The 115,343-nt window shown below is 46.9% G+C and carries 72 protein-coding genes and 2 pseudogenes (1 of these 74 running past the window's edge); 46 read left to right on the top strand and 28 right to left on the bottom strand.

Annotated elements, in window-relative coordinates; all coding sequences use genetic code 11:
• Both K9W43_10545 and K9W43_10540 read left to right on the top strand, forming a co-directional pair.
• On the top strand, window positions 1-184 hold the final stretch of the coding sequence (locus tag K9W43_10545; GenBank protein MCF2137656.1) for a PHP domain-containing protein. It extends 485 nt beyond the left edge of the window; 184 of the gene's 669 nt are visible here — the last part of the coding sequence; the start codon falls outside the window, past its left edge; the stop codon is at window positions 182-184.
• Window positions 181-1,221 (top strand): flippase-like domain-containing protein, encoded by a 1,041-nt coding sequence (locus K9W43_10540; protein MCF2137655.1) that lies wholly within the window; start codon window positions 181-183, stop codon window positions 1,219-1,221. The genes K9W43_10545 and K9W43_10540 overlap by 4 nt, the downstream gene beginning before the upstream one ends.
• Before the next feature lie 51 nt (window positions 1,222-1,272).
• Here K9W43_10540 and K9W43_10535 read toward each other — a convergent pair whose 3' ends face one another.
• From K9W43_10535 to K9W43_10520, 4 genes are all read right to left on the bottom strand, one after another.
• A complete protein-coding gene (locus K9W43_10535) occupies window positions 1,273-2,229 on the bottom strand; it encodes an ABC transporter permease (protein MCF2137654.1) in 957 nt (318 codons plus the stop codon).
• A complete protein-coding gene (locus tag K9W43_10530; GenBank protein ID MCF2137653.1) occupies window positions 2,226-3,713 on the bottom strand; it encodes an ABC transporter permease in 1,488 nt (495 codons plus the stop codon). The genes K9W43_10535 and K9W43_10530 overlap by 4 nt, the downstream gene beginning before the upstream one ends.
• Entirely contained in the window at window positions 3,710-5,509 is a 1,800-nt protein-coding gene (locus tag K9W43_10525; GenBank protein ID MCF2137652.1) for an ABC transporter ATP-binding protein, read from the bottom strand. Before K9W43_10525 ends, K9W43_10530 begins: the two co-directional genes overlap by 4 nt.
• A gap of 161 nt (window positions 5,510-5,670) precedes the next feature.
• A complete protein-coding gene (locus K9W43_10520) occupies window positions 5,671-6,738 on the bottom strand; it encodes a BMP family ABC transporter substrate-binding protein (GenBank protein MCF2137651.1) in 1,068 nt (355 codons plus the stop codon).
• 393 nt (window positions 6,739-7,131) lie between these two features.
• On the opposite strand from K9W43_10520, the gene K9W43_10515 reads away from it, so the two are divergent.
• From K9W43_10515 to K9W43_10505, 3 genes are all read left to right on the top strand, one after another.
• Window positions 7,132-9,357, top strand: a complete 2,226-nt coding sequence (locus K9W43_10515) for a hypothetical protein (protein ID MCF2137650.1) — start codon at window positions 7,132-7,134, stop codon at window positions 9,355-9,357.
• Window positions 9,358-9,545: 188 nt separating this feature from the next.
• Window positions 9,546-18,218 (top strand): 6-bladed beta-propeller, encoded by an 8,673-nt coding sequence (locus K9W43_10510; protein MCF2137649.1) that lies wholly within the window; start codon window positions 9,546-9,548, stop codon window positions 18,216-18,218.
• Window positions 18,218-25,975, top strand: coding sequence for a hypothetical protein (locus K9W43_10505; GenBank protein ID MCF2137648.1), 7,758 nt, complete (start codon window positions 18,218-18,220; stop codon window positions 25,973-25,975). The genes K9W43_10510 and K9W43_10505 overlap by 1 nt, the downstream gene beginning before the upstream one ends.
• Window positions 25,976-26,053: 78 nt before the next feature.
• Here K9W43_10505 and K9W43_10500 read toward each other — a convergent pair whose 3' ends face one another.
• On the bottom strand, window positions 26,054-27,091 hold the full coding sequence (locus K9W43_10500) for a tyrosine--tRNA ligase (protein ID MCF2137647.1): 1,038 nt from the start codon (window positions 27,089-27,091) through the stop codon (window positions 26,054-26,056).
• 288 nt (window positions 27,092-27,379) lie between these two features.
• On the opposite strand from K9W43_10500, the gene K9W43_10495 reads away from it, so the two are divergent.
• A complete protein-coding gene (locus tag K9W43_10495) occupies window positions 27,380-28,780 on the top strand; it encodes an ATP-binding protein (GenBank protein MCF2137646.1) in 1,401 nt (466 codons plus the stop codon).
• A gap of 433 nt (window positions 28,781-29,213) precedes the next feature.
• Complete coding sequence (locus K9W43_10490) at window positions 29,214-32,456, top strand: HEAT repeat domain-containing protein (protein ID MCF2137645.1); 3,243 nt, start codon at window positions 29,214-29,216, stop codon at window positions 32,454-32,456.
• A 24-nt stretch (window positions 32,457-32,480) separates the two neighbouring features.
• Here K9W43_10490 and K9W43_10485 read toward each other — a convergent pair whose 3' ends face one another.
• On the bottom strand, window positions 32,481-34,352 hold the full coding sequence (locus tag K9W43_10485; GenBank protein ID MCF2137644.1) for a VIT and VWA domain-containing protein: 1,872 nt from the start codon (window positions 34,350-34,352) through the stop codon (window positions 32,481-32,483).
• 671 nt (window positions 34,353-35,023) lie between these two features.
• Here K9W43_10485 and K9W43_10480 point away from each other — a divergent pair.
• The 10 genes and pseudogenes from K9W43_10480 (at window position 35,024) to K9W43_10435 (ending at window position 58,232) form a co-directional block, all read left to right on the top strand.
• Window positions 35,024-41,515 (top strand): hypothetical protein, encoded by a 6,492-nt coding sequence (locus K9W43_10480; protein ID MCF2137643.1) that lies wholly within the window; start codon window positions 35,024-35,026, stop codon window positions 41,513-41,515.
• 4 nt (window positions 41,516-41,519) lie between these two features.
• Window positions 41,520-49,475, top strand: coding sequence for a hypothetical protein (locus K9W43_10475; protein MCF2137642.1), 7,956 nt, complete (start codon window positions 41,520-41,522; stop codon window positions 49,473-49,475).
• 446 nt (window positions 49,476-49,921) lie between these two features.
• Window positions 49,922-50,458, top strand: a complete 537-nt coding sequence (locus tag K9W43_10470) for a hypothetical protein (GenBank protein MCF2137641.1) — start codon at window positions 49,922-49,924, stop codon at window positions 50,456-50,458.
• 457 nt (window positions 50,459-50,915) lie between these two features.
• On the top strand, window positions 50,916-53,684 hold the full coding sequence (locus K9W43_10465; protein ID MCF2137640.1) for an FtsX-like permease family protein: 2,769 nt from the start codon (window positions 50,916-50,918) through the stop codon (window positions 53,682-53,684).
• A gap of 7 nt (window positions 53,685-53,691) precedes the next feature.
• A pseudogene (locus tag K9W43_10460) lies at window positions 53,692-54,360 on the top strand (ABC transporter ATP-binding protein).
• 638 nt (window positions 54,361-54,998) lie between these two features.
• On the top strand, window positions 54,999-55,874 hold the full coding sequence (locus K9W43_10455; GenBank protein ID MCF2137639.1) for an isoaspartyl peptidase/L-asparaginase: 876 nt from the start codon (window positions 54,999-55,001) through the stop codon (window positions 55,872-55,874).
• A 185-nt stretch (window positions 55,875-56,059) separates the two neighbouring features.
• The gene (locus K9W43_10450; protein MCF2137638.1) at window positions 56,060-56,557 is read left to right on the top strand and encodes a GTP-binding protein; all 498 of its coding nucleotides are present in this window, start codon (window positions 56,060-56,062) and stop codon (window positions 56,555-56,557) included.
• Between the two features lie 148 nt (window positions 56,558-56,705).
• Window positions 56,706-57,209, top strand: a complete 504-nt coding sequence (locus K9W43_10445) for a hypothetical protein (GenBank protein ID MCF2137637.1) — start codon at window positions 56,706-56,708, stop codon at window positions 57,207-57,209.
• A 12-nt stretch (window positions 57,210-57,221) separates the two neighbouring features.
• A complete protein-coding gene (locus K9W43_10440; protein MCF2137636.1) occupies window positions 57,222-57,704 on the top strand; it encodes a hypothetical protein in 483 nt (160 codons plus the stop codon).
• 114 nt (window positions 57,705-57,818) lie between these two features.
• Window positions 57,819-58,232 (top strand): helix-turn-helix transcriptional regulator, encoded by a 414-nt coding sequence (locus K9W43_10435; GenBank protein MCF2137635.1) that lies wholly within the window; start codon window positions 57,819-57,821, stop codon window positions 58,230-58,232.
• 122 nt (window positions 58,233-58,354) lie between these two features.
• Here K9W43_10435 and K9W43_10430 read toward each other — a convergent pair whose 3' ends face one another.
• On the bottom strand, window positions 58,355-59,416 hold the full coding sequence (locus K9W43_10430; GenBank protein MCF2137634.1) for a HAMP domain-containing histidine kinase: 1,062 nt from the start codon (window positions 59,414-59,416) through the stop codon (window positions 58,355-58,357).
• Window positions 59,417-59,712: 296 nt separating this feature from the next.
• On the opposite strand from K9W43_10430, the gene K9W43_10425 reads away from it, so the two are divergent.
• From K9W43_10425 to K9W43_10405, 5 genes are read left to right on the top strand one after another with little or no spacing between them, the layout of a single operon-like run.
• Window positions 59,713-59,991 carry a hypothetical protein gene (locus tag K9W43_10425; GenBank protein ID MCF2137633.1) on the top strand — a complete coding sequence of 93 codons (279 nt, stop codon included), beginning with the start codon at window positions 59,713-59,715 and terminating at the stop codon, window positions 59,989-59,991.
• A gap of 2 nt (window positions 59,992-59,993) precedes the next feature.
• Window positions 59,994-60,368 (top strand): hypothetical protein, encoded by a 375-nt coding sequence (locus K9W43_10420; GenBank protein ID MCF2137632.1) that lies wholly within the window; start codon window positions 59,994-59,996, stop codon window positions 60,366-60,368.
• 16 nt (window positions 60,369-60,384) lie between these two features.
• Window positions 60,385-61,797 carry a hypothetical protein gene (locus K9W43_10415; GenBank protein ID MCF2137631.1) on the top strand — a complete coding sequence of 471 codons (1,413 nt, stop codon included), beginning with the start codon at window positions 60,385-60,387 and terminating at the stop codon, window positions 61,795-61,797.
• Entirely contained in the window at window positions 61,798-63,144 is a 1,347-nt protein-coding gene (locus tag K9W43_10410; GenBank protein MCF2137630.1) for a hypothetical protein, read from the top strand.
• A gap of 48 nt (window positions 63,145-63,192) precedes the next feature.
• Window positions 63,193-63,735, top strand: coding sequence for a GTP-binding protein (locus K9W43_10405; GenBank protein MCF2137629.1), 543 nt, complete (start codon window positions 63,193-63,195; stop codon window positions 63,733-63,735).
• A gap of 31 nt (window positions 63,736-63,766) precedes the next feature.
• Here the strand turns inward: K9W43_10405 and K9W43_10400 are convergent, their stop codons facing one another.
• The 4 genes from K9W43_10400 to K9W43_10385 form a co-directional block, all read right to left on the bottom strand.
• Complete coding sequence (locus K9W43_10400; protein MCF2137628.1) at window positions 63,767-64,243, bottom strand: ferritin-like domain-containing protein; 477 nt, start codon at window positions 64,241-64,243, stop codon at window positions 63,767-63,769.
• A gap of 109 nt (window positions 64,244-64,352) precedes the next feature.
• On the bottom strand, window positions 64,353-65,003 hold the full coding sequence (locus tag K9W43_10395) for a thioredoxin family protein (protein ID MCF2137627.1): 651 nt from the start codon (window positions 65,001-65,003) through the stop codon (window positions 64,353-64,355).
• A 63-nt stretch (window positions 65,004-65,066) separates the two neighbouring features.
• Window positions 65,067-66,134, bottom strand: a complete 1,068-nt coding sequence (locus tag K9W43_10390) for a leucine-rich repeat protein (GenBank protein MCF2137626.1) — start codon at window positions 66,132-66,134, stop codon at window positions 65,067-65,069.
• 330 nt (window positions 66,135-66,464) lie between these two features.
• Window positions 66,465-68,873: a hypothetical protein gene (locus tag K9W43_10385; GenBank protein ID MCF2137625.1), complete on the bottom strand. Its 2,409-nt coding sequence runs from the start codon at window positions 68,871-68,873 to the stop codon at window positions 66,465-66,467.
• Between the two features lie 215 nt (window positions 68,874-69,088).
• Here K9W43_10385 and K9W43_10380 point away from each other — a divergent pair, with 215 nt between their 5' ends.
• Window positions 69,089-69,310, top strand: a complete 222-nt coding sequence (locus K9W43_10380; protein ID MCF2137624.1) for a hypothetical protein — start codon at window positions 69,089-69,091, stop codon at window positions 69,308-69,310.
• A 196-nt stretch (window positions 69,311-69,506) separates the two neighbouring features.
• Here the strand turns inward: K9W43_10380 and K9W43_10375 are convergent, their stop codons facing one another.
• The gene (locus K9W43_10375) at window positions 69,507-70,388 is read right to left on the bottom strand and encodes a radical SAM protein (protein MCF2137623.1); all 882 of its coding nucleotides are present in this window, start codon (window positions 70,386-70,388) and stop codon (window positions 69,507-69,509) included.
• Between the two features lie 178 nt (window positions 70,389-70,566).
• On the opposite strand from K9W43_10375, the gene K9W43_10370 reads away from it, so the two are divergent.
• The 3 genes from K9W43_10370 to K9W43_10360 all read left to right on the top strand — a co-directional run bounded on the left by K9W43_10370 (window position 70,567) and on the right by K9W43_10360 (window position 74,257).
• Window positions 70,567-71,130: a GTP-binding protein gene (locus K9W43_10370; GenBank protein ID MCF2137622.1), complete on the top strand. Its 564-nt coding sequence runs from the start codon at window positions 70,567-70,569 to the stop codon at window positions 71,128-71,130.
• Window positions 71,131-71,425: 295 nt separating this feature from the next.
• On the top strand, window positions 71,426-72,850 hold the full coding sequence (locus K9W43_10365) for a TldD/PmbA family protein (GenBank protein MCF2137621.1): 1,425 nt from the start codon (window positions 71,426-71,428) through the stop codon (window positions 72,848-72,850).
• Between the two features lie 9 nt (window positions 72,851-72,859).
• Window positions 72,860-74,257 (top strand): TldD/PmbA family protein, encoded by a 1,398-nt coding sequence (locus tag K9W43_10360; GenBank protein ID MCF2137620.1) that lies wholly within the window; start codon window positions 72,860-72,862, stop codon window positions 74,255-74,257.
• A gap of 58 nt (window positions 74,258-74,315) precedes the next feature.
• Here the strand turns inward: K9W43_10360 and K9W43_10355 are convergent, their stop codons facing one another.
• From K9W43_10355 to K9W43_10340, 4 genes are all read right to left on the bottom strand, one after another.
• Complete coding sequence (locus tag K9W43_10355; protein ID MCF2137619.1) at window positions 74,316-75,167, bottom strand: sporulation protein; 852 nt, start codon at window positions 75,165-75,167, stop codon at window positions 74,316-74,318.
• An 86-nt stretch (window positions 75,168-75,253) separates the two neighbouring features.
• Window positions 75,254-76,768, bottom strand: a complete 1,515-nt coding sequence (locus K9W43_10350; GenBank protein ID MCF2137618.1) for a carboxypeptidase M32 — start codon at window positions 76,766-76,768, stop codon at window positions 75,254-75,256.
• 66 nt (window positions 76,769-76,834) lie between these two features.
• Window positions 76,835-77,764 carry a DMT family transporter gene (locus K9W43_10345; GenBank protein ID MCF2137617.1) on the bottom strand — a complete coding sequence of 310 codons (930 nt, stop codon included), beginning with the start codon at window positions 77,762-77,764 and terminating at the stop codon, window positions 76,835-76,837.
• Between the two features lie 22 nt (window positions 77,765-77,786).
• Window positions 77,787-78,698, bottom strand: coding sequence for a DMT family transporter (locus K9W43_10340; protein ID MCF2137616.1), 912 nt, complete (start codon window positions 78,696-78,698; stop codon window positions 77,787-77,789).
• A 273-nt stretch (window positions 78,699-78,971) separates the two neighbouring features.
• Here K9W43_10340 and K9W43_10335 point away from each other — a divergent pair, with 273 nt between their 5' ends.
• Entirely contained in the window at window positions 78,972-79,154 is a 183-nt protein-coding gene (locus K9W43_10335) for a hypothetical protein (protein MCF2137615.1), read from the top strand.
• A gap of 15 nt (window positions 79,155-79,169) precedes the next feature.
• Here the strand turns inward: K9W43_10335 and K9W43_10330 are convergent, their stop codons facing one another.
• Entirely contained in the window at window positions 79,170-79,787 is a 618-nt protein-coding gene (locus tag K9W43_10330) for a hypothetical protein (GenBank protein MCF2137614.1), read from the bottom strand.
• Between the two features lie 95 nt (window positions 79,788-79,882).
• Here K9W43_10330 and K9W43_10325 point away from each other — a divergent pair, with 95 nt between their 5' ends.
• Window positions 79,883-81,328: a hypothetical protein gene (locus K9W43_10325; protein MCF2137613.1), complete on the top strand. Its 1,446-nt coding sequence runs from the start codon at window positions 79,883-79,885 to the stop codon at window positions 81,326-81,328.
• Window positions 81,329-81,356: 28 nt separating this feature from the next.
• On the opposite strand, the gene K9W43_10320 is transcribed toward K9W43_10325, so the two are convergent.
• Window positions 81,357-83,207, bottom strand: coding sequence for a S9 family peptidase (locus K9W43_10320; protein MCF2137612.1), 1,851 nt, complete (start codon window positions 83,205-83,207; stop codon window positions 81,357-81,359).
• A gap of 216 nt (window positions 83,208-83,423) precedes the next feature.
• On the opposite strand from K9W43_10320, the gene K9W43_10315 reads away from it, so the two are divergent.
• The 3 genes from K9W43_10315 (at window position 83,424) to K9W43_10305 (ending at window position 85,873) form a co-directional block, all read left to right on the top strand.
• Window positions 83,424-84,311, top strand: a complete 888-nt coding sequence (locus K9W43_10315) for an isoaspartyl peptidase/L-asparaginase (protein MCF2137611.1) — start codon at window positions 83,424-83,426, stop codon at window positions 84,309-84,311.
• Between the two features lie 35 nt (window positions 84,312-84,346).
• Window positions 84,347-84,865, top strand: a complete 519-nt coding sequence (locus K9W43_10310) for a hypothetical protein (protein MCF2137610.1) — start codon at window positions 84,347-84,349, stop codon at window positions 84,863-84,865.
• Between the two features lie 150 nt (window positions 84,866-85,015).
• Window positions 85,016-85,873 (top strand): hypothetical protein, encoded by an 858-nt coding sequence (locus K9W43_10305; GenBank protein ID MCF2137609.1) that lies wholly within the window; start codon window positions 85,016-85,018, stop codon window positions 85,871-85,873.
• Here K9W43_10305 and K9W43_10300 read toward each other — a convergent pair.
• Entirely contained in the window at window positions 85,784-89,101 is a 3,318-nt protein-coding gene (locus K9W43_10300) for a lamin tail domain-containing protein (protein ID MCF2137608.1), read from the bottom strand. The two genes, K9W43_10305 and K9W43_10300, sit on opposite strands and share 90 nt — an antisense overlap.
• Before the next feature lie 88 nt (window positions 89,102-89,189).
• Here K9W43_10300 and K9W43_10295 point away from each other — a divergent pair, with 88 nt between their 5' ends.
• Window positions 89,190-90,071 (top strand): DUF1028 domain-containing protein, encoded by an 882-nt coding sequence (locus K9W43_10295; protein MCF2137607.1) that lies wholly within the window; start codon window positions 89,190-89,192, stop codon window positions 90,069-90,071.
• A 179-nt stretch (window positions 90,072-90,250) separates the two neighbouring features.
• Here K9W43_10295 and K9W43_10290 read toward each other — a convergent pair whose 3' ends face one another.
• Window positions 90,251-90,475 carry an Lrp/AsnC ligand binding domain-containing protein gene (locus K9W43_10290; protein ID MCF2137606.1) on the bottom strand — a complete coding sequence of 75 codons (225 nt, stop codon included), beginning with the start codon at window positions 90,473-90,475 and terminating at the stop codon, window positions 90,251-90,253.
• A 288-nt stretch (window positions 90,476-90,763) separates the two neighbouring features.
• Here K9W43_10290 and K9W43_10285 point away from each other — a divergent pair, with 288 nt between their 5' ends.
• The 8 genes from K9W43_10285 to K9W43_10250 all read left to right on the top strand — a co-directional run bounded on the left by K9W43_10285 (window position 90,764) and on the right by K9W43_10250 (window position 100,397).
• Window positions 90,764-92,125: an FAD-dependent oxidoreductase gene (locus K9W43_10285; protein MCF2137605.1), complete on the top strand. Its 1,362-nt coding sequence runs from the start codon at window positions 90,764-90,766 to the stop codon at window positions 92,123-92,125.
• Window positions 92,126-92,651: 526 nt separating this feature from the next.
• Window positions 92,652-93,434: a hypothetical protein gene (locus K9W43_10280; GenBank protein MCF2137604.1), complete on the top strand. Its 783-nt coding sequence runs from the start codon at window positions 92,652-92,654 to the stop codon at window positions 93,432-93,434.
• Between the two features lie 107 nt (window positions 93,435-93,541).
• A complete protein-coding gene (locus K9W43_10275) occupies window positions 93,542-95,293 on the top strand; it encodes an ATP-binding cassette domain-containing protein (protein MCF2137603.1) in 1,752 nt (583 codons plus the stop codon).
• Window position 95,294: 1 nt separating this feature from the next.
• On the top strand, window positions 95,295-96,353 hold the full coding sequence (locus K9W43_10270) for an energy-coupling factor transporter transmembrane protein EcfT (GenBank protein ID MCF2137602.1): 1,059 nt from the start codon (window positions 95,295-95,297) through the stop codon (window positions 96,351-96,353).
• Window positions 96,354-96,389: 36 nt separating this feature from the next.
• Window positions 96,390-97,847, top strand: coding sequence for an FAD-binding protein (locus K9W43_10265; protein MCF2137601.1), 1,458 nt, complete (start codon window positions 96,390-96,392; stop codon window positions 97,845-97,847).
• 6 nt (window positions 97,848-97,853) lie between these two features.
• Window positions 97,854-98,252, top strand: coding sequence for a (Fe-S)-binding protein (locus K9W43_10260; protein ID MCF2137600.1), 399 nt, complete (start codon window positions 97,854-97,856; stop codon window positions 98,250-98,252).
• Complete coding sequence (locus tag K9W43_10255; GenBank protein ID MCF2137599.1) at window positions 98,249-98,974, top strand: (Fe-S)-binding protein; 726 nt, start codon at window positions 98,249-98,251, stop codon at window positions 98,972-98,974. Before K9W43_10260 ends, K9W43_10255 begins: the two co-directional genes overlap by 4 nt.
• Window positions 98,975-99,077: 103 nt before the next feature.
• Window positions 99,078-100,397: an aminotransferase class III-fold pyridoxal phosphate-dependent enzyme gene (locus K9W43_10250; protein MCF2137598.1), complete on the top strand. Its 1,320-nt coding sequence runs from the start codon at window positions 99,078-99,080 to the stop codon at window positions 100,395-100,397.
• A gap of 84 nt (window positions 100,398-100,481) precedes the next feature.
• Here K9W43_10250 and larA read toward each other — a convergent pair whose 3' ends face one another.
• Complete coding sequence (gene larA, locus K9W43_10245; protein MCF2137597.1) at window positions 100,482-101,738, bottom strand: nickel-dependent lactate racemase; 1,257 nt, start codon at window positions 101,736-101,738, stop codon at window positions 100,482-100,484.
• Between the two features lie 136 nt (window positions 101,739-101,874).
• On the opposite strand from larA, the gene K9W43_10240 reads away from it, so the two are divergent.
• Entirely contained in the window at window positions 101,875-102,525 is a 651-nt protein-coding gene (locus tag K9W43_10240) for an MBL fold metallo-hydrolase (GenBank protein ID MCF2137596.1), read from the top strand.
• A gap of 349 nt (window positions 102,526-102,874) precedes the next feature.
• Here K9W43_10240 and K9W43_10235 read toward each other — a convergent pair whose 3' ends face one another.
• The 4 genes from K9W43_10235 to K9W43_10220 all read right to left on the bottom strand — a co-directional run bounded on the left by K9W43_10235 (window position 102,875) and on the right by K9W43_10220 (window position 106,554).
• Window positions 102,875-103,132 (bottom strand): type II toxin-antitoxin system RelE/ParE family toxin, encoded by a 258-nt coding sequence (locus tag K9W43_10235; GenBank protein ID MCF2137595.1) that lies wholly within the window; start codon window positions 103,130-103,132, stop codon window positions 102,875-102,877.
• Window positions 103,116-103,262 carry a hypothetical protein gene (locus K9W43_10230; GenBank protein MCF2137594.1) on the bottom strand — a complete coding sequence of 49 codons (147 nt, stop codon included), beginning with the start codon at window positions 103,260-103,262 and terminating at the stop codon, window positions 103,116-103,118. Before K9W43_10230 ends, K9W43_10235 begins: the two co-directional genes overlap by 17 nt.
• A 363-nt stretch (window positions 103,263-103,625) precedes the next feature.
• Entirely contained in the window at window positions 103,626-105,206 is a 1,581-nt protein-coding gene (locus tag K9W43_10225) for a DUF790 family protein (protein ID MCF2137593.1), read from the bottom strand.
• Window positions 105,207-105,222: 16 nt separating this feature from the next.
• Window positions 105,223-106,554, bottom strand: coding sequence for a DEAD/DEAH box helicase family protein (locus tag K9W43_10220; protein MCF2137592.1), 1,332 nt, complete (start codon window positions 106,552-106,554; stop codon window positions 105,223-105,225).
• Window positions 106,555-106,810: 256 nt separating this feature from the next.
• Here K9W43_10220 and K9W43_10215 point away from each other — a divergent pair, with 256 nt between their 5' ends.
• The 3 genes from K9W43_10215 to K9W43_10205 all read left to right on the top strand — a co-directional run bounded on the left by K9W43_10215 (window position 106,811) and on the right by K9W43_10205 (window position 111,442).
• A complete protein-coding gene (locus tag K9W43_10215) occupies window positions 106,811-108,901 on the top strand; it encodes a hypothetical protein (protein MCF2137591.1) in 2,091 nt (696 codons plus the stop codon).
• A gap of 167 nt (window positions 108,902-109,068) precedes the next feature.
• Window positions 109,069-110,982 carry a hypothetical protein gene (locus K9W43_10210; GenBank protein ID MCF2137590.1) on the top strand — a complete coding sequence of 638 codons (1,914 nt, stop codon included), beginning with the start codon at window positions 109,069-109,071 and terminating at the stop codon, window positions 110,980-110,982.
• Window positions 110,983-110,989: 7 nt separating this feature from the next.
• A complete protein-coding gene (locus K9W43_10205; protein MCF2137589.1) occupies window positions 110,990-111,442 on the top strand; it encodes a hypothetical protein in 453 nt (150 codons plus the stop codon).
• A 94-nt stretch (window positions 111,443-111,536) separates the two neighbouring features.
• Here the strand turns inward: K9W43_10205 and K9W43_10200 are convergent, their stop codons facing one another.
• A complete protein-coding gene (locus tag K9W43_10200) occupies window positions 111,537-111,740 on the bottom strand; it encodes a type II toxin-antitoxin system HicB family antitoxin (GenBank protein ID MCF2137588.1) in 204 nt (67 codons plus the stop codon).
• A gap of 270 nt (window positions 111,741-112,010) precedes the next feature.
• On the opposite strand from K9W43_10200, the gene K9W43_10195 reads away from it, so the two are divergent.
• Entirely contained in the window at window positions 112,011-112,718 is a 708-nt protein-coding gene (locus tag K9W43_10195) for a DUF998 domain-containing protein (GenBank protein ID MCF2137587.1), read from the top strand.
• 4 nt (window positions 112,719-112,722) lie between these two features.
• Here the strand turns inward: K9W43_10195 and K9W43_10190 are convergent, their stop codons facing one another.
• Both K9W43_10190 and K9W43_10185 read right to left on the bottom strand, forming a co-directional pair.
• Window positions 112,723-113,559 carry a Fe-S cluster assembly protein HesB gene (locus K9W43_10190; GenBank protein ID MCF2137586.1) on the bottom strand — a complete coding sequence of 279 codons (837 nt, stop codon included), beginning with the start codon at window positions 113,557-113,559 and terminating at the stop codon, window positions 112,723-112,725.
• A gap of 97 nt (window positions 113,560-113,656) precedes the next feature.
• The gene (locus K9W43_10185; GenBank protein ID MCF2137585.1) at window positions 113,657-114,091 is read right to left on the bottom strand and encodes a hypothetical protein; all 435 of its coding nucleotides are present in this window, start codon (window positions 114,089-114,091) and stop codon (window positions 113,657-113,659) included.
• 367 nt (window positions 114,092-114,458) lie between these two features.
• Here K9W43_10185 and K9W43_10180 point away from each other — a divergent pair.
• Window positions 114,459-115,266, top strand: a pseudogene (locus K9W43_10180) (DNA adenine methylase).
• Window positions 115,267-115,343 lie beyond the last annotated feature (77 nt).

The following is a 115,343-nucleotide window of genomic DNA, read 5'->3' as shown; positions in this document are numbered from 1 at the left end:
GAGTGACGGTCACAGTTTTCTTGAGATCGGTCATGCCCAGACTTGGCTTCAGAATATTGAGACCGTTAATGACATTTATGAGGAACTAAAAGCGGGTCGCACACAGATATCTGGTTGGCCCTCTTTCCCATTATGGCAGGTGCCAACGATGTTATGGCAGAGAGTCAGGAAGTTAGCGCAATGACTGAGAATGAAGTAACGGAAGAACTTGTTGAAGAGGCACAGACGATCGTCAGCATCAAGAAGCTTGTGTTGTTCGTATTTGTCGGCGTCATCGTGTATCTTCTTGTAGGGCTCTATGGGAAGTTCGATCAGGTCGCCGCGGCAGTGCTCAGCATACCTTGGTATTGGGTCATTCCTGTAATGATGGGCCTCTCATTTCTTAATTATATTATCCGGTTTGGAAAATGGCAATACTACCTTCGTAAGATCGGTGTGCATCTCTCCCATGTTGATTCGTTCAATGTATTTCTGGCTGGCTTCACGCTCACAGCCACTCCCGGGAAAGTTGGAGAGGCAGTCAAGGGTGTCTTCATCTACGAGATAGACAAGACCCCTCTGGCCAAGACGGTTCCGGTTGTGATCTCCGAGCGGGTCACTGACCTACTTGCTATGGTCATTCTCTCTGTCTTTGCATTTCTCATTGGCTTCTCGGGTGGTGATCAATTATTGCTGCTTCTATTGGTTGGAGGTGCCACTCTTGTTGGAGCCATCATCCTCGGGCGAAGTGCATTCTATCAGAAGATCGTCAAGAAGATGACTTCTTTCGGTTTTCTCAAGCGATTTCAGGACAGCTGTGATGTCATCGAGGGCACGATGGTCACGACGCTCTCCCCCCGCCCAATGGCCTTGGCCACGGCTATCAGTGTTCCCGGCTGGTTCATGGAGTGTCTTGAGATGTGGCTTCTTCTCAGCCTCTTCACCGGGGCGGGTCTCCCAAGTCTGACTCCTGCGTCATTGATGCTTCTTGCTCAGGCCACCTTTATCCATGCAGGTGCTTCTACTGTCGGTGCATTGCTCGTGTTTTTGCCCGGTGGACTCGGTGGGTACGAGCCCTTTGCGATCTATGTCATGACAATAATGTTGGGTCTCACAGCCTCAATTGCTGGAGCTGCAACGATTCTCATACGCTTTGTGACACTCTGGTTTAGTGTGATTGTGGGCTTCATCTCTGCGGCCATAATTTCCCATCGAGCAAAACGTCGTCAATCAGCGACCTAATCTTCTCATGGTATTCTGGATAGATAGCGCAGGATTCGTACCTGCGCATAATCATCCTTGTCTTTCTTTCTCGTACGGTATTGCAATACCCTTTGGTGGGACTGAACGCCTGATTCCAGCCAGTGCTATCACGACCAGAATGTAAGGGATCATCCGCACGAAGTTGCTGAATGGTAGGAGATCAGGAAAACTGAGAGCGATGTACATCTGGAGCCCTTCGAGGAATCCGAAGAATGTGCCGGCAAGGAAGCTGCCCTTTGGAGACCAATTTCCGAAGATCAACGCGGCAAGAGCGATGAAGCCTCTTCCAGCAGTCATCATCTTTCCAAACCTTGAGCCAAAGCCGATTGAAAGGTAGGCCCCACCGAGCCCGGCTAGACAACCGCTGAGTATCACGCCCACAATTCTGATGATCTCGACATTGACTCCTGCGGCATCAAGAGTACTCGGGTCTTCTCCGGCCGCCCTGATTCTAAGACCAAGTGGTGTTCGATACAAGACGTACCATGATAGGATCGTTGCAATGAACATGAAGTATACGATCGGTGACAGAGAACCGAAGATGGTTCCAATGAGTGGTACATCTTGGATTCCGGGGATGACCACCTGCGGGAGTTTGGAGACCTCATCAGAGATCCCTTTCGCCCCCCAGATCACATCAAGCATGAGTGTGGTAAACCCTCCAGCAAAGAGAATGACTCCGGTCCCACTTACAATGTGATCGCCTTTTAATTTCACACAGATTATTGCATGAATTGCGGCGAGCATACCGCCTGCAATCACTCCGACAAGAACTCCAATCCATGGGTCCGATGTGAAGTACGTCGCTGCGACTGCTGAGAATGCCCCTATGAGCATCATACCTTCCAAGCCGATATTGACAACTCCCGTTCTCTCACTGAACATACCGCCCAGCGCAGTCAATACGAGTGGTGTCGCCATCTGGAGTGTCGTCTTGATCAGCCAACCGATCATTACAAGTGTGAAGATATCTCCTGCCTGCATCATTCTTCTTCAACCCCCGTATTCAGTTCTCTCTCTGTTAGTTTGAGCAGCCATATGAAGAGAAGTACTCCCACGCCGCCTATGAGCGCAGTTGTTGTGCCCAACGCTCCCTGGAATGCACCAAGATATGAGACGGCAACCGCCAACCAGACAATGGAAGTGATGATCAGTGACCATATTCCGAACTCATCGCCTTTGTAGAGATATACAGTTGTAAATAATCCCGCTAACATCGTCACTATTAGAATCAGCAGTGTCAGGCTGTTTGTACCTGTGGACCCAACAAAGGCCACAGCGACTATGACTGTCATAACGCCATACCCGATTCCCGCAATAGCCGGGATGCCCTCACGTGGGGACTCTTTGAGTCGGATTGCATTTCTTGATCCATGTTCGGCGAGCCAGTCAACAAGTTTTGGGGCTGCGACAAAGAGTACTACGAGGCCTTGGATCACATTCACCATCTCACTTGGCACTCCTGCGAAGGTCTGCATATTTCCGCCCCCTGCCTTTAGGAGTCCAAAGAATATGGCGCTCGCAAAGACGCCCCACGGATTGTTTCTTCCGAGGACTGCAACTGTGATGCCATCAAAGCCACGACCCGCCGACCATCCATCATAGAACCGATGGTAGTAACCCATGATCTCTTCAGCCCCGGCTAGGCCTGCGAGACCGCCGCTGAATGCGAGGGCAAGGGCCATGTTTCGTTTAGAGTTGATTCCTGCGGTCTTAGCAGCCTCCTCATTTTGTCCAACCGCTCTCATCTCATAACCCATGACAGTTCTATTGATGAAGAAATCAACGCCGACCACTGCCAATATTGCGAGAAGGAATCCCACGTTAAGAAAGGAAGAACCTAAGATCTTCGGGAGCTCTGCTGTTGGTAGAATGAATGGCGACACGCTGCGCCAGTCACCGGGATTATGCATAGGTCCTTGTGACACGAACCATTGTGTGAGCAGGACTGCCACATAGCTGAGCATCATGGTTGTGACTACCTCATGCGCTCCACGATATGCCTTCAAGATCCCCGGCAACAGCCCGTATAGAGTCCCAGCCAGCACGCCGATGAGCAAGCACGCCAGTTGATGAACGACAATTGGCAGTGCGATTATGTACCCTACAGCAGTTGCAACAATTGACCCAATGTAGATCTGGCCCTCGGCACCGATGTTGAACAGACCACACTTGAACGCAAGAGCGACAGAGAGTCCGGCGAGAGTGAGAGCGGTTGCTTGATAGAGGACTTGGTCGAATTGCATGATCGCACCGATGAAGAGTGCGCCAAATGCCTTGGCCGGGTCATAGCCAGTAGCTACCATCAAGATCGCCGCAACAGCAAGTGCCAAGAGTATAGATATGAGCGTCGATAGCATGTCCTTTTTGAACTGTTTAGTTGTGAGCTTGACTATTATCCGTTCTATCATGTTTGGTTCGGCATGACTCTCTTTTTCCTGAGTGGGTCTCTGTTCGGTATCGTCGCTCATGTGGTAGCCTCCTCTACTGAATGACCTGCCATCAGAAGCCCAAGTTCTTGTGCTGTCGCTGATGTGGAATCACGAGATGCTATTATCTGGCCGTCAAAGATTACAGCGATACGATCCGATAGGGCACGAATCTCATCAAGTTCTGCTGAAACTAGGAGAACCGCTACACCCGAGTCTCGCAGGGCAAGAAGCACATTGTGAATATACTGGGTGGCTCCGACATCAAGCCCTCTTGTTGGTTGTGCTGCAATAACGATGCGCGGGTCTGAACTGAGTTCGCGAGCGACCACTACTTTTTGCTGATTGCCTCCTGAGAGTGTGGAGGCCGGATCCGCGACATCAGTGACCTTTACCGAGTACTTGTCTACTAGCGCTATCGCATTCCTACGAAACTCAAATGGTTGCAATACCCCCCACTTGTTGGCAAAGGGTTCTCTATAGTGTGCTCCAAGGGCCATATTCTCCTCTACTGAAAACGCAAGGATGAGACCTCTTTTTTGTCGGTCCTCTGGAATGTGCGCCACCCTCGCCTCCTTGACAGCTCTGGAATCGGCCTGAGTGATATCGACCCCGTCAATGGTGATCTTCCCCTTATCCACCTTGGTCAATCCTGTGATTGCCTCCACCAGTTCCGTCTGTCCGTTGCCCTCTACTCCCGCTATTCCAAGGATCTCGCCAGCTCGGACCTCAAACGATACCCCCTTGACCATGGTCACTCCGCGAATGTCCTTCACAACCAAGTCCTCGACTGAGAGAACAACATCTCCCGGTCTGGCTGGTTCCTTCTCAAGACCGAATACAAATGGTCTTCCGACCATCATCTGAGCGAGTTCCTCGGGAGTTGTGTCCGTCTTGTTAACTGTACCAACAAGTTCGCCATCGCGGAGGACACTGATTCTATCACACAATGCCATAGTCTCTCTCAACTTGTGGGTGATGAGAATGATCGTCTTTCCACTGTCGCGGAATTGCTTCAGGGTCTCAAAGAGGTCATCGACCTCCTGTGGTGTGAGAACAGAGGTCGGTTCATCCAAGATCAGTATCTCGGCATTGCGATAGAGTGCCTTAATGATCTCTACACGTTGCTGAAGGCCTACCGAGATGTCCTGCACTTTCGCATCCGGATCGATCTCCATACCATTGGCCTTTGCGACCTCCATGATTTTCTTGCGGGCCTCGTCGTATCCTAATGGGCGCAGGCTCAGAAAGATCGCTTTAATTGCAAGTATTGTGGACGCAATTGCACCCCATATTCTCGCCTTCAACCCCGACGATGTTTTTTGTTTTGAGATGATTCTATTGTGCACATTTGAAAGCCATGCATTCATTCTTAGCGATATTAATATTAATAATATGATGACGCCTAATAGTATCATGCTGGTAAGGATTCCATGGAAATAACCAGCAAATACGATCACTGAAAACGCCAAAATAACCAGAATAAATAATGAGTCCTTTCCAATTTTACTAGCACTGGGTTCTGCACCCAGCATCACATTCTCAGTCACTGTGAGTGTAGGTATGAGTTTGAAATGTTGATGGACCATTCCCACGCCTCGGGATATGGCATCTTCGGGGGACCGTAATGTCACCTCTTCTCCGCGAATGACGATACGCCCAGCATCTTTTCCGAGGAGACCATAGAGTACATTCATCAGTGTGCTCTTTCCTGCTCCATTCTCCCCAAGAAGACCATGGACCTCTCCTTCTTTAATTTGTAATGTGATGTTTTTGTTAGCCTGAACTCCTCCGGGAAAAGATTTGGATATGTTTTCAAGCTCAACCGCATAAGGCATGTGATCAGTGGGATCGGTCATGGTTGTCATTCGACTGTCCACCTTAGTATAGGCTTACCAGCACGGTCCTATATATGCATAGGCCTTTTTCGGAGAACTTGATTCAGAAATCAATTGTAAAAAATAGAGATGTGGGGAATGGTCCCCACATTATTTTAGAATTATGTCCAGTAGATATCACTAGGTACCGTAAAGGTCCCGTTGATGATTGCCTGCTTGAGATCATTGACAGTATCCTTGACCGACTGCGGCAGTGTGAGAAGCGACTCATTAATCTCATAGTCGAGGCCACCATTGGCCAAGTTGAAGAACTTGAGACCGCCAGTCCACGTGCCGAGAACCGCCTCGTGCATGATACTGTATACTGCAACATCGACTCGCTTGAGCATAGATGTCAGGCCTACTGTAGGTGGTGCCGGATTATCTGTGTCTGCGCAGCCGAGGTACATCTGCGGTGAATCCACGCCGATTACCCAGAGTGGGTGCGAAGAGGTTGCATTCATCTCTTTAGCTGCGTCAAAAGCACCGAGTCCCGATCGTCCGGCAGCAGCAAAGATGATGTCTGCGCCGTCCGTGTACATTCCACTTGCCAAGGTCTTACCCTTTGCTTGGTCAGCCCAGTCTCCCACATATTGTTCTGTGTGCTGGATTCCAGGATTGGTGTAGTTTGCACCCCAGACATAGCCAGCGGCAAATTTTCTGATCAGCGGAATATCCATGCCACCAAGGAATCCGATCTTGTTTGTCTTGGTTGTCAGGCCTGCGATCGCACCGACAAGGGCCGATCCCTCGTTCTCATTGAACAAGAGTGACGCCACGTTCGAATAGTTTGTTGGATCAATGAACATGTCAACAATTGCGAACTTCTGGTTCGGATAGTCCTTTGCTACCGCCATTACAGCATCTGCCTGATCGAAGCCGACACTGATGATGAGGTCAAATGGTTCAATATATCCGGCATGGGATGCGTACTGCCGCAAGAAGGTTTCATAATCGGATATTTTTTCAGGTTCGGAATAGGTAAAATTAATATTATAATCCGTCTTCGCCTTCTGCGCTCCTGTGTAGCATCCATCGTTGAATGATTTGTCACCGAGTCCCCCTGTTGCAAAGACTATTGCAACTTCATAGGGATTGTGGACGGGTTGTGTCACGAGATAGATGCCAGCACCAGCACCTACGATTATAAAAATGACAACGAGGCCAAGTATTGCATTTTTAGAGATCATTTTCTTCTCTCCTTCGAGTTAATCTCCTGCGATCAGACTAACTACCTGAAGTCCAAGTTACTGGAATATTTAAGAACCGTGTCTAAAAAGGACTTCGCTTTTTCATTATGGCTGGTCTTGTTTTCTTTACCATTGATTTTGTCGGCGTTCTTCGTGCCAATTTGTGGGCTGAAGCCGTCCGCTGTCTATCATCGTGATAGTGCACTCGGAGAATTGAAGAAATGGGCCGGATCAGAAAAATATGATGCGTCGGCGAATCAAAGGTGCGCAGAGTCTTAGGGGGGGCATCGATGAATTATTGAAAGGATCTCTGCTTGCATGCGGTACTGCCGACGCTAATAATGTAACATATTATCTCCTAATATACTTATGGTTGTGGTCATAATAAATCGCATGGCTGAGACCGAATTGTACATATTCGAAAATGCGGGAATGAGTATCATGCGCTATCACGTGATCCTGTTGCTTGTCCTGTTCGTGATGCCGATGGTTCCTGTGACTGCGAACCATGCAGATCGGGCTATCACATCCCCCATGGTCCTCTCTGCTCTGAGTGATGGCAAGGTGGATCATTCATGGACTGTTGAGTTCGTGTTGGTGAATTATGATGCGAACGTGATTGATACCAATCTGATGACAACAAATCTTCCGCACACTCGTGATTACACGACCGCTGATGTGCATATTCACTATGACATCACCTACAATTTTCACTATGCCAATGTGACTTGGTCTGCTGCTCTGGAGCAGGTCATGCTTACCAATTCGGTGAACAGTTCGGAGACGGGGACTTGGCTGAACGAGACCGCTCTGGTCTACCAGAAAGAGCACCCCGATGAACCTCAGAGAATCTTCTATCCACGGGCTGGACGATCTATTGATGCCGATGTTGTCGAACAATGGTTGTTGGACCACCCATATGTGACTCCTCCCAAGATGGGCTACATATTTTATCTATTAAATTTCAGCAAATTCGATTCAACGGATCACGCTCTTGAACACTGGTTCGATTATCATCCGATAGACCCCGACTCTGGGCGACTACAGGACTTCTTCCGTCTGGAGTGGGACAATGATCTGAATGCTGGTGTAAAGTTCGAGTTTGCAGGATTCGGTGGGAAGCGAGGGAATATCTATGTCCTCGATCCCTCTGCTGATGAGTGGTACCTGAAGTGGGCACGGATCTGGTGGAACGATCCCCCCTACTCTAACTGTCCACTCAGTACCTTCATGGATATGGACTCCTATGTGCAGACTCTTGATCTGACAACTCCCTCCGATGCTGCAAAGCTCGTGTCCTATATTGCAGGCTATGTCTACGATCCTGTCAGCTACCTCTTTTTCCCGACGCTCCATTCGCCGACGAAATATGTGAGTAATGGCCGACTGCGTGCGTTGGTCTTTGACATGGATGTGAAAAATGGGGTTTCTGTAGACAGTCTGCGTTGGGTGACGAATGCAAAGATGCAACAGGAGCATCTCACTCAGTTGATCCCTTTCATCAACTGGACTGTTGATGTTGACTATCTTGATATCGACTCGTATACAGACTGGAAGACATTGTTCTGGAGTCATGCCTCTACATCTGGTGGCCTTACTGTGGCTGATGGGGGCAGCATGTTCGATGCGATCTATACTCAGATGAGACCGCACTATGTCACTGGTGCCTCGAACACTGCCGAAGTCTTTGGTGTCGTCTTCATCAAGAAGAACATGGTCATGGAATATGCAGGGCATTATTTTACAGGCCTTGGTGGTGGAGGCCAGACGGTTATCTGGAAGAGTTGGGAACGTTATTACCTCTCTGATGGGGTCACTCCGAAGGCCGGGGTCTCGGTGATCCAACTCCATGAGTCTATGCACGCTATTGGCTTCGGCCACACGTGGAGCACTCCACACTATGCAGGGGACTTCTCATCATCACCAATGGGTTACTTCAGTTTTCATAACGGTACGTCGGTCTATGATCAGAACTGGGCGCAGAGCACGTATCTTGACCAGATGATCGTGAAAGTTGCTAAGGATCTTGAAACTACGTGGAATAGTGTGAGTGACGAAAACGAGACTCGGGCATGGACTGCATATCAGACTGCCTCGAAATATCTGAATCATGGGCTCTCTGCTCTGAATTCAATGGACTGGTCCGCTGCATACCAGTTGCTCCTCAAAGCAAAGATGTGGACTGATATCATTCCAATCACCAAGCAGGACTCGACACCCCCCTCGATAGTCAGCTGGGATATGATCTCCGATAATTCTGTCTACGATGACTTTGTAATTCAAGTTCAAGTCACTGATGCCGATAGTTCTGTGCTCTCGGTAGAGATCCAACTCACCGTGGATTCGGTGGTCGTGACCAAGAACTGTACCTTCGAGAACGGAAGATGGGTTGCTTCCTTCGATGCTCTCTCTACGAGCGTTCACTCGGTCACTATGCTGATTACTGCTCTTGATCGAGGACTCAATGAGGCCTCACTATCTGCCACTCTTGTGAGTGATGGAGCGACTGGTGTGCCATCTCCCCCGTTACAACTCGAGTTCATATTGATCATTGGTTCAATCGCGGCTGTGATCTGTGTGGTAATAATTATTCTCCATAGGCGGAGGCGTCTGGTTTAAGTCAAAAAACCGAACGGCCCGCCTATTTTTTTAACCTCAAATTTTTCGTCAGACACGTCTATTTATGGAACCAAGAAGGGCAAGTATCTTTTTTAGGGTGAATTTCCCAGTGAACAGTGAGACGAGAATCCGAGTACACGCGGTTGGGAGCCTCTATGGAGGCATACTGTGTAGACGGAGGAAAGAAGATGAGATTAGCCAAGTCCATTTACTTTGTCGCCATTTTGATACCAATGCTACTACTGGTGTCAGCTAACATTCCAACTATGACAATCCCAAGCTCCACAGGCGAGTCCGATGATGGAACGCGGACCGTTGATCTTGGGAATGGGGATACCATTAAGGTGGGTCCCGATGAGATCCTCTACAAGTATGTGATCTCGCAGGCTCCGACCTCGCAGACTGGTTCAGGGGATCCGTTGATAGTTGCTGAATATGGTGAGCGAACGGACACATTCTCAAGCCTATCTATGCAATATGATTCAGGGTCACAGACGACAACCACTTCGAACCAATCGGTGCCCCTCGGTGAAAATTGGGAGGGGTATCAGGTCGATGCGCGAGTGACCGACATTACAGAAAATAGGACTTGGCTGAACAACTACGGGTTCTCGACACAATCAACTTGGGACTATAATACTAACTACACTGAAGGCTACTGGACCGGGAACAATCGCGTACAGTTCTTTAGTACAGGTGGTACATACGAGGGGCAGTGGGGATCACGAGGTACAAGCTCTGGTCAGTTCATTGATCCTTGGGGCGTGGCCATCAACTCCTCGGGGTATGTCTACGTGACGGACACCGGTAATCATCGGGTCCAGGTCTTCGACATGAACGGCAATTTTGTGACCCAATGGGGCACTCGTGGTACTGACCATGGGGAGTTCAATATGCCCATGGGGATCGCTATTGCAACCAATGGCCGAGTGTATGTTGCAGATATGGGCAATGACCGAATTCAGATCTTTGACCCCTCTGGAAATTATATTGGCGAGTGGGGATCCACAGGCACTGGTACAGGGCAGTTCCACCAGCCAGTCGGAGTCGCAATCCGAAACTCCAACGGTTATGTCTATGTCACAGATATGGGCAATGACCGCGTGCAATATTTTGATGCTAATGGTAACTATCAAGGAACTTGGGGATCGCAGGGAACTGGTACTGGCTCGTTCAATGATCCAACTGGAATTGCGGTCAATCAGAATAATGGTGAAGTCATTGTTGCTGACACGACATATAATCGTGTGCAGCGATTTTCTGCAACTGGCAGCTATCAGAGCCTAGTTGGTTCAGGTGGTAACTATAGAGGCTCCGGTTCAACTGGCTATTTCAGGAATCCAATTGGTGTGAGCGTGAGTTCTGGAGGGATTATCTATGTGGCTGATATGGGCAATGACCGAATACAATACTTCAGTTCAACTGGTAGTTATCAAGGTAACTGGGGAACTGATGGTACTGGTAATGGCAATTTCAGAATTCTTTATGGTATTGCTGTTAATAGTTCGGGTTACGTCTATGCTGTTGAGCGGGGTGGGACCTCCCGGAAATCCGTCACTTGGGATCAAGACGCTCATGGGACTGGTAATGCTGCTCCAATCTTTCAGATTGGTGGTTATTATCACAGGAATCCAAGCGATCTTTACGGCTTCTGGTATAACCCGGGTGAGAAGGCTTTTGTGAATCAGACGATAAACGTGGATCGTGGTGATATCACATGGATGGGTGTTTCGTTAGATTACTATGCTGATTGTCGTGGATGGGGCTCTTATATGACCGGTTTCTTTGAGCTCTTCGTGTCCGTTGGTGATCCTGATTTTGGTGGTTCTTATCTATGGAGTTCAAAATTTGATTATATTGACGACGACAATACATGGTATTCCTCAGGGCTAGTACCTGTTGATTATAGCTCAATCTCATTACCTAATCTAAATATAATGGCTGGCCTGCGCGTCACTCAAAGTGAATGGTATCGAAGCAATGACATTCTTCCAGAAGGCAGGCTGGACAATATTGTTATCTACATTAAGGCAAAGGCGACACCTTCACAGGTCAATCTAAAGATGAACGGGGTCGATGTGGCGAATATCGTTCAGGGTTCTACTACTCTCTGGGGGCAGGGGACCGCATCATACACTCCTGCCGCTCCTTGGAGTAATGGTAAGGCCTATGCAAACTTCAGTTGGACACCGAGTCCATTCCCGCCCTCTCCTGATCTTGATATCACGGTTGAGATCGACACAAATGTCACGGTCTTTGCACGACGGTATAATGTGGAAACGGTAGAAAATACTGGCACATTTGAAAGAGGTGATGCCTATACGGTCACTAACGCCTCTGATGTCGAATGGGCCACTAATCATTATGCCGCTGTTCCTGGGGGCTACGAGTCACGGTACTTCTTCAATGTGTCATTACCAACGACACGGGACATCTATCATGTGGGAGAACCGTCTCATCGACTGACAAATCTCACGTCTGGCTGGAGCTATGGTGATCCTGGGGATGGATTACTTAATGTTTCAGCGTATGAGATCACTACGACCTCTTTGAATGGCTTCTGGTATCTAAAAGGGAGCTCTCCAAACATCATTACTGATCTTGAAGTCTGGGATGGCAGTCAATGGATTCGTACTACAACTTTCAGGGCAAATGATGTGACACAGTTCCGTGCAACTCTGCCCACAAGCTATGCAAATGACGTGGTCAACTTCACGCTCTATGATTCTACAGGGGCAGTTTGGACTACGCTGCAGGCGACCGTTGACGGTACTGGCCACGCGACAACAGGATCCGTCACGCTCGACCCCGCAACAGCTCCCGTCGGATCGTGGGAGGTTCAGGCCTATGTGACGGACAAAGTGTCCGGTGGTACGGTGCACAATGTCGGCTTCTTCAGGCGTGGCTTTGAGATCCAACACGCTACTGGTATGTTTGTCAAGTATCCTGTTGAAGGCGTGTCCACTTGGGAGGTCAATGTGACATACGGCGACGTTGTGCTTCTTCAAGTGCGCGTTAATGATTCTGACAATGGTGATCTACTCCCCGGCGGCACCATGACGTACTCGTGGCCTGCGGGTTCAGGTCCAATGAACGATCTTGGTACTGGTGAATACAGTATTGCATTGAACACGAGCAAGCTGGCCAGTAACGGGCCTGTTGATGTGTCCCTGAGCTGGAGCAAGACGTACTATGATTCGTTAGCACGGACATTTAGGCTCAATGTCATATTCACCAGCAATCTCTTGTCCTCAGATGCTCCGGGTGTTGATGTGCCACAGGGCTATGATGCCGAGCTAGCTCTCTACTATGAGAATCAACTTGGCAACGGGATCACTGGGGCAAGTATCACCTGTAATTGGACGCTGGGTTCCTATACCGTGACTCCTGTTGGAGGAAGTGATGGTCATTATACCCTTACGCTCAGCACCAATAGCGTTTCAATAGGAACATACACGGTCGAGATCACATCCACCAAAGACTATGTAGAATCGCGTACGATCGTTCTCTCAGTTCAAATCCGTGAACTGCATACCTCGGCCATACCCTCGACCAGTCATCTCTCTCTTCCAGTCGGTTATATCACATCATTCACCATCACCTATACTGATACAGACCATGATACGCCGATCACAGGATATGAGAGTGCTATCTCGTTGAATTGGACCGGCAGTCATGGCTATTACACAGTAGTTGAGACCACCGACCCTGGAGTCTATAATGTGACTGTTCACTCGTATTCAGATGACACTCTTGGTACGTATGTTCTTGAGGTGAAGGTCGAGCGTGCAGCAGCACAAAATCATACCTTCAATATAGACCTAGAGCTGCGCACTCATCTGACCTCATTTTATCTCAAGAATCCTGTTGATCCTACACCTTATACTGCCAATATTGAGATTCGTGTGGTCTATTTTGATGTAGATGCGGATGCTGGTATTGAGAATGGTTCTGCTGTTGGTTACTATGTCCTTATCTATGTAGTGAGCAGTGAACCCGACTTGAGCTATACGGTGACCAACGGTTCAGCCGCGGGTGAGTACCTCATCACTATTCCTGCAAGTGCTTGGGGGTCAGTCGGTTCCAAGAATCTCACGATCTATGCGAATTGGACTGGACCGACCGTGAAATACACAAATGAGACTATTGACTTGACAGTCACTGTGACTGCCACGCCAACGGATATCTTCATTGGTGAGAATCCGGTTTCAACACCGTATGGTGAAAACATCACCTTCTCACTCATCTACTATGATGTTGCTGGTGACACGGGAATTGTAAACGCGACCGGTCTCTACGCAGGGAATGTTCATCTGACTGTGACTGTTCTCACATCTGGTCAATCTCTGGACCAGTCGAAGATGGTAATTACAGAGGTCGATCCTTCTGGAAGCCCGGGCGAATATCGCTTCGAGTTCAACTCGACCCTTCTCAGCGGCCTGATCTCCTGCGACCTTGAAATCTGGTTTAACTGGACAAAGGGCCAACTTCCGCTCTATGAAAACAAGACTCTCATCATCACTGTGTATACGACACAGCGGCAGACGATTGTTAATTGGCAGCCTCTTCCGGTAACTCCCTATGATGAACTGGTCAACCTTACGATCACGTATAGGGACTCTCTCTCGGGTAATGTCATTCTCAATAGCCCTAATCTATACATCTCAATTCAGGAGTCTATTATTTACACGCTATATTATGATGGTGATGCTACTGGGGAATTCCAGTTGGAACTTGACACATCGTCATGGACCCCCGGAACTCATACGTTCCATGTCAATGTGACATGGGTGGGAAGTCCATACTATCAGAATCGAACATCTGTGGCGGTGACGATCACAGTACGCACACGTTATACGGAACTGGTTCATGGTGCTTTCACACCAATACAGTACGCAAATAATCTGACCCTTCTCTTCACGTACCGTGATCTTGACGACTTCTCCACATCAGGGATGGATGGCGGCACTTTAACACTCGATTCGTCTCTGACTGGCTATTACTGGGTAACGGATAATGGCGATGGTACGTATACTCTGATCCTTGACACTACGGCCTTTGGTACTCTTGGCACTTTCGCAATAAATGTGACAATGACCTATGGCGGATCACGACATTGTGATGATGCTTCTGACCTCTTCTACCTCACCATCGTGGAACGAAGGACTCAGTTGACAAGTGATCTTCCCAGTCCTGCTCCATATCTTGGTCAAGCGAATGTGACAGTGACCTATCTTGATGATAATACTAACATTGGGATAAATGGTGCAACTGTTAGAGCGTCTTGTGCGACTGCATCTTCACCACTTGTCTATAATTCCAATTACTGGGTAGATGTTGTTGGTGTAGGGAAATACCGTATACGAATTTCCACAGAAGCGCTCGGCAATTTTGGTTCATATGTGATCGACATAACCGCATCGTACACGGGGACACCTTATTATCAGTCTCGAACGATATCCGTTCAGATTGAGGTTTCACGACGACCTGTTACATTGTCTGTTGTGAAGTCCCCCCTCAATACTCAGTTCTTGGACAATGTAGAGTTTGAAATCACCGTGACCGATTCTCTGTCAGGAACAAGTGTGAGTCTTGACAAGTCTGTTCTCATTCTGACGCATGGTTCAGGCCTTCCAATTACGGATGCTCAGTACACTTTGACACAATCCGGTAATAATTATCTGATCTCAATCAATTCGACTGATCTGACATCCGTTCTTGTCAGTGGTCACCCCATAACGATACTTTTCCACTGGGGCGATTCATCACCATACTATTCCAATTCTACAACTTCTACAGAGGTGACCATTACTAGACGTGCAACTCAAGTTGCAGTTGTCTCAACTCCCCCAAGTGATATTTACTATAATGCCACGGCGCTCATTGAATTCAGCGATTATTCCACTTCTGTAGGGATAACTGGTGCCACATTTACCGTGGCATGTCTAAACACGACCCCGATTCAAGCATGGTTCATTGACAACAACGATGGTACATATGAGGTCCGTGTCAACACGAGTACATTTGTTTCAACTGGCAGATACTATTTCTCTGTGAACGTCAGTATTACTGGCTCACCGTATTATCAGAATCACACCAATATCAGGTATAGTATCATTGTCAATCCTGTTGCCACTGTTCTCTCAGTGGTTGTCCCCTCTGGTGTGACCTATTACTCTGGTGACATGGTTCAAGTGAATATTACATTTATAAATATCAAGTCGGGACTTGGTATCATCAATGCAGATGTCAAGACCAATTGGGGTTCTCAGCATGGCACTTCTTACACATTGACTGAATTGGGTGACGGTGTATACAATCTGACAATAGACACTACGGGTCTGGTGGCCGGGACATACATCTTTGATGTGAATGCGTCCAAATATCTGCATTTCAATAAGACTGTGACTGCCGATATAGTCCTCTCGCCGGTCCCCGTTGCCATAGAATTGAGTAATAACCCGGTCTACCCGATCTGGGGCGAAGCGATAGTCTTCACCGCGAATGTGACAGATGCTCGTGACGGATCGCCGATACTCGGTGGTACGGTGAATATCCAGATTCATGGGGATAATTATTCTATGACCGATGTTGGCGGCGGCCTTTACAACGTCACTGTGCCCTCAAAGACCTACAATGCAGGAGTATACACTGTGTCTTTGCACTTCACAAAGACCAATCACGAAGTTCGAGATATGGATGTTGAATTCCGATTAGGTAAAGTGCCTGCAACTATCTCTCTGGCGCTCAGTTCACTAAGTGTTGTAAATGGTCAGACTATTGCAGTAGAGGCTGTCTATGCACTGGCAAGTAATGGTAGTGTTATTTCCGTTGGGACTCTTGTCTTCAGTTGGTCTGGCGGAAATGGGACTCTCACTTGGAACGCTTCGCAGGGCAAGTATTTGGGAACTCTTACAGTTACAGATGTACCTGTGGGTAACTATCAAGTACTTGTGCAGGCGGTCTCTACTAATTACAGAAGCTCAAGTACCCAAGTATCTCTCGAGGTGCGCGAGATCTCAACGGATATGATGCCATATCACAGTATTTCGAAGATCTCCGCAGTCTACGGTGATATGATCAATATTACAGTCTACTTGAACAACACAGATCTCAATGCACCAGTAGTCGATGCGACTGTTGTATATGGTGTTGGTCCATTAATTGGCAACCTCAGCCCAGCTGTTGAACCTGGTTACTATACAGCCCTCATTGATACTAGTGCTCTTGATGTTCAGAATTGGGTCATTACTGTTTCCAGTTCAAAGTCTGCTCATACTCCGGCTACGACCCAATTCCTTCTCACTGTGGAATCGATTCCAACAAGGGTCATCGTCTATGATGCACTGGTGGAAGTCTATTATGGGACAAATGCCACTTTTACCTTTGTCTTCTGGGATGATTACAATAACCAAGGTATTAACGGTTCGACCGCGTCGTTCGAGCTTGGTAGCATAACTGGTGTTCTTGAAGACCTGAATAATGGCACCTATGTCTTGTCAATCGATTCGACAAGTGTGAGCGCTGGTCCACTTGGATATGATGTCTTTGTGTCCTTCCAGAAGCCGAGACACAAATCCGGTTTTACCTTAGTCAAACTTGTTGTCAGGCCGCGGCCTACAGCACTTGAAGGACCATATGAGATCGATTTCCCTGTTGGAGATGACTATACGATCCTGTTTACATTCCGCGACACCCTGACAGGTCAGCTAATTACAGGTGCAACAGCAGCAGCGATCTGGGAGTTTGGGGCGGTCTCATTGACCCCCTTAGCGAATGGGTCGTATCGGTTCGGTCCCACAGAAACCGAGGCAAGTCGCCTTTCGATACGATCAACACCGTATCTCATACGAATCTCCCTCACGAAAGGCAACTATTCCGCGGCGACCTCCCAAGTGAGTCTGACTATCCGGACAATTCGAACAAAGCTGTTGGTCACTCCACCACCAGTCACTCTCTATGATGGGGAGGAGTTCGTAGTTCGGGTGACCTATTGGGATGAGGATCATAATGTTGCGATCCCGGGTGCGATGAACAGCACTGCTGATACCACTGCTGATGCAGTACCTGAACTCACACGCGACTTTGGTAATGGTACTTACGAGTTCGGGTTTGTTGGTCACGGTATCAAGGCGTTTGATATCAATATAGTACTCTCAAAATCTGATTACGCCACCTCCGAATATTCTCTTGCGGTCTATACAATCATGACTCCAGAGCAGCAATCGCTCTACACAGGAATTGGATGGCTTGCCGCTGCGATTTTTCTGCTGAGCGGTTTCGGTGCGTTGTACATCAAGGTTCTCTCAGTTCCGAAGATGTTACGGATTATCATTGCGATGTGGAAGAAGGTCCGGAAGGGTGGTGTTCCTGAGAAACCGAAGGTCCGCACACGAAGAGAGATGCTTCTAGACGAGATGAATGCGGATCTTGCCTCTGTGCGTATCACCAAGACAATGGAGGATGTCGCGCTATCGACGGTCGATATCTCGGCTCTTGATGTTGAGGCATTACTCGAAGAGCTGGCCGCAATAGTGGGATTGACGGAGAAGGACCTAGAGACTCTACGAACCGACCTTGAAAAGATGAGGCCCAGTGAACGTGCGGGCTTCGTTCAGGAGGTCATTCGACAAGAGCGGGCAAGACGTGCTCGTGATCTTGCCGAAGCGGCCGAGGAGGTGCCTCCGGAGGAGCTGACTCGGAAGCTCACGGAGGATGAGTTGGCTCATCTTAGAGAACAGCTTCTATCACTTGGGATAGATGAGTCTGAGGTCGATATCTTAGTTGAGCAAGCACAAAATCTGACTAAGGCGGAGATAGATGCCTTACTCGACCAGCTCAAGGAAGGAGGAATGGAATAATGAATGTGCGTCGAAGACTTGTTCCCATGGCATTTGTTGCATTTGCGCTGACCCTGTTTGTCTTACAGGCCGCGATTGTCACCAGTCCCTTATCCACGACTGGTCCGAGTCCCACTGATAGTACTACTGGCTCGCGAGTGGTCGATATCGGTGATGGTCAACAAATTAAGCTTGGTCCCGGTGAAGAGCTTCATGAATTTGTCTTGACCGATCAGGGCTGGGTCGAGTGGAGTGGAACGTCCGAATATCTTCAGGGTGGTGAATATGGCAACCGGACCGATCGTCTACAGGACCAATCGATGAAATACCTTACCAATGGTACGACAACAGATGTGTCAGTAGATGTACCTACAGGCACCGACTGGGAAGCGTACTATACAGAGGCCACAATCACCGGACTGACGGAGAATCGCACATGGATCAAGAATGACGACTTCTCAACTGCGATTGGTACTGGCAACTGGTCCCTAGGCAACACGGACGCTGGTTCATATAGTACTCCCATTTCCTCCTACAATTCCACCGGTGATGCTTCTGGTGGTGGCTGTATTGATGTTGAGATCAGCAGCAACTCTGGAAGTGCACCCTATTACTATGATAACGGGGATTTTGCATATGCCTCTCAGTCCATGACCGTTGATCGAGGCTCTGTTGTATGGGCGGGTCTGAGACTGGATTATTGGGCTCAGACCAAAGATGATACGCACTATAATATGACTGGATCCTTTGCAGTCTATGCACGTGTGGAAGGGTCTATGGTCTGGCAGCTTGTCTTTGATGACATTGCTGCGGAACGGACTTGGTTTGATTCAGGTCTTGTGAGTGTCCCCACTGATATCTTCTCACTCACGACTGTAGATATTGAGATCGGGCTCTGGAGTAAACAGAATGTCGGTTATGATCCCGAGATTGGACCTACTGCCAAGTTTGATAATGTCCGCTTGTATCTCAAGACGCTTGCCACGCCTGCAAATGTCAATCTAAAGATGAACGGTGAAGATGTCACCACTGATGCAGGCTGGGGAAATGGCCACATCTACCAAACGCCCGCATCACCTTGGACCACAAATCCTGTCAAGTTGAACTTTACGTGGGCTCCGACTCCCTCGACACCTGATCCGAACAGGTTTATTCAGGTGGAGTTCGATATTGCAGTCAACACCTTTGCTCGGCGCACTGGCACTCGAACGGTCTATGATATCAATCCTACAGCATATGGGGAATCCTACACGGTTCAAAATGGTACTGATGCCTCTTTCTCAACATTCTATCTTGCAGATATTCCGACTGGCTACTCGAATCGATATTTCTTCAATCAGACAATACCCCTCAATCGTGATGTCTATTCAGTTGCTCGACCCTTAGATCCCGCGACCAATCTCACGACTGGCTGGTCTGGTGGAGATCCCGGTGATGGGTATCTCAATGTGTCAGCCTATCAGGTGACCACTGAAGCAGGGAGGTATGGTTACTGGCGAATCCTAAGTACGGCCCCGAACATGATCACTGATATTGAGGTCAAGGATCCAAGCACGTCAAGCTGGACACGCACCATTTCCTTCCGTGCCGACGATACAACGCAAGTCCGGGTCAATGTTGGCATGTCTTACACGAACTCAGTGGTCAACATTACCGTGTTCGATCCCAGTGGTTCCAGCTGGTATTCGGTCTTGGCGACCGTTGACGGTTCAGGCTATGCAACCTCTCCGACATTTACTCTAGCAGGAGCTAATGCAAGTGCTGGTTCTTGGATGATTCAGGCATTTACAGAGGACTCGGGCACCAATACCTATACTCGCAATGTTGGATTCTTCAAGCGCGCCTTTAACGTGATCCACTCATCGGACATAGTCATCAGTTATCCCTCAGATGCTGTGGGAACATGGGTGACTAATGTGACCTATGGGGATCTTGTACTTGTGATTCTCAAGGTCAACGATACCGACAGTGATGTTCTAGTTTCGGGTGGAACACTTCAGTTCACTTGGGCTGGCGGGAGTGGTTCCTTTGACGATAGTGGTACTGGTGAATATACCAAGGTTGTTGACACCACCAATGTGACTGGTAAGGGTGCCTACACGATGGACTTCACTTGGACGCATGGTGCCTACGACCTGTCGACTGCTCATCTTGTGTTCAATATTCACTATGATGCCACAGTGTCATCCCCACAATATCCCGGCATCTCTGATGCAATCGGTAAAGATCAGTCGTTTGATGTCAATTATACGAATGTGAATGGTACGGGTATCACCGGTGCCACAATCAGCTGTAACTGGACTGGCTCTTATTCTGTCGTTGAGTCTGGGAATGGCATCTACCACGTCACTCTGGACATGACAGGCGTTGATCTTGGCGAGTATCCTCTTGCGATCACGGCAAGTGCTTCCTTTGTACTTACAAAGAGTATGATTCTTTTCGTTGAAGTACGTGAGATCTACAATACAATATCCTACACGGCAAATCAGTTGTCCATCCCAGTTGGTGAATCCGCCTCGTTTTCATTGACATGGACCGACACCGACTCCAACCAGCCTATCACGGGTTCAAATAGTTCAATTGTCTGCAACTGGACAAGTTTCCATTCTGCTGGTGAGAAGAACTATACTGTGATCGAGACCTCGCCGGGTACTTACGAGATCACGATTTTCACCGAGAGCGATGATCCTCTTACTGCTCCGGGTGAATACTATGTGGTCAATTTCACGGTCACCAAGGGCGGGTATCAGAACCATACTTTCACAGTCGATGTTCAAGTCCGCAGTCACAATACCCTGTTTGTCTTAGACAGTCCAGTTGAGCAGACTCCATATCAGACTGACATAGTCATCCTTGTTGAATACCGTGACACGGATCTTGGAGAGGGGATAGTCAACAGCACTGGTTACGTCCGTATCGAAGTCAGCTCACCAACAGCAACTCTCACATGGAATGTGGCTGTTTCAAGTCTGGGCGCGGGACACTATAACATCACCCTCAAGGCAGAACAGTGGGGCACTATCGGGTGGAAAGATCTCAGAATTACTGTTCGGTGGACCGATCCCGGGACTACCAAATACAAGAATGGGACCATTGACACGACTGTTCGTGTTCTTGGTACGGACACAGATCTCTACCTTGAACAGGCTCCGACAGCAAAATACTATCTTGAGAATTTCACCTTCACCGCAGTCTATTGGGATGTAGTGAATTCCACACGTATCTCAAATGGAACAAATGGTGTCTTTGTCCGTATCACCCCGCTGACTACTGGACATCCTGTCACACAGTCCGATTTTGTCATAATGGAATTGTCCGGGAATCCTGGGACCTACGAGTTCCGACTCAACTCTTCTCTGTTCAACGCTGTGGGATCCTTTGTCTTTAGAATTGAATTCATGTGGAAATCGGGTCAACCCCCACTGTACGAGAACAAGACAATGGATGTGACCCTCATCGTATTAGAGCGACCAACCTATGTTGATAACAGTCCAGTTCAGGGGACACCATATGGTGAGCTTGCAAATCTCTCTTTCAGTTATGTTGACTCCCTAAGCACTGCACGAATTGCTAATAGTAGTTCCCTGACGATCAGTCTATCTGAGGGGAGTGTTGTGTATACACTATCTTATGACGGCACTACCAAGCTCTTTACAATGGCTATCAACACATCAAGTCTGGGTGGCATTGGCACTTTCACCCTTCATCTGAATGTTGCTTGGACAGGTTCGCCCTTCTACGAAGATGTCGCCTCCTTTGGTTTTACTGTCTATGTGTCTCGTAGAAGTACCCAGCTGTCTCATATCTCGGTTCCGGGCGTTCAGTGGAAGAACAACGTGACCCTTGAATTCGTCTACACTGATCTTGTGAGTGGTTCTTCAGCGAACATGGTGGGCATCCTCACGCTCAATGCCTCACTTGCAGGTTGGTACACAGTGACCGATCTTGGAAACGGCCACTATAGTGTTGAGCTCAATAGTTCTGCATTCTCGTCAGATGGCACCTTTATCCTCAATGTCACCATTGTCTATACAGGCTCAAATTATGAGGCTGATGCCACTGATCTTTTATCACTCTCCGTAAGCAAGAGAGTGACCCAATTGGGGTATGATATTCCTGACCCGACTCCTTATGCAGAGAACGTTACTTTTGTCGTGACCTATACAGATGATTCCACCGGGTCTCCAATTGAAGGTGCAACAGTTGTTGTGAGTTGTAGTAATTCCTCTTCGGCACTCGATGCCTCCAATTACTGGGTCACCTATATCGGTAATGGCCAGTATCGTATTGAGATCGATTCAGTTGCACTCGGTTCGGTTGCCTCGTTCCCGATTAATGTGGCGCTGAGTCGTAGTGGTGCACCATTCTATCAGTCAGCCTCAAAGACCATCAACGCTCGTGTGATACAGCGATATACGCAGATAATTCTTGTTCAGACACCAGGCGAGATTCCATTCAAGGAGAATGTGACCTTTACTTTCAAGTTCAGTGATTTCCTGACTGGTGATCTGATAGCAATCGCAAAGTCGCACATCACTCTGAGCCATGGCGTTGGCCATACGGTCATAACAGACAGCAATTATGCATTGATCAATCACGGTACATACTATGAGATCAGCTTTAACTCTTCACTTCTGAGTTCGACCTCGTTGGTGACAAATGAAGAGATTCAGATAGCCATAGATCGAAGTTCTGGGGCTCCGTACTATGCTCCCCGTAGTACAACGACTACTGCCACAACTGTGGAACGGCCCACACAGATCTTCTTCTCCCTTGTCGAGTCCACTCCCTATCTCGATAATATGTCAATTATTTTCCAATACATCGACTATATCTCTGATGAGGGGATAAGTGGAGCTGCTGTTGCACTGACTTTTGTCAATGTGAGTTCTCCCACCTACTATCTTACGGACAATGGTAATGGCTCGTATACTGTGCTGGTTCCAACAGATCAATTCGGTGGCACTGGTTCTGTCTATTTCAATTTAACAGCCAGTAAGAGCGGTTCGCCCTTCTACAGATCACGTACTATTACAAATGTGGTGGGCGTGATTCGCTTGATCCAGACAAACCTGATCAGTGAGGCTCCTCCAGCGGCATCGCTGCCTATTGGTGAGCTACAGATAGTGAATGTCACCTTTTACGACGTTGATCACGATGTTGCATTGACTGGGGCAACCGTTGAAACCGATTGGTATAGTCTTTATGGCACCTCTGTCTCGATAAACTATATTGGTGGTGGAGTATATCAGCTTGCTATCAATACGACCGGGCTCCTTGCCCAAGCTTATCCATTTACCGTGAATGCGTCGTTATCCAATTATCGTACAGCAGAGGCATCGGTCACTATCCAGCCAGGGGCTCTCACGGTCGAGATATATCTTGAGCATACATCCTATTACGACGAATGGGGCGCGATCATTCCGATTCGAATCGATGTCCGTGAACCCTACCATAATACCTCAGTTCCTGAGATGACTGCGCAACTGTTGTGGAATATTACCGTCTACAACTTTACTGATCTTCACAATGGGACCTACATCCTGTACCTCGACACAACAACACAGTCCTATGGGACTTATGACCTGACTGTTCGAGTGTCGCGTGAGTTCTATCAGACGCGTTCAAAGAGTATCTCCATGGTTCTCACAAAGGCCTCTGGCACAATTCTGCCGCAGAGCTCGAGTATTCAGATAGTCGCTTCGACATCAGTTCCGATCTGGGTCTATCTGGAAGATAACGCTCGTCATAATCCGGTCAATCTTGCAACAGTCACTATCACTTGGAATGATACCGCTTATGTGCTCACGTACAATGGGACTCCCGGATACTATAGTGGCATTATTGATGCTAGTGGTTTTGCAGTGGGTCAATACCAGGCCGTTGTGCGTGCTATTGCCGATAGCTATTCATTCCTCGATATCGTCCTTGATGTGACGGTTTCGCCAGTTTTCACTGGTATTTGGGTAAATGGTGGTGTTATCACGATGTCCGCCTATTACGGGGATATTGTGGTGCTCACGGCCGAGTATAATGACACCTATCTTGGAGAACGCATCTCTGGTGCCAGCGTGTCTTACAAGGTTGGCGGAATCTCAGGGTTCTTTGTTGAGCAACCCGATCATACCTACCGTGCCGAGTTGAATGCAAGTGAGCTGAACGTCCAATCGTATCAACTGCGTGTTTCGGCCGCAAAGACTGGTTACGCGATCTCTCAGCGTACTATCAGCTTCAATGTTCTTGCGATCCCCGTTGAAGCTATTCCGGACACTGTGACCAAGTCAGGCTATCATGGTGACATGGTCATTTTCAGGTTTTACCTCAACAACACGCATGACTCCACTCCTGTTATGGATGCGGATGTGACAGTCAACTGGGATGGAGGCGCTGTGACAATCACGGATCTGCATAATGGGACGTACACAGTTGCATTGATTCTCAACATGACTGTGCCCCGAACCTATGATGTGGATGTGGAGTTTGCCAAGCCAAACCACAATACTGCGCTCAAAGAGGTCAATCTGGTCATGACTCGGATCCCGACTACTATTCAGGGTCTGAAACGTGTCTCGGTCCCAATCAATGAGAGTTCGACAATCATCTTCACTGTGAAAAACTCGCTTACTGGTGAGACGGTCACTGGTATCAATGGCTACGCGATCTGGGAGACCATCGGCTCCATACAGCTTATTCCGATGGCCAATGGATCCTACTCGCTGACTGTTCCAGATTATCTCCCGATCGACACGTATAGCATAAGCATTACCTTTGATGCGTCGTACTATCAGATAAGCCCGCTAAACTTGGAACTGATAATCCGACCAATATTGACGACATACTTTGTGGCAACACAGACTATCAAGACCGTGCCCGGTGCCACCATTGAGATCACTATCCAGTACTGGGATCTCGATCACAATGTTGGTATTGATGGTGTCATTCCACAGGTCACTCTTGGTCCGGGTAATCTGACTTACTTCCCCGACTATATGCGAGCAGAAGGAAATGGCACCTATGTCCTCTCCTTCTTTGTAGGTGATGCGGGTAACTTCCCAATGAGTGTGACTTTCAGTAAGAATAACTACGCGACTCAGCAGATACAGTTCGTTATTCAGTCGAGTCCCTCGGCTGCCCAGATTGCTGTCCAGACCGCTATTACCTTCGGGAGTGTCAGCTTTGTCATCTTGGCTGCGCTATTATTCTTCTACGTCAAGGTCTATAGCGTCCCCCAGATGATCCGGTGGCTGAATGCAATGATTCGTCTCCTGAGAAAGGGCCGGATTCCGCGGATTCCACCTGTTGCTTCACGTCAGGAGATGATCCTCGACATCGTGAATACCGAGTTGGAACCTGTCAAACTCAAGAAGGACTTGGCCGATATTGAGGGGTATCCTATCAAGGCCATAATTCCAGAGGTGGACGAGCTTCTCGCTCGGCTTGCTGAGATAACTGGTCTTGGCGATGAAGAGATTGAGGCCTTCAAGGCTGATCTTGCACGAATGAAGGCGAGTGAGCGACCCGGCTTCCTCAAGGAGGTCATCGCTCAAGAAGAGGCTCGTCGTGCCGAGGCCCTTGCCACGGCTGAGGGTAAAGCTCCGGAGGCAGTAGAACGACCTACTCTATCGGAGACGCCTTCAGAGCTCGAAGAGCTACGACTGAAGCTGGAGAAGAAGGGCATGACTGCTGATGAGATCGAGATCATCCTCGAGCAGGCCAAATCTCTCTCTAAGGCGGATCTTGATGCGCTCCTAGACAGTCTTGGTATCGACCTAGATTAAAACAACCAGTGAGGTCTCTCTTGCTCTCTTGCGGCAATGGAGACCTCTACGAATATTTTTCTCGACTTACTGTGATGATCATTCACCGAAGGTCTTCTCGACTTCATTCAGGATATCTGGGTGCGCCTCGAAGTATTCTCGTGCTGGTGATAGGATCTCGATCAGTCCGTCTGTCACAGCCTGCTTCACATCGAGTGGATGCAGTTTCTGTTCTGTGTACGCCTTCTCGAATTCCTCGATCGAGCTGAACTCAATATCTCCACCAAACTTCTCTTTACGCTTGATGAGGATCTTGCCAAACCTTGGCATGAGAATGTAACGGACTGTCGCAGTGATCGGATTTTGTTCGAGGTCTCCCGCTGGACAGTACGCCTTTTTGATCGTCGATTTGATCTGTTGCGGTGTGTCTGTGACCCGAATATGCGAGAGTGGATCACTGGCTGACATCTTTGCCCCACCGCCTCGAAGCGATGGCAACAGTGGCATGAAGATATAGGCTCCTTTCTTGAACTTGATCGACTCAAGGATTTCTCTTCCGAGCATGTAGATATTTCGCTGGTCGATGCCGCCGACTGTGATGTCTGCCTTGAGATATTTCACATCAAGAATTTGTAGTAGCGGGTACATCAGTTCTGAGACCTTTGCCTCTCCCCTGATTCGTACCACTTCGCTGGCAGCTCTTAGGGCTCGTTTTGTCGTGACTTTTGCCGCAATCTTGAAGAGATCCTCTACATAGTCGCGTTTGTATTCATATGAAGAGCCACGAACAAATTTGAGTTTCTTGGCATGTTCTCCAAGAATTCCTTTGATGCACTCCTTATAATATTGAGACCGCAAATCCATCAATTCAAATGAGGTCTTTTGAGAATCAAGATGTGCATGATAATCCGCAAGCAGGATAGTCCCTTTCCCACCGATATCTGCAAGTTGAACTAGTTTGGTTAATGGGATGAGATACGCAAAGTGGAAGGGGCCAGTGGGTGCAGTGCCATAGTAAAAGTTGAAACTCTTCTTTGAGGTGACGATTGCTCGAACCTCTTCATCAGTCACAATTTCTTCAGCATTGCTCGCTGCGATCTCAAATGGGTCTGCGACCCGTTCGTCATTACTGCTCACGGTATCACTCTCCGATGATCTGTCTTCTCCTGTCATAGAGGAGGTTTGTAAACCATTTGGTCTGTTCTCAAATGGCCATGTCTTAAACTTGGCGCTGTGCTTTGCGGTCGTTGGTGTTTATTTGATTGGGGCGTTGTTTCCATATCTGATTACTTCGTAGTTTACACATCATCACATCGTTTTTCTCGGTTTAATTTTCGAGGTCCTGTGTTTTTCTATTTATCCAATTTTGGGTGACACAAAAAGGCTAAATAATATACTCCAAAGTAAATTACTTGTGAGTATACAATGTTCGTTGATCGGGAAACGGAGCTTGGGCTTCTTGAGAAACGGTTTGAACGTAACAAAGCCGAGTTCATTGTTCTCTATGGGCGGAGGAGAATAGGTAAGACTACTCTCTTGTTAGAATTATTACGACGGCACAATGGGATATATTTACTTGCGCGAGAAACAAGCAAGATTGAAAACCTGAGACGTTTCTCACAGAAATTTGCCGACTATTTTGATGACGATCTTGTAAGAAAAAATCCACTGCATGACTGGGACTCATTTTTTGAATATCTCACTCAGAAGATTCAAAATCGACAAATAGTGGTGTTGGACGAATTTCCCTACCTTGTTAAGAGTGATTCATCTTTGCCTTCGGTACTTCAGGAATATTGGGATCAAAAGCTCTCTTCCACGAGAATCTTCTTTGTAATTTGTGGATCTTCAATTAGTATGATGGAAAAATTGTTCGGTTACAAAAATCCACTTTATGGAAGAAGAACTGCGCAGCTAAGACTTAAGTCAATGGATTTTGGTAGTGCCAAAGCATTCTTACCAAGTTATTCAATAGAGGATTTTGTAAGAGCCTATGGGATTGTTGGAGGAACCCCAACATACCTGCTTGAATTTAACGATAAAATAAGCCTTAAAGAAAATATCACGAACTACTTCAAAAGAACTTCATTCTTGTATCAAGACGCTTTCTTTGTTCTCAGAGAAGAGTTAGATGAACCAAGAACATACTTTGCAATTATGGAATCTGTTGCACGAGGAAAAACAACATTAGGGGCAATCGTGAATGCGACTGGCCTTGCACGAGCGGTTGTTGGGAAATATCTCTCCGTTCTAATTGATCTTGGATTAATACGTCGAGAGGTTTCAATAACGGCAAGTTGGAAAAGTCGAAAGGGGCGATACTATCTCAATGACCCATATTTCTTATTTTGGTTCAGATTTGTCCATCCGAATATTGATCTAATCGAAACAGATCAAGGTGAATTGTTGGTAACGCAAGTGCTGGAAGATTTCAATCAATATCTCGGAAAAGTATTTGAGGATATCGCCATTCAGCTGCTGCTAAAACTGAACAATGCCAAAATACTTCCGTTCAGATTTTACAAAATTGGACGATGGTGGTATAAAGATCAAGAAATTGATATTGTTGCACTAAATGAACAAGAGAAAATAGCTCTATTTCTTGAGGTTAAATGGAGCGACCTTGACGCCACTGTAGCAAAAGAAATACTGACAAAGTTGGACGACAAGTCACAGTTTGTAGGCTTGGACGATTGGAGAAAGTATTATGGTATAATCGCTAAAAAAATCGATAAAGTTGAGAAACTAAATGAAGAAAAATGGATCGTCTTAGCCCTGAAAGATTTTGAAACGTATTTGGATTCAGTACTAAGTGAATCCGAATGACATTCATATCAACGATAGTCAAGTTGATACTGTCTGTTCCAAGTACTAATCCGCGATAACAATGAACTCATTTGTTGTGGTGAGTAATTGGGGACAGTGACTTGAAGAACCTGCCCAAAAATCGGGTAGTCAACAGCAGCAGAGAACTTGGATATTGTGGGCGGGCAATTAAAATACTTCGTCCACCTTTTCAAGCAAAATGGCTCTCTCTATGACGTTGAAGGAGTTGATATCCACTGTTGTTGATGAGCCTGCTATGGATCTACTGTTTACGATTGTTCAATATACGTTCGCTGGTTGTCCACGTTGTGTCTGTGTTGGACTAATCATTGCATTCCCACGTTAATGATGTTGTAATTTTTAGATGGCCATTAGATATACTGAGTATTCTTATAGGTGCTAGTTTGTTCATATTGTTGGAAGCTTGATTACTGTGGCACTCAAAGATCTTCTAAAGCGAGCAGGAAAGGGACTGGTTATTACTGCTGCCTCTGTTTTGGCTGGTGCAACCTTGGGGCCAATAGCGGCAACAGCTGTAGGAAGCTTTCTTGCCCGTTCAATGAGCAGTATTGGTGTTTCCGTCAGTGCTGAAGTGATCGGAGAAGTCATTCAGAATAAGGTTGAAGACTCGGCCAGTGGCCTGATGAATCTAGGTCGTCCTAAAGATATTGAGGAGTTGGCGTCCAGTATCTCCGAGCGAAGTGGTATAAGCGTTGAAGATGCGACAGCAGGACTTCAGTATGGTCTGCGTGATCTTCAGGCCAATATGGATGATATTATCAGCCAACTGCGTGGCAATCAGGAACTCCTCACTCAAGTACTCGAGCTGGCCGCATCTACGGGTGTTAAAATCGACATGGTCTTAGCCCAAGGTCAGCAGACCAATGAGGCCCTTGATGAGGTTCTTCGTAGACTGGCAGCAATGGAGCGCGGTCTCGACATCTCTTTCAGAAAATTCATGGGCAAATATTCTTCGCCCGAGACCCTTGATTTCTCTCGTCTTCTTGTGATAGGCAATCTTCAGCGTCAGAGAACCACAGGTGCCACAGGTTTCGGCGTGCGGTATGATGATTCGCTCTATGTTGCACGTACAAAACACGAGATGATCTTTGATAGATTTATTGGCGATGCGGGAATGACCGATCGCAATATCTTTGTCGTGCTGGGTGATGCGGGTCTGGGAAAGACATGGTATATGGCCCGAATGTCGCGAAAGATTGCAGACTTGGGCGCACCGACCTTCTTTGTTCCATTGCTCCACGGTCTGAAGGCGCTCACTAGTATTTTCAGAGTGGAAACCCTACCTGCTCTTGTAGACCTGATAGATCCCATTCTCAGCGGGGCGGGCGAGAATGCGTACATCTTTCTCGACGGTCTTGATGAAATGGACCCCTCAAGTATCAGTTATCTCTTGGGTAGCCTCTCTTCTGCAAGATCCGATTATGTGTTCTTCATTCTGTCATGCAGATGTGCAGACTGGACCTCACGGCGTGAGATCGTGCGTGGGACGAACGAGTTAAAATATTATATATATAAAGATCAGACGGCTACTGATAATGCAAGGAGTTACGGAATCAACACGCCCGTATCAGTATTGATAACCGAGTTCACCGATACCGAGTTACGTCAAGCGATGACCCGTTATGGTCTTCCTAATGAAGTCCCCTTTGACCTCTTACCACTCCTGAGTAAACCATACATTCTCAGATTGTCCGCAGATTGGTACAAGCGTCTCGGCTTTCTTCCTTCTCCTTCCTCTCCCGAGTTCTTGGACTTGTTCGCAGGGGGACCGAAATATGCCGATTCCGTCTTCAGACGGCTTGGAATCTTGGCTGAACGCGATTCGCTTTATGCGACTGTAGAAAAACTGATCGAGGCGCAGTGTGAATCGTTACCGCTCTTTGATCTACCCATCGAAGCGGAGTCCAGTACATTCACCACCCTTGTTTCGTCAGGTATGCTCAAGATTCGAATTGAGCGGAGTGGGACCGCGGTTTCTCTAAGTCCTGAATTTCTTGTCCCACTTGTGGCATTGACTGTTCTCCGCCATCAGAGTAATCCTGATAGGCTGGAAGAGATGCTCCAACGCATCAAGTCGTTCATACCTCAGAAAGCTGAAGTTGTCACTAAGATCGTCAAGCAACTGACCGAGAGTGGAGTTCCATCAATTGAGCCTCCTGTCATCTCGGTGGAGACCGTTCCGGTTCACACAGACACACCAGAGGAGCCTCGCAGAATCGATTCGGGATCAAGCATTCAAGAACTACCTTCACGAGCAACAACAAAGGGCTTGTCCCAGTCATTCACTGGCACATCCAGCGAACCAGCTCCCTCTGAACTCTCTTCGCAATCCACTGATGCCGGAGTATTACCTCCAACCACGTCAAGTACGTATCCACCACTCGTGAAGCGGTTGATGTTTCTCATTAATGACTCTGATTTACAGGTTCGTCGTGCAGCAATCATCTCTCTGGGTATTGCTCTCTCCACTATCCCCAACAAACAAGATCGTTTCCCGACGATTCGTCCGTTCCTTGAAGACCCCGATCCCGAGTTTCGTGGTGGTGCAGCCTGGGGTCTTGTTGCTGTATCTGCGAGTTTAGACAATGATACGATTATTGGTCTCGCAAAGGATCTTGTTGAGGATGAGGACTGGTCTGTTCGCAAAGCTGGCGGTTTTGCCTCTGGATTAGTGACGGTGAGGGTGGATTCCAAGCTACTAGCAAAAGACTTCAAGAAGGCCTTTTCGGACGCCGATGGGCAAGTCCGGAGTGGTGCGCTTCTCGGTGTTGGTGTCAGTGTTTCACAATTATTGCATCCCGATGAGGCCATTGCTCCCATTCTGGAGTTTCTTGATGATTCTCATGATGAAGTCCGTGGCGCTGCTGTTCTCACCTTGGCACTATTTGGTACTGTTGCACAGGATGCGGATAGGATCATCAGCAAATTGAAAGAGGCTCTAAAGAATGGGTATGGGAAAATGCAGATGATGGCTCTGCTTGGACTGGGCCTTCTCTCGACCCGAACTACTGATACTGAAGGGCTCTCACAATATCTTCGTCACTATCTCTCAGACAAAAACTCTCTCCTTCGAAGTTCAGCGGCCCTAGCTTTAGGTCTTTTGTCGAGCGTCATTGTAGATCCGAAAGTCGAGCTTGATGCTCTCAAGAAACTTCTCAATGACGAAGAACAGGATGTCAAGTTTTGTGCAGGTATTGGCTATTCGATGCTTGGTCTCAGAACAAAGCAACCAATACAAGAATTGGAGACCCTGTTCAAACATAAGAACGAATACGTCCGTGCGGCGGGAGCTATTGGTCTGGGCTATGCTTCAGGGCTGTTCCGTGATTCTCAAGAAGCAATCAGTCAGCTCAAACGGATGACTGATGACTCAGAACGGACTGTGCGTCGAGCAGCAATCATGGCTCTGGGTATGGCGGCGTCCGATCTCGATAACGATGAGTCACGTCTTGAATTACTCAAACCATTTGCTGAGAGTCCTGATGAGGGCCATCGCCGCGCAGCAGCCGTAGCACTTGGTATTGCTGGACGTGAACCCGAAATTCTCTATGGTCTGGTCATAAGTGAAGCACTGGCCTCGAGCACCTCTTATACACGCGAGGAGTGTATCGCATTGGGGACGGCCATGAGTCCATTGCTACGTTTCGGTAGATAGACTCATGACTCTACTCTATAGTCGCTATCGTTTAACTCTGACATATATGACTATTATGACCATAGCTGCTCCTATGCCGATGGCTCCAAATGTAATCAGCTTCCAGAAGAGTGCATCAGATGCAACCACTCCTGGTGCAAACCCAGTTCCTATTATAACTGTCTGAGTACCCGTTAGAGTAGCGGTCTGTTCTCGGAATTCGGTTTCGGTGGCGAGAAATAGGGCTGTGTATCCGCGGACTACAATACCATAATGAAATGACAACCAGATGATCTCATCATACTGTGCCAAGTCATTTGTGCTGGCAAACTGCTTTACAAGAAACGAGATTCTTGTTTGAGCCCAGATTCGTTCAAGATGTGGTGTGGTATTAGTTGCTGGTCCCACTGTGTCTTTGTATTCAACTGGTCCCGTACTATACTCGATGGAGGTATGGATTGATAGTGATCCATTATATCGCCCCGTGACAAGGATCTCTGTTCCGTTGAAGAATGGTGATCCGTAGAGGGGGCTGAGTGTATTAATCTCTGTTGCACCTGTGATGCCTATCGAGTAATTTGAGGCGGCTGGAACAGACAGCATCTTATAAAACTGAAGGATTTGTGTTGATGCTTCTTCACCGGGTTCGATAAAGGTGAAGTAACCATCATTCTGAGCTGCAAGATCGGCCATCATCGAACTATCAGCATTCGCTCCAAATGCGATGGTCGAAATAGACACGCCATGTATGTTCTTTTCATTCAGATGCGAGATTATCTCACTAGGTTCTTGATATTCTCCTGCTGTCGGCATACCATCAGACAAGATCATCATTACGTTGATGTAATTCGTTTCAGATTCGGTGTACATCTGTAGCCCGGTTTCACAGGCTCCGTAGAAGTTGGTTGATCCATCAGCTGTGAGTCCCGAGACCCAATTCTGTGCTGCTTGGATATTGGCCGTAACTCCAGCATGTAACTCCGTCCAGAGCGTACTTACGGTAGTCGAGAACGCAATCACATTGAATAAATCCTTGTCAGTCAGATCATCCATCATGGTAATGAATGCATCCTTTGCTTGCTCGATCTTTTCACCGGTCATTGAACCGGATATGTCGATCACAAACACGTAGCGTCTTTGATATGTAGTCGCAGTATCCGTCATCAGTGGGGCCAAGAGATACCCAAAGAATTCGTCTGTGCCATTTGTATATGTGATAATCTTACTATCCGGCTGATTGATTATTGCATACGTCAAAGCGAGATCTTGTGGCACATAGACGTTTGTTTCTGAGTGTTGTAGTCTTACACCATCGCTCAGATATGTGACGGTCAGACCATTCACTCCTCTCAAATTATATCCTTCAATCGTCCCGTAATTACATCTCACTGTTAGGTCAATATCAAAGTCTGCTTGAACAGTCTGATCTTTTGCAACGGGCAATCGTAGTGTATACACTCCATTCACTCGTGTGAGGAGTCCCTCGATCATGACTCTCACAGTGGCACTTGTTCTTGCTTCCAAGTTAAATGATAATGCATACCCCCCATAATATTGAGTCATAAGTATCGCGCTCTTGTTTTGCTGTACGCTCTCGTTATACTTCTGGATTGCTTCATTGATGTCTAGAAGATGACCCCAATAGGTTGCATTCGATAATTCCAGAGATATATTGCTGAGTCGGATCCCTGTCTGAAGTGGAAATTTCCAAAACACCTCTTGTGCTTGAGCGAGTGTATTCACAAATTGGAGTTCGTATGTCGCGTTAATATAATTATCAATTATTTCTCCCGTAACCCTCACCACTTGTGGTGTCATAGATGTTGTTTGTGTAATAGCTGGTGGTGCGGCGATTAGTGTTAATACCATTGCAAGCGTTACAAGTGTAATAGCGGGTCTTTCTCTTCTCATCATCATAAACGCCTCATACTTACCATCTCACTTTTCTACAATATTCTGTTTATTGAACGAAATGTTCTATATTTTGAACAACCTATTGCTATATTAAACTAGATTCAACGATCCCGTTTCTTCCATTCCTTGTGGAGTACAGCCATAATAAAAAGAGTTAATAATATTTTTAATGAACTTCCTACTTGAATTTGTATAGTCTTGGGATGGACCTTTTTCAGAATGCTGTTAAATATTAATTTTATTCTTTATCTTCGCATCGACCTGTCCTTGGGTATGCTTACGAAAAATCGAGCTTTGAATTTTTCGTCTGGTTCATCTATAATTCTTACTATCGATTTTACGAAAAATCATTCTATTTTCCGACAAAGTTTATGATTTAAACATAACAATGGTCTTTAGTATCCATTTGTAAGTAAAAATGAGGCAATTACAAAAATACGAATTTCCACTTTCAAATATTTCTCGATTTTCGTAAAGTATTAAAGTGATTGAGTAAAGCAACCTACATCTAGGTCATGCTTGAGAGGATGTACGCGCGAACGAGTGATTCTGCAATATGGCAAGCCACCACCATGGAAAGCCAACAAATCTTCCAGTGTGACTGATAAATTGGACGTGTATTATTCATGCGAGAGACACGAATCAGGATTATTACTATTTTATTTTTATCTATCATGCTGCTAGGAATTGTCCCACAGGCAGTGTGGGCCGGGCAAGTGATAGATCATGAGACTAGTGACAAGATATTTCCAGAGCCATTCAATGGTTACGATCTCGGTACTGTATACATCTTCTATGATTCAGCCGATGAGGTCATGCGGGCTGTAGCAGAAGGTGTTCATGAGATAGCCTCCTATCGATTGAATAATGTCATACTTGTGCCGATATCGTCTGCCGAGGACCTTGCGTTCTGGTTATATGATGAACCATGGATTGCAGTCTATGCGTTCCAGTCGAATCTCCAAGGAATACAGTTTCCCGATCGAATGATGCCTTGGTCCGAGTTCTATGGGGTGCTTCATGAGCATAAATCGACTCAGCATATCGTTGGAATGGGCAACACACTCTCTCTGGAGTCACTGCGAACAGGTGACGAGTCATGGATTCATACCAGCGAGTCGGAGCAGACAGATGGACTACTTCTGATTCTCTATGATGTCTATGCAATGAGTCAGATGTGTCAAATGCGGGCGGAAACCGATGATGATTATGCTGGTGCTGCTCAAGACCTGAAAGATATGGCTTTGAAGATGTACGCCGATAATTTCAATGAGTTCTTCAAGCGTACAGTAGAGCCCGTCAATCCGGTTGGTGAGATTGATCCGGTCAAGGCAGAAGAGCGTAAGACCGCGATGTGGGCGCGGCATCCGGGTCATGCAGAGCCAGCGGCATACAAACTTCAAGAGGATGGGTCGCTTGAGAAACTTGATCCTGACGATCTGCCTTCGAACTTTACTCCTGCGATTGCCCTGACCACACCTGCCGATGTTGATCCCGGCGATTTCATTCTTGGTCTTCTCCCTCTGAATTCTGGTCTGCGTGGTCCTGTGGGCAAAGTTGTTGACGTTCTTCTTGATGTTCTTATGTCCGCAGGGAGCAGTGTTCTCTCAATTCCTGAAGATGCGATTGACACTCTGATGGGAACTCTGCAACAGATCATGGATCTTATTGGCATTGTGAAGGACTTTGATTCTAGTAGCCCGATTAAATCAATCATCGAGGCTGTTGCCGATCAGTTCCCCTTCCCTGCCGATCTCAAACCTTACATCACTCCTATTCTCAAGGCACTCTTCAATCTGCGTGGAGACCTCAGTAGCATCACCAGTGTCCTTGGTGAACTCATCAGTGGGCTGTTGCCTGCAATCATTCCCTCTGAGGTCATGGACTTTCTCGATAATGTTCTCAATATCGGTGATGACTTGTGGACAATGATCTCGGATGTCATCTCCGGTGGAAAGGGTGTCTTTGACACGATTCTCAGTTTCATGACGAATAATGTTCTTCAAGCATTGCTGAACAAGACTCTGGTCGCCACTCTCGGGATCACCTCAAGCCAGGCCACTAATCTGGTGGACCGTGGTATCACCTTCATTCGAGCTGTGGTGGACTACCTCTCAAGTTTTGACTTTTCCAAGTTCTTGGAAGATGTTGGTGACGAACTTCTCAATACCGCTCTCAATGTCCTGACCGATACTGCTGGTCAGGAGGTCATTGACAAGATCATGTCCGTTGTAAAGATAGGCATGAGCGCGCTCGATCTTATGGATCAATTTGACATGGAATCAGTAATGTCTCTCGCAGGTCAAATTGTCGAAGAATTTGCAGGGTCGAGTAATATCATTGGGGAGGCTGAGGATCTCGCTCGCCAACTCATGAATGTCACCAAGATCTTTGCAGAAGAGGGTCTCTCCAGTGTGGCCGAATTCAAGAGTCAACTTGAGACTATTCTTCTTGCTAATTTGCAGTCCTCTGTTCCTGCAAGCACACGAACACTCATTGAGGACACGATCACACTCATTGCAGGTATCTATAATGATGGATTTGATCCGGCTCAATTGCCGGATATTTTTGACATTGCAGAGGCTCTTGTCCAACAGCTCGGTCTTGATACCTCCCAGTTCAATACAGTGATGGAGGCCATCAATGGTGCAGTCAAGCCTCTTCTTGGAATAATTGCTATGGTCACCAATAGTGGTGGTCTCAAACAACTTGTCGCTAAGACTGCGGATAACTTCGTGTCCCAACTCGGCTCATTACCTGATATGATCGTCAGTGTCATTAAGATGCTGGACCAAGAGGGTGTGCTCTCTGGAATTGGTAATGTGGACGAGGTGCTGAACACTCTGGGTCAAATTGCAAATGGTATCTTCAATATGATCGGCATGGTTCGAGGGCAGTCTTTCCAGGGCATCATGCAGTCACTGCTCATGTCGGTCAGTTCGATCGTTGCGATCTATCCTTCCTTTGATGGTGTTCCTATTGATGCGTTTCTGAAGCTGTTGCAGTCATTCTTCCCGAGTACCTTCGGACTCACCGGAGATGCCATTCCAAAGGCCAGTGAGGTCATTCAAGAGATCTTGAGTTTTGCAGCAGGGAAACTCAGTGGCATCTTTGACACTTCACTTCTGACAGACATGCTGAACTTCTTATTTAACATCAAAGGAATCTTCACAGATGGTATCCAGTGGATTCTCGGTATTGTCTATGATTGGTTGACAGGTCAGATCACACCTCTCTTGCAACAGCTCGAGACCAGTATCAATAGCGCACTGAACAGTTTTTCAGACCTTCTCGGTTATGCAGGGAACATTCCCATTGGACTCGGAGAATGGAGCCTGTTCGAACTAAACTTCGATTTGGGAATTGTTGCGAACTTCCATCTCAATCCTGATCCGTTCTTTGACTTTCTGAAGGCAATTATCTTTGAGGGACGAAATCCGTTCATGCTCACCTCATTAGGCGACTTCTTCCATGTGGTGATGTCGTTCTTTGAGATCGCTCCACAGTTCCATGCTGAGCTTGGAATGAGCGGTTTTGATTCCTCCAAGAATCCATTCATGGAGTTCCTTCTCTCCTCTCTCGGCCTTGAACTGACCTTCTCTGGAAGTGCCAAGTTCGTGCTCAATATCTTCACGTTCCGAAATGGGATGTTTGAGTGGAATGACTTCTTCAAACTGGTCGAGTGGGGTCTCTCCCTCAAGGTTGCGATTCAACGGACATTCACACTGCTTGATTTCATCACTGGAGGAGTTGGTGGAGGTGTCCTCGGAAAACTTGCGAGCTACATCGGTCTTGACTCTATTAATGTGAAGATCTGGTTTGGACTGGAACTCGATATCGTAAAGAAAGCGGCCACAGCAATTGCGGCTGAGGTTTCAACGTTATCATTAATCCTCACCATTGGTGCAAGCGTGAGCCTAGGGATAGATATTATTGTGGCATCTGCATCATTGATGGGGAGTCTGGAGATCATCTTCTCGTTCTACCAAGATCTGGCAGCGTCAAGTCCGATGAAAATAACGCTTCGATTAATACTGACGCTTAAACTAAAGATCACCTTCCTGTGGTCCACGTGGAAGAAGACGTGGACATGGGAGCCGGGTGGTCCTTGGGACCTCTCGCCCAGTCCCGGTGATGAGGAGTACAAGAAGTCGGGCATGGGCTTCGATACCGACGGTGATGGTCTCTCCGATGAGTATGAGGCCACAATCCCCGGTCTTGATCCGACCAAGCCCGATACCGACGATGATGGTGCAAGTGACAAACTCGAGGTCCAGACGATGGGGACCGATCCAGTCGTCCCAGACACAGATGGTGATGGTCTCCTCGATGGTGAGGAATGGGACCTTGGTACGAACCCGATGCGGATCGACTCTGACTTTGACGGCCTCAACGATAGTGCTGAGGTCAAGATCTATGGTACTGACCCACTGACCCAAGACACGGATGGTGATGGCCTGACGGATTACTATGAGGTGACCACCTCTTGGAACATGACCGGCATCACTCCAACGGTCGAGTACGTAGTCATTGGTGGTGTCAAGTATGACGATCACACTGATCCTCTCAATCCTGATACGGATGGTGATTCGCTTCTGGATGGTCAGGAAGGACCGATGGGTCCGTACTACGGTCTGGACTCTCTCTATAACGACACGGCCGGGTCGGGTAGTGATCCCGCCCCACTCATCTTCAATGGTGGCTACACACATCCCCTCGACGCAGACACAGATGATGACTCGTGGATGCAGCTCTACAGTGGTGAGGTCGATAAATCCCTTAACCAGAAGCTCTACCCTGCTGGTACGGAGGGTCAGGAGTATCCAATGAACGATGGGAATGAGGTCCGAGGCTTTGTCATCACTCTCTATGATGAGGATGGCGAACCCTATGCCAAGCATGTCTATACTAACCCCTGTAATCCGGACACGGACGGGGACACTGGTGTGAGTGAGAGTCAAAGGACCAATCCACCAGCAGGTGCGTGGCTCATGTCTGACGGTTACGAGCTTGCACAGGACCCACCAAGTGATCCTACCAATGGTGACTCTGATGGTGACGGTCTTATTGACGGGCTCGAAGGCATGCTCAGACAGGATAGCAACCATACATACTATCTTGATCCCGATACTGATAACGATGGTCTTCCTGATATGTTAGATCTGTTGCTGGGAACCGACCCGCTCTCTGCTGACACTGATCTGGATATGGTCAGTGATGGTGACGAGTTCTACAAGTACGGGACCGATCCTACCGTTGCAGACAGCGACTTCGATGGTCTCAGTGATGGTGAAGAGTTGTTCTTCTGGCATACTAATCCTATGATGGACGATTCTGACGGTGACAAGTTGAGTGACGGTTACGAGGTGCTAGTGACCGGGTCCAATCCTATGGACGAGGACAGTGATAATGACGGTCTTACAGACTTTCAGGAGTTCTTTATCTACGCGACCGATCCGTTCGTCTATGACACCGATGGTGATGGTCTCTCCGATGGTCAGGAGATCAACCTGTACAATACAGATCCTCTGGTCTGGGATACAGACCATGATTCAATAACCGAACCTAATGAGTATGGTCAATACACTTGGCCAATGTCTGATTATGATGAGGTCATGATCTATGGCACAAATGCAACGGATGCCGACAGCGACCTTGATGGTCTCTCCGACTCCATTGAGTTGTACCTCGGGTCCGGCCTGATTCCATGGATGGATCCAATTCCGCTTGACCCTATGGACAATGACACCGATGACGACTGGTTGGCTGACGGTTCTGAGCTGATGCTTCAGAATGTCAGTGATATCACCTATCCGTACATTGCAGTCCAACCCGTGTTGAGGTTCAATTCATCACCAGTCCTGCAGGATACAGATAACGACACACTCATCGACTATCAAGAGATCTGTGTGTTCAATACTAATCCTGCCAATAACGACACTGATGGTGACGGACTTGGTGACTGGGAGGAGACTTGGGTGTACAACACAAGTGCCCTCTACAATGACACTGATGGTGACGGCCTGCTTGACTCGGAGGAGACCCTCTATGAGGTCTATCCATATGGGGCCTGGCCGCCCACGGACTGGTCTATTGGAATGACCACTGAGAACGAGTCCGCAGAGACCGGTCTTGCCTCTAGTGCGGCATTAGCCACAGCAGTGCCAGCCCAGACTGCTATCCCAGGCCTCTATGCCACATCTGCCACAGATCCCGACTCAGATAATGACTATCTTCCTGATGGGTCTGAAGTATACTTCTACCATACCGATCCTACACGGTCTGATAGTGATGGTGATGGGATTAATGATGGCCTCGAGTTCGATACGGACTTTGATGGCCTGCCTGATGGTCTTGAGTTTAAGCTCGGGACCCAGTTGCTCCTAGGCGGAGGTATCATGAATCCAGACAGCGATCTTGATGGTCTGCTCGATGGTGATGAGTACTACGTCTACGGAACGGATCCAGCAAAGACAGACACAGATGGGGACGGATACTCTGATGGGACTGAGATCGCAGTGGGTACAGATCCGCTCGTGTTCACATCCCAAGACGAGTTTGAGATGGCCTTGGCGATCGCTCGAGGGACGGCCACAATGAAGATCATGATGCCTGTTGCTGGTTCTGAGGTGTATCAGGACACAGCCATTAGTGTGGTGAACTACACAGCGTTTCAGGACATGTGGTTCCAATACAATAATGGATCCGGCTGGAGCGATGAATACGCTCTAGAGTACAATCCTGCTGCACAGCAGTGGCAGGAGACTAATTTCACATGGGCGCCGGGTAATTACACGCTACGTGTATTTGGTCGGAATGCTACTGGGATCGTTCATGCTCAAGAGATCTCGTTCAGAGTGATCGCAGGGATGACTCCATTCCCATGGTTGCTTGTAGGCGCTGCTGCTGGGGCCATTGGTCTGGTCGCGGTGGTGGGTATAGTCGCCTACAAGAAGGGGTGGTTTGGAAAGGCTGGGCGCAAGCTCGGTCTTGGTAAGGACGGCAAAGGAGGCGGTGATGGATCTTCTGATTCTGAAGAGACCAAATCCTCCGAGAAGTCCAAGAAGACCTCTACCAAGAAGTCGACCACCTCAGCGAAGAAGTCGACACGAAGTTCGACGACGAAAAAGAAAGGCCCCTCCAAGGGGAAGAAAGGAGGAGAGTGATGAGATGAATAAGACAAAGATTCTAACCCTATTCGCCTTTGTGATCATGCTGGTCGGGACCTTTTCAGTGGTCCCCGGCCTTCCGGTCACTACCGTTAATACACAAGCCCCGACAGCGGAGGAGCCAACGATCCAAGATGCGGTCGGAGACCTCGATGTCATGCCGCAGGATATGCAGGACGCTCTGGCCAGTGCATTGCCCGGCGATATTGATCCCGGTGTGGACCTGACGGACGATGTGGGCTTGGTGTTGAAAGATAATCCAAATAATTACAAGGTCACCTATGAACCTTGGAAGACTAAGGCTGCCATCCATGCTATTGCCTACGATGAGGACTCAGGTTTCCTCGCTCTCGGTGGTGGGTACCTCTATGATAATGAGATCCACATCTACCGTTACAATCCTACGACCGGCAAGTTTGACAAGGTCTGGGACAGTGGTGACAGCATCATCAAGGGCGATGTTCTCTCTCTTGCAATTGGTGACACTGACCTGAACGACTTCATGGAGATCGCGGCTGCCAGCTCTGATGGCCGTGTCTATGTCTTCGAGCAGCGTCATATCTACGACCCTTACGCCAATACTGAGAACATGTTCGATCACGTCTGGACGAGCCCATACACCTTCCGGGCATTCTCTGTGACAATCGATGATGTTGATCGTGATTATCGACCTGACATCGTTGTTGGTTCTTGGGACGGTAAGGTTCGCTGTTTCGAGTACAGTAATCACAGCGGCTATCCGTTCAATGAAGAGCACTGGATCACATACGATGAGGTCTGGAACTCTGGTGACACGATCGACGGTCGCATTTACACTGTGGCCACTGGCGATACCAACAACAATGGTCTCCCAGAGATCATTGCTGGAACTCGGGAGGGTCGTGTCTACGTCTTCGAGAATGACGGCGTTACGATGTGGATCAATGGAGAACCCTTCCCGTTGATCAATGATAATCACTACAAGGTCGTCTGGACCTCAGAAAACTATACTTGGACGCCAATTATGGACATGGAGGCTGGTGAGCTTGATGGTACCCCTGGTGAGGAGATCGCTCTTGTCGCTCAGGGGCAGGGTGTCTTCGTCCTTGACTGGAATCCTTCGAGTCAGACTTATACCTATGAGAAGGTCTATCGACCGTGGGACGCTTGGCAATCCGAGAGTCCTTCTCCATGGAGGTTCGACTTCTGGGCCGACAGTGTTGTGTCAGCCAACAACGTCTCATATCAATTCGGAAATGGGACTCTCATTCCCGAGCCTATCTCTTACACGATGGTAGGAGGTTATGCTCATCCTGATGCTGAGTGTTATCCGTTCAATACCGGCTTGGCAAATGAAACCGATGGCTACTATACAATCTTTGATGCATCTGATCCGTCGGTGGATAATGCAACCGCGATCATCGACTTCGGGAAAGATGAGGAAGGAACTGGTAGTGCCAGTGCGGATCCGGACCTCGACATTACATTCAGAGACTCTCTCATGGGTAGCTTCTACTACTCCATGAACATCTCCGTGTCACAGAGCGGCACCGATTGGGAACAGGTCGATAATATGCGGTTCTCATACTCCGGTACTCATCTCTACGTTGATGTTGATGATGCACTCAGCGCTCGACACTGGGACTGGTTCCGCTACATCAAGATCTCAGTCTATGCGAATCAGAGCTTTGCCATCGATTCGATCAAGCTGGCTCAGGTCTATACTCAGGTCACAACTGCTCTGACAGTAACAATCGGACCATTACCCGATGCTGTTTCTGTCACAGGTCCAGTTGATTTTGGTAACAAACTTTTGGTTGGAACTGTCATAGGTACAATTCTTGCTTTCAGTCATGGCTCCTCATATGATCTTGTTTGGGACTCTGGTACCGATGATAGTTTTGCAGTTGGTACTAATATCTGGGACATGGTTCATGTTGGTGGTGATAGCCGTCTACCCTTCTGGTTACAGTTCTGGTATTCGTATCTGACTCCACCAGGTGGTACAAACTATGTGCATTGGAGTCTTGGCGATGTTGATCCTCTTGATTGGGTTGGAGGCGTCAATCCCTACAACATTCTTCTTGTAAATGATGCCAACGAAATTTTTGTCTATACTGATACTGGCTCTCCTAGTAATGTCACTCTTGCTCTTGATACAACACTCACTAATCTCTTCACTCCTATAGTTACAGAGTCGGGATACAGTATGCAATCAGTTGAGATGCTTCTCAATCCTGAGGATACCACTCTTCCATTTGCAGTCGTATCCTATTTGAGCGATGACCCAAGTACTGGCGAGTCCTTTGATTTTGGAGGTACTATGGCTGGTGATTTGCAATTTTACTACCGCTTGGATTCTTCGAGTCCTTATACCTCCTATCTCAAAGTAGAGGAAATCGATTACACTGGAGACATAGTTGCAGCCCTGACAAAAGCCAAGGCTGGCCCGTATATGGAGTTTGTTGACTGGGATGGTGATGGGGATCAGGACATGATTCTCTCAACAGGATTCCTATACTACTGTGAAAACTTGGGTATTCCTTCTGGTGCTTCGCACATCAAGTTCAAGCTTCATCCAGGTTATTTTGCAGATATTAATACAGGCGAGATGAGCTACTTCTGGGGTCAACCAACAGCAGCAGATTTCGATAATGATGGGGATCGAGACCTTGTTCTTGGCTATGTTGGAAAGCCCGGGTTCACCTACTGGGAGAATACAGGCACAATGAATGCGCCGACTTGGGTGCAGAATAAGCGGCTCTTCAAGAATACCGATCCCGAAGCAAGCTTCAGATATCAGGAGTATTATGATATCCGCGTGGCTCCTATGGGTCATGCTCTTCCAGCTGATACTGGAGAGATGTACGCATCAATCCTGAACTGGAATGCCTTTGTAGACAAGGACTATACTCTCCTAGCATACAAACCCTCGACCAACCAGCTCTTCAACTTCTGGCCGATCTATGATCAATCTGAAGGCTATGTGGTAGCCACCTATCCTGAAGTCAAGAGGTACGAACTCATGCCACGTGATGGTGAGACTGTTCATAACTACGGTTTCCATGTCTACGAGACTTGGAGTACTACGAATGATCTCAATGGCTGGACGCTCTCTGTCACTTCCGACGATGTTGATGGTGATGGTAAGGGCGAACTGATTGTAGGGGACTATGATAACAACGTCTACATCTTTGAGCATATGGTCAACAATTCCTACAAGAGGGCCTTCCGGTCCTTTGACATCAACTACACAGAAGAGAGCACGACCAGTCCCTACTACTGGCAAGAACTCGAAGGCATATCTGGATCGTTCAAACGAGTGATATGGAATCATGTCGATCATGTTCTTGCAGGAATGGATATCGATCGTGATGGACGAAATGAACTGGTTGCAGCCGCAGGGATGCAACTCTACGTCTTTGAGAGTACAGGCATTGATGATACCTACCGCTTGGCCTATACAATTGACTTCCGTAATTCACAGTTCAATACAACTGTCGGTTGGAACTATGTAGATGGAATCACAGCCTTGGCTTCGGCTGATGATCTTGATTACAATCACATGAACGAGCTCATTGTGGGTCTTGGTCCGTATCTCTTTGTCTTTAATGTGCCTTACAATGGTTGGGATTCGACAGATGAATACTTCATGGGTGATGCTCTTGAAGGAAGACATTACCTCCTCGGAAACGGCGCTGACAACTCATACCGACATGCCAAGATACAGGCCATAATCACTGGGGATACAGATGAGGATGGCTACCGCGAGCTCATCATCGGTGGTGAGCTTAATGTGACACAGAGTCGCTCTGATGGTTTCGTGAAGATATACGAGTGGACAGGTCTTCTCTTTGAGGAGGTCTGGAATGCGCCATCCGAACTGACCTATTGGAATCCGGTCACAGATATTGCAATCGACGATCAGGACTTTGACTCTCGTCAAGAACTCATCATCGGTCATTCTAAGGGCTTTGATGTCTGGGAGTGGAATGGTACTGACTCGGGCTATGATAAGGTTGAATATGTGACTTCCTCGCCGAACTATCCGTATATCGGTATGAAGACGGTTAGGAACAATCCTGAGCCTAATACTCTGCTCACAAGTAGAGGCCAGAATGATATTGCCTATATCTTCAATGATTACGACTTTATCGTTGGTGTCTATGTGAATGTTACTTCCAATATTTATGCCCGTATCTACTGGCGAGTTTACAATCCTTCAATTGGAATGTGGAGCAATGGCGATCAACTATTCCCCACGACCTATGCGCACTTTCCATCGTATACGGTCTACAACGAGATGGATCCCAGTTTGTACTATCATTCGAATGGGACGTTGTACATCACTTGGCGTACTCGCATGTGGACAGGTTCCGCAGACCAGTACGATTTCTGGTGGTCAAAATACGATCGCAATACCTTCTCTTGGATCGAGCCACAACACATTACAGATGCGCAGTATCGGAGGCAATCCAAGATCTATTTGCTCTCTGACGGCACATTTGGTATTGCATATTTGAGTTCCACCCTCAATCGCCTATTTTGGGGATATTACATTCCTGCTACAAGTAGCTGGAGTGTCGGCCATCTCCTCTACTATAATGACTACGCATCATACTACGTGACCAGCTTTGATATGGCACGGATGAATGATGATGGTTGGGCAATTGCAGTTTCGGCACGTAACGCTTCAGTTTCAAAGACTGATCTTGACATCTATGTCATGACCTCCAACTCTTCATGGAACTTTGCGGACAGTCATATGTATGCGGCGACCTCATCGTATTTGGATGAGATGTATCCAGATCTGGGTCAACTGGGCAACCCTGAGAACAATCTTATGGTTGTATATGAGGTTCCTAATGCTGAACTGCCCGACAGTGTCCAGATGAGTTACTCTCTCACAGGCACCTATGCCATGTGGCGAAAGGGTGAGCCGTTGGCCTCGATTCCTGACTTCATAGTCCGGTTGGATAATGGTGACGGTACAGCGAGCTATTACTGTCGCAATTCAACTGGCTATCTTGTGCCCATATTGAATCCCTATGTGTATTCACCAAGTGTACTTGGGCTCAGAAGCGGCGGTTTCATGAATACGTACGTCTTCGACTTTTCAACACGTACAATCTATGATCCTTCACTTCCTAGCGGAGGGAACTTGGATCCATCTAATCCCTACTATACTTACAAGCTCTATCACGAATATGCAGACTTTGTCTACGGGATTAATCCTTCATCTAGATTTACTCACTACAATATTCGTGGTGTGGTCGATCTTGATGTCGGCGACACTGACGGTGATAATCGCCGTGAAGTGACAGTGGGATTTGACGATCGTGCTGCCACCTACGAACTCGTCAGTTCGAATGGTGCTAATGGTGCGATGGAGCACCGAGAGGCGTGGCTTTCTGACCCATTTGATCACGATGTCACAGGCGTCACGGTCTATGACCTGAATGGCAATGGCTTCGAAGAAATCGGCGTTTCCTGTGAACGCGGAGATGTCTTTGTCTTTGAGACTGATAATTCGGCCACTCGCCCCTTAGACTTGCATCTTGCTAGTTTACAGTGGAACAATACAGGTGGTACCGATTTGTACAATGGCTTTCGTCAGCGATTGGTTGTGGCAGATATCGATGGTGATGGCTACGACGAGATTATTCGTGGTGAGTACAATGGTTCAGTTCGAGCCTTTGATCATGATGGAACCGAGATTTGGTCTAACAACGACTTCACAGGCTACGTCTATGATATGGCTCTTGCCAACACCTCGACTGGTCTTGTCTTAGCGGTATCATACGAGCGGTTCAACTATACCCTCATCGATGTGGCCACAGGTCTAACGCTCTGGAATACAACATTTCCGGGCTTCTCTCTGACCTTCTTTACCACAACATACTATCCTGGTCGAGTCATTTTTGGTGATGTATCTGATGCTCCGGGCACTGAGATTATCGGCACGAATACGGCTGATGCCGTACGTGTCTGGGCTCAGAATGGTACGATGCTTTGGTCAACCGATTTTGGGAACGGGCTTTTCACAACTGCTGTGGTTGTTGGCAACTTTAGCGGTCGTGACTATTTGGACATTGCAATTGTCCACGTTAACCACACCATGACCTTCCTGTATGGAAATAATGGCTCCATTATCCGTCATCTAGAGGGTGACTACGGATTTAGTTCTGTATCACCAGTCGTCTTTGACTACAATGGCGATGGTTATGATGATGTGGCTATAGCTAATCGACGGTTGGCTGTTGTTGACGGACACGCTGGTAATATGCTCTACAATTCTACTGCGGAACTCGCCGAAGATATTGAAGAAATCTGGATCTCGAGTTTTGATGATGACATCCAACCTGAGGCTTTGTTGCGTACCAGTAAGGGTGTATATTATGAAGAACTCACATCCGGAAGGCAGGTATGGTCATACAAACCTCTGGGATCACCACTTGCCAAGGGCTACCTCGGAACATTCTCAGATGGTAGGTTAGGCCTTGCACTTGCACTGAACAATGGCTGTTTGGTTGCACTTGACGCTCTAACTGGTCTGCCTATCTACTTTGAGATTGCTGATGTTCAGTTCGATGGAGTTGCAGCCGCAGACATTGATGGTGATGGTGTCGATGAACTGATTGGTTCCACTACGACCGGTCAGCTATTAGCATACGATGAGGCTATTCCGACTACCGAGGAGCCTCCTGAGGCCTTCTCTGCGTGGAACCAGTATTGGTATCACAACTTCAACCAGACAGTGCGGCTGATGTTCAGTCACAATATCAATACTGATCCTCAGGACGAGCTGATCATACTCGATGGCAGCGAGATCCGAGCACTCAAGACCGATTATTACATGACCCTGTGGAACTATTCGGTGCATGGAGTGATCTATGATGTTGCCTTTGGGGATCTCTCAGGGGATGGCCATGATGACATCCTTGCGTACTATCTTCGCCTACCTGAAAACACCTTCACGGTCTTTGCCCTTGATGGCGTGACGGGTGTGCCTATCTCTGCGATCAACAAGTCCTATGGTTCTGGCACGGTGAATGCAATTGCCGTTGGTAATTTCTTACCGAGTGTGTCAGGACTCGAGTATGTCGTCGTGATGAAGTACGGCACATCAACTGGTGCTGCTGTCTATGACAATACTGGCACGAAGCGGTACACGACCTCGACAAACAAAAGCAGTAATGCATTTGCGGTTGTGACTGGCGAGTTTGATGGCGCGACTGGTCTTGACTTTGCATTTGGGACAACTAATGAGGTATTGTTCTATTCAGGTGATTGTACCTTTAGGGGTGCTTTGCCTGCTAGTGGGACAATCGTCAAACTTGCTGCTGGCAATTTCAACGGCGATTCGTATACTGATGTAATCGCAGTCTCTGCTAATGGCTTTGTACGAACTATTAACGGGCAGACCAAGACCACCTTCTGGTTCCATTCATATGGATGCAATATCGATGGGCTAGCAGTTGGCGAGTTCGACACCATGATCTCCAATGATGAGATCATGTTGAGCTTGCGCGGTCATGGAGTGCTCATAGTGCGTGCTGATGCGTACTTTGAACTCGGTTCCCTGAATGTCGCTTCTCCACAGTACATCTGGTTGACGACTGGTGATGTTGACGGTAACGGGAAGCAGGATGTCGTGCTGGTACAGGACGCTCAGCTCTCTATCTATGAGGTTGGGACATGGACCAATATTGGCATCTACTCATCACATCGCACGATCTATGATTTCGTGTTGGGCAACTTTGATGGCAAAGGCTCTCTTGATCTGGCATTGAACTATGACACCCGACTGCAGATTGTGACCAATGGTACGCGGCCAACACAACCATTGTTCTCGGTCGATGTGGCACCCTCTGATGTTGTCGGTCTTGGTCTAACGACAGTCGCCTTCATGAGCGGACTTCCTCTCGTTTTAGGCATAGTCGTTCTCGTCAAGAGGCGTCGCAGACTCGTCAAATAGAATAAACTCTTACAGAGGCCGATCTGATAGGTCGGTCTTCTGTTCCTTTCTTTTTGTTTTTTCAATTGGCGCGATTGAATGATATGACCATATGTTTTTTATGCATAGTTGATATTATAACTAGTGGATGTTTTCTCAGGACTTTGGCAATGTACTTCAAAATTGATGATGATTACCGAAAGTTTATACAGAAACAATCCCTCTCACATATGGGCGCAGTCGAATGAACCGAGGGTCGATAGCCTGCTTTGGCGTGCGGCAGGTATCTTGCGTACATTCTCAAAATAGGATGTATGGAATACGACGCTCAAAATGTATTTGATAGGTGGTGGCGCGGCAAGCGTCGTATTGCCCCGGTCACTGCGCCCACCCTCTTCTTCTAATGATCAATATTGAGACCATGCGTCAATCGGTTGTCTAATTAGCGAATTTGTATCATTTAGTGCATGGGTCTACGACAATTCCTCGCTATGATTGGTATCATGATCATAGCATTAGTTGGTACTCCTGGTGTTCGCTGTTCTCCTACTCTGGGGAGCAAACTGATGATCTCTCAGGATACACTCCGGCCTGAGATTTCTGCTTGGGGAATTGTCGGAGATCCATCCTCTGATAACTCATTTTCTGTCTGGGCCAATGTGAGCGATTCCGGAACGGGTGTCAGGAATGTATCCTTAGTCACTCAACAAGATACTGGCAATACTACAGTCACCGAACTGTTGAGAGACGGTCCTCTCTATACTCATGATATTCCCGGTCTTCCTGTGAACCATACGTACACGCTCTATATCCTTGCTTTTGATCTTGCAAATAATTCCGCCACGAGCTATTCTGTCACTGTGGACACGCACCCTACGCCTCCAGCTACTTTTGATCCAAATAGTGCAATGCCCGTTGTTGTTGTTTCCAGTCTGCTATTGGGTGGTCTCACTATATTACTTGCCATTGTTTATCATCGGTGCAATTTGCGAGCGCTGGAATAACTGTCACCGGATAATCGCGTGTGCGATTATATTTATTATAAGATGGCTCTTGTCCGTTGTAGCATTTGGATATAGTAAACTGGTGCCGCGCCTGATGGCGTATGTATGCTATATGACGCCTGTAGTGGAATGAAGACTCCTTCGGCCAAGTAAGGTAATATCCGTTCCAATGACAGTTTCATTGCCGATCCTTGGGTAGGATTGGTCTTGCGTTTGTAATAATGTTTATATGGTTGCCTCAATCAACGTTTGACAGACAACAAACATCAAACGTTTAACAAATATGGGACAGATACTGATCACGTGATAATGAACGCCACACATCACGAACGTGCAACGCCACCATAGACTATCGCTTGTATCGAAAGTGCTATAATGGAATAAGCATGCTCGTTTTTGGACGTTAAGACATTATCACTTTCCTAATAATTCGATAAAACAGGAGTGATGAAATGGTATGTTCAAATACGCATTGAAACGAGTGATCCGGGGTTATAAGCTCTCGTTGGCCTTGACGATTGGAGTTCTAATAGCCACCACTTTTTTTGCCAGCATGATCATGGCGGCAGATGTACTTACACAGAATTCTCTCGAAAAGGCTCTCGAAGACATTGATTATGATGCACGGGTGACAGCCAACAATATTACTTGGTCGCCATCGCAGGTTGATAAAATAGCATCGATAATGAATGGGCTTACAGAGGTCCAGAGTGTTGAACCTTATTCGACAATAAAGTATAATTATAATTACTCGACTGGTCCGACATTTGATGTGATTGGACTGCAGCAAAGTTCGATCATATGGCAGTCATTAAAATATATTAACGGGACGCACACTCTGAAGGCTAATGAGACCTATGTTGTTGCCAGTTCGGAAAATGCCTCATTGTTTTCGATTGGTGATGTCATCTCAGTGCCGATTAAAGTGCTGAAAACTTCGCCTCCTTCTTTCGAGACTATCACCGTTAATCTTACGATTGCAGGCTTTGTGGATATCTCCGAGCGTTTTGCTAAACTCCTTAATCCCACATATTCTGTTGATTATGGATATATCCATATTTCAATGGGCGACTGGCGTGATTATCACATCATGTTGACTGATTGGAATGCCACCATGAAGCCACTGTTTGACTGGTACAGTCATCAGAGCAATGTTGGCCAGATCGGGGTCTCGCAGGGATTTTTATGTAGATTCGATCGTAGCGTAGTCATTAATCCCTACGATATCAGTGCGTCCATTTCAAATGTAGAGCTGGCGATTGAGAAAATTTCGGATCGGACAGCCGCATACAATACGCAGGTTAAAGATCTCGTCGGTGACCCGCTTCTTTTGTTGTCATTTACATCGAGTATTCTTATGCTCTCATTTGTGAGTCTTGCAGCGCCGATCATCTTCATGAGCTGGTACTCTTCTACGATGCTGAGTGATGTGAGCTATAATCTTCGACGGCGAGAATTTGGTCTTCTACAGACTAAAGGATTTGGTCCCAAATCCATCAAGAAGATGTTACAGCTCGAAGGCGTTATCATAGGTCTCATCGCTGGGGTCGTGGGTCTTTTTGCTGGAACGGGTACGGCAATGATCATTGCGAATGCCTCACTGACAAATCTACTAGGATCCATATCAGGACATCTCATGAACAGTGTAGTTGTAATAATATTTGCATTAATTCTCGCGCGCTGGTCTATCCGCGGACCTGCGGATCGTGCGTCGAAACTGGAACCATTAGATGCACTCAAGCAGTACGTCTATATCGAAGAGCAGCGACAATACAAGCATCTGTTCCCAAGGATCGCCTTGGCGTTGGGAACCTACAAGATCATAGTGTGGGCACTGGGTATCAATATGGCTACATTGTTGGCGAGTTCATTGCGCGTTAATTTCTTATTATTTATCGTGGTTGCACTTTGGTCTCCTGTGGATCTACTACTCAACTTTATTGGACCTATCATGTTCCTCTATGGGTTGACTAAGATTCTCTTACGCGGCTCCCAAAAATTCCAAGAGGGCATCGTCAAATCTGCCAAGAGATTCTTTGGCACCTTTGGAAAGCTGGCTACTCGAAATGTTCAACGAAATCCCATGCGTAATGCCGCATTGGTCTTTGTTGTCTCGCTCATAGTGTCCTATGGGATCTTCAGTGTGGGCAGTCTCTTCTCACAGCAGGATCAACTTTACAGAACTAATCTCTACAATGTTGGATCTGATGTCAATGCCATCTTCCCGACTGGTACAAACGTGACCGGTGCGGACTTGAACAAGATCGCTCAGATCGATGGGGTGACCCATATCACGGATGAAGAATGGATCACGCTGAGTACGGTCCGAGGATCACTGGAAGTCCGAGGGATAAACGCCACGACATGGCGAGATACAGCATTCTATGAAGACTCGTGGTTTTCAGGAGCGCCTGTTGACCAAATATTTTCTAATTTCACAGGGGATAAGATCGTTCTCACCATTGCTCTTGCGCGCAGTCTAGAGCTTCGTGTTGGAAACAAGATCACTGTCCGCGATCCCTCAAATGGTATTCATCAGATGACCATTGTTGGACTTGTAGGTTTTGCGAGTCCTTTAGAGGATATGGTCGGTAGCTTTGCGTTCTCTGGTAATTACCCCTCATTTGTGCCTTTGTCCTTTATCAAGTCACAGAGTTGGGCTAAATATGCAACACCCCACATCTTGATCAAGACGGCTCCGTCTACAAACGGTACGCAACTGGAGCAGGATATTAAGGCCCTCTATCCTGAAGTGACGTCAACGGATTCTATTACAACTCGGAATATTAATTTAGAAAATGACGCCTTTCAAATGGCAGGTATTCGATCCAGTTGGATTGGGATTGCTTTTGCAGTGGCTCTTGCAGTGATCGGTACTGGGCTTGTCATTGGCCTTACCCTGAAAGAAAAAGAATACGAGGTCACTCTCCTTGGGGTGAGAGGATTTAGTCGATCACAGATTCTCAAAGTGCTCTTTGGAGAAGTTCTGGTGATGGTTCTCTTCTCGCTTATTCTTGGGATAGGCACAGGGTTTGTCCAGCTATTTGGAGATATTTCCAATAATAGTCAAAACACGAATGCACTGGTCCGCCCGAGGATTGTCTTGGGTCTGATTCCAATACTCAGCATGGCATGTGTTGTATTGGCAGTAGTCCTTGCAGCCTTGATTCCTGTCATCATGGCTTCGAGATTAACTGAAGATAAAATTAACATTTTAAGGGAGTGATACAAAAATGGTTAGTTACATAGAAACAGAAGACCTTGTGAAGGTCTACAGAATCGGAAATGTTGAGATTCAGGCCCTTCGTGGCCTCTCGATGAAAATCGAAGAGGGTGAGATGATCGCTATTGTTGGACCTAGTGGTTCCGGTAAGACCACCCTCCTCAACATTCTTGGTGGTCTTGCTCATCCCACAGCTGGCAAAGTATGGGTTGCAGGACGTGAGATCTCAGGCGCAAGTCAGGCCGAGCTTGGAGCGCTTAGACAGAAAATGGTCGGTCATATCTTTCAGACACTCAATCTGATTCCGACCTTGACCGCCTACGAGAACGTTGAGCTCTCAATGTTGGCGATCAATACCCCTGCTGAAAGGCGACGCAAGCGAGTCACTGAACTTCTCGACATCGTTGGTCTGAACCTGCGGATGAAGCACAAGCCTGACGAGCTCTCAGGCGGAGAGAAGCAACGTGTTGCAATTGCGGCAGCCCTTGCAAATGATCCGCCCATTGTGATCTGCGATGAACCAACTGGTGACCTTGATACCGAAACTGGTGCTAAGATTGTTGAGTTCCTTCATCGTGTCAACAAGGAGATGGGTAAGACTGTCATCATAGTGACTCATGACCCTGCAATTGCTCGACAGACGGACCGGATATATCGCATCATGGACGGCCAGATCATCTCGGTTCAGAAACCAAGCGAGACCGAGGAGGCAAATGCCGCAATCATGGCACAGATGTATCGAGATCGGATTACCGAGACCAGCATTGAGATCGAAGATATTGTACGCATGTATCGTGAACAGCGCATTGATCCGGAGAACTTTGCAGAGCGATGGACCAATCTCCAACAGACAAAGCATTTCCTTGAACAAGAACTACATCGAATGGGCTTCTGATTGCGGAAGTTCCATTCGATCGTTCCGGTGGCGGCCACCTGCGAGAGAGGAAAAAGAGGGGAGCTGGTGGTTGTGCAGGTGACCGCTTAATTTCGAGGACTTCTTTGTAGAGTGTAGGGGGAGGGGGAGGTATGAGGGGATGCAGTCCTCGTCATGGTGTGGTTTATTGATGTCACTAATTCGTATGATAAGGCCACTCACAATCCCCACGTTTTGTACTTTGTTTATTTTTCACCACGTTCTTGTGTTTCTCTGCATTTGTTTTAACAGGCGATCCTTTTTTTTGCTTGCACTTTAAATTGGCCAACTGGACTATTTTCTCCCCTCATATGTGAGCGCAGGTAACTATTCCGGAAAACTGGTATTCTTCGCTATCCGTTGAGGTACATTTTTCTCTTCGTCTTCGTCTTTGTAACGTGGTGATGATTCTGAGTCTTCCCGCGATCATTGTTCATGGTGGAGCTACTGAATTCAAGGAGCATCATGATGAGATTCTCGATGCCGTCCGTCGTGCTGCGAAAAAAGGTCACTGTGTGATGACCAATGGAGGTTCTGCCCTTGATGCTGTAGAGGCAGCCATCTGGGTTCTTGAGGAGACCACTCTCTTCACGGCGGGCAGAGGCGCCACACCCAATGCAGAGGGATACACCGAGCTTGATGCAATGATCATGGATGGTTCTCGACTTGAGAGCGGTGCAATCATGGCTGTGCAGGGTGTGGTCCATCCGATTTCTTTAGCACGCTATGTCCTTGAGCGAACTCCAAACATGCAGTTTGCAGCCGATGGTGCTCTCAAGATCTATCAGCGAATGATCTCTGAGGGCTATCGCCCCAAGGAAAGACCCGATACGACAGGTCTCACCTCTCTCGCTCAAGCCTGTGATACTGTAGGTTGTGTGGCTGTTGATCAACACGGGAATGTTGCAGGAGGCTCTTCCACAAGTGGCTGGACTGGGAAACTACCCGGTCGCGTTGGTGACTCGCCCATCATTGGGGCTGGGGTCTATGCAAATGAGATCGCAGCAGCAAGTTGTACTGGTCGCGGAGAGCAAATTCTTCGGGTCACCATGGCACGAATGGCCATTCGTTATGTAGAGGAAGGGATGTCCATTACAGAGGCAACAACTGAGATTATGCGAGTCGCTAGAGATCGTACTACTGGTGAAGTAGGTCTGATCATGGTCGACAACAGGGGGAATATCGGGGTTGGTTTTGATACGCCTCATCTGCCAGTTGCGATCATCCAAGGTTTGGAGAGTGAACCTGTCGTGTCGATGGCTCTTAGCGGCCTCCCGTAAGGTGGCAAGGTTTAGTCTTCAGGTCGGTATTTATTAATCGCGTTAAGATTTCGAATTGTAACAAATACGTCTTTCAATTTATGCATTAAGATATTTTTGATTCTACCAATGGAAATATCCACATTATACTAAAAAAGGCAAATGCACACTACTGCACAAAGTTTCGATGTGGATGGATGTTGTTATTGACCGCGCACAAACTATACAAGCTTGCAGTTGTTGGCAATGGTGGTGTCGGTAAGAGCACCCTGATTGCGCGGCTCATTACGAATACATATGTTGAGAAAACAATGACCGTGGGATTTGATATTGACACGTGGTCGATTGCTCCGGATGACTCGACTATGATCAAGGTCGCCTGTTTTGATTTTGGGGGCCAGAAGCAATTCAGGTTTTTTCAAGGCCCGTTACTGACTGGTGCTAAGGCCGCACTTGTGGTCTTTGATTGCACTGTGGTCTCATCCATCCTTCGGATTGGAATATGGCTGGATCTTATCACTTTCCTCCCCCCAGAGAAAAAAGTCCTTGTCGGAAATAAGATTGATGCAGCAAATCATCTCGACATCGAAAACATACGCATGTCCGCCGAAGAGTATGGCCTTGATTTCATTTTGGTGAGTTCCAAGACAGGTCTCAACTTTCCCGAGCTTAGGCAACGAATTCTGGAGATGGTCGCATCATGAATTTTATTAATTTTACTGACAATGTTGTCTTAATAACGTTAATATGGTTTGGACTTGTATTCTTAGCAGTTCTCTCTCAAGAATTTTCGGCTCTTGATAGGAGTCAGCGACATCCAATGAATGAGGGTCATGATAGGAGTTACAAAATATGGCACAGGTAACGGTACATTGTGAGCAATGCAATAAGCCAGTCTCGATTGATGTATCAGAGGACGAGTTCGGGAACAGTCCTGATGGAATCCTTCGGATCATGTTTGTACACGGTGATCCGTTGCATGCAATTGTCGTTTACATTGATCGTCAACTTCGCGTTCGGGGAATTGAGTGTCCTGACAGCTTCAAATTTGATGTACCACGTGAGGTCACATTGGTATCCAAGGATACTGTGGCGGCATCTCTCTCAGAACAATTTGGCGAACCGTGTTATCAAGCGCTCTATTCTTATGATGAGGTCAAAGAACGAGAGAAGTCCTCGTTCATCCTTGACAAGGCTGTTCTCAAGGCAGTCTGTGAGTCAGGGACTATTTGCATCAGCCAGATTAGGCGGCAGGTCGTGGGAGTAGAACGGGCACTAGGTGAACGAATTAACCTTCAGCAGATTGAAGACATCTGTGAACGGTATGTTCGAGAAGGACTAGTAAGGCGAGCTTAGGGGTGTGATGATTTGTTCAGGTTCAGAAAAAAGAAAGATCCGACTGGTAGTTACCTTAATCGTGTAGTGATAGGTATGGGTGCGGGCCTTGTCAAGGCTCGGGACATATTGCTTAACCCTGACATGGATCCACAGGGCGCAATGGATATTCTTGGGTCGTGGATCGGTCAAGAGATGGGTAAAGAGATGCTCAGGCAGAAGGTCGTTTCTCCTCGAGACCCTGTCGAGAAAATCCTCGAGAAGCTTATGAATGTGGTCCAGATTGCTGAAGATCTTGAGGTCTATTTCGAAGATGATGTGGCCCATGTCATTGTGCAGGATTGCCTGATCTGTCCGCGCAGGGTTGGGGGGTATGACTTGGAAGGTCATACTGCCTGTCCTGTTGGTGGTGTAGTACGTGGTGCTATTCTTACAGTCACTGGCAAGGCTTTGCAGATGAGTCATATTGACCTAAAGACCGGGGACATCTGCAAGATCGACTTCAAGCTCAATTGATCACGCTGTGCTTTGTAGAGTAAAATGATGATGCGGGTCTGTCCGTGTTGGATTCTGCATCATCATGCTATAACTTTATTTTAGTTACCTAATATACAAAATATAGTGAACACGATGAAAATTGACAAGTCCTCGGTGCTCAAATGCCCTGTCTTTATTGCCTCTCAGATCCTAGGAAAACGTTGGACATTGTTGCTTCTCCAGATGCTTATGATGCCTAGTGCTAAGAATGGTCTCAGATTTAGTCAGCTTCAACGATTACTCCCTTGGATCAGTCCAAAGATATTGACCGAACGCCTGCGAGAATTAGAGACCGAGAAGATCCTTGTCCGAATCGTTGACACTTCACGCACTCCTCCATCGGTCAGTTACCGGCTCACCGAGAAAGGACTTGATCTGAGACCTACTCTTATAGCTATGCAGGAATGGGGAATAAAGCACGGAGGGAACATTGTAGCAAACTGCCCAGGTGGTGGCTTTGACACCTGTGAGACATGCACATCACGAACGGGATTCCTCCCCTCTTAGACTTTGGTGTGATCTTGAAGTTCAACGTGTTGGTGCAATTGCTCATAATTTGAATTGATATCAGGCACTCGTGAAACGACCGGGGATTACTGGTGATGGTTGGTATAGTGAGGACCTTCTGATCATAGAACTGAGACGATTGGAAGCATCACTTCAAAGGCCGCACCCTTTTCGGTGTCAAGAAGACGGATGGAGCCGCCAATTGACTTTACGATCTCGCGTGATAGATACAGTCCGAGTCCTCCACCTCTCGTAGAGACCCCCTTCTCAAACAGAGAGTCCTTGATCGTGTCGGCCACTCCGGGTCCATCGTCCGCAACCACGATCCGGACGTAATCCCCTTCGAGACCTACTGTAATGGTGACAGTAGCTTCGATTCCTGCATGGGTTGATGCATTTCTCAAGAGGTTGTCAAAGACCATTGGGAGCAGTCGGCTCTTTGGTATCTCCTTCTCCTTGACGGCAGGGTCTATCTGTAGATCGATGGTCATCTTTGGTTCTGCAGCACGAGCCTGCGAGATCGAAGTTTCCAATATTTTTGTTATATTTGGCTCAGTGGTTGTTGGCATTTTTCCAAAGGCAGAGAGGATGTTCAGCATTCGTTGGCTGGCGGCTTCGATTGCGGTGACCGTTTCAATGATCTGTGGGTCGTGGGCGGTCAGCTTTACCATATCCACGTACCCAAGAATGACACCGAGGTCGTTACGGAGGTCATGGCGGAGTAAGGAGGCATAGATTTCGAGTTCGTGTCTCTGTTGATCTTGGACTCTCCATAATTTAGTACGTTCGATAAATATGCCCAGTTCCTTTCCGATGGTTTCGAGAAAGTCTTTCTCACCTTTTTTGAAGGGGTCACCCTTTGTTTCCGATGGTCTCTCAACGTACACAACCTGAATTTTACCTATACTAGTGCCATGAGAGATGATGTCCGCAGAGATCGACCATGGGGTCGTAGAGAAGTTATCTGTAGTGACCGATTGATCATTAATAGCGACCTGGACACCAATGAGGTTGGGAAATTGAAATGCCTCCGGTATCATGTGCACAAGTTTGAATAGCACGGAGTTCAGGTTGTCTTCAGGATTTGAGAATAAACGAGATACATTTCGTAGGACGACGACTTGGTGAGCGATTCCCTGAAGGTTTCGTAGTTGGTCTTCTGTATTCTGAATGTTGTCATTCATAGGGTATCCCTTCTAGAACGCCGCCATCTTTTTTATATTTTATTCAATATTGCAGACATCTTCTATCTCATATGTGCTAATGAAGTGTGTAGTTAATCGTTCTTTATCTGTTTCGAATCTATCTTTCGATATGGCAGTCACATTAGAATGTACTGTATAGTTCTTTTTTGAAATCACCACGTGCCTCTCAAAGATCGCCTTTGATAAAAGCGTGCTAATAAATTTTTATCCCATGACAAGTTCGTCCAAGCTATGTTAAAAAGGCAAAATTAGCAAGGTGGTTCGAGGATTTTGTGATGAAGCTGCATTTTTCTTGCCCGAAGTGCAAGGGCGCCGCCGAAATAGAAATGACCGATGAGGAAGCCGCAGAGATAAGAAATCGGATCATCGAGCAGGGGCGTTCTCCGACCCTCATTGTAAAATGCGAGAATGGTCATGACCTCCTTGTGACTCTCTATAATTCAGGCGATGGCTTGGGCATCAGGGACGTTGTCATTCCTCTTTATTCTGGTGAGGAAAAATCAAAGCCGAAATCCGATTTTGACTGGGTCTCGAAAGCTTTTGGAGGCGAATAAGAATGGTAGTTCGATTAGTGGCACGCGTGGAACTTGAGAGTATGGACTCTAAATTGATTTATCCTAGAGACGAGGCACGAGAAGAGCGAATTGCACTGTTGACTGGTATCCTGCAATTAGTTTCAGCAGCATTATCACGAACTGGAGGATCAAGTACACAAGGGCAGCCGATGTTCATGAAATCCGATAAAGGTGTGATTGGTTATCTGACTACCGATGAGATTCTTTTCATTTGTGAGGGAGATGGCGAACGAGAAGTGGGTGATGCACTGAAGACCATTCTCAAGGAACCAACTGCTTCCGACGAGGTGTTATCTTCAGAAGTAGAAAAGGCATTGAAGCGACGAGGCCGTGAGATCGGCGATCTATGGCGATAGGTGGTGATTGGTTTCAATGGACTTCTTTCTTGCTCTTCAGATATCGTTGGTTGTTTCGAGTGTTATCATGGCAATCTCACTCGCAATCTTTGTGCAATCATATAGACGGACATCTCACCGACTTGGTTCGGCCACAAAGAGGGCTTTGATCTTATTTGGTTTGTCCGCAGTAGTATATCAGGTCTCGATTTCTCTCTCTGTAGTAAATCTCATGTTGAGTCGGGTTCTGTTTTCGTTTGGGCCATTGCTGCTAGATCTTTCTCTCTTTGAGATCATCTTTGAATCGCGTACTACCCGGATCAAAGCAATAGCCACTTTTATTACATTTTATTTCAGTTCTCTCTTCCTGATCGCCCTTGATCCCGCAGGCCCATTCAAGTATTTCTCAATGGTCATCATTGTCGGAGTACTTTTCCTCTTGACAATTAGACTTCATATGGTCTCACCATCACCATTCACGTATTCTTCACTTGGAATTGCGCTGATCACGGTTCCGCTGTACTTCACCGTGATGTATGGTTTCATATTAATTGAGCCTCACTACTTTCCAGGTGCTGTGTTGGGTGTGACATTTATTGCTGCTATCTTGGCGTCTATGCTAAAGCCATGGCGAATGATTCCCTCCCTATTTCTCATCTTCTTTGGGACCACACTTGCTATTCCGGTCATATATGCCGCCATTGTTGCTGGTGATGCAGGGATCTATATCTTCGTCTTTTTTGCATACATGGTCTCATTGGCACTTGTATTGCCATTCGAGTATTTTGTTGCAGAGGCTGTGCACACTCATACGCGAACCCCACTCTATATTGCAATCACACTGTTTTCAATCGGGTTGTTAGTGGAGACCCATTGGACAAACTGGGCGTATTCCTATGGCACTTCACCTGCCGTTGGTCTGCCTTGGGATAGTATCTTGCTCATGAAAATTCATGGTAATTGGGACCAATGGATCATCTTCATGGATTGGATTCTTGGAGTAGTTGCTGTTTCAGTATTTTTGTTGGCGGCTTTGTCAACTACTTATAGTGAGCGTGTTACTGAACCTATTACAGACTTACTCATCGTGATTGGAGTGCCGCTGGTCCTACTAATGAATCCATGGATCAATTCTGGTCGCTACGACTCTTCTATTCTTTATCTCCCCATGCTAATTCTCATTCTAATTGCGGCTGTGGCATATGGACGACTTGCATGGCGTCTAGTCAAAATGGGTCATGGCAGAGTCGCAGTACGATTTGTGATCTTTATTGTTGGAGCAATATCCGCAGGACTGGTCTCTATGTTCTCTGATAGAATGCCGTTTATTATGGATCCCGTGCTGCAAATTGTTGCCATCGTGATGCTCATGTTCAGCGCACCTGGAAACCCTGTGCGCCGTTTCATTCGAATTCTGAGGGGTACTGATCTTGATCAGGAGGCGGTCTAAGTGGATTTCAATTTAGCTCTTATTGTCAGTGCACACGTTGCGTTCTTCCTAATGCTGGGCGCACTTGCTGTGTACTCCCGGCGGATCTATTTGGTTCGTGACCGTGTGTCGTCGTCCACGTTTAGGGCACTAGTATTCTTTGGCATTGCCTCATTTTTCATGGGCCTGATTATTCTTGTTGCATCATATACTGATTCGCTTATGGTTCAACGAACCTGGGTTCTCTTATTTATGATGGCCCTAATCAATTCGATCGTGCACATAGCTACTGACAATAAGCGCATTCATTATGTTATCTATGCATACACACTGATCCGAATTGTTTCTCAGCTAATAATATTATTTGTGAATCAGAGAGGTGTTCCCTCTATTATTTTCATAACTCTTCTTGCACTTAATATGATTCTCGTGATAATTGCAAGCATATGGATTTTCAGTAGATCCCCCGGACCTTTTGCAGGTGGTCTTTTGACTTTAGAGTCAACATTCCTTATCTTCTGGTACCTTGCAACTTCAAAGACACTTTACAGTGACGTTCAAAGTTTTCTTTTTGTATTTGTTCCCATTGTTATGGCAGCCTCCTTGTTGGCATCTCTACTTAGGCCACCCCGCACGATTATTACACTGTTTGTCGGGATCTATGCACTTGTGTTATCATCGGGTCTGTTTGTTGGGACTATCATTGCGGGAGATTATGATATTGCACTTTACATATTCGTCGCCAATATTCCGATATTAGCGACCATCTTTTCCATTGATTTCTTTGCGGAACAGGCGTCATCTACGCATGCTACTGTTCCAACATACATAACTATTGCACTGGTCTCCATTTCAATTGCAATTGTTTTTACTTGTGTTGACAGAGCTTTTGCATTCCGCCCGCACGTGACATTAGAATTTCTCTCTTGGCTTGAAGTGATCCTTGGAACAATTGCCGCCTCATCTTTTATCATGTCTGGGATTGCAACAATTGTGCAGAAAGGTCATCGCCATATTCGGAGGCTGTTACTTGCAAACATCAGTATGCTTGCAGTTTTAGGGCACCCATTTATCCGTGGTGATCGTTGGACTTTCGAAGTTATAGGCATTTTTATTTTTATTGAAGTTTCCATTGGTATCTTTGCTTATGGGCGTACTTCATGGCGATTATATCGACTCGGGGCAAAAAGGGCTGCATACAATTTTATATCGTTTAATATTGCATCAGTTCTATTAGGCGTTATCATTATCATCAGCTTTTTTGTGCCTCTCCTCATATTACTGACTGTTCTGATTGTTGCAACTGTTGCAATGATGTTGAGTAGTCCACGACGTTTCAAACGTTCGCGTCCGGCACGAATAACGTAAAATAAAAGGAAACATTTGATAGAGAGAACTTAACTTGGTGAAACACAGATGGCGATTCTAAAGGCGGTCGTTCTTGGAGATACTGAATGCGGTAAGACTTCATTCACTAGCAGATGGACGACTGGATCGTTTCCTGATCCGGCAAGCTTGAGGACCACTGTCGGCGCCAGTTTTGACACAAAGAAAGTCACATTATCTGACGGTCGTGCTGTCACTCTATCAATCTGGGACTTTGGCGGTCAGATGCGATTTATCGAAACCCTGAAGGGTATGATTCGTGGAGCCAAGGTCGGCCTGCTATTCTTTGATGTGAGTAGGATGTCCACACTTGATGCCCTCTTTGGTTATTGGATTCCCATGGTTGAAGAAAACAGCAACTTACGACTGAAGGAAGGCGACGGTGAACGTTTCATTCTTGTCGGGAACAAGATTGATCTCCTGGAGCCTCCCTTCGACCATATCGAGTCCGAGATAGCACGCCTTGCAGAGCCTTACGGCATGGATACTCAATTAATCTCTGCCAAGACTGGAATTGGCATCGAATCTCTCGACTTTAAGTTCATGAGACTCATCGAGAAATTCACACAATGATTTTTGTGCTCGGACTTTTGTAGCGGCATTATTAGCCTCCCGGGCTACCATGCCACGGTGAATCTTTCCACATGATATCCCAGATCATGTCCTCAGTCAGGGTTTCAGGTTCCACAATCGTCTTGTGGAGTTCCTTGAGCATTGCATGGTGTCGTAGTTCGTCCTCTCTAATGATGGCTGCAATTGTTCGGACCTGATCATTCTCGCTCTCATTCATCAGCTTGGTGTAGGTTTCAACAGCCTGCCTTTCCAGTTCGATATGTTTGTCAATCCCTTTTGCTATCTTATCGCGTTCCTGTGTGCTGATAAATGGAGTCGGCCCCTCGACAGCTTTTCGAAGAGATTGGAGGAGCGCCTTGTGTTTATGAGAGTCCTGAGAGATTCCTATGAGCAGGTCTTTGAGGAAGGCGTTTCCAAGCTTTCCCACGTTCTCTTCGACTATCTGGATGATTCGTTCTTCTAATTCAATCTGGCGATCTATAAACTCCAATGTTTCTTCTGTGTTCATGATTCTCAACCTCTCGCTTTTCTTATCCCTTACTTTTGATTTAAGTAATTGGAACTGGTATAATAAAAATTGAGGATCCTGGCACAGTCAGAATCACATGGTCAAATGTCTATATCTTGTCTACAGCTTCGAAGAGTTTCTCAACCAGAATTTCTGGTGGTGTGAGACCCTCTATCGAGACATCCTCATTGAAGATAGTCTTTGGCACTGCGAACACTGCGTATTTGGCGGATAGCTCCTTGAACTCTAGTGCCTCGATCATATCCGCCTCGATAAACGGATTGAGAATCGCTGCTTGATGGGCGAGTCTGACCATATTTGGGCAATACGGGCAGGTCGGTGTGGTAAAGACTTGGATATGGATCGGTTTGTCAATTGATTTTATGTCAGCTATCACGTCGTCAGAAAACGGTGCGATCCCTCGTGAGGCATCTGTGATACTTCCAATCAAGGCTCCGAACTCGTGACCGGCAGGAATTCCATAGAAGCGTACATTATAGGGGCGCTCACCGTGAACCACAATGGCGGGATGGTATTTCACGCCCATTTCTTTTGCCCGTTCATCATTGAGATCACCCGGATAGACCTTCACGTGCACCTTGTCAGAGAGGTCCGCCACATTTTCTGCTAATGCTTGCGTGTCGCCACAATATAGACAGTCGTGATCGTCAACAAAGACATGTAGAGTCACATCATGTTCAAGGACCTCAAAGAGCTCCATTACTTGTTCCTTGGTAGTATCATCAATTTCTACAACCATGACTCATCAACCAGTCCCATAATGTTCTCTTTCCTAAAAAGTACTGTCGTGAGTGCGCCTGGTCTATTCCCACTTTATCCTCTTTTCCTCAACGAGTTCTTCGATGGCAGGTGGATAGTCTGAACCTCGATACGATTTATCGATGATGAGGTCCGCGTCATCGGGAACACCAAGATCCTCAAGATCCGGGCATGATAATAGTGGTGTAAGATTGACGCTACTGAAGTTATTCTCCGTTGGATGATTACTATGGATGTAGAGTTCTTCAAGAGCAGTGCAATCGGCGAGTGGCTCGAGATTGATCGACGTGAGATGATTTCCTGCAACATCAAGACTTCTAAGTTCCTGACATTCGGCTAGGGGTCGCAGATCGATGCTCTCAAGTGCGTTCATTGCGAGACCTACTCTGCGCAGGTTCTTACATTTCGCTAAAGGTTCGAGATCAATACTTGTGAGTTCGTTACCACCAAGTCTGATGATCGTCAGGTCCTCACAATTTGCCAGAGGTGTGAGGTCAATGCTCTTGAGGACGTTATGATGCAGGTAGAGGAACTTGAGTCGCTTGCAGTTCTTGAGAGGTGTCAGATCAATAGCCGTGAAATTATTATACATTAAATTAATCTGAGTCAGATTAGTGCACTTGGATAATGGTCGAAGATCGATCTCGGGCATGTTGTTATGTTCCAATTCGAGCATCTTCAGTTCGGTGCATCGAGATAATGGAGTCAAATCTATCGAGTCAAGATTATTTCCAAAGAGCCTCAGTCGTTCAAGATGCGTGCAATTCGATAGTGGTGAGAGGTCCAAGAAGGATATCTCATTGCCTCCTACGTTCAACTCTCGAAGTGCAGGGCATGACCCAAGGGGACGCAGATCGATCTCTTGGATATTGTTCTTTGTCAGTATCAGTTCCTCCAGGGCTGAACAGCCATCGAGCCCCGTCAGGTCAATCGAAACCATCCGATTAAATGCTAGATTGAGCGCGCGTAATTCCTTTGCATCCTTTAACGGTGTAAGATCGATGCTTGTAATCTTCTGCCTCGAGAGATCCAGCTCCTCCGCGTCTATATCCAGTTCGACCTCTTTTGTCAGGCCGTCGCTTGTACTGTAACTGATAGTGATGACATCCATCAATGCTGTCGTTCTCCAAACATGACTGATTGGCTCGTGGCCTTTGTAGTTATGAATCTTCGTTTTATTCTTCTGATTTCATGGATGCGGTAGATGCACTGATTTCTGACACTTGTTTTCAAGTGTTTATTGTGATCGGGGGTCGCGGACAGTTGAGAATGATCTCTTTCACTGCTTGAGCCAAATTAGAAAATAGGATAATTAAATTGTTTGCGACCTATATTTTAAAAATAAATGATAGAAGGCCATTTTTTATAGAGAAATAAAATTTAGGGGATCACTGAGCAACTACAAGTGATCCCTTCTTTGTTGTTGTACCTTATTGATGAGTCATCGATTGGACTTTCTCCAACTGATAATTGAAACCATGACTGCTCCGACACTTGTAATAATGGCAATTCCGACCAGAAGCCAAAGTAGATTCAGATTTTGCGAATCAGTCACAGATGTGGTAGTATTGGTTGCTGTTGCTCCCGGATAATCTGTAGGATCAAGCGGATTTGAGCCGTATTGGATCTCGTACCAGTCGAGGAACGTGTCCCCATCTGTATCATTTGCAAGTGGACTGGTTCCTATCTGAATCTCGAAAGCGTCGTTGAGATTATCATTATCAGTGTCAATACAATTGGGATTTGTGCCGTAGATGATATATTCGTCCCAATTAGTCAGTCCGTCGAAATCACTGTCTTCTTCTTCACTTATTATTGCTACAAAGCTGTCTGTTCCCTTATCTGTGGTTGAATCATAGGGGTTTACCAGTGGGAAACCAATTTCCATAGTTGTGCCAAAGATATATGTGAAACCATTCTCTACGAAGATGGACTCTCCCCGGACCTGATCGGAATCCCCAAGAAAGGTAGAATATTCTAATGTTTTTCCATCACTGGCAATCTTGGTCACGAAGCAGTTCGAATGACCACTAAATGTTGAATCATATGCATTGACTGTTGGAAAGTCTGCTGAACCAGTAATTCCAGTGATGTATGCTTCGCCATTTGCTATAGCAAGTCCCATTGCCTCATCTATGTCCGACCCGCCGATGAAGGTGCTATATATCATTGCTTGCCCATCGTCTGTGAGCTTAGTCACAAAGCAGTCGTACTCTCCGCCTCTGTAGTTGGATGAATATGCATTGACTGTTGGAAAGTCCGAGGAATTTGTGTGGCCTGTAATGAGAACTTCTCCCTCTGCTGTTGCAATATCCACTCCAAGGTCATCGTTATTCCCTCCGATGAAGGTACTAAACATCAATGTCTGTCCATCACCGGACAATTTGAGTACAAAGCAGTCCCATGCGCCATTGTGGGTCGAGTCTGAAGCATTTATTGTTGGGAATTCCGGGGATTTGGTAATTCCCACAACATAGACTTCTCCCTCCAAGATGGCAATTGCCTGACCATAGTCATCATCAGAACCGCCAACAAAGGTGCTGTACAATAACGATCCTCCATCACGAGACAACTTGGTTACGAAACAGTCCCATGCTCCACCATAGGTTGTATTAAATCCGTTAATAGTAGGGAATCCTGCCGACTTGGTTCGTCCAGTAATATATGCATAGCCATTCTGCACAATAATGTCATTTGCAACATCTAAGTCCGTGTCTCCGATGAAGGTACTATAGATAAGGGACTGTCCGTCAAGAGATAACTTGGCTACAAAGCAATCATAATCTCCACTAAAGGTTGAATTATATCCATTGACTGTGGGAAAATCAACGGAGTTTGAATATCCTGTAATGTAGACCTCTCCTTGCTCCACTGCAATCCCCTGTATGTAGTCATAATTGGCACCACCAATGAATGTACTATATACTAATGATTGCCCATCAGGAGAGAGTTTTGTTACGTAGCCGTCGAAGTTTCCACCATAAGTTGAGTTGAGTGCATTGGCTGTGGGAAAGTTAGCAGATTGGGTGGTTCCCGCCACATAGATATATCCGTTTTCGACCTTAATTTCCGAAGCCGCTTCGAAATCAGAACCACCTAGAAATGACGAATATACCAGTAAAACCGGATCTATGACCAACTGCTTTGAGTTATCATATGCACTCAATTGGAACGCAACGGTCTTGTCTTCGATCTGAGTAAACATGCATTCTATCGGAACCGCTCCTGCTTTTTGAAATACATATAATTCAGTGTCCGTGATCTGGTGTCCTTTCTGAGTAACTATGATACTGTTATCAATGATGTCAATGTTATCAGCATTCACGTACTCTATCCGGATAACCGTCGGATCGGCATGAGGGTGCACTACAAACTCGTACTTCAGATTGCCGTTCTGGATCTTATAGACAAGGTCAATCCCCGGATATATTTCAGGATATTGAAGTATTTCATAATTCGGAACATCCGTCTTCCAAGTTAATGGATCATCACCATACAAATAATTTGTAATTGATTTCGTTGGTTGTTGTCCCTGTGGAATGACCAAATTACTTCCCGGAAATTTTAGAGTGAAGATAGTATTCTCTGAAATGTACTTAATCGCGGACTTCCCAAAGTAGGCTACCGTATTCGATCCACGTCGGCACACATAGTACAGAGCGTCCTCCGAAGATGGTGTTTCGGTAAAGAACATCATGTTCACCCCTCCATTCTCAGGTTGTGTTTTACTGAATGCATAGGATTTGGGCTGAGATGTTCCCTCCGTGGTAGATGTTGATTGTGCAACCATCAAAAGAAATGGCGTACTAACAATGAGCATAATTAAAAATAGTAATGGTACTTTCTTCATCGAACTTTCCCCTTTTTAATCAAGTTGATACGACCAACCAAAGCGCGAATTAGATTATGCGGGTTTACTTAAATACCATTTTATGTTTCATCCGCCATTTCATTAAATTACCTTAAGCCTTGGATATACTATAGTATCAAACAATTCAGCTCCGAAGTATGCGCGAAGTTATCAGTCAGGACGTGAAGATAGTATTCCTATGGGAGATGATCTCTATGGGAAAAGGACTTGTGATTTTTGGATTGATCTTGATTATAGTTGGGCTGCTTCCGGTACTGGCAGCCGTACTCAGTGTGACTGCTCTGGAGCAGGTCACTACATATCTCTACATGCTTAATCTGTATTCAATAACTCTAGGCGGCTATCTCTTCTCTGAGACGATGCTCGCACTGATCGGACTGGGTGTCGTTCTCCTAATTGTCGGTGCAACAAGGTAACAGTCTTTGTGTTGAGCAATACGGCCGTCACATATTGTGGACCATATCTGCTGGTGGTCTTGACCAGTCAGTGTCATGGAATTAATTCTGGCGATGTTGATTCCTGTGGAAGATGGATCTCCCATACGTTTCAATGCGTTTCACAAGAACGTGCTGATGCCTCTTTCATTTTTTGGAAAGTACTCCCCTCTGAATTTTATAGGCCTCTGAGACCTGATGGCCGCAGCACACTGTCATCATGTCTTTCAAGTACTGTGTCCAGGGTGTCAAGGATTTTGTACTTGTCCCGGTTCAGAGTGCCGCCGAGCGGTAAGTAATTTGATGCATGATTGGTCCTGAAGACGCAATTGGATAGATGTATCCCCTCAACAAGTGTTCTCAGTTCTCTCAGAATGTCAAATGGGCGCATGGGTTCAAACTCGCCGCGCTGAGTCATCTCATACAATGGCGTGCCTCTTGGGATCATCAGTGTCAGTGCCCCAACATATTCGGGGTCTATCTTGTTGAGGACTTGAACAGTGGCCTTTGCGTGTTGCTCAGAATGCTCGAGGCCACCAAGGCCAAGTATGATCGTAAGAGAAAGTGGGATTCCAGCCGACCTTATCTTCTTACAGGCCTCCATCATTTCTCGTGAGTCCACACCTTTACGGCACCATCTCAAGAGTTCGTCGTCACCGGTCTCGAGGCCAAGATAGACTATTCCGAGTCCTGCGTCCTTGAGTTGTCTGAGATCACTAATGCTTTTGTCACGAACATCTTTTGCGTAGGCATAGACACCAACTCGTTCGAGTGCAGGCAGGTTCTTCTGTAGAACTTGAAGTGTTGCCAGCATCTCGTCAGTGGTCATTGCTAATGCATTTCCATCCGCAAGGAACACGCGACGAACACCATTCTTGATTGAAGTTGGGAGACCTCTCAAATCAGCAGTGATCCCTTCGGCTCCCCTCACTCTATATTTCCGGTCTTTGTATGAGACACAAAATATGCAGGCATTGTGTGAGCATCCTATTGTGGCCTGTAAGATCAGGCTTCGTGCCTCACTTGGAGGTCTCCAGATAGTTCCCTCGTATCTTAGCATAATGGTCACAAGCTACGTACTAAGCGATACTCTTTTTGGTTTTGGTTTCATAATACAATGATGTTTGGAAGTGCTTGCCGTTCCGAAAAGGCAAGATCGTTTCTCTGCTGGCAGATGAGATGTCATACATCATTTTATCTCTAAATACCGGATATAATTAAGATGCGGTGACGAAGTTATGCCTGTTCCGGTCTACAAAGTCTTGCTTGTCGGTGACGCTAATGTTGGGAAATCTTCACTTATTCGCCGTGTATTGTTGGATGAGTTCGATCCCAACTATAAGGCGACTGTCGGAGTTGATCTCAGTGCAGCCGCATTGAATATTGATCCCTTCACTCCAGTAATTTTGACTTTGATCGATCTGGGTGGTCAGGCTGATTTTCGTGAGCTACGGACTCAATACTACAAGGGTGCCCATGCTGTCATATTTGTCTATGATGTGTCGGATCGTTCCACATTCGACAGTCTTGAACGATGGATCTATGGTGTACAGGAGAATATCACCACTAGGGAGGGTCGTGAGCTGATTCCTCTATTGATTGCAAACAAGATCGACCAGAGCGAAACAAGAGAAGTGAGTCCTGATGAAGGTCATAGTTTTGCCGAACGATGGGATTTTCGATATGGTGAGGCCAGTGCGAAAGATGGTACCAATGTCCATAGTCTGTTTCTGGATCTCGCAAAATCAATTTATGATGCCTATCCGCCTGTAGACATTCGATCCTCTACGCATGATAAATGAGTTTCTGTGTTTTTGGCGCTCTTCATAGGTTCGATAAGATCGTGTGTTATTGTTGCTTATTAGACTGCGATGTATGGTCACTTGGCCCGGCCATACGAGACCGTTTGCAATGAAAACTACTTGATCTTGATATTGATCATTCTTTGTTGTGTAACTCCTGTTCGCTATTGCTCGCGCTGGGGCGTTTCACATGGAGATTCGTTAAAACAAAATCATATATTGGTTGACTAAAGAGGACTTGCAGAGATTATTGTTACTCGTTCATTGAACCTTGGGGATTATCGAGGTAAATATTATGAAATATATCTTGGAAGATGGTGTTGCACATGGCGAGCGTCTGGGTGCTGATTTTGTCGAGGCACGGTATGAGGATCTCACTCTTCGGACACTTGACCGGACAGATGACACCTTCAAGGACATTCAAGTAAAATCGCGGATGGGCATCGCAATCACCTGTTACATCAAAGGGGTCTCGGGTTTCTCGTTCACGGCAACTCCAGATCGTGAGAGTGTGCTGGCTGCTGTAGGCCAAGCCGTTAAGATGGCTCGGGCATCCCTTAGTGCAGCAAAGCTCAAGCTTCCATTTGAGCGTGGAGAGCCAGTTTCACCTAAACCTGCCTACACACCCTCAATTGGGATTCACCCGGAAAAATGGTCGATCTCCGAAAAAATCGATCTGGTCAATAGAGTGGTCGAGAGTGCAAAAGACCACGGCAAGAGCGTCCGGAATATCCGAGGAATGTACGGAGAGCTTTATGGTCACAAGATGTTGGTGAACTCCGATGGGACTCACATTGAGTGGGACTTTCTCACTACCGAGCTCCGGGTGAAGGTTACTTCGCGAGCCGAGGATGGTGGAATGGTTGTTGGATTCAGATCATTCGGTGGCACAACTGGTGTTGACACATTTGCCTCGGGTGAACACAGCCCAGAGAACATGGGCCAGGATGCAGCCGAACGAGCCGCCGAACAATTGAAAGCAAAACCCTGTCCTGCTGGGAAGTTCAGAAGCCTGATTGAGAACCAGCTTGTTGGAGTTCTTGCTCACGAATCATTTGGCCATCTAAGTGAGGCGGATTTCGTAGTCCCCGGATTTTCTCCGCTCACTGGAAAGGTTGGTACTCGGCTGGGAACAGAGCATGCCACGATCATAGACTCGGGCATTGTTGATATTGAGAAGTATGGTGGTCTGTGGGTACCATTTGATGATCAGGGGACTCCTGCGCACAATACAGTTGTCTTGGACAAGGGCGTCCTAAAGCACTATCTTCACAATCGTGGCACGGCTGCAAATCTCGGGCAGAGCCCTACAGGAAATGCGCGAGCTATAACATTCATGTTTCCGCCAATAGTGCGGATGACCAACACGTACTTTGCGGCAGGTGACCTGACAGAGGAGGAGGCCCTTGAGCTCCTGGGTACTGGTGTTTACGCAATTCAGACCTCCGGTGGTCAAGTAGAGGGCGACGGGAGTTTTCTGTTCAAGGCGATTCGTGGTTATTGGGTCGAGAATGGAGAGATCAAATATCCAATACGTGAGGTCTCGCTGTCAGGGAACGTTCTGGAGATGCTCGGGCATGTGGAGGGTGCGACTCGTGATCTTCAGCTCTACAGTGGTTACTTTGGTGGCTGTGGAAAGGCCGGGCAGGCACCACTGCCTGTTGGTCTTGGTGGCCCGAAGTTAGTTGTGGACGGGGTGACCTTTGGAGGGAAAGCATAGGAGGCTCAAATGATGGATTATGATACAGTTAAGGACGAACTGCTTGCAGTCACTGATTCTGCTCTCAAGTATGGCAAGAGCCTGAACGCTGATGCGGAGATCGAGGTTGGTGTCTTCTATAGCCATGAGATGTCAGCAGAGATCACTCAGGGTATTGTGAGTGCTAAAGATGGTATTGTGGCCGGGTGCTCTGCACGAGTCGCTCTTGGTAAGCGTATCGGATTTGCCAGTGCCTCTGGTATCACGAAGAATCGAGTTGATCTGGTCATCTTTGAGGCTCTCTCTATTGCCTCCGGAGTGACTGTCGAGGACAATCGTTTCCAAGGCTTTTGTGATCCTGCAGGCCGAGGGAAGGAGGGTGCCTTTGATAAGGAGATACTCGCTCTTGGTACGGATGATCTCATTCGATTCTCCGAAGAGATGATCACCGAGGCAAAGACCGTTGACGAGCGCGCAAAGATTTTCTCTGCCGAGGCCGCGGCCTCATGGGGTGCCTATGCTCTGGGCAACACTCGTGGTATTCTTGAGGCCACCCGCTTTGGACATAATATGGTGTCGGTGAATGTGCAAGCCATGGTCGGTGAAGAGAGACGTGGGTCTTTCGGATTTGATGTGGCACGTGATAGAATTGTCAAGACCGAGGGTCTCGGTAGGGATGCTGCTCAGCGTGCAGTGAATCTATTGGGCGCAGAAAAATTAGACTTCACTGGGGCGTTACCCACTGTTTGGAAACCAATTGCGGCCTCGACATACATTGCCTCCAGCTTGGCCCGATCTACCTTGGGCGATGCTGTTGTTGATGGGGTCTCCCCGCTCTGTGATCATCTAGGGAACGAGATCGCAGTCAAGTCGCTTACCGTCTATGATGATGGTCAGAATCCCAATTATTTGGGCACGATGGCAATCGATGCAGAAGGGCACCCGCAGCGGAGAAACACTGTCATTGAGGACGGGGTTTTGAAGGGATTCCTCTTCGATAGCTATTATGCTCGGGCCAACGGCGTAGAACCTACTGGCAACGCTTCCCGAGGTGGAGGGATCTTTGGCGGCTCAATTCCGTATGAAGTTCCTCCGTCCGTTGGGGCCAAGCATCTCGAAGTCGTGGGTGGTGACCGCTCATTAGATGATCTCATTAGTTCTATTGATGGAAAGGCTCTACTAATTGATGATTTCCCATTGGGCATCTTTCATACAGATGTGGCCACTGGTGAGTTCGCGGTAGTTGCCTCCTCGGTCTATCTGATCGAGAACGGTGAGATCAAGCACTCGGTTCAACCAGTTTCTGTTGCAGGGAACTTCTATGAGGGCTACAAGAAGATCATTGCCATGGGTAATGATGTTGAAGTATTACCTTGGAGCGTTTCTGTTGGGTCCTTGGTCTTTGATGGATTTACTATCACTGGATAGTCGGTGAGACCTATCGCCCTAAGAGATACAGTTTCTCTTGGGGCGTCTTATTTTTCAACTACCAGCTGAAATCATCTTGTTCAAACAATTCTGCTGGTGGTCGAGAAGGCACAAGTCGAAACTCGACGGACCTGTCAAATCTAAATCTGATATCTGCAGTCACTTTCAGAACGTATGCTGTTTTAATCAGCTGAGAGGAAAACGGTAAAGGCCATTTCTCCGATGTCTCCATATTGATGTCCATCCAGCTATTGTATGAGATCTCTTCCGCCTTTAGATATGCTGTTGATAGCTGCCTTGTCGTGGTCTCGGTTCTTCCTTTTGGAGATACAATTTCCTTGAATAGAATCTCAAACCTAATCCCGCGAATTTTCGGATCGCCTCGTAGCATTATGCGTATGGGAAACGGCTCTGGTGGAGCGATAGTGTGTCGCGGAATCTCGATCTGAATCTGATCAAGGCCGTTCCAATCTATGAACTTGGTGAAGGGTTTCGGGGGGACGTGCTCTAGTGGGTGGATGATTCCGACATCCACCTCGCATTTTGGGTCCAGCGCCCACGAGATCTCAACCTTTGCTCTCAACTGGTATCGGATAGAGCCATAGTGACCATAATATGATTCGGGCAGGTTTCTAGGGATATTCACCTCGAATGGAAAACTGGTCGTCCCCTCTGGAATGATCACGCTCTCGTGAAGAATGGTTTCCTCATCGATGTGTAATATTTTTTCTTTGTAGACACGTCTAGAATCACCTGCGCCACGAACGACTCTTGCCTCTTCAATACCTACAAACTCTAGGGTGACTCGATTTGCTTCGAATTCTTTGTCAGTATTGACCACGACTTCCCCTTGGATACTGGATCCGGGACTATATTTGGTCTGTTCGAGTCTAATATCGATTTTTCTCATTTCCTCTATCCTCCAAGAGTGGTAGTATCATCTCACTAATACGGATTTATGTTTGTGGCAAGGGCAAAATGCCCCTGCCTTGTATATTAAAATCCGAAGAGGTTAGAGTATTTTTCCTCAAGATATCTGAGAAACGGTTTGGCCTCAAGATCTTTTCCTGTCACATGTTTAACGAGGTCTGCTGGATCATAGAGGGCGGACTTGCTATGGATGTTCTCAACCAACCATGACTTGATGTGAGCAAACTCGCCACTGGGTATGCGTGTCTGCCAGTCGGGGATATCATGATTGATCTTGTCACGCCACATCCCATCATACACATTACCAAGGGCGTAGCTTGGGAAGTATCCGAACAGCCCAGAGGCCCAGTGTGTATCTTGCATTACTCCCTCAGAGTCATTTTTAATCTCAATACCGAGGTATTTCTCGTATTTCTCGTTCCACACTTGTGGAAGATCCGACACATCGAGTTTTCCACCGAACAGGTCACGTTCGATCTCGAATCTGATGATGATATGCAATGAATAGGTCACCTCGTCCGCCTCTATCCGGATCTTGGAGGGGCGAACATGATTGACTGCGCGGACAAACTCATCGAGTGGAATGTCTGCAAATGTGTTATTGGTCAGCTCATTTAGTCTGGGATAGTAGAATTGCCAGAACTCATTGGTACGTCCAAAGATGTTCTCAACAAATCGTGACATCGATTCATGAATTCCCATGCTGGCGGCTTTACCAATGGGCTGATACATCCAATCATGATTGAGGTTCTGTTCGTAGAGTGCATGACCCCCCTCGTGAAGAATAGCGTATATCATTGACATGACATTCTTCTCATGGTAATGCACTGTGATTCTCACATCATCAAAGTATCCGGTGGTGAATGGATGCTCGGTCTCATCGATACGGCCACCTGCCTCTTTTGATGTTGTATCATATCCGATAAGATTCGCAAGATCCGTGGCGATCTTCCGTTGGATCTCGACTGGGACTGGCCGGGCAAGACGACTGAGGTCGGTTCCCTTGGTTGCATCAGCACACTTCTGAGCTAATGGGATCAGGCCATCTCTAAGTTCTGAGAATACCTTCTCGATCTTTGCTGAGGTCATCGCTCTCTCGTAGTCATCTACCATTGCATCATAGAGCACCGGAATGCCCTTGACATCCATAATGATCTCGTACCGCTGTCGGGTGAGATCTATCATCTTTTTGAGTTCGGGCTGGAACTTTTTCCAGTCCTGTGCGGCCTTTGCCTTTTTCCAGACATCAGTGGTGATTGCTTGTTGTCTGGCAATTGCCATCACGAGATCAACAGGGACCTTTGTTTCCGAATCATATTCCCGACGGGCAAGATGGAGATTTCTCTTCTGGACCTCATCGTATGATCCCATCTCTTTTTCAGCAGCCTCGAGAAGTTTGCCGGTCTCAGGGCTGGTCAGCATCTCGTGTTGAATTTTCGACAGGGCAGCAATCTGTTCACTGCGAAGACGAATGCCTTTAGGCGGCATGTAGGTTTCAAGATCCCAGTATAGAACACCCGTTGCCGATTCAACTGTTACTAGTTCGCGCGCTCGTGCAAGAAAGTCATCATATGCACTCATTTATCATACACCTTCGTGGAGCATGAATCTCACGCATTCAGGTCCGTTATCTACTTTCCTACTCGGTCAAAGGTCGGGTGGAGTTGTCTCTTTTTCCTGATTCCCTTCTCGGACAGGGAAGTTCGTAATGATGATCCCGATGGTGACGAGGACGAGTCCCGCCCAGAATGATGCAAGAATCTCCTCTTTAAGAACGAAAAATGAGAGGATGGTGCCGGAGATGGGAATAAGACTGACAAAGACCCCAGATCGTGTGGCTCCAATATTGCGGATGCTCTCAAAATACAGGAGGAAGCAGAGGAAGGTCATGACCATTCCTAAGAAGAGTATGTTCACCCAGAATATCGGGTCCACCATTGCAGGAAGCGTCCACCACTGCTCAGTCAGAGAGGTGAGACCAAAGAAGATCGTGCCGATGAAGATCCCACCTGCTGTCATGTCTAATGCATCCATGGAGCCCATGGCACGTTTACCGAGAGCCGAATAGATCGCCCAGACACAGGTCGCCCCAATGAGTACAAGGTCGCCGAGTACGTGTTGGCCAATGCCTGCAAGGAATTGAGTCCCCACCACTGAGACGATGCCTAAAAACCCGAAGAGAAATCCAATATACTGCCACTTTCGAGTGAGGGACTCGCGGAGCATGATGAATGCAAAGATGGCAATTGTGACCGGCTGAAACCCATCAATGATCGCTCCCTGTGCTGCGGTGGTCAGTTGGAGACCGAGAAGTTCCATGGTCTCATAACCGAAGACGCCTACTATCCCGATAGGCAATAGGATCTTGATGTCGCCCTTGGAGAACGCCTTGTGCGGCGGCCGCTTGATCGCAAACATGAATATGAGAAAGACGACACTTGCCGAGAGAAACCTCAGAAACCCGATTGTCAGAGGTGGTGCTGCTGAGACCGCGATCTTCTTGGAGACCCACGAAGCCCCCCACAGGACCATTGCACCGACGAGCATTGCATAGTATTTGGCAGCAGATTCCTTCATGGATCTCGCCTCGTGCTGCGCCTCAGACATCACCTATTTGAATAGTCTCTTTTGAGCTGCGTGCATTGACGATGGTGATTCCTGTTACTACAAATACAAGCCCGACGAGGAACGTCCAGTGTAGGGTCTCATGAAGAATGAGGACTGAGAGCAATGTACCAAAGACGGGGACGAGATTGATGAAGCCTCCCGTCTTAGTTGCGCCAAGCCGATCCACACTTCTCAAGTAAAACAGAAAGCCGAGAAAGGTCACAAAGAATCCAAGAAAGAGGATATTGGCCCAGAAGATGGGATCGTTCAAGACTGGGAGCGTCCATGGTTCTTCTGTCAGTGCGAAGAGTCCAAAGAACATGCAACCGACAATGGAGCCTCCCGCATTGACTTCTGCTGGTGAGAGTGTCTTCATGACCTGTTTGCTAATTGATGAATAGAATCCCCACATTGCCATCGCGCATAGTATGATGAGGTTCCCTATCAGATAGCTGATGTTGAAGTCAAGGAGCGTCTGAACTCCAATGACCATCATCACTCCGAGAAAGCTCAGAATGAACCCGGTGTATTTCCATCGTCGATCAAGTCGCTCTTTATGAATGAGGTGTGCAAAGAGTGCTATCATGGTGGGATTGAATCCTGCAATGATGGACCCCTGTGCAGCAGTGGTAAATCGTATCCCTGTGAGAAACAGGATGCCATACCCGAAAATACCAGTCGCTCCAACAAGTACAAGCCACCGGAAGTTGGGACGTAGATTGCATATTCCTTCTCCGGAGGCTTTCAATAGGCCGAGGAAGAAAATACTGGCAAAGAGAAATCGAAAGAAGCCAATTGTCATCGGAGGTGCAATTGTCACGAGGATCTTTGCGGAGACCCACGACCCGCCCCAAAAGAGCATTCCTGAGATGAGCATGGCATAGTCTTGCAGCGCAGAAGTCATTGTATTTCCCTTACGAGGCGGTCCTGTTCCCCTATATTATCTGGTTGTCATGTGCAATTGTCTTGGATGTCCCCCGTTTCATTGTTGATGAGCAAGTTTCGAGGATTTGGAAGGATCGCCTGATGTGCATAATCCTCTGTGCGTGAATCTTACTTGATACTATTGTGATCTCCGTCTAACTAACTATAATTTTTTATGGATATATTGTTTTTTTGTGGAAGAACTTATTTTGTTATGCTCAAATGCTCGCAAAGGAACTTGTGAGGTTTTGCAATGAAAATCGAATGCGAATTGTGTGGAGGAGAAGATTGGTTGGCCACCATTTACGAAATTCGAGTGGCCGGAATGCCTGTTGTCTATAGTGCTCTGAAATGCAAGGCATGTGGTGCAATCTATCCTCTTGCAGAGTTGGGTAAGCAAGTCAGCAAAGAACGGATCAAGAGTTATCTCAAATAGTTCGAGAGTCGTCAGTCACTCATCGAGGAGACCTCTTCTCTTGGGGACTGGTGCCTTTGCTTTTTTTACACCGTATGCCCCAGCAGCTATACAGATTACTGATATGATGATCACCACAATACCTACTTGAGTGATAGGCGAGCTGAACCCTGGTGCAATATTAAATGGCCCCGCAAGATTCTCTGGGGATATTGCGCGGAAGGTGTAGTTTCCTGTTGAGTTTGTGATCATGCCTTCTACACTTAGAGCAAAGAAGCACTCTGTTCCCGTTCCGGTACCTGAGAGCTCAAAGTCTACTGTCATGTTGATAGACGTGGTTCCCACCTGACCGGGCGCGAACGAGACCGTATCAGCAGCAAGCAGACCGAAATTGTTGGCCCCATTATCTTTTGTGATCATTAGAGTGATGCTGGTGACATTGATCTTGGAAATGTTCTCTTGTGCTGGCTTGATGGTTATATCTGTATGAACGTTGATGTTGAAAGGGCTGGCAATGAGATCAGGAGCCGAGATCCGAATGGTGGCACTTACATCAGACTCTGTAAATGTCACAGGTGAATAGTTGATTGCGGCGACTGGCGAAATAAATACAGGAAGCAGTAACATCATCAGTAATGCTATACTCTTGGTCATGGTTCTCACGCCACCGTCACTCTTGTGAGTTGAACTATTATATCTGACTGCGTGCGCTTTTTATTTAGGTGAACGATTATACATACTTATCAGTCATGTACACCATTAGAACTTGGATAGAGATGCCTTATGAATCTGGTCGGCCCACAAATGTTCGCTATGGCGATCTTCTGATTGATCGTGATGAAGTCACCGGTCGTGCGCAGGCATGGCTGATCTTTCAACGATATGAGGGTTCGTCAGAATACTATGTGGGGCTAGTCCGTCTGGGTCCATGGCGTGATCTTACAATTCGGCACTATCGTACAGTTATCACGCTTGATGATCTCGTTTCTTATGCGGACGAGATTCATGATGATGTTGTACGGCGCCCGTTTGTCCTGACCGACGGTTCACAGAGTGATGTCTTCTGGATACCGACAGACCTTGATGATTTTGCAGACGGCGACCCTGAGACCACATGGGCCCCTTTTGCAAAGTTCTCTTATGGACTGCCTGCGGAGGGAGCAACCGCCCCTCTGCGATGGATTCGCCTTGCGATCTTCTTTCCCGAACCTGCTCCTCCTCCTTTCACATGGAAGCAGATACCCCCGCGACCTGAGGACATGCACGCTCACGAGAATCAAATTTTAGCGGACCTTGCCGAGCGATTCAGAGACGTGCAGAGAGTACAACCACACCTTGAGAGTGATGGTGTCAGTTACACAATTCGTTTTCTTAGTATCATGGAACATGATGAGGTATCACGCTATACCACCAAGCTCTCTGAAGATGTCCGTGCTGTGCTTCGAGACCCCTTGGTTCGTGGCATAGCATATACAACAGGTGACGGCGTAGAGATGACTTGGGATCCTTATACTGACATCATCTATGGCGACCTAGTGACTGATAGATCTGTTCTCTCCCTTGACCTGTTTCAGCCCTACGTGACGCAATCATGTGAGTTCTTTAATCTGCCGCTCCCCGAGACCGCTACCGAACTTGCCGATATGAGCGTCGGTGAGCCCGTGAAGATCATCATACATCACGATGCCACTTGCTGTCCCATGATGGGAGATGTTCATGATGCCTGCTGGCGAATTGTTTTCGATGGTCCTGTTGGTTCACGGATCAAAGCAATTGAGCAAGAGCCTCTGCTGGCTTACAGAGTGGTCTCATTAGTAAATGCGTCATTTCTTGTTGATACTGAAACCTCTCACTTGCATCCGACCTCTGTGGAATTCGAGCTTGACGACAAAGAACTACTCCCACCTTGGCATTTTGTCCGTGATTCCAGACTCAGAGAGGCCCTTCTCCGGGCTGGAATTAAAGTTCCACCCGAATCGTACTCCGCAGACCCTGAGATCAAGCAGATTGATGACTCCTCTTTCTTTGGTGAGGCCTATGATGGTGACTCGGACTATGAGACCGCTCCGGAAGAACAATTTGATCCTTCAGGCCCTGACTATGATTGGGTTCCTGATGAAGTTCTTGAGCTTCCCGATGATGCAGAAGAGATCGATTCGGTATGGGATGACGCGGATTCATCACATGAAGATTGATTGAGCGAACGATTGCGTGGCCACTCACTCATACCATCGACTTGAGCCACTCAAGAACTTCAGAGTAGGCCTTCACACGGTTCTTGAGTTTTGCAAGGCCGTGTCCTTCATCAGGGAAGCGTAACATCTTCACAGGCACGCCTCTCTCTCGCATTTTCTCGTGGATCTGAATGCTCTCAGTGAGTGGTACACGTTCGTCGTTATCGCCTTGGATGATGAAGAGTGGTACAACAATTCTGTCCACCTTGTGGATTGGGCTGATCTTCCTCAGAATGTCCATGTCTTTCTCCAGACTACCATATTCGCTTTCTCGCAGTGATCTTCGCCAAGGCGCAGTGTTCTGTAGAAATGTTACAAAGTTCGAAATGCCTACGATGTCTACTGCGGCCTTCCATAGGTCAGGGTGCTCCGTTATTGCAGACAGGACAGCAAAACCTCCATAGCTCCCTCCATAGATCACGAGTCGTTCGCCATCGATGTCTGGGTCTCTCTCTTTCAAGGTGAGCGCAAGATGCTTGATGTCTTTGATCGAGTCAAGGCGCTTCTCAACATTGTCCAAGTCCATATACGTGCGGCCGTAGCCAGTACTGCCCCTTATGTTAGGTGTGATGACCGCAAAGCCCCCCGCCACAAAGAACTGTAGGACTGGATTGAAGGTCGGTCTGCTCTGCGACTCAGGCCCTCCATGGATCATCAGGATCGCGGGCCAGCCATTCTCAGGTCGCTCTCCTCTTGGCACGTATTTGAAATATGGCACCTCAAGGCCATCGAAACTTGAGAAACGATGAAGTGTGGCATCTGCAAAGGTCCGTGGATTGATTCCCGCAGCACTTGCATTGGTGGCCTTCCAACACTCGCCAGTCTGTGTATCTAGAATCCAGATGTTTGTTGGTTCGGTTGGAGTCGAGATGGTCATGGCAAGGTATCTCTCATCAGGTGAGAGCGATGCACCTCGTGAGAACGATCGAGCGTCCCCGTGTTCGAGACCTCCCTTAATAGGCAGTTCCAGCGCTTCGATCTCGGCTCCACCGTCCGGTGTGAATGTACCTCTATACAAGGTGCTGTAACCATCCTCGTTGGTGAAAAAGTAGGTGTATTCCGAGTTAGGATCATATGTTCCCTCTTCGAATTCCCACTTGAACTTCTCTTCAATTGTTGGTATCTTTGTCAGTTCGCCACTCAGATCTAACAGGGCCAGACGCTTGATGTCTGCCTCGTAGTCGGTGACCACCAACAGGGTCTCATCATCAAGAAATCGAATGACCGACCATCTGTTCTTCTTCTTGCCAGATAGCCCCTTTGTGAGGTCTGTGACCGTCCCCTCATCATAGAGCAGGAGTTCTTGTTCTGCATTTCCGAGATATTTTTCCATGACTAGCAACCGCTCATCTTTTGAGAGCGCGGCTGCAACTACAAGTCCCGCTTCTGGGCGATGGATCAATTCCGGTTCGGTATCACGCACCGGAAATCTATGTTCGTAGACATCAAGTCGTCCACGATCTTCGATATTTGCTTGGAAATAATATCTGGTCTTGCCAAAGGTCCCAAACCTATGTTTAGACTCGGGTCTGGAGGTGAGCCATGTGAGGTCTTCTCCCTCGGGACTGATGTATCCGATCTGAAAATTCTCATCTCCACCTCTATCACGAGTGAACAGGATGCTTCCATCTCGTAGATATCTGGGATTGGTGCATCTGTCTTCAGAGAATGTCAGGCGGTCAGGCCAGACAGCGATGTTGTTGATCAGTGGGGTTCTAAAGATCTGGAATACGCCTGCTGAGTTTGATGTGAAGACGATCTGCTGTTTGTCCGGATGCCATGAGGGGCCTCCGGCGGTCTCAACTGCAAGATACTGGGAAAGAGCCTCTTCTTGAGCCATGCGTATGTAGTAGCTGTTCCTGCCTAAGAGGTCTCCCGATGAGAGGTTCCTCTATTCTCGTCTGCACTCAAAGTCATGTGCAGACACGGCACTTTACTGATTTACAAGTTTCGTATATTTTTTATATTGTGGATACTGGTCTACGTTCGTTCATTGACCGAGCCTGAAAGGCTAAGTGGTCGCAATGTCGAATCTTAGTTGTTGGAGACAATCATCATGAGACCCGTAATCATTGTACATGGCGGTGCTGGTGCTTGGAAGGACGAACGCATTCCGATAGGTCTTGAGAATGTAGAGAAGGCAGCTCGTGCCGGATGGGAAGTCCTGATGGCTGGAGGATCTGCACTGGATGCTGCAGAAGTGTGTACGGCGTTTATGGAGAGTTGTGGTCAGCTGAATGCTGGACTTGGGGCCACACGGAATAATGATGGGATTCAAGAGCTTGATGCAATGATCATTGATGGTAGCACGCTTGACTTTGGTTCGGTGGCTGCTGTGACGGGGATCTACAATCCAATATCCTTGGCTCGATATGTGATGGAAAAGACACCGCACAAGTTTTTCGCGGGTCCCAATGCTCAGCGAGTCTATGCCCAGATGATGAAGGAGGGATACCGTAAGGAAACCAACCCTGGTGTTCTTGATCACTCCAAGATTCCTTCGACTGATGACGCAGCTTCTGCCGATACGGTCGGTTGTGTTGTGGTGGATTCTGAGGGGCGTATTGCCGCAACCTCATCGACTGGTGGCATTCGAAAGAAGATCCCCGGTCGGGTAGGTGATTCCCCGGTCATGGGTGCTGGAGCCTATGCGAATGATCAGGTGGGGGTTGCAGCAACAGGGTATGGCGAGCACATCATGCGCGTCATTCTTAGTTATACCACGGCCGGCTACGTTGAACAGGGAGTTGCTCCGCAGGAGGCTGCTGAGAGAGGGGTTTCATTGTTAGTGGAGAAGACTGGTTCCGAAGCAGGTCTGATTGTTGCCGATGTTAATGGCGAGGTAGGTGCAGCGACCAATGCAAAGGCCATGCCTGTTGCAATCATTAGAGGCACCATTGACTCTATCAAATCGATGATTGTTGGCCATCAAGGAAAAGAGTAATCTGATTCGGATATCAAGTACTGTTGGTCCTTATCTTGAAAGAGGAACAGACAAAATTACAGGAGTTCCATAGAAAGTTTGCAACGGAAACCAATAATGCGATCTGGTCCATTCTTGACAAAGATGCTCCTGACGAAAAAGAACGTGATGAGGCTCTTGGGCTGGCGTTCACGTCACGTTTTCACTGGAGCAAAATCGGGACGATCGTGCACCGTGCGCGGGCCGAATACATGATTTCACGAGTCTATAATGCAATGAGGCTTGGGGAGCTGGCTCTTGCCCATGCAACCACTTGTCTTGATCTAATTCAGTCGAAGGATGAGATTGCTATCACGCGGGCGGACAAGGGGCTCGTCATGCAAGAACCTGTGGTCTTTGCTGACTTTGATCTCCCTTTTGCGTATGAGGCTCTTGCGCGGGCGCATGCCGTTCTTGGAGATGGAGAGAGCTGCAAGTCGTATGTGGCCCTTGCAAAGAAGGCTATTGCAAAGGTCCAAGACCCCGAAAATCGCAAGATCTGTACAGATGAACTTGAGAAGGTAGAGTGCCCTTAGAGGTCTCTCTCCGCCCTCTCAAAAATTATGTTTTGATGTTGGATTGCATTTTGTAATAGATTATTTTCTTTGATTTATCGTGTCACGATTTATATGAGTTATATTATACTACTTGAGAAAGGCTTGCTAAAATGATTGGTTGTAAATTCTATGCGACTTGAGTTACTTAATAACTTAGGAATCATCCTATCTGATGAGTACTTGATCAGCGGCGCACATGTGCTGCACCAAGATCGGGCAAAGACCGCTCGTGATTTGCTCTCCCACTTGAAGTTCGATATCTCTTTGCAGATGCCCTGTGATCGAATTATCGATGAAATCTATTCGATGACCAGTGACGAACCAATTGAACATGCGGTATTCCAGCTCTCGGTCAGTATGAACTATTATCGTTTCTTTTGGAAATATGACCTGCCCGATTCTGAACGTTACCGGAGTGATATCTTGGCAGCACTGGGCAGTCTGCGCCTCCCTCATGCTCATGACCTCTTCAATGTCATGTTGATCTCTTTTGAAGAGTGGCGAACTTTTGAGGCGGTGATGTTCGTTCTGCAATATATCACTCATGGGATCATCTGGTCACTTGATGGTGGTGATGTGTCATCGTTCTCACTAGGTTCCCAACAGGCTGTGAATTTGCTTCTTGGATTCATGGTCGAAGCAGCAGAGACCTTTAGCAGATACACGGATGACCGTGAAGTGCTTGGTGGATTCGCCTTGCTGCGTGATCAACCTTGGTTTGAGAACCTGCTTCACCTTGGGAACCCTGATATCCGTGCTGTCAGGCCGTGGTGCCAGCTTATCTCGCATGTTATCGTCGGGAATCGAGATGCTGCTGTTTCTATTGCATCGCAGCTCTCTACAGACTATCCGGGGCTGGCCAAGTACATTACCAGTTCCGTAGATATCTCGCTTAAACTACCAGATTATATTCCCGCTATCTCGAATATAATCGCAGCCACGGTGGGGCAACCTCTCTTCAAGATGATTGGGGCCTCTCTTGTGTGAACACTGCTCTGTTGATGTTTGAATCCTTAGATCGACTATCTCGGGTGATCCTCTCTTCAGTAGCATATCATTGCTCAACAATGGTGATGCTCCATTGCTGGCACCCGGTGTGGGGGAGGCAAAGGTCTTCCATGTGCTGTTACCATCAGTACTACGACCATAGCTGACATCATTAGATGAGGAGTTGTATGTATATGAATCGAGTACCGTGCCATTGGGACTGAGAAAGTTCACGGTGTCCCCCGCATTATTGAGAGCAATTCCCGTTGTGCTCTGGTTGAAGAGAGCAAAACCGTAAGCGCTGATGATCGTCCCCTGGGGAATCGTATATGGACTCGAGCCTCCGGATGTTATGTCGTCCAGAATGTATCCTGATATGTCAACGGACTCGTTCAATGGATTGTAGAGTTCGATCCACTCTTCCGAGTATGCCGTGTCTGGGTCGGGTAGGAACTCGTTAATGACCACCGCATCAGCATTAGAGCTTGGCACTACATTAGACGCACCCGGTGTTGGGGCGATAAAGGTGGTCCAATTGGCCCCTCCATCTGTTGTACGGCCGATACTCACATCATCCGTTGATGAATTATATGCGTGTGAATCCACGACTGTAGATCCATCGGGTTTCAAGAAGTTCACGGTGTCCCCTGCATTATTGAGGGCAATCCCTGTTGTGCTCTGATTAAATAGTATAAATCCAAATGCGGGGATGATTGTTCCCGAAGGAATCGTATAGGGGCTGGAGCCGCCACCCGTGATGTCGTCAAGTATGTATCCTGACAGATCAACAGACTCATTGAGCGGATTATAGAGTTCGATCCACTCTTCGGAGTATAACGTATCGGGGTCCGGGAGAAATTCGTTGATGCATATTGAATCGGCAGCAGCCGAGCTGGAGTGTACATTGGATGCTCCTGGTGTGGGCGAGACAAATGTTGTCCAAGTCGCATTTCCATCAGTGATACGACCAATGCTCACATCGCTGGTAGACGAGTTGTACGAATACGAATCAATGATCTCTCTGTAGTTCGGTCGCAAGAGGGTCACGTTGTCCCCTGCATTATTGAGGGCGATTCCGGTTGTTGTGTAGTTGAAGAGAGCAAAGCCATTGGCCGGAATGATGGTTCCGGATGGGATCGTATAGGGGCCAGAGCCGCCAGTCACGATATCATCAAGTATGTATCGTGAGATATCTACAGACTCGTTGAGCGGATTATAGAGTTCGATCCACTCTTCTGTATAGAGCGTATTGGGGCTTGGCAAAAACTCATTGATCACCACTGCATCAGCCGGAACACGTTCATTCGTGTTAGATGCGCCGGGCGTCGGAAACGAAAATGTTGTCCACGTGTCTCCACCATCTGTCTCACGTCCGATACTTATGTCGTTCATTGTACTGTTGTACTCGTATGTGTCAATGATTGTGATCCCATCCGGTCTGATGAGATTGACAGTATCGTTCACATTGTTGAGGTTGATTCCTGTTGTGCTCTTGTAGAACACAAGGTATCCGTGTGCTGAGATCACGGTCCCCTTCGGGATGAGGTATGGGTTTGAGCCATTTATTGCGATGTCGTCGAGAAAATAGCCGGAGATATTGGCATCAACATCTTGAGGGTTGTAGAGTTCGATCCATTCATCAGAGTATACGGTGTCCGGGTCAGGGAGGAACTCGTTAATGACCACAAGATCCGGATCGCCCTTACTTGTGGTGCTGACATTTAATGGGTCCGAGCGTGGCCCCTCGTTCAGACTCGTATCCACTGCTGAGACCTCATAGACGTATGAAGTTGACTGGTTGAGACCGGTGTCATTGTATGTGTTATCATATATCTGAGCGAGCAATATTCCATCTCGGTATATACGGTAGTGTGAGATGTCCGATTCACTATTTGGGGTCCATGAGAGATTGATCTCTGAGAAGCTGACATCTGCTGTGGTCAATCCTGTGACCTTTGCTGGTGGCTCATGATCTTGATGTGTGGTCAGATTGGCTCTGATGAACACGTCCACGCAATAATGGTCCGAGCCTGTATCTGCTGATGGTGTGTCGCCAACAGTGGAGTTGATCAGTCGCCCACTAAAGAACTGGTTCGTTACAAGAAAGTCGATTCGTGATAAATAGTATGCATCCTGATGGCCATATGTGTACCCGGGATCTGTTGGATTCAGCGTACGGAAGACATCAGTGAAATTGTGGACTGCCGAGGCGTATTGACCATAGGTGGGATCGTTGGGATAGAGCATCATGGTCATAGGCCCATAACCGAGATCGCCATGGGGCGCAAGGCTCCCTGTATCATCGGGCGAAAACGAATTGAGGTCTCCCATGTACAGAATTGGAACATTTCCTAGACCATCCATATAATTGATGATTCCCTCGGTCTCGCGTTCCCGCCGCCATTCATTGCTACTTCCATCTCTTGCCTTCAGGTGGGCTCCTATCACATGCATGTCTGTTCCGCTAACATTCACAACAGCGTCCACGAAATCATGTGTGACATCGTAGTTGCTTCCATTATCGAGTTTCACAATGGGAATCTGCTTGAACTCGATCACGGGGAATCTGCTTAATATAGCCTCTCCATCAGTCGAGTAGGAGATGCCCTGAGTGCAGTATCCCTCATACGGGAGTTCATTGGAAAAATACGTGTTGAACTCTGATACTATCTCGTCAAGTGTTTCATTTCCGTTATCATCGAATGTGCCAGTTTCGATGAGAACAAGAATGTCCGGGTTCTCCTCTTTTACGACCTCTTTCCAATTCTCGTTTGCCCCACTCTCCTCGATATTATAGCTCATGACCTTGAAGGCATCTGTATAGGTTGTCTGTGTCACATTTTCATCTGGTGGTGGTGAAGGCGGACTGTTATTCACAACGATCGTGATGACGGCTTGCCCCCAGTTACCGGAACTATCACCTGCACGGCAGAGAATTGAATGATTACCGTTTTTCTCAGCGGTTGTATTCCACATGTACGTTGTCGTGGCGGCCCGAAGGGAATTATCGATGTAGATCTCAGTTTCATTGATGAAGGTTTCATCTGTTGCGGTAAAGGATATGGTGACAGTCCCTGCCAGTGAGTCCCCGTCAGATGGGCTGGTAATGATGACTATGGGAGCTGTAGTATCGAATGGAGGTCTATTAATGACGTATACGTAGATCACAACTACACCTACGATTAAAAAACAGATGATAAGAGCGGCTATGAGCATTCTCCATCTCAAGACGTGCATCCTCATGTGACAGAGAACAGGGGGCATATTAAAATTGCTTAGAGTATGATGAATGGACAATAGATTAGGAGACCGTACAATGTCTGCGAGACCATCTACATTCTCTATTGTTGCGCGTGATCCGAAGACCAGTGATCTTGGAGTAATTGTCCAGAGCAAATTTCCTGCGGTCGGATCCATTGTGCCATGGGCAAAAGCCAATGTCGGGGCCATTGCCACACAAGCTTGGGCCAATGTCTCCTATGGTCCACGTGGACTCGATATGTTGGCGAGAGGTATGACCGCACAAGAGGTACTTCAGTCCCTCCTCTCTGATGATGACGGTGCTGAACATAGGCAGGTCGGAATTGTTGATGCTGCTGGTCGTGCCGTTGCCTACACTGGTGACGAATGCATGGACTGGGCAGGACACGTGACTGGTGACGGTTACACATGTCAGGGGAACATTCTTGCTTCAGAGAAGGTCGTCACGGCAATGGCTGAGGCCTACGAGTCCACAGAGGGCGACTTGATCGATAAGCTCTTTGCTGCATTGAGAGCAGGGCAGGCCAAAGGTGGTGACCGTCGTGGTATGCAGTCTGCGGCAATCCTTGTTGTACGTGAGGGCGGTGGGTATGAAGGTGGGACCGATCGCTATGTTGATGTACGAGTCGATGATCATCCCAGCCCTATTGAGGAGCTGGAGCGAATCTTCAAAATCTATGATATGACACTCTTGAGTAGAGAAGATCCCAGCCACTTGCTACCTATCCAAGGTGATATCTCTTTGAAGATACAACAGGCCCTTGCTGCTCTTGATTTACTAAGCGAAGTCGAACATGGCGTATTTCCGGAGGCTGCGCAAAGTGCCCTTCAAAAGTACATCTCTATCAATAATTTCGAGAACAAAATGCGCGAGGATGGTAAGATCTGGAAGAGTGTATATGAGTGGTTGCTTGCTGATGCAGGACTTGATCCCTGAACCAAAGTGACTGTTCTCACGCTCTAAGACTTATCCCCCTCTCTGGAACGTGTCTGTAGGATGAATGATCATTCAGAGAGAATTACAGACGTGAACCTCACTATGTTGATATGCCCGAGTTCTGACAAAATAGTCTGCTCCCCTCTCTCCACCAGTATGTTCTTTCTGCGTTTCTTGGTTTAGAGCACCACGCAGGTCTCGGTCTTTTCAATTCCCTCATATTCATGGATGTCCGTGACGAATCGTCTCAGCTTGTCGCGTGCTGGGATCTCCGCATAGACGATTATGTCATACGGTCCTGTTACCATGTCTACTTTCTTGACACCTTCTATCTTTGCTATATCATTGATTACCGATTGAACAGTGCCCGCCTTCACATTGATCAGAACAATCACTTCTGTCATTTGAATATTCTCACCTCATGTTAGTATCTGTCATGCTCGTACAAAAATTTTCGCTACGGCTCTTTTGTACCCGAATTCACTACAAGTGGATATATGAACATATGAACAATCATTCACATATATCATTATTTTCCAAGCGACCGTGATTAAATACGGCCGGTCATTTTTTATTATATTGTTAAATGATTTGAATTTATTTTTGCCTCACAGTGAAACTTTATAACGTTAAGAAATCGGCGCTCGACTCACCTATCGTATGAATAGTAATCCACAACGAGGTAGGTACCTATGAAAAAACACGACGTGGTCATAATTGGTGGCGGTCCAGGTGGAGTAATGACTGCTCTTTCTGCACGGAATACATATCCCGAGAAGAGTATTCTATTAATTCGCCGAGAAAAGACTGCTCTAATCCCTTGTGGTATCCCGTATGTGCTGCATACTCTCGCTTCTGTTGAAGATAACATATTGCCGGATGCACCCTTGGACAAGAACAAGATCGAGCTCATGATTGACGAAGCAGTAAATGTCGATGGTGATGCGAAGATTATCGAGTTGAAGAGTGGTGAAAAGATCGAGTACGACAAGCTGGTTCTTGCTGTGGGTACTGAACCATTCGTGCCCCCGATTCCAGGTATCGATCTTGATGGTGTCTATTTCATCAGGAAGGAGATGGACTACCTGAAAGAACTCAAGAAGCGGCTTGGTGAGAGTAAGAATATTGTGATTGTCGGTGGCGGTTTCATAGGCGTGGAGACCGCCGATGAGCTGTTGCGGGCCGAAAAGAACGTCGTCATGGTCGAAAAGCTTGCATCTCCTCTGCCATTGTCTATGGACAAGGAATTTGGGGACATGGTTGGCGACATCTTGAGCGAGAAAGGTGCCGAGGTTGTTACTGGTCTCTCAGTAAAGGATATTGTTGGCAACGGAAAGGTGGAGAAAGTAGTTCTTGAGAATGGCAAAGAATATCCTGCTGATATCGTCATTGTGGCTGTTGGCTATCGTCCCAACCTGAAACTGGCTGAGAAGATTGGGCTCGCCGTAGACAAGAGGTATGGGATCGTTGTTGATGAATATATGCGGACCTCGATAAAGGACATCTATGCTGTTGGGGACTGCACGACAAAGAGACACTTTTTGACAGCCGATTACACAAAACTGATGCTTGCGTCAACTGCTATGGCTCAGGGCAGGCTGGTAGGTTCTGGCCTCTTTGGAATAAAAGTGATCAAGGAGTTCTTGGGCTTTCTGGGAACCTTCTCAACTAAGGTCTGTGATGTCGCTTTTGCCTCTGTTGGCCTTACTGAGGATATGGCCAAGGCCGCAGGCATTGACTATGTTGTTGGGACACACGAGGGTCCAGATCGACATCCCGGAAAACTGCCGGGCGCTAGTAAGGTGTACGTGAAGCTTCTCTTCGCACGATACTCCCATCAGATCCTTGGAGCCCAGATTCGTGGTGGCGACTCTGTTGGTGAGATGATCAATCTGTTGTCAGTGATGGTCCAGAACAGAATGACAGATCTGGAGATTGATGCATTGCAGATTGGGACTCATCCTCTCCTGACCGCATCTCCGCTGGCATATCCAATAATTTCTGCGACGGTCAATGCGATCATGAAATGGTATCACAAAGTGAAATCGAAGTAATTGATTTGTGACATATATTTTATTCATTCAGGCCCTCCTGATTCGGTCAGGATGGGCCACCACCTTTTACTAATATTTTACATGGCCTCGGTGAACTTGTCTCATCAATTTTATATGTTTAATTCACCTGTACGTTTAGAGTATTTAGGATGAACTTCATTAATTCTCTTCAGGCTAACAATGCAGGCAGGTATTTTTACAAAAATTCTTTGTATGGATTATGATCCATGAATCCAATATGTTGGACTATTTTTGTCCGTAGCTGCGTCTGATGGTTTTTCAATAGCCGTAGATCTTGAGACCTATATCTAAGCGGTAGTGTTGCAAAAACGAACCTGATGTTTTTTACTATCTATTTGTGTGCTTTTTATAAAGACTTATCCCCTGAAATAGCCAGACAAATATTCATATTATTGCCAATCTAGGTGATAAATCCTGTTTTTACAATCAAAAAATGATATATACTCGGTCTGCATTAATAACATGCATCTCTTTACTCCAGCATTAGCTCCGGAGGAGATATGAGATGACAGAAGAACGCGTTAGAGAACGAGCCCCAATGGGTTATGGCGGCGCGAGCATTGCTTTTATTGCAGTATATGGTGCAATTAACGGTGCTCTTGCTCTGGTGCCAATCTTCCCATACGTTGGTGGTGGGGGTTTTCTCCCACTGTGTGTCGTATTTGAGGCGATTGGTCCACTTGTTCTAGGTCCCATTGGTGGAATCCTTGCTGCAATCATTGGCGGCGTTATTGGAATGTTTATCAGCCCCGCAACCTACCCTCTTGGGCCAGTTGATGTCTTATTAACTGGTATTCTCCCAGCAGTCTACGTCGCATTATTCATTAATTCAGATGACAACAAGTATTGGGTTTTGTCACTGCTTGCAATGATTGTGACTTCAGTCTATGGTATTGTCTGGCCATACATCTGGCCTGGTGTTACTGGGGAGACATGGAACATCACAGTATTGTTGGCAGGAGCAATCTTTTGGTTGCCATGGTTGATCATCGAGTTTACACCGTTGGGTAAGTCGATGATTCCAAAATGGTCTAGAGATGAAAGACCAAAATTCCAATATCTGGGTGTCTTCTTGGCGGTGCTCATGGGCTTGGAAATGTGGTTCCTACCATGGGCATTGGTGTACTGGTACCTCTTCTCGTACTCGGTGGCACTTGGCATTGCAACATTTATTGCGTATAGTTGGTGGGTGCCAACTCTGGCAATCATTACCACAATAATTGCAATTGCTATTGTCGAGGCAATGAAGCGAAGTGGCCTACCAAGGATTCCCCGCGCCATTTGGTAAAATCTAGCATAAATCTTGTGAGGCCTTTTTTTTGGGGCCTCACCTTTTCTATTCCCCCCGCCCCGCGCCCTAACCTTTCAGCTTGCATCTGGATGTGAATTAAAAAAATGAACAACAATCCCCTTGTCACCGTTGAAAATCTCTCATTTACTTACGAGCGAGGCCCTCAAGCTCTTGACAAACTTAATTTTGATGTGAATAAAGGAGAAGTAATTGCCATTCTTGGTGCTAATGGCTCAGGAAAGACGACTCTGTGTTTTCATCTCAATGGGATTATTCCCACCGTCTATGCTGGTACTGAGAAAGGGCAAGTCTACGTTGCTGGTATGGATCCTTGGGAAACTCCGATTATTAAACTCGCATTTCATGTGAGCATGGTCCTTCAAGATCCTGAAACGCAGTTTGTAACGAATGACGTTGATTCAGAGCTCGCATTTGGCCCCGCGAATCTGTGTATCCCTCGCGAAGAGATTCTACGAAGAATGGAATTCGCAAAGGAGATTTGTGGTCTTCAAGAGATGGGTGATCGTAGTCCTAAAGAGCTCAGTGGGGGGCAGAAGCAGAGAGTGGCTTTTGGTGCCGCTCTGACCATGTTGCCGCAGCTCCTAGTCCTCGACGAGCCTACTAGTCAGCTTGATCCAATTGGAACAAAAGAGATACTTGAGACCCTTCATAGGCTCACCTCCGAAGAAGACCTGACGATTATTGTTTCTACACACAAGACAAAAGAAATTGCACCTTTAGCATCTAGAGTGCTTGTGCTTGACAAGGGAAAGCAGTTTGCTTACGGTCCACCCAGAGAAGTGTTTAAGCGAACTGAAGAACTATCTAAGATCGGTGTTAATCCCCCCGATGTGACTTTGCTCTGTAAGGCCCTTGAGAAGAAGATCCCAGGGTTCAAGGAAAAATACGAGTCGCGAGGTGGGATCCCAATTACGCTGGAGGAGGCTTTTGAACTTCTTAAGGGTCTTCTTGATGAGGGCTTCCTTAAGATCAAATGGACCGAACCAGAACCTCCACCCACGCCTACTACTGATGTTGTTATTGATGTAGATGATGTTGTCTTTGTTTATCCCGGGCGAGTGCCTGTCACTGCTCTTAAAGGGGTTTCTCTCCAAGTTCGCAAGGGAGAGGTTGTCGCAATAATTGGGCAGAATGGCAGTGGAAAGACTACTCTTGTAAAACATTTTGTTGGTCTTCTCACGCCTACAGAAGGAGCCGTACGAGTCGAAGGGCATGATGTTAAAGGGATGACCACTGGAGCACTTGCAAAAACAGTGTCATTGATTCTTCAAAATCCTGATTACCAATTATTCTCGATCAGTACAGAGAAAGAGATCGAGTTCGGACTGAAAAACCTCAAGCTCCCACAAGAAGAGGTAAAGAAGCGTGTGGACTTTGCATTGAAAGAAGTCGGTCTTGAGGAAATGCGTGACATATTTCCGTTCCGCCTTAGTTTCGGAGACCGGCGAAAACTGGCTGCTGCTGCTGGCATAGCCATGGATCCTGAAATACTCATTCTTGACGAACCAACAACAGCTCAGGATTACGATGGTCGTCACAAGCTCTGTCAGATAGCAATGGATATGCAAAAGAGAGGCAAGACCGTGGTCATGATTTCCCACGATATGGATCTGATTGCAACATATGCACCACGAGTGATAGTTATGGGTGGTGGGAAGATACTGGCGGACGGACCAACTCGTGATGTATTTGCAATGGCTGATGTTTTGAAATCGGCAGATATCCGTCCTCCACAGATCGCTGAACTCTCTCTCTTATTGAAAGATTATGGCATTGAGAAATTACTACTCTCGGTCAAAGAAATGGTCGAGATCTTTGAAGGAGGGAGTGCGTAAGATGGCGTTCGAATATATCAAGAAAGACACTCCCCTTGACAGAATGAACCCTCTTGTCAAGATGGCGTATGTTGGTGTCGCCCTCATCTACGCTTTGACCATGAATAATGTGACGCAACTTGCTGTTGTTATTGTATGGATTCTCATTGCCACACTCTGGTGGATTGTTGGTAAAGTGGAATTGAGAAGTCTAGGAATATTGCTTAGTCTTCTAAAATACATGGTTCTTTTCCTCATGCTTCTACAAGGTCTTACATACAGGTTCGGTGATCAGACCGTCTTGTTCCAGTTCTTTGACTGGCCTTCAGCAGATGGCACCACAAATTATGGTGCTCTCACGGCTGGCGGTGTATTATTCGGCCTGTTTGTCAGCACGAGGATTGTTGCAGTCCTGTCTGTAATTCCAATTTTTACAATGACCACTTCGATGTCGCGATTGAATGCAGCCCTTGCAAAAGTTCGTATTCCTCAGAAGATAATCTTCATGTTTATCACAGCCATGAGATTTGTTCCACTAGTTCAAGATAGCTGGAAGGCTATTATTGATGCGCAGAAGATTAGAGGTTTTGACATCGACAAGGCCAATTTCTATCAGAAAATCAGACGGGCCTATATCCCAATCATAACGCCGCTTATACTTTTGATGTTTAGACGCGCGATGGATCTCGAGGTCGCTATTAATGCCCGCGCGTTTGGAGCAAAGCCAGAACGTACCTACATTGAGGACATCTCATTTAAGAGGGTCGATTATTTTGGCTTTTTAGCAGTAGGTATTATTTTTGCTTTTATAATCTATTTGCAATTTTATCAGGCGCAGCTCTTATGGGACTATCTTGTCTTGATAGTCACCTTCATTGTTACGTGGGTGATCAATATCTCCACTACTCTTGGCGTGGATGTATGGCTTCAAAGCTTCAATACTTTCCTCCTAGGAGTTCCCTACCTCTCAGTGTTCTTGAGTTACTTTGATCAACATGTTCTCACTGGATATGGTGGGATTGTTGGCTTGATAATCGTATTGTTCGTTGTCTATAAACTGATTCGAAAATACGTCAGATGAGGTATTTGTGTTTCTCATGAACGGAGGCTGTTACTGTTGTCGGATGTCGTGGTTGAATTACGGAAGATATTGAATCCTGAAAATATTGTTACTTCGAGAGTCGATCTTGTGGCTTATGCGAGAGATCTCACTCCATACTTTGCTCCTCCTGAGGTTATTGTGTTCCCAGAGAATCGAGAGCAGGTCGTTGAGATTATACAGCTGGCCGATAGACTGAGGATTCCGATTACTCCACGGGGTGGTGGTGCCTCTTTTCAGGGATCCTCACTACCTGTTTCGGGTGGAATCGTGTTGGACACGAGCCGCATGAATAAAATATTGGAAATAAGTGTGGAAGACCTTCTTGCAGTAGTGCAACCTGGTGTACGGTATGAAACATTGGATAAAGCACTTGCTGATCACGGGTTGATGTTTCCTCATGATGTGGGCAGCCATGATGCAGCAAGCATTGGAGGTATACTCGCATCGGACTCAAATGGGCATCATGGATACAAGTACGGACGGGTAAGCCCTTGGATTCGTGAACTCGAAGTCGTAATGGCCGATGGTTCTGTATTACATGTTGGCACAAGAGCTCCGCGATACAACATGGGCTATAATCTCGCATCCCTCATTTCTGGTTCAGAAGGAACATTGGGGATCATCACAGAGGCGACCATTAACCTGATCCCCCGTCCAAAATATGAGGCGAGTGTTGGAGCATTCTTTGACGACTTGGACGAGTTAGTTAAAGCGTCTCATGAGATTACGATGAGGGGCGTTGAAGCGGCTACTTTGGAGGCGACTGATGGGTATACTGTCAAGACCATCAATGATGTCATGAATCTCGGATTTCCAGAATGTGAGGCCAATTTTGTTGGTGATCTTCATGCTTATGATGAATCCGACCTAGAGCGTCGGGCCAATCTCATGGCCGAAATTCTTCGTGAGCATGGTGGAAAAGATATCATCATTGCGCGAGACCCGAAGACCATCGATAAGTTGTGGGCGCCCCGCTTGGCGATTGATGTGGCCATTGTCCGAATTTATCCTGGTTATCGTGAGGTGGGTTTCGCAGCTGCGGATCCATGTGTACCTCTCTCAAAGCAGAGCGAGGCTATTCGAGAGATTGGTCGTATTATCCGTTCGCATGATATCATAGCAGCCGTGTTCTGTCATACTGGGATTGGAATTATTCATCCCGCAGTATTGATTGATCCTGATAATAAAGAGCATTGGCGTGCAGTGAAGCTTTCTGAGAAAGAGATACTGGACTATGTCATAAGTATTGGCGGTGTTGTCAGTGCTGAACATGGGTTTGGTTATGTCAAGAATCCATATGTTTCTCAAGCAGTCGGTCCTACAAAACTGGAGATTGATCGAAGGATAAAGGATCTCTTTGACCCTCATGGGATATTGAATCCACAAAAGATGGGTCTCCAGACAGAGGAACGTGACAAGGATGTGCGGCCAATCCATTCTGCCTACGTAACGGATGAGGACGCTTGGAGGTGAGGGAAAATGGGTCTTGAAGATTATCGTCATATCATTATGGAGTGTGTAAGCTGTGGACTGTGTCAGAGCAATTGCCCTATTTACAAACAGACCACACTTGAATCCAATAGCGCGAAGGGCAAGATGACTATTTTATTCTCTCTGTTACAGGGGTGGCTGGACTGGAGTGAGCTGACAGAACGATTGTATGAATGTACTACCTGTGGAAACTGCCAGACTACCTGTCTATCCGGTCTTGACATAACTGTCGTGGTTGAAGCGGCTCGGGCAGAACTAGTTCAACGAGGCTACGGGGATCCGGTCTCAAACAAGATTGCTGAGAATCTTCGTACCGTACACAACCCCTTTGGTGAAGATCCCAAGAAGCGAAATTGGCTCAAAGAACTTATGGAGGCACAATTGTGATTCTATACTTTGTTGGTTGTATGGCAACCTATCGACTTCCCAGCATTGCAGAGTCAACAATCAAGATTCTCAAACGGGCCGGTGTCGATTTCACGGTGCTCGGTGAGGATGAATGGTGTTGCGGAAGTGTGGCACTACGTACTGGTCATGTTGAAGAGGCAAAGAGACTTGCTACTCACAATGTCGAGGCGATTCGCTCGACAGGTGCAGATCGAGTTGTCACGGCGTGTGCGGGGTGCTATCGTACCTTCTCTGTTGATTATCCCAAAATTCTGTCGGAACCTCTTCCTTTCGAGGTAGTTCATTTTCCAGTCCTTCTAAAGGAACTCATCGAACAAGGCCGCCTCGAATTCCCTGACGGTCAACCTATTTCGGTGACATATCACGATCCCTGTCATATTGGGCGTCACATGGGCATCTATGATGAGCCACGAGAGGCATTGCAGGATATTCCCGGCGTGGAGTTACGAGAGATGTACACAAACCGAGAGAATGCCTCTTGTTGTGGAGCTGGAGGTGGAGTGAGATCAACGAATCGTGATCTTGCACGGGGCGCTGCAGATGCACGTGTTTCCGAGGCAAAAGAGACTGGTGCTTCTGTCTTGACTACTGCTTGTCCATTTTGCACTTTCAATCTTCGCGAATCTGTCGAACGTACAGGAAGCGATATTGAGATGTTGGACTTTCCAGAATTTGTGGCAAAGAGGCTGGGTCTAAAATGAGGGTGTGTGATAGCTGTATGCTATTTGTTATATCCAAGTTTAGGCGTACTATTTACAGACAAACTAATTCGTTTTGCGGGTGATAATAGTGACGGACTCGTTCATGAAAGATAATATTGAGCGTTATGCGCAGAAGACACCGCAATCCGGGAAATTATATGAAGAGGCACTTACCCTCTTGCCCGGAGGTATCGGTGGTTCAGCTCCTACCTATGATCCTCATCCTATTTTTGTGAAGAAGGCTGAGGGTTCAAAGGTCTGGGATGCTGATGGAAATGAGTTCATTGATTTCAACCTGTGTTGGGGTGTGCTCTTTGTTGGACATAGCCACCCCAATATAATCGCAGGTCTTCGAGATCAACTGGACTATGGTACTATGTTCGGGTTGCCCTTTGAAGAGATCTACACGGCAGCAAAGGCTCTCAAAGATCGTTTTCCAATTGATAAACTTCGATTTGTCAACTCGGGGACTGAGGCAACTTTGTATGCTATCCGGCTGGCCCGACGTTTTACCGGAAAAGACAAGATTGTTAAAATCGAGGGTGCTTATCATGGGCTCTTCGACACTCTACACATCAGCAAGCGTCCGACCCTTGGCGAGGCCGGCCCAAATAAGCGTCCCAGCCCCATTCCCTATGGTGCTGGTATAACTGAGGGTACGGTGAAAGATACTCTCATAGCTCCGTTCAACGATATTGACGCAATGCGTGACATCTTAGAGGCGCATCTTGGTGAAGTGGCTGCAGTAATTGTTGAGCCCGTGATGATGAATGCTGGTGTGATCCCTCCTGACAAGGGCTACCTGAAAGAATTAAGAAAACTGACAGAGGAATACAATGTTCTTCTGATCTTCGATGAGGTCAAGACTGGGGTCAAGCTCTCGCCTGGCGGGGCTTCTGAGTATTTTGATGTGAAGCCTGATCTTATATCGATGGCCAAGGCTATTGGTGGTGGACTGCCCATTGGTGCATGTGGCGGAAGAAAGGAGATAATGAGCGGAATTGGAAGTGAAGGACTCTTTGGTACCTTCTCGGCCAATCCTCTCTCAATTCGTGCATGCAAAATAACCCTTACCGAGATCCTCACGAAGGAGGCATACGACCGGGTTGAAAAGCTGGGGAAGATGTTGCTCTCAGCGTATGACGACATCATCAGCGATAACAAACTGAATGCCACAGTTCAGGGGATTAATGCAGTTGGAGGAATCCTCTTCACAAAGCCCCCTGTGAAAAACTATCGTGACTGGCTTCGAGCGGACAAGGTCAAGTTCCAAGAATATTGGTTAGCCATGGCAAATGAAGGAATTCTTCCAATGGCCTATGGTCCAGAAGAGGAATGGTTGGTGTCCGTTCAGCATACTGAAGAAGACATCGAAAAGCACGTGGAGGCCTTCAAGAAGGTCGCCCCCAATCTGCGGGAGTGATCATAGAATAATATTTGCAAGAGGTCTAACACGGCGGTGGTATTTGTATTCGTCGCGTGTTATGACCTTCCTTTTCTTTTTCTTTTAAATTACTGGGCACACATTTCCTGCATCATTGACTATCAAGATATTGATGTCATTTCCTAACGTTTCAATGGCCGCATCGATCGCAGTCTGGATGTCATGGAACGGTCTCATGTGCATTTTCTCTACTGTGTCATCGTCAATGTCTGTAACGAACCAGAACTGGTTCTCAGCCAGAAATGGTGGTATTGACCCGACCTTATGCCAACCAAGTTGATAATGTTTGATGACTTCTTTGAACTTTTCATACATCTCTTCTGGTGAGTCCGCACAGGTCATCATTGCTGCGTAGCTCTCATCTCCTATGCCTCCCGGGCACGCTGCGACAAGTATCAGAATTCCACCTCTTCGGAGTGCGAATCTCGTATTTTCGAAGCCTTTGGCCCCCTGATACAAATCCTGATCCAATGGTGGATGAACGACGGATATGACAATGTCCGCGGGCTCATCGATTTTTGGTGCGTAGATTTCTTGTGCAGTCTTTGCGCCTTCATACAACTGTTCGAATATGTCCCCAGCCACCACTCGTGCGATTCTCTTCTTACCATCCTGAACAACGTTGATTGCAAATATGGGGTGATCGTGGGCAAGCATCTTGGCTGCCTCCTCCAAGTCCTCATGAACGGGATTGCCCTTTAATCGGAGAAGTCTGGCCTCATCTAGCAGTGCCATTGAATGATTTGCCTCGATAGTATCAAACGCTGCGATACCTGGGAGTATGCTCTTTCGGCCCCCGGTAAATCCGGCAAAATAATGGGGCTCTATCGAGTTGATTGCAATTATGGCATCATAGTCATTGACGATTGCATTGATTAGAACTGGCGTTCCCCTGCTTGTTGTGCCAAGATTGATCATCTTACTGTTTCGAGAGTCGTGAAGAGTAATTTTCGGCTTTAGTTCATCATAATACTCTCCAAAGATTATCTCGCGCAGGTCTGATTCACTTGGGCTTGTATGCGTGCCACTTGCCACTATGACTCTAAATTGCTTCTCTCTTAAATATGGGAGGATCTCTCTCAGAATGTCTGGGGTGGGAGTGCTTCTTGCATGATCGTTGACAATTACAAGAAATGAATTATTCTTAGACACGAACTCGCTGAACCTAATATGGTCAATTGGTGATTCCAACGCTTCTCTGATTATCATGCTCGGTTCTAATCCTGAAGAGACTGATTTCGGTTCAATGATTGTGACCTTACAGCTCTCTGGGATCTCAAGCTTGACAGGTACCCCTTTGTACAAAATGGATGTCTTCATATCTTGTCGTCACTACGTACCTCTTCCCCCCGAATAAATATTTAGGACTATACCACTGGTTGCATCATATTCTTGAATGTCTGATTAACGGAAAAATATTTGTATTTCTGTGCTATTCTGAATACAGAGGCATAGTATGAATTTCCGAATTGTATATGACAATGAGGCCTACTCCGACCTCGAGAGCAGTTGGGGCTTTGCCTGTCTTGTTGACGAGCATGTGCTCTTTGACACTGGGGCTGACTCTAAGCGACTCTTGTTCAATATGCAAAAGATGAATGTTGATCTCTCCGCGATAGACGCCATTGTCTTGTCGCATGATCATAGTGACCATACAGGGGGTCTCAGCATTCTTGATCATCTAGGATTGGTAAGGGTATTTGTCCCACAGTCTTTTTCTTCACGTACTAAAAAGCGGATCCGTTCATTTTCTAATGCCGAGTTGATAGAGGTACAGGCAGCCGGGGAATTGCTTGATGGGATAATGACCACTGGAGAGCTTGGACGACACTTGCGGGAACAGTCATTGATCGTTTCAACAGAGCGTGGTCTTGTTGTGATAACCGGATGCAGTCATCCCGGAATTGCCGCTATCCTTCGAGCGGCATCGAAGTTTGGTGCTGTCTATGGACTTATCGGGGGATTTCATGATTTCAGGCAGCTCGATATTTTGGAGGGCTTGCAATTGATCGTGCCGTGTCACTGTACTCGCGTAAAACGGGCAATTCTACAGCGTTATGATCGCTCAAGTCGAATCTGTGGTGCTGGACTGACCATCGAAGTATAGCTCCTTTTGGTTCTGCTGGATTTGATTGCAACCGAATCGGGTACACCTTTGATCCGTGTGCTAACACGATTTATCTGTGAATATGGAGAAGTTGTTTATTGATTTGTATGAATTGGTTTGTAACTAACGCAACATGATAGATTTTATGAGACCTGACAAATATACCTTCTATTGGACACATCCAAAGCAGTTCTCTGTTTCAGCACGTTTTTGAAGAACGTAACAGTTTTTGTTTCATAATGAAATTCATTGCACTTGATGTGACTTTATTCATGTGTATCTGGATGATCACAACAGTAGCTTGAATGAGCGCAGAACCTATTATTTTAGTGAACTGTTTTAATAAAAATTATTGCCTGTAGACTCGTCTGCGATGGTCTACAACCAACAGGTACACCACATTCTCGCGGATTTGATAAAGAACGCGATAATTCCCCACGCGTAATGAAAAAATGCCTTTCCATTCCCCTCGTAATGGCTTTCCAATGAATGGTCTGGTTTTTAATATACTAATCTCGTCAAGTATCCGAGTCTGAGTTGTTCTGTCCAGTGACCGAATCATGCCCAAAAAACGCGGTGTGAATCTGACTTCAAACTTTTCTGTCAAGTCCTATCTCTCGAAATAGTTCGTCAAGCGGTCTAGTATTACCTTCATCGACTTCACGTAATGCAATTTTCAGATCTTTTACAAGTTTTTTATCCTGTATAACCTCGAGAGTTTCCAATAACTCATCCATCAAATTGGCCACTCGGGTTAACAACTCCTTTTCCTCGGAAGTCAATAAAGACATGATGTTTTACCATTCTTTAGTATTCTTGAGTGCATTTTAATTCTTCCATTTCTGAGGCTCTGTGTGAAAAGTCAGTGAAATAGTGATCATGAGAAGTATGAACACCATTTTGCGATCGAATCCAAAACGTTTCGGGATCCATTCTGACTTGAACGATCTATGTCTGTGGACTTTTCACACAGCTCCCATTTCTGAGGCTCTATAAGGAGCCGATAAGATTGCAGTATTAGAATAATATGCACAACTTTATGTCTATATTCAAAATCCGGATAAGTTTATTCTACCTGAACGTTCCATGATGTGAAAATTTCATACTACATTATTTCTGTAAACTTGTTGATCATCGGAATCTAAGCTAGTCCAGTCCACAGTGTATCCAAGGTGTTCTAAGACTGAAGTTGGGTGTTCGATGTTCCATGCATTGATGATCGAGACCGCCTCGGATAGCATCAGCGGACCGTCTTGTAATCTGTCATGCAGGGCACGATCTATCTCCCGAAGAACCGTATCACTGACAAGGTCATCACCAATGATCCTATATCCGGTCACAGGTCTCTGCTGGAGAAATGTTCTCAACGAACTCTCAGTGATGGCCATCTGTGAGGCAAGTTCGGATACTGAGATAACTGGAGCGTTTGGTTCGATTTGTACGTTATCAAGCTCAAGCTGTTGGAGGTGAGCCTGTGTGAGTTCAGCCTCTTTCGAGCGAAGATAATGTACAATTGGTCCGATAGGCACTTTCCTTCGATAGTAAAACACGTGGATATTCTCAGGAAGCGAGTCCATCTCTTCACATGCCAGCGCCTCGTCAGCAGCCACGATCATATCTACCTCTTGGAGGTTCTGAAGTTTGTTGATCTTCTTGGAGATGTACTCCGTTGTCCAGAAGCCTGCGATCTCCATGTAGATTCGTTTACCAAATCTCTCAAACAGAAAATCGGGGATCATGACATGAGTACCAGCCTTGAGTGGGCGGGGTTCTCGGGACATTGTCCATCCGGTCTTTGCCATTCGAAAGTCTTGAGCGAAGCGTTCCTCGACAGAGCTATCATAGGTCTCAACGGTATCGATGTCGGAGACCTGTAGAAGTGGTCCGTGCTTTTTGCTGTAGATCGCAAATTCAAACTCTTGCCGATTCCGGGGATCTCTCCAGTCCGCAATCGTCGCGTGGATTGTCCACTTTTCCGCAGAGACAATATGTGGTAAGAGCATGGCCAGTCGTGTGCCGTACCGCCTACTTGCCTTAATGAGGTTAAGTGGTCCCTCAACAGTCACCAGATAGCCTTCCTCTTGCTCCTCAATATCGTACATGAGTCCGAGCCATTTTATGAGACCGAAGATGATCTTCCAGTTAAGCGAACCATGAAATGAGAGTTCCGTGCAGTTGAAGAGGAGCGTCTGCGTGATCTCCAGATTATACTGTCGGATAAGTTGATGGATATCTAATGGTTCGAATGACTCGATCTTGCTCTCCTCTTTCAGATCCGCGTACAGGCTGTTCTCAAGCTGCTCCACGGTCACTCCGAGTTGACTTGCAACACGAGAGAGGGTCGCGTGACGTTCTTCTTGTGTGATCGGTATCACTGTATTTGCGGTCTCGTGAAAGACAGTACGGCGGGCGAGCTGAGGGTCAATGGCTGCATCCAAGGCGTAGACACATCTGCGTTCGAGAATTGTCGCAATACCTCTGACTTGTCGATAGTCAGACTCTGATGCCTCCTCAAATTCGTGGAGTGCCTCATCCAAGTCTGTCTTTTTCCTACCGACTGCATTTACAAAGATCTGTTGGATATCTGATACAACTGCGAGTGTAGTATCTGTCGGGGTGAGCCAGACTGGTTCGATCTTTCCGCTCCGCCGTCTTGCGAGAAGAAGATTTGATGGTAGCATTCCACTTTCCTCCGGTCTATCTGTGTCTCTTCTGGCTCATTGAGGTCTCAAGAGTATCACGTGCGACTATCTCAAAGATCTTCGCAGTCTTTCCGCTCTGTTTCCGTAGAATCCTTCCGAGGCGCTGGATATACTCGCGAGTGCTGCCAGTCCCACTGATGATGATGGCCACTGAGGCATCCGGGACATCGATTCCCTCGTCCAGTACTTGGCTTGTCACCACAGTTCTGTACTCTCCCGTTCTGAACGCATCAAGGATCTCTTTGCGTTCCTCCTTCGGTGATTGATGAGTTATTGCTGGAATGAGAAAGCGCCTGCTGATTCTGTAGACGAGGCTGTTATGCAGAGTAAAGATCAGTATCTTCTCATCAGTGTATGTGCGTAGCAATTCCCCCAATACGGTGAGTTTTGCCTCTGAGTTAAGAGCGATCTCAATTGCCCGATTGCGAGCGAGTAACGCCTGACGAACCTCCGGATCCCAGCCACTTCGCATGATGAACCTCTGAAAGCCATCGAGACCCCCAAGTCGAATTCTCTTCTTCTTGAGAACATGTTTGAATGTTGAGTAATTCTCATCGTACTCCTGACGCTCTTCATCTGTTAGATCCACATAGATTCTATCATGGATAAATGGGGCCAGATGTTCACCCACGAGAGCATCGGTCTTCAGGCGGAATACGACACCTCCCACTAACCGCGGAAGCTCAAGATGACTACCATCATCTCTCCTGTACGTGGCCGTGAGACCCATTCTCATTGGTGCAATATACATCTCGGCGATCTGCATGTAGCTAGGGGCGGGCAGATGATGGACTTCATCGAAGACTAAGAAGAGGAATCTGTTTCCCAAGGTCTCGGCGCGCAGATATGCAGAGTCGTAAGTGATCACCGTAATCCCTTGAATATCGGTCGTGCCGCCTCCCACGGTACCCGCCTTTACCTTTAGTAGGTCTCCGATCATTGTCTTCCATTGTTCCATCAGGTCGAGAGTGGGCACTACAATAAGCGTAGGCACGTTACAGCGTTCGATCGCCTTGAGTGCGATGTATGACTTTCCAGAGCCTGTCGGTAACTCGATCACTCCTCGGCGGCCTGCATCCTCCCATGCATTGAGTGCAGATTCTTGATAATCCTTCAATTTGATGCTGGACTGGTCTATGGTCACCGAGACAAGATTTGGGACCTCGTCTTGGAACTGGAATTTGCGACGTGTCAGATAATCGAGGATCTCCCCATAGAAGATGGCTTCGGCACGATATGCACCGACGCGATCATCCCAGTGGCCGTATGGAGTGGGATGGTTTCCCTCTATCAGGATAGTTCCTCTATTGAATCTTAGTCTGATCATTCTTCTCGCTCTGGATTACTGTAGGCTCATTTGATACTTCAGCCATGTGCCCTGTTCTTAAAAATCAACACTGTGATGTGTCTTGTGTTCGGTGGTTAACCTGATATTTTGAAATATTTTATGTGGTTTATTATTTCTCATAAATTCAGTTGTGGGGCGCGAAACACAATAGTGTACATAATAGAAAACGTTGCTCACAAGACACAATAGTATACATGTTTAGAGACCTATGTTCGCTCATGTGGGGGCAACTAATGTGGTTCGTATGACTACGCTTGTACCTATGATTTTAGCAATTCTGACAATATCAGTACTATCTGTTCCACTTGTTGCAGGAGGATATGGCATTCCTTCTCCAACTAAGATACTACAACAGGATAGCAGCCTCTCTTTGGACTCATCATTAGGAAGTCTTACCGACATTGTGATTCAAGACTCTGCTATTGTTGCCGCAAATGGCAAGATGCTTGAAGTCCACAACTTTACATTTGATCTGCTGAGTTCAATCAAGTCAGATTCTCCAATTGTCAGTCTGGAGCTACTGGATTCGGGTAATATTGTCTCTTTTGATCTGTCTGGCAATCTGAGGTTGTACTCTCTAAATCACGATACGCTCACCCAGAACGATCAGTATTCCAGTGACATTCATTGGTCTAACATTCAGGGTGGTCGCTGGTTCTTCACTGCTCTCAACCCCGAGACCCAGAAGACACAGGTCTTCACTACGTTTCATGATACTATTCAGCCAGTCTTCACCTTCAACACTACCGAGGTCAGTGTGAGCGGGGATCTCGCCGTCACCTACGAGCACGGCAACTTCACAGTCTGGAATTTGACCAATCCCAGTAAACCTGTTCACATATTGGACATTGACCTTTATTTCGAACAGCCCTACTGGTTCAGGCTGCACGATACAATGATTGCCTACTGTCGCCAGTCTGGATATCTGGAGCCTGTATTTTCAATATTGGATTTTAGTTCTGCTCTGGGATCAAGTGGTAACGTTAGCACTGTTTTCCATTTATCTTCAGCATTGCTCAGTCCTGTAGTCTGGACTGACGATTATCTTCTCGTCAAAGCAGTTCCAAGCTCGCTCAGTAAATATAATGATGGGTTCTTTGCCATCAACATGACAAGTCCGACGCAGATATCGATCTCAGGGTTTCTAAATGGGACCACGGCCGAGGAGATACAAAATTATGCTACAGTGGCATCTGAAGGCACTGTGATCGCAGGAATCGGTGTTAACTTTATCGCAATCTGGAATTTGACCGCTGTGCCCCCCCATTTTCTCTACAAAGAATGGTCCGGCGGATACGTTTCTGATATGGTGTTCACAGATGGGCTTGATGCCGCTCACTGGGGTGGTGATCAGTACTTCACCTATCCAATGCCACTGACATCAGGTGTTTCTGTTCTGTGTGACGCTTCTGATCTCATGGTCGTCGGAGATCATCTCTTTCATGCGCGATCAAAGTTGTGGGACTCTGCTCCGGTGACTCCTGTGCCTGAGAGGATCGATAAGAATACCATTTCTGTACCTTGGTCTCATACGGATCGTAGCACACAAGGATTCCGGCCTCAAGGCTACAACGGTTTTGTGTACATGATTGCACCGGGATCGAGTGTGGTCACGATATACCGTTGGAACGTGTCTGATGGCAATGTTGGTGGTCGGGAATCTGTGAAGACCATTACCATGAGCGGGACAGACAATATCACTGCCTTTTGCATGGACGGTTCGATGCTCTATATGCTCGGAAAGACTGGCGGATACGTCTGTGATGTGAACACCAGCAAGGTATTTGCTTTCACAGCATCGTTCGATTCTGCACCAGACATGGTCAAGGTAGTGAATGGATCAATGTTCATCTTAGATGAGCATGGCCTTGTAATCTACAAGATTGATAGGTCTCAAGCATCATCTCTCTCACTTGACGAGATAGGCAATATCTCTACTGGTGTGCAGACCTTTACAGTCGATAAGAACATCATTGCTGTGGCCAATTCAACTCATGTATGTGTGTATAGTGTGCTTGATTCTGTGTCTGGTAGTGGCAGCAGCAGCATCAGCATTATCGGCTCAATTGAAGTACCAATTTTACCCCATACTGAATATCCCTCTGGAATTACTCCTCATTGCGTTTGTGATCTCATCTTGGATGCGGAGCATATGGTCGTGTACCGGGCCGCAGGCCATCTTGGAGTGGGGACGATTCATATCAGCACGAATCCTTCTCATGAGGTGACTCAGGACTGGTGGCCGCTCACAAATCTACTCATTGGCGGTGCTGTGCTCATTGCAGTTGTGGCATTGGTGTTGATCCTGAGACGGAGGTACCAGTGACACTCTGATAGTGTATGTGTCAATACTCCGATCGATGAATCATTCCAATATGCTTCATGTTTGACCAGTCGGCAATAGGAATGAAGGTGTTCGACACTTTAGAACGCCGTTCGAAAGTCTAGATTGAATATAGAATGTTGGACAACAGAACTCGGTGATATGTTGTTATGACTTTACCAAAAATCAACCTGAAATCGCAGTTCACCCGTCGAGTCGTCACCAGTGTGTTTGTGGCTTTTATTTTGGCGATCTCACTGGGAGCTGCAATTGTGTTGCTCGTGCCTGAGAGCACCGTTCCAACCTTTGCGCTCACTGAGACCTCGGCGATCCCTAATACTGTAGGATACAGTAATACCTCCATTCCTTCATCCGCTCCGTTCGATGGCGCCCTATTTCAGGAGAGCCCATTTAGAGGTAACGAGAGCTGGACTCGGGATGTAGTGACCTTGGTCTATCCGTACACTACGTACACGGAATATTCTCTTACTCCTGAGAATGATGGTCTTCACATTAAGGCTGACAATTATTTATTTACTTTCTATCGCAAGTGCAATATAGTTCTCACGAATATCACAAGTCTTACTTTTTCTGTGGACTTTGAGAACATCGATGGCTTTACACAAGTTCGAATGGATCTTCTCTTGATGAGTGGTGATTCGATCTTAGAATTGCCGTTGAATAGTACCTCGTTCAAATCCATTTGGTACTTCGCAGCCGTGAATATGACCGGTAGTTCTTCCAAGACGCTCACTATTGATGTTCCTCTGGACGAGGTGCGTCGTGCAACTGATCAGTGGATTATAGAGGGGCAATTTCGGTTTGATATCTTTGCCCACAAACCGATCGAGGTCGTGATCAAGCAAGCAAGGGCGCTGGCCTCCTATGATACCCAACTATTCCCTGTGAGAGTCACTCCCAAGTCGACAGAGAATGTCCCTCTATTATCCAGTCCGTTTTTCCCGCAGCTTGGGTATAATATTGCTCTCAATATTAGTCCGTTTGGTGAAGATAACTTCTCGCTCGTCCTCTTCAAGAAGCCAGATTCGCAATTCTATCTCCCGGTCGGTCAGTACAGTGGGTGGGGTGGCTGGTACTTGACTGCACGTAAGAACTGGACCACACCATTGGTCTTTGAGGTGCGTCAAGATAGTCTGACCGCTGTAGAGTTCAAGCTCCCAACTGTGCGCTTGGATGTAAGTATCTCCCCTAACGTGCCCTTTGTGTTTCTGGATGTTTACTTCAAGGATTCTAAATCATCGATTTTGATAACCGATTCCATAGGGCGAGATTACACATATCATTACTATTCCGATCTTGTCAATCTTGTCACATCGTCTACAGTGTCATTGTACATTCCCGCCTACAGTGGTATTATCTCCTTCGAGTGCCGACTATTGAACTCTGGCTATATGGAGTTTGAAGACAGACTCAACTACTCGCAATATATCAGTGGCAAGTCCAATCTGCATCTCACTGTAAAGCTTCCATTTCTGGAAGTGGGTGGGTTTTCGGTCTCTACTGGTGCGATGATCATAACGGCATTGTACGGGTCGATTTTTCTGGTATCACTGATCCTTCTGTGGCGCAACTCTGATGTTCGTCTATTGAAACGGATAAAGGAGGATCCCCGTGTACTACCCATCATCCTCCTATTCTTCAGTATTGTGACACCATGGTTTCATGTCATCGTGCATCAAGGAAGTTCCAGCTCCGCCTTGGCTGTGAACTACTTGGGCTTCCCGGGACCAACATTCATTTTCGCTTGGAGTCAAGGAAGCAGTATCCTTTGGATCAACATGCCACTTTGGTTCTATCTGCCGTATGTAGTGGTCACTCTGTGGATCCCGCTCTTTGCTCTTATTCACTCGCTACGTACAGACGAACCATGGCGAATCTCTCCATTGTTGATCTATGCGATGGTGGCCCCATTTGGAGCAGTGAGCATGATCACTCCCTACCTCATTCTCGTCGGGTCGCACATTACCCTCTTAATTGGCATATACCTTGCGGTGCTGCCTCTGCTCATTTGGGTGGGCCGTCACATACATAAGAGATATAGAATGCGCCAGAATCAAGTATGAGGAGAGAATGTTGAATCCCGGTACCAAGTCCACCGATCGAGCACACCTCTTGGATCTAGGTTCCACGTCGTGGAACGTGCTCATCACATTGATTAGCCTCAAGTCATTTATTGGCCCCCGTGAGCTTGCCCGGCACATGGGGCTCAGTAGTCCAAGTGTTGCATTGTACCACCTTGACAAACTTGTTGAGCGAGGGTTCTTGGAGAAGAATGTGCATGGTGAGTATCGTATAGATGCTGATGCCGATCTGGGGTTCCTTGACAACTTCCTGTTCTTGCGAGAACGTGTGATCCCCCGAACGCTCTTCTATGCGGTCGTGTTCACGGGAGTCTTCCTCTTCTACCTCGTGACTGTCGGTTCATCTTATGATGTCCATAACGTCTTTACTATTGTACTGGGAATTCTTGGCTGTTCGTTTCTTTGGGCCGAGGTCTATCGAATCTGGTCTGGTCTGTTATAAGTAATCCAGACCAGCTTTTTTTCATAATTGGCGATACAATATATTTTTTATTACTGATCCGTCTATCTTGACGAGATTCTCCCCTTTAACTGGTCTAAACTTCAACCACTTGTACTCCTATGAACTCCCTTGTATTAATATCCTTTTCAACCTCAAGGTAAAGTTCGATCGCCTCTTTTATTCTTCTAATTAAATCATCGAGACTCTTTGCTTGAGTGTGGCATCCTTGTAAAGAAGGGACAGTGGCTATATAGTAACCATCCTCATCTTTTTCGATCACAACACTGAACTTTTTCATGACACTTTTTCTTCTTTTTCTTTGAATATTTAAATATGTGCAGATTGTGTGTGCTGTGAAAAGTGAATAAATGGATTAATCAAGTCAGGATGAATCTCGAAGAGTTTTGAATTCGGATACACTCTACTAGTCTTATTTTTCCTAGTCACTTGCTTATTGATTTTTCAGAACCGATACCATGATTCTTACGTGATTGTTCAACGTATCCATGAGTCTGATGTGACATTTCTTCTATTGATTCTATTTGTTCTCAGTTTCTGCTCATCGCGTATGGATCTGCTAATTCATCGGAATAGACTTTATAGCGAGGGCACCAAATCTTGGAACGGTGTTTCCATGCTTGCTCTGATACGACGTAGAGGCGGTCTACTTGTACTAGGCGGGATCTCTACAATCCTACTCTATTGTGTCTTCACTATGGTCTCATGGGCATTTTATCCGGGCCCCTATTGGCCGACAACGCACTATCTCAGCAGGCTGGGCGATTTCATCTACAGTCCCTTTGGTGCCTATTTCTACAATGCAGGTTGTATTCTTACAGGTCTTGCACTCATGCCGTTCTTCATCGGACTTCGAGAGTGGTGGGGACCAAACAAGGTGAGCAAGATCCTCCTGATCCTCGGCCAGGGCCTTGGGCTTCTCTCTGCTGTTGCACTCATCATGATCGGCGTGTTCTCAGAAGACACAGGCCAACCGCATCTGACTGCTTCAGCCACCTTCTTTCTGCTCAACTTTTTCGTACTGTTATTGATCAACATTGCACTACTTTTGGTTGCTGACTTTCCAAAGTTGGCTGCACTCTATGGTATTGGCATCGATCTCATCAGTATGGGTCTGAGCTTCACCTTGGGCGGTCCTATTGTGGAATGGCTCACCGTCTTCGGTTCTCTCGTGTTTGTCGGGCTTGTAACCATCTTTACTTGGTACTACAAGATTAGGGTTGTTCGGGAAACTGCAAGCGATCGACAAATAGAGTGATCGTTCAGCGATTGTGTTCGGTCTCTGGAATGTAGTATTCTCCCGATTCGGAGCGGCTCACAAGACCTTCACTGACAAGTTGTTCTACAACCAGTCCACTCTTCTCAGTCTTGATCTGTTCCCCTTCCAATTCTGCTCGGAGACCTGCAAGATTCATATGTGGTGTGCGGGTGAGAATTTTGATGATTGCGCCTCGGACCTGCCGGGTCGAGCCTTTGAATCTGGATTGGGTAGTCCTCGGTGTGATGCCCGTCGAGGCCGCATCGAGCATGATCGCACCATAGTCCATTAGTGCATTGTGCCAATCTCGTGAACGCCCTCGCAGCAGTAACGTATCAGCGATCTCCTGCAGGTCTTTATCTGTGGTATCCTCCTCGGCAAATCCTCGGGCAATGAAGACGCGACGAATGTTTGTGTCAACAGCAGCAAGATCTCTATTGAAGGCGAAGATCAAGATCGAGCGTGATGTATATGGGCCAATTCCCTTTAGTTTCCTGAGCTCTTGTGGAGTCTGGGGAAACTCGCCGATCTTGACAATTTCCGCTGCTGCTTCACGAAGCCAGAGTGCTCGCCGATTGTAGCCAAGACCACTCCAGACCTGTAGAAGGCGTCTTGTGTCTGCTCTTGCTAATTCGGGGATGGTGGGGAATTCGTTTAGGAACTGGTGGTATTTCGGAATGACACGCGAGACCTGTGTCTGTTGAAGCATTATCTCTGAGACCAGAACGTGATAGGGTGTTGGCTCTCTCCGCCACGGAAGATCACGGGCATTGTTTCTCCACCAATCCATGATCTCTTGTTGGAAGTCCTTGATTATCGCTCCATCGATCGGTCGTATCAAAATCGAGCCTCTTCTCTGCTGTATGACTCTTCGCTCGAAGGATGGTGGTTGACGCAGACTTAAAGCCTTCGTGTCAATAGAGGCTATTGTCGCATCTCTATGTTTGCTTTCGTCTTCTAAACCACGCGATGATCTCCAAAAGAACGATTATGATGTACCAGACAATGCCGAACACAAGGTATCCACCGATAAGTGGTTGTACCTCGGGCCTCGCACTCATGCCAACAATGTCGCTGAACACCGCAAATAAGATCGCTCCGAAGAGCAGGTTGAATGTGAGAAATCCTATGAATCCGATCGGTGTCATCCCCGCCTTGTAGAGCACTCGCGCAATCTCGGCTCCCAGTAACATCAACAGCACGCTGCCAATGAAGACCAGCACCGTCGCACGGAACCTGTATTCGCTGATCTCCAAGGCGAACACGTTACCCAGTGCTATGAGCACAATGAGTGCTATCACCAGAGCGGCATAGATTGTGGACATCGGCTTGATCGGCTCAACGCTCACCTCTCTCTGATCAGTCTGCTGCACAGTATCACCTCATTACTTAATTGGATAATTCACTTATTATCGTTGACATTTTCTAGGCCCGTTTACTTTTTTGTTGGAAATGAGTCAGTGGTATTCATAACTTGGCTGTAGAGGTCAATTGCGTAGCATATCAGCCATTTTGCTCTTAATCGACTGCAGGCAAAATTATAATTTATGCCTTGAGGATTGTTTCACGCTTTTTTTATCCGTAATGGGCTTCAGTAGGAGATGAGTTCCATGCATGTTTCTCTTTTCGCCTGATCGCTTGTCATGATAGATTTCATTTTATCAGATGAACGATGTTTGTAGACAGGCATTCATGGAAACTATCTTATGTATCAAATTTATCCAATTTGTTGAATCTACTATGGCCGTTAATACCCCTCGACCAATTGTTAAATGGGCTGGTGGAAAAGGAAAGCTTATTCCTGAGATTATAGAAAACTTGCCGCCTTCTTTTAATGACTATTATGAACCTTTTTTTGGCGGTGGCGCTTTATACTTTCATCTATTTGCTAAGGGCCTGATAAAAAAAGCAATTCTTTCAGATCTTAACGCAGAATTAATCAATTTATATATTGTTGTGCGTGATTTGTCGAAGATCTTGTAACAGAACTTTCTAGTAGACGTTATAAAAACGATCCCGACACCTTCTATAAGATTCGCTCAGAAGAATCATCGGATCCAATTGAGAGGGCGGCAAGATTTATCTATCTAAATCGTACTTGTTACAATGGTCTATATCGAGTTAATTCTGAGGGGAAATTTAATGTCCCCTATGGGCGATATAAAAATCCCCGTATACTTGATGCTCCTAATCTGAGAGCTGTTAGTAATGCTCTTAAACATGCGATTATCCTTTCTACTGATTTTGAAAATGCTGTACAGTCTGCTTCATTGGGTGATTTTGTTTATTTCGATCCTCGTATGTACCATTAAATAGTACAGCTAGTTTTACGTCTTATACTGATAAAGGATTTCGGCTGTCTGAACAAGAACGTCTTGCAAAAGTTTATCGTGAGCTTGATCATCGAGGTTGTTTTGTACTGGAAAGTAATTCGGCGACTAAAATCGTCCGCGAACTTTATCAAGAATTTAATATCGAAACTGTCTATGCTAGTCGTGCAATCAGCTCAAATGGTTCCACCCGTGGCAAAATTCCAGGTTTTAATTAGAAGTATCCTGAACAGCATCATCAAACTGCTGTTGAGGTTAAACACCAAGCAGACGCCGCAATATCAGCACCAACAGA

The sequence above is a fragment of the Candidatus Thorarchaeota archaeon genome, assembly GCA_021498125.1.
Taxonomy (GTDB): Archaea; Asgardarchaeota; Thorarchaeia; order Thorarchaeales; family Thorarchaeaceae; genus B65-G9.
The sequence above is the reverse complement of the archived record's forward strand: the minus strand, read 5'-3'. Positions and strand labels throughout refer to the sequence as shown.

What these genes read in the sequence shown, in the direction of transcription:
- K9W43_10540 (MCF2137655.1), top strand. Translation starts at nt 181, where the DNA reads ATGACTGAGAATGAAGTAACGGAAGAACTTGTTGAAGAGGCACAGACG.
- K9W43_10535 (MCF2137654.1), bottom strand. Translation starts at nt 2,229, where the DNA reads ATGATGCAGGCAGGAGATATCTTCACACTTGTAATGATCGGTTGGCTG.
- K9W43_10530 (MCF2137653.1), bottom strand. Translation starts at nt 3,713, where the DNA reads ATGAGCGACGATACCGAACAGAGACCCACTCAGGAAAAAGAGAGTCAT.
- K9W43_10525 (MCF2137652.1), bottom strand. Translation starts at nt 5,509, where the DNA reads ATGCCTTATGCGGTTGAGCTTGAAAACATATCCAAATCTTTTCCCGGA.
- K9W43_10520 (MCF2137651.1), bottom strand. Translation starts at nt 6,738, where the DNA reads ATGATCTCTAAAAATGCAATACTTGGCCTCGTTGTCATTTTTATAATC.
- K9W43_10515 (MCF2137650.1), top strand. Translation starts at nt 7,132, where the DNA reads ATGGCTGAGACCGAATTGTACATATTCGAAAATGCGGGAATGAGTATC.
- K9W43_10510 (MCF2137649.1), top strand. Translation starts at nt 9,546, where the DNA reads ATGAGATTAGCCAAGTCCATTTACTTTGTCGCCATTTTGATACCAATG.
- K9W43_10505 (MCF2137648.1), top strand. Translation starts at nt 18,218, where the DNA reads ATGAATGTGCGTCGAAGACTTGTTCCCATGGCATTTGTTGCATTTGCG.
- K9W43_10495 (MCF2137646.1), top strand. Translation starts at nt 27,380, where the DNA reads ATGTTCGTTGATCGGGAAACGGAGCTTGGGCTTCTTGAGAAACGGTTT.
- K9W43_10485 (MCF2137644.1), bottom strand. Translation starts at nt 34,352, where the DNA reads ATGATGATGAGAAGAGAAAGACCCGCTATTACACTTGTAACGCTTGCA.
- K9W43_10480 (MCF2137643.1), top strand. Translation starts at nt 35,024, where the DNA reads ATGCTGCTAGGAATTGTCCCACAGGCAGTGTGGGCCGGGCAAGTGATA.
- K9W43_10475 (MCF2137642.1), top strand. Translation starts at nt 41,520, where the DNA reads ATGAATAAGACAAAGATTCTAACCCTATTCGCCTTTGTGATCATGCTG.
- K9W43_10470 (MCF2137641.1), top strand. Translation starts at nt 49,922, where the DNA reads ATGGGTCTACGACAATTCCTCGCTATGATTGGTATCATGATCATAGCA.
- K9W43_10465 (MCF2137640.1), top strand. Translation starts at nt 50,916, where the DNA reads ATGTTCAAATACGCATTGAAACGAGTGATCCGGGGTTATAAGCTCTCG.
- K9W43_10455 (MCF2137639.1), top strand. Translation starts at nt 54,999, where the DNA reads ATGATTCTGAGTCTTCCCGCGATCATTGTTCATGGTGGAGCTACTGAA.
- K9W43_10445 (MCF2137637.1), top strand. Translation starts at nt 56,706, where the DNA reads ATGGCACAGGTAACGGTACATTGTGAGCAATGCAATAAGCCAGTCTCG.
- K9W43_10435 (MCF2137635.1), top strand. Translation starts at nt 57,819, where the DNA reads ATGAAAATTGACAAGTCCTCGGTGCTCAAATGCCCTGTCTTTATTGCC.
- K9W43_10430 (MCF2137634.1), bottom strand. Translation starts at nt 59,416, where the DNA reads ATGAATGACAACATTCAGAATACAGAAGACCAACTACGAAACCTTCAG.
- K9W43_10425 (MCF2137633.1), top strand. Translation starts at nt 59,713, where the DNA reads ATGAAGCTGCATTTTTCTTGCCCGAAGTGCAAGGGCGCCGCCGAAATA.
- K9W43_10420 (MCF2137632.1), top strand. Translation starts at nt 59,994, where the DNA reads ATGGTAGTTCGATTAGTGGCACGCGTGGAACTTGAGAGTATGGACTCT.
- K9W43_10415 (MCF2137631.1), top strand. Translation starts at nt 60,385, where the DNA reads ATGGACTTCTTTCTTGCTCTTCAGATATCGTTGGTTGTTTCGAGTGTT.
- K9W43_10405 (MCF2137629.1), top strand. Translation starts at nt 63,193, where the DNA reads ATGGCGATTCTAAAGGCGGTCGTTCTTGGAGATACTGAATGCGGTAAG.
- K9W43_10400 (MCF2137628.1), bottom strand. Translation starts at nt 64,243, where the DNA reads ATGAACACAGAAGAAACATTGGAGTTTATAGATCGCCAGATTGAATTA.
- K9W43_10395 (MCF2137627.1), bottom strand. Translation starts at nt 65,003, where the DNA reads ATGGTTGTAGAAATTGATGATACTACCAAGGAACAAGTAATGGAGCTC.
- K9W43_10390 (MCF2137626.1), bottom strand. Translation starts at nt 66,134, where the DNA reads ATGGATGTCATCACTATCAGTTACAGTACAAGCGACGGCCTGACAAAA.
- K9W43_10385 (MCF2137625.1), bottom strand. Translation starts at nt 68,873, where the DNA reads ATGAAGAAAGTACCATTACTATTTTTAATTATGCTCATTGTTAGTACG.
- K9W43_10380 (MCF2137624.1), top strand. Translation starts at nt 69,089, where the DNA reads ATGGGAAAAGGACTTGTGATTTTTGGATTGATCTTGATTATAGTTGGG.
- K9W43_10375 (MCF2137623.1), bottom strand. Translation starts at nt 70,388, where the DNA reads ATGCTAAGATACGAGGGAACTATCTGGAGACCTCCAAGTGAGGCACGA.
- K9W43_10370 (MCF2137622.1), top strand. Translation starts at nt 70,567, where the DNA reads ATGCCTGTTCCGGTCTACAAAGTCTTGCTTGTCGGTGACGCTAATGTT.
- K9W43_10365 (MCF2137621.1), top strand. Translation starts at nt 71,426, where the DNA reads ATGAAATATATCTTGGAAGATGGTGTTGCACATGGCGAGCGTCTGGGT.
- K9W43_10360 (MCF2137620.1), top strand. Translation starts at nt 72,860, where the DNA reads ATGATGGATTATGATACAGTTAAGGACGAACTGCTTGCAGTCACTGAT.
- K9W43_10355 (MCF2137619.1), bottom strand. Translation starts at nt 75,167, where the DNA reads ATGAGAAAAATCGATATTAGACTCGAACAGACCAAATATAGTCCCGGA.
- K9W43_10350 (MCF2137618.1), bottom strand. Translation starts at nt 76,768, where the DNA reads ATGAGTGCATATGATGACTTTCTTGCACGAGCGCGCGAACTAGTAACA.
- K9W43_10345 (MCF2137617.1), bottom strand. Translation starts at nt 77,764, where the DNA reads ATGAAGGAATCTGCTGCCAAATACTATGCAATGCTCGTCGGTGCAATG.
- K9W43_10340 (MCF2137616.1), bottom strand. Translation starts at nt 78,698, where the DNA reads ATGACTTCTGCGCTGCAAGACTATGCCATGCTCATCTCAGGAATGCTC.
- K9W43_10335 (MCF2137615.1), top strand. Translation starts at nt 78,972, where the DNA reads ATGAAAATCGAATGCGAATTGTGTGGAGGAGAAGATTGGTTGGCCACC.
- K9W43_10330 (MCF2137614.1), bottom strand. Translation starts at nt 79,787, where the DNA reads ATGACCAAGAGTATAGCATTACTGATGATGTTACTGCTTCCTGTATTT.
- K9W43_10325 (MCF2137613.1), top strand. Translation starts at nt 79,883, where the DNA reads ATGTACACCATTAGAACTTGGATAGAGATGCCTTATGAATCTGGTCGG.
- K9W43_10320 (MCF2137612.1), bottom strand. Translation starts at nt 83,207, where the DNA reads ATGGCTCAAGAAGAGGCTCTTTCCCAGTATCTTGCAGTTGAGACCGCC.
- K9W43_10315 (MCF2137611.1), top strand. Translation starts at nt 83,424, where the DNA reads ATGAGACCCGTAATCATTGTACATGGCGGTGCTGGTGCTTGGAAGGAC.
- K9W43_10305 (MCF2137609.1), top strand. Translation starts at nt 85,016, where the DNA reads ATGCGACTTGAGTTACTTAATAACTTAGGAATCATCCTATCTGATGAG.
- K9W43_10295 (MCF2137607.1), top strand. Translation starts at nt 89,190, where the DNA reads ATGTCTGCGAGACCATCTACATTCTCTATTGTTGCGCGTGATCCGAAG.
- K9W43_10290 (MCF2137606.1), bottom strand. Translation starts at nt 90,475, where the DNA reads ATGACAGAAGTGATTGTTCTGATCAATGTGAAGGCGGGCACTGTTCAA.
- K9W43_10285 (MCF2137605.1), top strand. Translation starts at nt 90,764, where the DNA reads ATGAAAAAACACGACGTGGTCATAATTGGTGGCGGTCCAGGTGGAGTA.
- K9W43_10280 (MCF2137604.1), top strand. Translation starts at nt 92,652, where the DNA reads ATGACAGAAGAACGCGTTAGAGAACGAGCCCCAATGGGTTATGGCGGC.
- K9W43_10275 (MCF2137603.1), top strand. Translation starts at nt 93,542, where the DNA reads ATGAACAACAATCCCCTTGTCACCGTTGAAAATCTCTCATTTACTTAC.
- K9W43_10270 (MCF2137602.1), top strand. Translation starts at nt 95,295, where the DNA reads ATGGCGTTCGAATATATCAAGAAAGACACTCCCCTTGACAGAATGAAC.
- K9W43_10260 (MCF2137600.1), top strand. Translation starts at nt 97,854, where the DNA reads ATGGGTCTTGAAGATTATCGTCATATCATTATGGAGTGTGTAAGCTGT.
- K9W43_10250 (MCF2137598.1), top strand. Translation starts at nt 99,078, where the DNA reads ATGAAAGATAATATTGAGCGTTATGCGCAGAAGACACCGCAATCCGGG.
- larA (MCF2137597.1), bottom strand. Translation starts at nt 101,738, where the DNA reads ATGAAGACATCCATTTTGTACAAAGGGGTACCTGTCAAGCTTGAGATC.
- K9W43_10240 (MCF2137596.1), top strand. Translation starts at nt 101,875, where the DNA reads ATGAATTTCCGAATTGTATATGACAATGAGGCCTACTCCGACCTCGAG.
- K9W43_10230 (MCF2137594.1), bottom strand. Translation starts at nt 103,262, where the DNA reads ATGGATGAGTTATTGGAAACTCTCGAGGTTATACAGGATAAAAAACTT.
- K9W43_10225 (MCF2137593.1), bottom strand. Translation starts at nt 105,206, where the DNA reads ATGCTACCATCAAATCTTCTTCTCGCAAGACGGCGGAGCGGAAAGATC.
- K9W43_10220 (MCF2137592.1), bottom strand. Translation starts at nt 106,554, where the DNA reads ATGATCAGACTAAGATTCAATAGAGGAACTATCCTGATAGAGGGAAAC.
- K9W43_10210 (MCF2137590.1), top strand. Translation starts at nt 109,069, where the DNA reads ATGACTTTACCAAAAATCAACCTGAAATCGCAGTTCACCCGTCGAGTC.
- K9W43_10205 (MCF2137589.1), top strand. Translation starts at nt 110,990, where the DNA reads ATGTTGAATCCCGGTACCAAGTCCACCGATCGAGCACACCTCTTGGAT.
- K9W43_10200 (MCF2137588.1), bottom strand. Translation starts at nt 111,740, where the DNA reads ATGAAAAAGTTCAGTGTTGTGATCGAAAAAGATGAGGATGGTTACTAT.
- K9W43_10195 (MCF2137587.1), top strand. Translation starts at nt 112,011, where the DNA reads ATGGATCTGCTAATTCATCGGAATAGACTTTATAGCGAGGGCACCAAA.